We start from the raw sequence: 111,594 nt of genomic DNA, 5'->3' as shown, positions 1-111,594 counted from the left end.
GCCTGCCGTCCGCCCAGGTCGCCACCTGGGACATCCCCGCCGACCCGGCGCTGGTGGCCCCCATCCGCAAGCAGGTCGTCGACCAGCTCGAACGCTGGGGGCTGACCGAGGCGACGTTCACCGCCGAGCTGGTCGTGAGCGAACTGGTCACCAACGCCATCCGCTACGGCGCCCCGCCCATCCGGCTGCGGCTGATCCATGACGCGGCCACCCTGATCTGCGAGGTGTCCGACACCAACCACACGGCCCCGCACCTGCGCCGGGCCAAGACCTGGGACGAGGGCGGCCGCGGTCTGCTCCTGGTCGCCCAGCTCACCCAGCGGTGGGGAAGCAGGCACACCGCCGAGGGCAAGACGATCTGGTCGGAGCTGGCCCTGCTCGACGACGAGATCTGAACGCGCCCGGCCAGGGGCCGGTGACGGGCGCCCCCCGACCGGCCCCTGGCCGGGACGGTGGGGGCCGCCGAGGGGCTCTTACCCACAGCTGGTTTCATGAGCGGGCACGAACGATCGCGTCCCGGAGGACCTCGCTCTGAACACCCTGCTCGCCGAAGTCCTGTCCGTGACGCTGCTGGCCGCCGTGCTGGTCTGGGCCGTCGCCCGCCCGAAGGGCCTGCCCGAGGCCGTGCTGGCGGTGCCGGCCGCAGGACTCGCCCTCGCCCTCGGCGTGATCTCGCCGGAGCACGCCTGGGAGGAGGTCCAGCGGCTGGGGCCGGTGGTCGGCTTCCTCGCGGCCGTGCTGGTACTCGCCCACTTCTGTGACGTCGAGGGACTGTTCACGGCCTGCGGGGCGTGGATGGCCCGCTGGGCCGCCGGGCGCCCCACCCGGCTGCTCACCGCGGTGTTCGCACTGGCGTCCGTCATCACGGCCGTGCTCAGTCTGGACGCGACCGTCGTCCTGCTGACCCCGGTGGTGCTCGCCACCGCCACCAGGATGGGCGTCCGGGCCCGGCCGCACCTGTACGCCTGCGCCCATCTGTCGAACACCGCCTCACTGCTGCTGCCGGTGTCCAACCTGACCAATCTGCTGGCCTTCACCGCGAGCGGGCTGAGCTTCACCCGCTTCGCGGCCCTGATGGCACTGCCCTGGCTGGTCGCGATCGCCGCCGAGTACCTGGTGTTCCGGCGCTTCTTCGACGAGGAACTGGCAGCGCCCCTCCCCTCCCCCCGACCCCGAGCGGCGTCCCGAGCCGCTCCCGCTGTTCGCCCTCGTCACGGTCGGCTGCACGCTCGCCGGGTTCGTGGTGGCCTCCGCGGTGGGGATCGAGCCGGCCTGGGCCGCGACGGCCGGTGCCCTGGTGCTGGCCGGGCGGGCGCTGCTGCGGCGGCGGGCGACGCCGCTGACGGTGGTGCGGTCCGCCTCCCCGGCCTTCCTCGCGTTCGTGCTCGCGCTCGGCGTCGTGGTGCGCGCGGTCGTCGACCACGGGCTCGCCGACGCACTGCGGCGTGTGCTGCCCGACGGGTCGGGCCTGCTCACGCTGCTGGGCGTGGCCGCGCTGGCCGCCGTCCTGGCGAACCTCATCAACAACCTGCCCGCGGTGCTGGTGCTGCTGCCCCTGACCGCCGGGGCCGGTCCCGGCGCCGTGCTGGCGGTACTGCTCGGCGTGAACATCGGCCCCAACCTGACCTACGCCGGATCACTGGCGACCCTGCTGTGGCGGCGGATCGTGCAGCAGCACGGGCACCGGGTCGGGCTCGGGGAGTTCACCCGGCTCGGACTGCTCGCCGTACCGGCCGCGCTGGTGCCGGCCGTGGTGGCCCTGTGGCTGTCCCTGACCGTGGTCGGGGCGTGAGCGCACGCCCGGTCAGCGGCGGCCGTCTCCCCCGTAGCCATAGCCCCCATAGCCGCCGTAGCCGCCGGGGCCGTAGCCGTAGCCGGGGTAGCCGTCTCCCGGGTTGCCGTACCGGCCGTCCTCGTCGCAGTAGTAGCCGTAGCGGTGGCAGGGCGATTCGGTGGCGGCCGGGCTGCTCGGCGCGGGCTTCGGTGCCGGGGAGGTCGCGGACGGCGTCGGTGAGGGCTCGGGCGTCTTCGACGGGGTCGGCGTGGGCGTGGTGCGCTGGGCCGGAACGGCCGCGTTCCAGTTGACGGCCTCCATCTGGAGGTCGGCCTTGGAGGTGTCGATCACCCAGCGCTGGACCTCGTCGTCCGTGCGGGCCTTGAGGACCAGGGCCCCCGAGCCGTTGGTCGCGGCCGGGGTCAGGGCGAGGTCCTGGTCCCAGCGGGGCACGAGGGCGCCCTGGAGGGTGAAGTCGTAGCGGATGTTCTTCGGGTCCGGCCGGGAGGCGCCCGCGCAGGGGGCCAGCCGCACCGAGTAGCCCAGCTGCGAGTCCAGGCACAGGTCGGGGGCGGCACCGTTGCGCAGCAGTCCGTCGGTCTCGTACGTCCACTGCTGGGCGGCGTCCGCGGAGCAGGTGGTGAGTTCGGCCTCGCCGTCCTCGACGGCCTTCTTGCCGTCGATTCCCACGCACAGGCCCGAGGCGACATTGTGCAGCCGCCCGCGCAGGGCGCCCTTCGCGGCCTCGTCCGCCCCGGCCCAGGAAGGGTCGGTGGTCGGCCCGCCCGCCTCGGAGTCGGGTGCTTCGCCGGAGGGCCGGTCGGCACCGGCCGGGGCATTGTCACCGCCGTTGCCGGTGGACCACAGGACCAGCGGCAGGACGACGAGGCCGCTGACCGTCAGGATGCCCACGGTGAGGTTGCGCCGCCGGGCGGCACGGCGGGCCGTCCTGTGGGCGGATCTTCGGGCTGCGGTCCGGGGCCCTTCGCGCCGGGGCCCCGGGGAGGCGGCGGCCTGCGGCGGCAGGGAGAGACCCGCACCGGTCGTGACCGGAGCGTGGGCCCTGTCGAGGGGTGTGCCCGCCCCCGCCGCCGCGGGAGGCGGCGGCACGGCCGCCGGGCCGCCCGGATCGGTGAACGACTCCCCGACGGTGCCGGCGAGGGCGACCGGGTCCGGGAAGGCCCCGTGCCCGTCTTCAGCCGGCCCGGGGAAGGGCGCACGCTCGGCCCGGACCGGATCCGGAGAGACCTGACGCCGCTCACGGGCCGGCTCGGGGAAGGACTCACGCGGCGGCCGGACCGGCTCCGGAATGATCTCGTACGCCATGCCGGCCGGGTCCGGGAAGACCTCGCGTGCCAGGGCCACCGGGTCCGGGAACAGCTCACGTGCCGCGGCGGCCGGGGTCGCGGCGGTGGCCGCACCGGCCGGACCCCCGGGCCTCCCGCGCTCCGCGGGACGCCCGCCCCCGGCGCTCTCCCCCGCCTCGTCCGCCCGGCTCTGTGCGTACGCCCGCCCGCCCCAGCCCAGCACCGCCTCCGAGAGGGCGGCGCCGAGGCCGTGGTTGAACTGGTCGAGCTGGTCGGCGGCTGCGTCGCAGTGCCCGCAGCCCTCGATATGCGCGCGTAGATCCGGGTCGAGGGCGAGACCCCCGCGCCGGTACGTCACGTCGAGCAGACGCAGATAGCGCCGGCACTCCTCGTCGGGGGCGAGTTCGCGGTGCAGCTGAAGGCATTCCTCGCGCAGCCGGTCCCGGGCCCGGCCCAGTTCGACGCGTGCGCCCTCCTCGTCCAGGCCGAGCAACCCGGCCGGGGACGTGAGGGGTTCGGCCTCGACGTCGACGTGCCACAGCAGGCAGCGGGCGGACTGGGGCAGCCGCTGGAAGGCCCCGGACAGCAGGCGCCGCCGCTGCGAGGGCAGCAGCCGGGAGGCGGGGCGCTCCCCCTCGCCGGTGCCGGTGAGCAACTCCGGGTGGAGCATGTCGACTCTGTGGTCACCGGCCCACTCGGCAGCGATGCGCCGCACGGTGACGAGCAGGTGGGACCGCCATGCGGAGGTCGGGCCGTTCTGGCGGAGGGTTTCACCGAAGAGCCGGGTGAAGGCGGCGGTGGTGAGGATCCCCGCGGAGCGCGGGCCGTCGGTGCACAGCCGGGCGTAGCCGAAGGCCGCCTCCCAGTGCCGGTCCAGCAGTTCGCCGACGGGGTGGAGCGCGGGCGTCGCCCCGGTCCACTTCCTGAGCTCCGCGCTCAGTTGCTCGTCCGTCGCGCCGAAGCTGCGGGCCGGGGCCGGGGAATTCGACGGGCCTGCGTCTTTCAAGGCTGCATTCCTCTCAAGGACATGCGGGGTAAAGTCCATACCAAGGGGTATGCCGGCTCGTCGGCCTCGCGCATACGAAAGAAAGGCGTGATGTGGGCACGCCGACAGGGCACACCTTTGCACAGGTCAGCGACAGGGAACAAGAGATCCAGCGGTTTCGTCCATTGCGTGCGCCGCCAGGGCCTTTTGACAAGATGTCAATCAGCGGAGTGAAAGGCATTTCCGTGGTGTCTGCCCCCTTTAGCGACGCGCATTTTGCCCGCCTCCCGAGGTGGCGCGGAAACCATTGAGCCACCTCCTGCACAGCAGCTCACACCGCCGGCCGCCTTCCGGGCCCCTGCCTTTCGCGGCCGGTCGGGGAACCAATAGCGGTGCTCAGGCGGGCGGCTCGCCGTGCCGCGTGCGGTAGGCACCGGGGGGTGCTCCATAGCGTTCGCGAAAGGTGCGGTTGAAGTGGAACGCGCTGGCGAACCCCGAGGCCGCGGCGACGCGTTCCACCGGCAGGTCGGTGCCCTCCAGCAACCGGGCGGCGTGCCGCAGCCGCGCCTCGCGCAGGGCCCGCATGGGCGACTGCCCGACCTGCCGGGTGAACAGATGGGCGAAGCGGGACGGCGACAGCGCGACGACCCCGGCGAGCGACGTGACGGTGTGCGGGGCGCCCGGGTCGGCGTCGATCAGCTCCTGGGCGCGGCGGATCCGTGCGTCGAGGCCGGGCCGGGGCTCCGTCGGCCGGGCACCGGCGGTGGTGAGGAGGACGATCTCCTCCAGTGCGCACAGGGCCAGTTCGCGGGCCGCGCTGCCGTGCGCCACGGCGACCTGCCCGTCCGGAGGTGCCGCGCCGGGCGGTGCCTCGGTGCCGGTCCAGCGGGCGTCGGCGTGCATGCGCCGGAACGCCGTCTCGACGCGGCCGTGCACACCGGCCGGGGCGGAGGTGACGACGTACATCCCGTCCCCGGCGTCGTACGGCCGCAGCCACGCGGTCCAGGACGGGCGGGCCTGGCAGTGCGCCCACCAGAACCGCCAGTGCCGGGCGCCGGGCTCGACGGCGTAGCCGTGCGGGACGCCGGGGGCGAGCACGACCAGTTCGCCCGCGCCGGCCGAGGTCCGCGCGCCGCCCTGCCACAGCCGTCCCCGGCCTGCGGTGGTCCAGGTGAAGAGCCAGCTCGCCGAGCCGTACGGCCGGCTGACGCCGTAGCCGGGGCTCTGGTCGAAGTGACCGAGCACCACCAGTCCGGGCGGCGGGGCGGGGTCGCCGGGGTCGCCGGGGTCGCCGGGGTTCAGGTTCCCAGCAGCGGTGGGCAATCCGTCAGCACGCACGGGCATCCTCCTGGGCGGCCCCGGGGCCTAGCGTTCCGTACCGATGACACCTGATGACACCGACCGAGGAGTGCGTCCATGACAGTCACGGGCAACAGCGCCGCCGGCGCTCCCATCCTGGACCCCGCCGGGCTCCGGCGATACCGGGAGGGCTTCGAGGAGGACGGCTTCACGGTGGTGCGCGGGCTCTTCGGGACCGACGAGATCGAGCGGCTGTGCGGCGAGTTCGCGGCGCTGCGGGCGGCCGGTCCGGTGCCCGGGCACTTCGAGCCGCGCGCCGAGGAAGGGCCGGGCACCGACCCGCTGCACGTCTGGCCGCGGGTGATGCACCCGCACGAGATCAACGGCCTGGCGCGCGAGGTCCTGCTGGACGCCCGGCTGCGGACGGTCCTGGAGGCCCTCCTCGGGGAGGAGGTGCTGGCCGCGCAGAGCATGTTCTACTTCAAGCCGCCGGGGGCCCGGGGGCAGGCGCTGCACCAGGACAACTTCTACCTGCGAGTGGAGCCGGGCACGTGCGTGGCCGCGTGGGTGGCCTGCGATGTGATCGACCGGGAGAACGGCGGGCTGGAGGTCGTGCCGGGCACGCACCGCATGGACGTGTTCTGCCCGGAGACGGCCGACTCGGACGTGTCCTTCGCCCGGGAGTACGTTCCGCCGCCGCCGGGGCTGGCGCCGGTGCCGGTGGACATGGCGCCGGGGGACGTCCTGTTCTTCAACGGGAGCCTGGTGCACGGCTCACAGCCGAACCGGTCGGCAGAGCGGTTCCGGCGGTCGTTCATCGGGCACTACGTGGGGCGGTCGGCGGAGCGGATCGGGCGCTTCTACCGGACGCTGGCGATGAGCGGGGCGAGGGTGGAGCTGGCGGAGAGCGAGGGGGCGGGACCCTGCGGCACGGAGTTCGAGCCGCAGGGTCCCCACTGAGCAGCCGCGAGCCGCACGTTCAGTGCCCGGCAACCGGATGGGGGCCGTAGGGGCGCTCCAGCTCCTCCAGTTCCTTGTCGCTCAGCTCGATCTCCACGGCCGCCACCGCGTCCTCCAGGTGCCCGGCCCGGGAGGCGCCGACGATCGGGGCGGTCACCGTGGGCTGGTGGAGGAGCCAGGCGAGGGCGACCTGCGCGCGGGGGACGCCCCGCTCCCCGGCGATGCGGGTGACCGCCTCGACGATGGTGCGGTCGCCCTCCTGGTACAGGCTGCTGCCGAAGGTGTCGGTGGCGCTGCGCTCGGTGGTCGTGTCCCAGTCCCGGGTGAGCCGGCCGCGGGCGAGCGGGCTCCAGGGCAGGACGCCCACGCCCTGGTCCGCGCACAGGGGCAGCATCTCGCGCTCCTCCTCGCGGTAGATCAGGTTGTAGTGGTTCTGCATGGAGACGAAGGGTGTCCAGCCGTTCAGCCGGGCGGTGTACTGCATCTTGGAGAACTGCCAGGCGTACATCGAACTCGCCCCGATGTAGCGGACCTTGCCCGCCTTGACGACGTCGTGCAGGGCCTCCATCGTCTCCTCGACCGGGGTGTGCGGATCGAAGCGGTGGATCTGGTAGAGGTCGACGTAGTCGGTGCCGAGGCGGGTGAGACTCCGGTCGAGCTCGGTCATGATCGCCTTGCGGGACAGACCGCCGCTGTTCGGCCCGGGCCGCATCGGGTAGTACACCTTCGTCGCGAGCACGATCTCCTCCCGGCGCGCGAAGTCGCGCAGCGCCCGGCCGACGATCTCCTCGCTGGTGCCGTCGGAGTACATGTTCGCCGTGTCGAAGAAGGTGACGCCCGCTTCGACCGCCTGCCGGATCAGCGGGCGCGAGGCCTCCTCGTCGAGGGTCCACGCGTGCCGGCCACGGTCGGGCAGACCGTAGGTCATGCACCCCAGACAGATCCGCGAGACGTCCAGGCCCGTCGAACCGAGCTTCACGTACTGCATCGTTACTGCTCCTGCCTTCGGAGGGTTTCCACGGGGAGCGTACGTGTTCGTGTGCACTCCAGGACCAGGCCGGGCACGGCATTTGACGGGGCGTCATCGCCACCGGCGGCATCCGACGGTCAGCCGCGTCCGACCAGGTCCAGGGCCCGCTCCCAGGCGAACTCCGGCCGGCCGCCGCCCTCCCCGGGCTCCCCCGCGTACGGCTCGCCGAACCGCACGCCCATCCCCCGCAGACGATCGACGCTGTCCCGGTAGGCGGGGTGGGCGGCCAGCGCGTCGGCCACGCACGGCAGGACGGCGATCGGCACCCCGAACCCCGCGACCTCGCAGAGGGTGCCCAGGGCGAGGGTGTCGGCGATCCCGGCCGCCCACTTGTTGACGGTGTTGAAGGTGGCGGGGGCCACCACCACGGCATCGGGTGCCGGAAAGGGGCGCGGCTCACCGGGAGTCCGCCAGGCCGACCGGATCGGGCGGCCCGTCTGCGCCTCGACGGCGGCGGTGTCGAAGAAGCCGTTCATCGCGACGGGCGTGGCGATGACGCCGACCTCCCAGTCCTGTTCCTGAGCGGCGGTGATCAGCTTGCTGACGTCCGCGGCGATGCCTGCCGCGCAGACGACGACGTAGAGGAAGGGCTTGCGGGCGGCCTGTTCGGTCATCCGGGAAACCCTAGCGACCGCCCGGACTCACCGGACGGGGAACGTGTCTCCGCGCTCCGACTCCGGCCGGGGGCCGTGGATCCGGCGCTCCTTCTCCTCGATCCGCACGTCGTTGATGCTCGCCTCGCGGCGGGTCATCAGGCCGTGCTCGTCGAACTCCCACAGTTCGTTGCCGTAGGAGCGCCACCACTGCCCGTCGGTGTCGCGGCACTCGTACTGGAAGCGGACGGCGATGCGGTTGCCGTCGAAGGCCCACAGGTCCTTGCGCAGCGCGTACTCCCGCTCGCGCTCCCACTTGCGGGTCAGGAACTCGGCGATCTCGGCACGGCCGGTCACGAAGGTGCCGCGGTTGCGCCAGACGGAGTCCGGCGAGTAGGCGAGGGAGACCTTGTGCGGGTCGCGGGTGTTCCAGGCGTCCTCGGCGGCCTGGACCTTCTGCGCGGCACTCTCGCGGGTGAAGGGCGGCAGCGGCGGGCGGTCGGTCATGAATCCTCCCTGACAGCAAGGGAGAACGAGCGTTCTCCACCTGGCTGCTACCGTAGGAGAACGCTCGTTCTCGCGTCAAGGAGGGTCGTGGATGGACAGCGCAGTGGCCCGGGAGCGGGCGCTGGACGCCGCCGAGGAGCTGTTCTACGGACGGGGGGTGCAGGCCGTCGGCATGGACGACGTCCGCGGCACCTCCGGAGTCTCACTCAAGCGGCTCTACCAGCTGTTCCCGGCGAAGGAACTGCTGGTGGAGGCGTATCTGGAGCGGCGCGATGCACGCTGGCGCGGGCAGCTTGCCGCGTACGTCGAGCGCCGCGAGGAGCCGCAGGAACGGATCCTGGCCGTGTTCGACTGGCTCGGGGCGTGGTTCGGCGAACCGGATTTCCGGGGCTGCGCGTGGCTCAACGCGTATGGCGAGCTGGGGGCCACCTCGGCGCGTGTGGCCGCCCAAGTGCGGGCGCACAAGAGGGCGTTCCGGGAGTACCTGGCTTCGCTCGTGGCGGCGGCGGGGCTGCCCGGGGCGCTGGCCGGGCAGTTGTTCCTGCTGGCCGAGGGGGCCATGGTCACGGCGGGTGTGACCGGGAGCGCCGAGCCCGCGGCCGAGGCGCGCGAGGCGGCCCGGCGGCTCCTGGACACCGGGTGAGCTCCGGGGTCAGCCCACCGTCTCGGACACGGTGATGGCGCCGACCGGGCAGGCGCGGGCCGCCTCCCGCAGCAGCGGGCTGCCGCTGCCCTCCCCGCCGGGCAGCAGGGCGCTGTAGCCGTCGTCGTCCTGGGTGAACACGTCCGGGGCGGTCAGGGCGCACTGGCCCGCGCCGATGCAGACGCCCTTGTCGATGTCGATGTCGATGTGCATGTGCGAAGGCCTCTTACCAGGTCACGGGGAGTTCCAGCATCCCCTGGATCGTGTCGCCGGGCTTGAAGGGGATCTCCTCGGCCGGGGCGGCCAGGCGCAGGGTGGGCAGCCGGTCGAAGAGGCTGTGCAGGGCGATCTCCAGCTCGGCGCGGGCGAGGTTCTGGCCGAGGCACTGGTGGATGCCGAAGCCGAACGCCACGTGGTGACGGGCCGGACGGTTCCAGTCGAGCGTGTCCGGGTCGGGGTAGACCGTCTCGTCGCGGTTGATGACGGACGTCGCGAAGACCACGCCCTCGCCCTGCCGGATCGTCGTCCCGGCCACCTCGATGTCCTCGACGGCGAGACGCAGCATGCCGTCCGCGATGGACAGCATCCGCATCAGCTCCTCCACCGCGGCCGGCAGCAGTCCCGGGTCCGCGCGCAGCTCGGCGAGCCGCTCGGGGTGCCGGAGCAGGGTGAAGGTGCCGAGCGAGATCATGTTGCCGGTCGTCTCATGGCCCGCGACCAGCAGGATGAGGGCCATGGCGATCAGGCCCTCGCGGTCGAGGTCGCCCTCGCGCAGCTGCCGGTGGACCAGGTCGTCCAGCAGGCCGGTGCCGGGGTCGCGCTGTTTGCGGTCGATCAGCTCGCCGAAGTACGTCTCCAGCCGCTCGCGGGCGTCGAGCACGTCGGCGGTCTCCGGGCCGCGCAGCAGCCGCCGCGACTGGGCCTCGAAGAAGTCGTGGTCGGCGTACGGGACGCCGAGCAGGGCGCAGATCACCATGGACGGCACGGGCAGCGCGAAGGCGCTGACCAGGTCCACGACGGGGCCTTGGGTGATCATCGCGTCTAGCCGCTCGTCCACGATCTGCTGGATGCGTGGCCGGAGTTCGACGGCCCGCTTGAGGGTGAAGTCCCCGACGACCATCCGCCGCTGGGCGCGGTGCTCGGGGTCGTCGACGCCCAGCAGGGCCGTTCTGCGGTTGCGGATCCCGGCGAAGCGCTGGGTGGGGGCGGGGAAGCCGGGCCGGTCGCGGTTGGACGACAGGCGCGGGTCGGCCAGCAGTGCGCGGGCGGTGGCGTGCCCGCTGACCAGCCAGGCCTCGCGGCCGTTGAAGAGGGTGATGCGGGTCAGGGGGCGTTCGGTGCGCAGCGCGTCGTAGGCGGCGGGCGGGTGGTAGGGGCAGGTCCTGCTCTGGGGGAAGGCGACGGGTGCGGTCGTGTCCGTCATGAAGACCTCGCAGACGAGTAGTGCGTCGTGCCGATCTTCATTAGATGCCCGAGGCATCTATGAGGCGACGCGAAGTTCGGCCATGTCACCTCGGGCGCGAAGATGGCCGGGGAATGCCGTATTCCTGTTCGAGCGGCGGGGAGGGGAATCCCCTGTCGCGGCGACGGCGTCCTTGCCCGGGTGGGGGGTGCGCGGCCCCTGCCGGGGGTCGGCGATCCGCCTGAGTCGCAGGTGCGCGGCCCCTGCCGGGGGGCAGCGTCTTCACCCGGGCCGAAGGTGAGCCGCCCCGACGGCTTCCCATCCCGCACCACGCGTGCGCCACCCCCGCCGGACAACGGCACCCCCACCCGCGCCACGCGTGCGGCGGCGAGGCCGGTTCGAAAATCGGTTGTCCGTCCGGCGGGGCAGGCCCCAGGATCCAGCCATGCCTACGTTCACCGTTCTCCCGCCGCTGTCCGTCGCCGCTCCCGCGGGCCGGCGACAGCAGCAGTCCGGCCGCCGGGGAGGACCGACGCCGCCGCGGTCATGACCGCCGCGCTCGTCGCGGGACTGCTCGCCGGGTACGGCATCGCCGTACCCGTGGGCGCCGTCGGGACCTACCTCGTCTCCCTCACCGCCCGCACCTCCCTGCGCACCGGTGTCTGCGCCGCGCTCGGCGTCGCCACCGCCGACGGGCTCTACGCCCTCGCGGCCACGCTCGGAGGGACCGCCCTTGCGTCCGCGCTGCGGCCGGCGCTCGGGCCGCTGCGCTGGGTCTGCGTGCTGGTGCTGCTCGCGCTGGCGGCATGGGGTGCCGTCACCGCCGTGCGCGAGTACCGGGGCCACCGGCTCGCCACCCGCACCGCCCCCGCTCCCCCGAGTCCCGCCCGGGCCTTCCTGGGCCTGCTGGGCATCACCCTGCTGAACCCCACCACCGTCATCTACTTCGCGGCCCTCGTGCTCGGTTCCCAGGCCACCGGCCCGGCCGGCCCGCTGGAGCAGGGCGTGTTCGTGCTGGCCGCCTTCGCCGCGTCCGCGAGCTGGCAGGTGCTGCTGGCCGGGAGCGGAGCGCTGCTGGGCCGGGCGCTGACCGGCCGGCGAGGGCGGCTGGCCACGGCCCTGGCGGCGAGCGGGGTGATGACGGCCCTGGCCGTGCGGATGGCGCTCGCCCCGGGATGAGATGCAGCGCTTCCGGCCGGATCCGGGGGGGGTGCGGATGATTCCCGCGGGCACGGATGTTGAAGACGGGTGGCGATGAGCCACGGACGCGACGATGGGACGGATGCCATGCCTCTGGAAGGCGAGTACGAACCCAGCCCGACGCAGTGGGTGCGCAAGCAGGTGGAGCTGTACGAGAGCTCCGGCGGTACGGAGGGCACGACGCTCCAGGGCTCGAAGATGCCGGTCGTCGTCCTGACCACACGGGGCGCCAGGAGCGGCAAGCTGCGCAAGACGCCGGTGATGCGGGTCGAGCACGAGGGGCGTTACGCCGCGGTGGCCTCCCTCGGCGGGGCGCCCAAGCACCCCGTCTGGTACTTCAACATCCTGGCCGACCCGCACGTCGAGCTCCAGGACGGGCCGGTGAAGCAGGACATGACCGCCCGTGAGGTCACGGGCGAGGAGAAGGCCGCGTGGTGGGAGCGGGCCGTCGCGGCGTACCCGGCGTACGCCGACTACCAGAAGAAGACGGACCGCGAGATTCCGGTGTTCGTCCTGGAGCCGGCCCAGGGCGGCTGAGGCCGGGGCCGGCTGCCCGCCGCGGGCAGCCGGCGAAAAACTTTCCGCCCCGTGGGTGTGAACCGGCCGCGGCGGGGCACGCGAGGTTCAGGCCCCGCCGCGCTCCCCCGTCGCGGCGGGGCTTTCCGCTGCCTCACGGGCGGGGCGGTCGGTCACGTCGAGGAAGATCTGGTCGGCCTCGGGCACCGTCCGGGCTATGGACCGCTTGATGCGTACGGCGACCTCCTCCACGCGCTCACTGTCCAGACCGGGCACCAGATCGATGCGGGCCGCCACCAGTGCGGTGTCGAGTCCGGTCTTCATCGTGAACAGCGCTTCGACACTGTCGATCTCGGGCTGGGCCCGCAGCAGCTCCCGGATCCGCCCGCTCGTCTCCAGGTCGGCCGCCTCTCCGATCAGCTGGTCCCGGGCTTCGCGGCCGAGCCGGAAGGCCACGTAGACCAGCAGCGCGCCGATCGCGAGCGAGGCCGAGGCCTCCCACAGCACCTGGCCGGTGACCATGTGCAGTGCCATGCCCACGATGGCCAGGCTGACGCCGAGCACCGCGGTGCCGTCCTCGGCGACGACCGTCCGCAGGGCCGGATCGCGCAGCCCGGCGTCCGCGCCGCCCTGCCGGCGCACCTGGTACAGCGCCCGCAACAGTGAACCGCCCTCCGCGAGGAGGGCGATTCCGAGCACGATCAGGCCGGCCACATAGCCGCCGAGTTCCTCCTCCGCACCGCTCGTCAGGGCTTCGAAGCCCTGGAAGAAGGAGAAGCAGCCGCCCATGACGAAGATCCCGACGGCCGCGAGGAGCGACCAGAAGAACCGCTCCTTGCCGTAGCCGAAGGGATGCCGCCGGTCGGCGGGGCGACGGCTGCGGCGCAGCGCCGCGAGCAGGAACACCTCGTTCAGGCTGTCCGCCACCGAGTGGGCCGCCTCGGACAGCAGCGCGGGTGATCCCGCCGCCAGGCCGCCGATGGCCTTGGCCACCGCGATCACCAGATTGGCCGCGAGCGCCACCAGCACGGTGACGCGTGTCTTGTGATCACTTCCTTCATCAGTCACCCACGCCGATTGCCCCGGTCGGGGGTACTCACACCGTGCCGTCGGCGGAAAACGGGGAACGCGTTCACCAGGGCCCACGTACGGCAAGGAGGTCGTTCCCATGAGCCGCGACGACGGCGACGACGGCAACACCGGCTACGGAAGGAGGGCGTTCAAACGGTCCAAGGCTCATTTCGCGGACCGGGTCACCGCGGACGGCCGGGACGGCTGGCCGGTGGAGGCCGGCCGCTACCGTCTGGTCGTCAGCCGTGCCTGCCCCTGGGCGAGCAGGTCGCTGGTCTCCCGTCGGCTGCTCGGCCTGGAGGACTCCCTGTCCCTGGCCGTGGCCGACCCGATCCAGGACGACCGCAGCTGGCGCTTCACGCTGGACGAGGACGGCCGCGACCCGGTCCTCGGCATCCGCTTTCTGAGTGAGGCGTACGACCGCCGGGAGTCGGACTATCCGGGTGGTGTCAGTGTGCCGGCGCTCGTGGACGTGCCCAGCGGCCGGCTGGTGACCAACGACTACCAGCAGCTCACCCTCGACCTCGCGACCGAGTGGACGGCCCTGCACCGGGACGGCGCGCCCGACCTGTATCCGGACGCGCTGCGCGACGAGATCGACGAGGTGATGGCGGACGTCTACGAGGACGTCAACAACGGTGTCTACCGGGCGGGGTTCGCCACCGGTCAGGAGGAGTACGAGGCCGCCTGCACGGGTGTGTTCCGGCGGCTGGAGCTGCTCGCGAACCGGCTGGAGGGGCAGCGCTACCTCGTCGGGGACACGATCACCGAGGCGGACATCCGGCTGTTCACCACGCTGGTGCGTTTCGACGCGGTCTACCACGGTCACTTCAAGTGCAACCGCTGGAAGCTGACGGAGAACCAGGTGCTGTGGGCGTACGTCCGCGACCTGTACCAGACCCCCGGGTTCGGCGACACCGTCGACTTCGACCACATCAAGCGCCACTACTACCAGGTGCACACCGGCATCAACCCGACCCGCGTCGTCCCCCTGGGCCCGGACCTGTCCGGCTGGCTGACCCCGCACCACCGCGAGGAGCTGAGGGGCCGGCCGTTCGGTGACGGCACACCGCCCGGGCCGGTGCGTGCCGAGGAGCGGATACCGGAAGCGCACACCCCCTGACCACCTCACCCACCCTCAGCCATCTAGGAGTTGCCGTGGCAAAGAAGAAGAAGATGTCCCTCGCGTACCAGCCTCTCGGGTTCGTGCTCGGCTGGTCGGGCGGCTGGCTGGCCGGGCTCGCCTTCCGCAAGACGTGGATGGCGATCCGGCACGAGGAGGACGCGCCCGACGCTCTGGACAAGGACCGCGGCTGGGGCGAGGTCCTCCTGGCCGCCGCGATCCAGGGCGCGATCTTCGCGGTGGTGCGCAGCGCCGTGGACCGCGCGGGCGCAAAAGCCATCGAGCGTTCGACCGGCACCTGGCCGGTCGGCGAGAAGGGCGGCCGGGACTGACCGCCGCCCGGCCCTGCCCGGCGGCCGCCGGGCGGGGCCGGCCCGCCCTCAGCCGTTCTCCTTGATCGTCTTCATGGTGAGGTGGGATTCGAGGCGCAGCACGGCGGGCAGACCGCTGAGCCTGTTCATCAGGAACGCCTCGTAGGCGGCGTGGTCGGCCACGGCGACCCGCAGGAAGTAGTCGGGGCGCCCGTACATCCGCCGGAATTCCACGACCTCCTCGTAGGAGGCCACCGTGGTCTCGAACTCCTCGACGGTCCCGCGGTCCTGGGCGTAGATCTCGACGTCGATGAGCACTTCGAGGCCGCGGCCCAGTGCCACGGGGTCGATGACGGCCCGGTAGCCGGAGATGACGCCGTTCTCCTCCAGACGCTTGACCCTGCGCAGACAGGGCGGAGGCGTCAGGCCCACCCGCTTGGCCAGGTCCACATTGGACAGCCGACCGTCCCGGCGCAGGTGGAACAAAATTTCCCGGTCGAGGGCATCCAAGCCGCTTTCATTGCTCACATGAAGATCATAGGCGCAGAACAGGAAACCATATAAGGCCTCATCTTTTCTAACATTGTCGGCATGCATACAAGCTCAGCCGCCCGGGACGCTTTCCGGGACTGTGCCTCGGTGGGCCTGGGGATGCTGCCGCTCGGTCTCGCCTTCGGGGCCCTCGTCGTGCAGTCGGGGCTCGACTGGTGGTGGGCCGGACTGTCCGCGGCACTGATCTACGGCGGTTCGTTCGAGTTCCTGCTCATCGGCATGGTCACGGCCGCCGCGCCCCTGGCGTCCATCGCCGTGGCCGCTTTCCTGGTGCAGGCGCGGCACGTCTTCTACGCCCTGTCGTTCCCCCTGCATCTCGTACGGGGCGGGCTCGCGAAGACATACAGCACCTTCGCGCTGACCGACGAGGCGTACGCCCTGACCTCGACCGAGCGGTCCCGGAGCTGGTCCGGCCCGCGGATCCTGTGGCTGCAGTTCTTCCTGCACCTGTACTGGGCGGGCAGCGCGGCAGCCGGGGCCCTGCTGGGATCCCTCGTCCCGGACGGCGTCACCGGGCTGGACTTCGCGCTGACCGCGCTGTTCGTCGTCCTCGCCCTCGACGCGCTGCGTGACCTGCGCGGTGATCTGCCGACTCCGCTGCTCGCCCTGCTCTGCGCCCTGGCCGCCCGCCTGCTGGTCCCGCACCAGCTGCTCCTGGCCTCCTTCGCCCTGTTCACCGCCGGGCTGCTGGTACGGCGCCTCGCCGACGTGAGGAAGCCCGCTCATGCCTGACTACGCCGTGGTCGCGGTCCTCGTCACCGCCGCCGTCACCTGGGCCCTGCGCGCCCTGCCCCTCGCCGCCCTCGCCCCGCTGCGGGCCAGCGCCACCGTGCGCTACCTCAGTACGCGCATGCCCGCCGGTGTGATGGTGATCCTGGTCGTCTACTGCCTGCGCGACCTGCCGGTCACCGAGTCCCGCGCGGTGGCGCCAGTGGCGGCCCTGGCCGTCACCGTCGGCCTGCACCTGTGGCGTCGCAACGCCCTGCTGAGCATCCTCGCCGGCACGGCCGTCCATGTGACCCTGGCCAGCACCCTGTTCACGAGCTGACGCGGGAGGCGGCCGTTGCCGGCGACCGGCTGAACCGCTCGCTCAGCCCTGCTTGGGTGCCGTCGGCGCGGTGCGGCGCAGGGTGAAGGAGTGGCCGGCCGGGTCGGCGTAGCCGCGCTCCTCCAGGGGGCCCGACGGCTCCTTGGCCTCCAGGGGGCGGCCTCCGAGGCTGATGACGCGGCGTTCCACCGCGTCGAGGTCGTCCACCACGAACTCCAGGTGGGCCTGCAGGGAGTTCTCGGGGCGGGGCCAGCTGGGCGGGGTCGCGTTGACGTCCCGGCGCAGTGCGATCCGGAAGCCGTCGGCGCTCTTGATCTCCACCCGGTTGGCGGTGGCGTCCGACTCCTCCCCCTCCAGCAGTTCCTTGTAGAACACGGCGAGCTTCTCGGGCTCGGCGCAGTCGAGCACGAGGACCCCCGCTTTCACCAGTGCCATGTCTCCTCCGCAGGATTCCGGCCGCGGGGCGGTCGTGCCCCGCGGATCCGTACCTTGCGGATATCCCGGTCCGGCGGATTCAGTCGGCCTTCAACCACCGTCCGTCACGCATGAGTTCACGGCCGTCGAGTTCATCGGCCTCCCGCCAGGCCTGCACCCGACGCGGCACGACACGGAAGTAGAGGTACGGCGTGGCGAGCCGACGGGGGTCGAACCCGGTCTTGGCGGCGAAGAGTTCGGCGTCCTGCTCGGTCAGCTCGCCGGGCTGGACCGTCTCGACGGTGCCCTCCACGAGGACGACGTCACGGGTCGGCCCGATGCCCACCCGGGCCCGGCCGGACGCGGCGAGGTTGCGTCCGGTGGGGCTGGACGCGGGTGTGGCGAAGAGCAGGTACGAGCCGTTCCAGAGGAAGGACAGCGGGACGAGGTAGGGCGTGCCCGAGGCGCCGTCGGCCGTGGCGACCCAGGCGTCCACGTCGTGTTCGAGACGCTGCAGGGTGTCCTTCTTGCGCTGCTCAGCGCTGCGTGCGGGTGCGGACGTCATCGTCGGTGCGCCTCCTGGTCGGTCGTCGAACGGACTGTGACCAGTGTGGCGTTCCGCGGCTCCGGAGGCTCGGTGGACGAGCCGGTACCGGGTGAGGGACGAGGGAGTATACGCAGCTCATGCGCTTCGGGCAGTAACGGAGATCACGGCAGGGTCACGGAATGGCTTATTCACGTCGTGGGCAGCCTCGTACCGCTTCTCGGTTCAACTTTCGGACTGCGAAGCCCAGTTCGAAAGTGCGGGTGGTCACGGCACCGTCCGCCGGCAGGGGTGGGGGGACTCTGCGTTCCGTCTCCCGAAAGGAAACGCATGCCTGAGGACGTCCGGTTCGACCTGCCCTTCGACATCCCGGTCAGCTCCCCACATGCCTCAAAGGAAGCAGCGCATCTCGGATCCAGGGGTCGCGCTACGCCTGACGGGCCGCGCGTGCTTCCTGATCAGCACGGCTGAGGCGGCGACGCAGGTGCTCGCCTCGCAGCGGGAGTGCCGTCGTCGCAGCAGTCGTCCCCCTCGCGGTCGTTCGCGGCAGGAGTCGAAGCCGGTCGCGTGAGTCCGGCTGTCCGGCGAGGCCGCCGCGGAAAGTACAGAAGATTCCCGGACACGGCCGGTCGACGACCAGGTCGATCGGTTCCGTTGTCATGACCACAGCCCATTGGGAGACCGGTGTGAAATCTCGAGTCGCAGGTGCCGTTCCGAAGGCGTCCGCCGACAGCTCGCTCCCGGCGCAGCCAAGCGCCCAGCTCCACCCCACGGAGGCGGGTGACACCCTGGCCCGCCTCCTGGTGAAACACGTCAAGGGGAGCACGGAGCAGTACCGAAGGTCCCAGGAGGCCGCTCAGCAGCGGCTGGCGGCATTCGGCTCCCCCCGCTCCGGCACCACGCTGCATGTGGAGGGAGCCCTCCATCTGGCGCGGCCCGCGTTTCTCCCGCCCGACGACCAGGGCTACGCCAGGCTGAGGCACCTCGACACCGGCCTGCGCATGATAGAAGCAGCCTTCCCCCAGGTCAGCACCGACATCGAGGTCTGCAGACTGACCTGCACGATGCTGGAAGGGGCCTGGAGGAGCCGGGCACTCACCCCACCGCGCGAGGAGGAGCAGACAAGCGTCTGCGCCTGCGCTCTGTGCCGTCGGCTGCCCACGCCCCCCGCACGCACGCTGGACGACTACCGCTGGCGGCAGAGCGCCGGCCGTCCCCTCACCGTCAAGACCTGGCCGCACCGCCGGGAACTCGACAGCGTCCTGACCGGTGGATGGTCCTGGACCCGGCAGATGAACGACCTCGAACGAGACCTGGGCCACCGCCACCGCTTCGAGGACGACATCCTCGTCTTCCACGAATACAAACGCGTGGTCGACACCATCGACACAACGCGCCTCACCCGGCACGTCGAGGGCCGCCTGGCCGAGAATTTCAGCACCAACAGCGCACGGGCCCTGGTCTCCGGGCTCTTCGCAGCCCACAAGCGGTCCGTCGACGAGTACTGGCTCCAGCAGCACGACGCGGGCAGTGTCATGCTCCCCCAGACCAACCCGCTCAGTCACAGCACCTACTCAGCGCTTCAGATGCTGGACTGCCTGTTCTGGCACGTCGCCCCCGACACCGAACTCTGGCAGGAGGAGAACCTCGCCTCCCTGCTGCTGTGCCGCGTCATCGACGACATGGCCGATGTGCGGGCCGACGCCCTCACCGGCGAGATCAGCAACTTCTGGCTCGCCGACATGCCCACCCACACCAAGGCGCTCTACGCCGCCTGCGCGATAGCCCTCGTCAAGTACGGCTGCATGCCCGAGGCCCACAGCCCGATGTGGAACACCTGGCTGATGAACACCACCATCGTCTGGATGGGGCTCACGGGCCGCCACGCCCTGTGGTTCGACGGCATCACCCAGGGCCTCCCCCCGGCCGAGGAGTGCCCGCTGTGCGACCTTCAGCCCAACCCGTGCACCGGCATCCTCACCCACGGCACCACCCTCACCATCGCCCCGCGGCCCACCGCACCGGCACTGAGCACCCGGACCGCCGAGCTGTCCGCACGCTGTCGAGCCCAGTTCCCCCGGGCCTGGCCCCTCTTCGACGCCGAGCTCCATGCCTTCGAAGCACTGCACGGCCCCTGGTACGGCGACACGGACAACACGTGGGAGATCCTGCGCCGCACCTACATCGCCGCCGTGGAGGCATCCAGCGCCGCACCCTCACCGGACCGCGCCCGTCATGTCCAACAAGACGCCGGCGTAGTCGGATCCGAGAGGTTCCACACCCTGCACGACCCCCGGACCGGCAGGGAAGACACCGTACTGCTCTCCTACATGTTCGGCAGTGCCCACCCGCATTTCCTGTGGAACGCCACGGGATACCGTCCCACGGACGTCGCAGGCGACTGGCTCGACGGCTGACGCAACCACCGCCGGCATCCACGTATGGCGTTGCCCGGCCGGAAACCGGCCGGGCAACGGTGTGTTCGGGTGCCTAGACGGCGAACTCGACCGGCAGGCTGTCCAGCCGGGACTCCCACGTGGAGGCGGTCGAGCCGAGTTCTTCCGGCGGTACGGCCAGGCGCAGGTCGGGCAGCCGGTGCAGCAGAACGTCCACGCCGATCTCGATGATGGACTGGCCGATGTTCTGCCCCGGGCACTCGTGCGGTCCGGAGCTGAACGCCAGGTGCGACTGGTTGCCCTGCACGGCGACGGCCGGGTCGGGCCGTACCTCCGGGTCGAGGTTGCCGGCGGCCAAGCCCAGGATGAGCAGTTCTCCCTCCTGGACGTGATGGCCTCCGAGCTCCAGGTCGGCGGTTGCGAACCGGCCCGGCAGCACGGACAGCGGCGGGGTGTCCCACATGACCTCTTCCACCGCCGAGGAGATGTTCAGCTCCCCGCTGACCAGACCGGACAGCCGGGCGGAGTCGGTGAGGACCCGTTGCAGGACCCGGGCCAGCAGGTTGCTGGTGGTGGTGTGTGCGGCGATCAGCACCAGGCGCAGATGGCTGACGACCTCGTCGTGGTCGAGGCCGGCCGGGTGCTCCAGCAGGGCCGTGGCGAAGTCGGAGCCCGGCTCGGCCCGCTTGCGCTCGGCGAGTTCCGCGAGGATCTGCATGATCCGCTCGTTGTGTTCGAGGGCGCCCTCACCGCCCTTGAAGACCTCGGCGCACGACTCGATCAGGCGCAGCCCGTCCGCCGCGGGAAGGCCCAGCATCCTGGTGAGCACGAGCATCGGCAGCTGCTCGGCGTAGTCGGCCACGAGGTCGGCGCGCCCGGCGTCGGCGAATGCGTCGATCTGCTTGTTCGCGAAGTACGTGACGTGCCGCCGGATGCCCCGGGCGGCCGCCGCCTGCAGCCCGTCGGTGACGGCGCCGCGCAGCCTGCGGTGCGGTTCGCCGTCCTGGGACACGCAGTCGGGGCGCCAGCCGACCATCGGCATGATCGGCGAGGTCTCCTCGATCCGGCCCTCCCGCCAGTCCCGCCAGATCCGCGCGTCCCGGCTGAACTGGCGGGGGTTGTCGAGCACCCGCCGGTTGTCGCGGTAGCCGAGCACCAGCCAGGCGGGCACGTCGCCCTCCAGCAGGACCGGCGCGACCGAGCCGTGCTCCTTGCGCAGCCGCTCGTAGATGCCCGCCGGGTCGGTCGCGGCGTCCGGGCCGTACAGCCTGGTCAGGTCGGCGCCGTGGTGGGCGACGGGGCAGCCCCGCACGGCCTGGAGTCCGGATTCGGTCGAGTCGTTCATCGGGGCTCCAGGGCCACGGCCGAGCGTTCCTTCAGATGGTGGATCAGTGCGACCAGGACGTCCCGGCTGGAGGCCCGGTCGCGGGCGTCGAAGGCCACGACCGGGGTGTTCTCGGGGATGTCCAGGGCGTCCCGGATCTCCTCGACCGGGTAGTTCCGCGAGTCGGGGAAGACGTTCAGCGCGACCACGAAGGGGACCTCCAGCCGCTCCATCTCCTCGATCGCCCGGAAACTGGACTCCAGGCGGCGCGTGTCCACCAGGACGACCGCGCCGAGGGCCCCTTTGAACAGCCCGTTCCACAGGAACCAGAACCGTTCCTGCCCGGGCGTGCCGAACAGGTACAGCACCAGGCTCTCGTTGATGCCGATCTTGCCGAAGTCCAGGCTGACGGTGGTCTGCGTCTTGTCGGCGACGCCGATGAGATGGTCGACGTCGGCACTGGCCTGGGTGAGGGTCTCCTCGGTGGTGAGCGGCTTGATGTCGCTGACCGACCGGACCATGGTGGTCTTCCCGGTGCCGAACCCGCCCGCGATCATCACCTTCACCGAGCGGGTCTCCCCGGCCGAGCCTCCGGGTTGGTCAAAGCCTTTCAAGTCCACTGAGTACCTCCTCAAGGAGCGCGAGGTCGGGCCCGCGACCGGCGTCGTGCGCCGGGATGGGGTTACGGGCTTCGACGCGACCTGCGTCCAGCAGGTCCGACAGCAGCACCGCGAGAATGTTGAAGGGGAGCCCGAGGTGAGCGCCGAGCTCGGCGACCGACAGCGGGTCGCGGCAGCGACGGAGGATCTCCTCGTGCTCGTGCTGCATGCCCGGTAACGGGGCGGCGCGGGAGACGACGAGGGTCGCCACGTCGAGGCTCGACGCCGAACCGCCCGGTCCGCTGCGCCCTCCCGTGAGGACGTAGTAGCGCTCGAGACCGGACGGGTCCGACGGTCTGCGGGGAGCACTCATCCAGAGTGCTCCTCCAGGCGCGGAGTGGTGCCGAGGAGCTCACCCATCCTGCGGGCCAGGTCCCTCATCTGGTGCCCGAGCAGGCCCTGGTCGAGGCCTTCCCTGGCGAGGACACCGAGGTACGTCTCCACACCCGCGCGCACCACGAAGAGGTGCCCGCCGTCCACCTCGATCATGGCGAGGCGCAGCTGCCCGGCGTACTTGGGGAACTGCTCGGCGACCGGCTGGGCCAGGGCCTGCAGGCCGGCCACCACGGCCGCGAAGCGGTCGACGTCGTCGGGGTCTTCGGCGCCGTAGGAGGTGATGGCCTTGCCGTCGCTGGAGGCCACGAGGGCGAAACGGATCTCCTGGATGCTCTCGACGAGATCGCGGAGCGCCCAGCTCACATCTGTTCCTTGTTGCGTCATGGGACTAGTCGCTCTCTTCGGTGCGGTGCTCGGTGTACTCGCGGCCGGCGAGGGTGTCGCGGTCGCCGGCCGGCTCGGAGGCCTCCGCCGCGTCGCGTCCGGCGGTGGCGAAGGCGGCGAGACCCGAGAAGGACGCGTCCGGCGGAACGGCGGCGACGGTGCCCCGGTCGGCCCGCTCGGCCGGCCTGGGCGCCTCCGTCTCGTTCCGCTTGCTGCGGCGGCGGGGCAGTCCGCCGGGCGTGGTCTCCGCGGTCTCCGCCTGCGCGGCCCGTGGTTCGGGCACGGTGGCCGTCTCGCGGGCCGGGGCCGCGGTGGCGGTGCGCACCTCCGGGGCGGGGGCGGGCGCGGCCGGTGCGGTCGCGGCCGTGGGCAGCGGGCTGAAGTACTTGTGCGGGACCACGACCACCACGGAGGTTCCGAGCCACGGCGAGTCCGCGAAGGTGACGCGGATGCCGTAGCGGCGGGCGAGGGCACCGACGACGCGCAGGCCGATGTTGGCGTCCTCGGTGATGCCGCCGAGGCCCGCGCCGGGCGCGGTGCCCGCGAGGGCGTGCTCGGCGTCGCGCTTCTTCTCCTCGCTCAGGCCCTTGCCGGAGTCCTGGATCTCGATGCCGACGCCGTTGGGGACCTCCTTGCCGGAGATGAGCACGGGTTCGGTGGGCGGCGAGTAGCGGGCCGCGTTGTCCAGGAGGTGGGCCAGGATCAGGGTGAGGTGGTCGACGAGGCCGCCGTCGACGCCCAGTTCGGGCAGGTGGCGCACCTGGATCCGGTGGAAGTCCTTGATCCGGCCGATGCCGCCGCGCACCACGCTCAGCAGCCGCTGCGGCTCCTGCCACTGCCGGCCGGGCCGGTCGGAGCCGCCGAGCACGCCGATGCTCGCGGCGAGCGAGTCGGCGGGGCCCAGCTCCTGGTCGAGCTCCATCAGGCCCCGGGCGACGGCCGGCAGCCGGCCGTGCTCGCCCTGCATCTCGTGCAGCCGGCCGCGGAGCTTGCTGGTCAGCACGTGGATGCGGTTGCCGATGCTGATCACGGCCTGTTCGGCGGAGGTGGAGCGGTCGAACTCCGCCTCCAGGCCGATCAGGGAGGTGCGCAGCAGCTTGCGCAGTTCGGCCTGGAGCTCCGAACTGACCTTGGCGCACTGGCTGACCGTGGGCAGCAGGTCGTCGATGGCGTCGCCGGCGCGCAGCTTCTCCATCGCGTCGGGCAGCTGCTCGTCGGCGAGCCGGGCGACCGCGGCGAGCTGGTGGGTGAGCTGTTCCCGCCAGACCTCGGCCTGGTCGGCGAGCTGGGCCTCGTAGGAGGTGGCCTGCTCGGTCAGCCGTTCCTCATAGGCCCGGGACCGGTCGGCGAGCTGCGTCTCGTACGTGGCGCTCTGGTCGGCGAGCTGTTTCTCGTACGTCGCGCTCTGGTCGGCCAGGCGCCGCTCGTAGGCCGTGTTCTGCTCGTTGAGCTGGGATTCCAGGCTGGCGCGTTCGGCGGCGAACTTGCGTTCCAGGCCTGCCACATGCTGCTGCCACTGCTGGTTGTGCTCGGCCTGCGTGGTGCGGAAGGTGCCTTCCGCCCGGTGCAGTTGGGCCCGGGTGCGCAGCAGCAGCCGTACGCACACGGCACCGGCCGCCGTCGCTGCGATTCCGGCGACGGCCGCGGTTATTCGATCCGAGCTCATGAACGTGGCGGCAACGGTCCCGCCTCCCAAGCCCAGCGGCATCAACCACCAGCTGTACCAGGCGACAGGGGCCCGCGCCGCCGGTGGCGGAGTGGCGAGTTCCATCTGCATCCTTCGAAGCAACACGATCGAACGGGGGGGTGTGTGGATCGCACTCATGAGTACGCACCGCGAGCCGACTGGACGCGATCGCCTCAACTCGCAGCGCCGATCGGAACCCTATCGGGTTTGGACCCGGAAGGATCAATCCCGCCCCCTCCGGGCGTGAGGGTTCCGTCACGCTTCGAGAGAAGGCAACAGGTCGACAAATGGCTTTGCTGTCAGTGGAATTGGCGTCCCATCAGGTGAAGAGTGCTGCGCGCCCGAGGGGTCAGCGGGCGGTCTGGAAGGTGCGGCGGTAGGCCTGCGGGGAGACACCGATCGCCGCGTGCAGGTGCTGGCGCAGGGAGGCGCCGGTCGCGAAGCCGACCCGGCCGGCGATCTGATCGACCGTCAGGTCGCTGGACTCCAGCAGATGCCGGGCCCGCACCACGCGCTGCTGGATCAGCCAGCGGCCGGGGCTGAGACCCACCTCGTCGTGGAAGCGGCGGGCGAAGGTGCGCTGGCTCATCCGCGCGTGGCCGGAGAGGTCCGCCAGGGTGAGGGGTTCGCCGAGGCGTTCCAGAGCCCAGGCTCGGGTGGCCGCGGTGCTCGCGGCGCCCTGCTCGGGGACGGGCTGCTCGATGTACTGGGCCTGGCCGCCGTCCCGGAAGGGCGGGACGACGCAGCGGCGGGCGACGCTGTTGGCCAGGCGGCTGCCGTGGTCCTTGCGGACGAGGTGCAGGCAGATGTCCACGCCGGAGGCGGCCCCGGCGGAGGTGAGGAACGGGTGATCGTCGACGAAGAGCACGTCCGGGTCGAGGTCGACCCGCGGGAACATGCGCCGGAAGCGGTCGGCGACCTGCCAGTGGGTGGTCGCCCGGCGCCCGTCCAGGAGACCCGCGGCGGCGAGCACGAAGGCGCCGGTGCAGATGGAGACGATGCGGGTGCCGGGGCGGATCAGCGCGAGGGCGGCCAGGACGTCGCCGGGCACCTCGTCGGTGAGCCGGTCGGGCGCGACGGGCGCGACGGGCGCGATCACCACCGTGTCCGCCGTGGCCAGGGCCTCGGGGCCGTGCTCCACGGTGACGCCGAAGTCCGCGTTGGTGCGCACCGGACGGCCGTCGACCGAGCAGGTGAGGACCTCGTACCGCCCGTCGGCCGCGCCGAGGATCCGGCTGGGGATGCCCAGCTCGAAGGGGTACACCCCGTCCAGCGCCAGGACCACCACTCGTTCACGTCGCATGGCACGATCGTATCGAATGTTGGCAATCTTGCCATTGGCGCGAGGGCTGCGGACCGGCACGCTGGTTGACCATGAGCACAAAGAACACGATGCGAGCCATCAGCCAGGACGTCCTCGGCGGTCCCGAGGTCTTGAAGGAAGTGCAGACCGAGCGCCCGGTACCGAAGCCGAACGAGGTGCTGGTCCGGGTGCGGGCCGCCGGGGTCAACCCGACCGACTGGAAGCACCGGGCGACCGGCGGGTTCCTGGGCGAGCCGCCCTTCGTCCTGGGCTGGGACGTCTCCGGGGTGGTGGAGGCGGTCGGCATCGGCGTGGTGGCCTTCGCGCCCGGTGACGAGGTCTTCGGCATGCTGCCGTACCCGTACGGGCACGGCTCGCACGCCGAGTACGTCATCGCCCCGGTCCGCGCCCTCGCCCGCAAGCCGGCCGGCGTCGACCACACCCAGGCGGGCGCGCTCCCGCTGGTCTCGCTCACCGCCTGGCAGGCACTCACCGAGCACGCGGACCTCCGGCCCGGGCAGCGGGTGCTGATCCACGCCGCGGCGGGCGGGGTCGGGCACGTGGCGGTGCAGATCGCCAAGGCGCGCGGCGCATACGTGATCGGCACCGCGAGCGCGGGCAAGCACGAGTTCCTGCGCGGGATCGGCGCCGACGAGACGATCGACTACCGCGAGACGGACTTCACCGAGGCCGTCAAGGACGCCGACGTCGTCCTGGACACGATCGGCGGCGACAACGCCCTGCGCTCCCTGCGCGTGCTGCGCCCCGGCGGCGTCCTGGTGTCGATCCTCCCGGGCGGCTCGGACGACCTCTACGAGGAGGCCGGGCGGCTGGGCGTCCGGGCGCTGCGGATGCTGGTGGACGCCGACCGCAGCGGCATGGAGGCGATCGCGGAACTGGTCGGGGCGGGAAAGCTGCGCGCCACGATCGCCGGCACGTTCCCGCTGGCCGAGGCCGCCGAGGCACACGCCCTCGGCGACACCGGCCGTACGACGGGGAAGCTGGTGCTGCTGAACGACTGAGCTCGCTCCCGGCCGGGGGCCCAGCCGGGAGGGCCGGCCGGGGTCTCACCTTCGGCCGCACGGGGGCCGGCCGGCGGGGCGCCTCAAGGCGGAGACAGTGCGTCGCCTTCGGCCGCATACAGAACGGCCCGGCGGCGCGCCCCAGGGCAGACGGATCACCAGACGACGGCGTGACCCCTGACCGGACTCCCCTCAGGCCGGCCGACCCCGGCCGGGGCCGCGCCACGACCGCACGCAGGCCGACCGGCGGAGCACCTCAAGACGGAGACAGTGCGTCGCCTTCGGCCGCACGCAGAACGGACCGGCGGCGCGCCCCAGGGCAACCGCGTCACTGCACCACCTGACCGACCCCCCTTCCGGACAGCCGGAACCGGCCGACAGGCAGCCGGGGTCTCGCCACCGGGCGCACGCAGAGCGACCGACGGCGCACCATCACGGTGAACGGGGCACCGGGCCCCTGCATGACCACCTGACCCGCCCCCCTCCAGCCCGGCCTTGCCCCGGCCGACAGACAGCCGGCGTCTCGCGATCGCACGCAGGCCGGCCGGCGGCGCACCTCGTGGTGCGTGGGTTGTCGGAGGGCCGGCTGGGCCCCGTTCCGGCGCCGGCCGACCGGCCCCCTCCCCCGCAACCGCGCCCGGTCGCCGGCGAAAGCCGCCGCTCACGGCCGCCGGCCGGCCGGCGGGGTCAGAACGTCAGGACCGGCTTGATCGTCTTGCCCGACCTCATGTCCTGGACCGCCCGGTCGATGTCCCCGAAGGGATACGTGCTGATCAGGCGGTGCAGTGGGAGGCGTCCGTCCTTCACCAGGCGGACCAGGGCCGGGATCATGGTCTGGGTCTCGCTGTCGCCGAGGGTGAGGCCGACGATCCGTTTGCCGCCGAGGAGGCCGTTGACGTCCAGGGCGACCTCGGTGCCGAAGGGCGGGGCGCCGACGACGACCAGGGTGCCGCGCGCGGCCAGCGCGTCGACGCCCTGCCGCAGGACGCCCACGTTGCCCGTGGTCTCGACGACCCCGTCCGCGCCCTGCCCGCCGGTGATCTCGGCGAGGGCCGGGGCGAGGTCCGTCCCGCTCGTGTCGACGGTGTGGGTGGCCCCCAGTTCCTCGGCCAGCGACAGGCGCTCGGCGACCCGGTCGACGGCGACGATCCTGGTGGCCGGGGTGAGGGCCGCCGCCATCACGGCCGACAGGCCGACCGCTCCGGCGCCCAGGACGACGACCGTGCCGCCGGTCTCCGGCTTCAGGACGTTCCACACGGCGCCCACACCGGTCTGTACGCCGCAGCCCAGCGGGGCGATCGACGCCAGCGGCACGTCCGGGTCGACCTTCACGAGGCTGCGCTCGTCGGCCAGGGCCAGTTCGGCGAAGGAGGACTGGCCGAAGAAGTGGCCGCCCAGTGCCTCGCCGCCCCGGCTGATGGTGCTGGTGCCGTCGGCCCGGCTGCCGCCGATCAGGTTCAGCGGCAGCCAGGTCGCGCAGTACGCGGGGTGCCCGCCGCGGCAGTTGCGGCAGTCGCCGCAGGAGGTGAACGAGAGGAGGACGTGATCGCCGGGCGCGACGCCGGTGACGGCGGAGCCGACGGCCTCGACGACGCCGGCGCCCTCGTGGCCCAGGACACCGGGCAGCGGGAAGGGCAATCCGCCGCTCGCCACCCCCAGGTCGGTGTGGCACAGGCCGGCGGCGGCCATGCGGACCAGCGCCTCGTGCGGGCCGGGTGCGTCGAGGACGACGTCGGAGAGGGTGAAGGGCGCGCCGCCGGACTCGACGACCGCGGCACGGGTGGTGGTGGGCATCGTGATGACTCCTGGACGGTTCTCAGTCGAGCGAGACGACGACGGACTTGACCTTGGTGTAACCGGCGAGGGCCTCGGGCCCGTACTCGCGGCCGTAGCCGGAGTCCTTCACTCCTCCGAAGGGCACCGCCGGGTCGAGCATCGCCCAGTCGTTGACCCAGACGATGCCGGCCTGGAGCCGGCCGGCGACCCGGTGCGCGCGGGCGAGGTTGCTGGTCTGGACGCCCGAGGCCAGGCCGTAGGGCGTGGAGTTGGCGAGGGCGACGGCCTCGTCCTCGTCGTCGAAGGGCTGCACGGTGAGGACCGGGCCGAAGATCTCCTCCTGGACCACGCGGGAGTCGTTCGCCAGGTCGGCGATGACGGTGGGCTTGTAGTAATAGCCGCCGCCGAGGTCGAGCCGCTCGCCGCCGCAGACGATGCGGGCGCCCTCCATGCGGGCAAGGGCGACGTACTCCTCGACCTTCTTCAGGTGCTTCTCGGCCGCCATCGGGCCGACGACCGTGGCCGGGTCGCGCGGGTCGCCGACCGGCACACCGGGCACGGCCTCGGCGAGGATCGCGAGCAGGGTCGGGTACACCGAGCGGGCCACCAGCAGACGCGGGCCGCCCATGCAGAACTGGCCGGTGTTGAAGACGAAGCCCTTGATGACCGCCCCGACGGCCTTCTCCAGGTCGGCGTCCTCGAACACGATGTGGGCGGCGTTGCCGCCGAGCTCCATGGTGACGGGCTTGAGCGCCTCCCCCGCGACGCTCGCCACGTGCCGGCCGATCGCGGTGGAACCGGTGAAGGCGACCTTGTCGACGCCGCGGTGGCGCAGCAGCGCCTCGCCGGCCACGGGGCCGGTGCCGGTCACGACATTGACCACGCCGTCGGGGACGCCCGCCTCCTGGAGCAGCCGGGCCATGTACAGGGCGCTGAGCGGCGTCTCGTCGGCGGGCTTGTGGACGACGGTGTTGCCGGCCGCGAGGGCGGGGCCGAGCTTGGAGCCGGCGAGGATCAGCGGGAAGTTGAACGGGGTGATCGCGGCGACCACGCCGAGGGGCTCGCGCCTGGTGTAGGCGAGGGCGTTCATGGGGGTCTCGCGCAGGGCGCCGTCCTGGCTCTGGGCGAGGTTCGCGAAGTACTCGTAGTCGTTGGCCGCGTTCGTCACGTCGACCGCGCCGCACAGCGTGACCGGCTTGCCGACGTCGAGGCTCTCCAGGGCGGCGAGCTCGTCGGCGTTCTCCCGGATCAGCCCGGCGACGCGGTGCAGCACCCGGCCGCGCTCGCGGCCGCTCAGGCCGGACCAGGCACCGTCGTCGAAGGCCTCGCGGGCGGCGCGTACGGCGGCGTCGACGTCGGCCGGGCCCGCCTCGGCGACGGTGGTGACGGCCGTGCCCCGGGACGGGTCGACCACCTCGGTGCGCGCTCCGTCGGCGGCATCGCGCCATCGGCCCCCGATGAACAGCTGGCCGGGTGTGCTCTCGAAGGTGGTCATCGCCACTCCTCAGCGTCGTCGCCAAGTTTTCAACAAACAGGATTCCTGTCTGTGCGCAGTCTCTTTACGGACAGGTTTCCTGTCAATGGTCTAGCCTGCTCCCATGCTCGACACACAGGTGACCAAGGCGCCCCCTTCCCTGCTCTACATGGTCAAGCAGGTGGAGCTCGTCGTGCGCTCCCATCTGGACGAGCTGGTCAGACCGTCCGGGATCACTGCTCTCCAGTACACCGCACTGACCGTGCTGGAGCGGCATGACGGCCTGTCCGCCGCCCAGCTGGCACGGGACTCCTTCGTCACCGCCCAGTCCATCGCGGACCTGGTCCGCTCGCTGGAGGGGCGCGGGCTGGTGCGCAGGGAGCGCAACCCCCGCAACCGCCGGGAGCTGCTGATCCTGCTCACCGACTCCGGCCGCGAGCTGCTCGCCGGGCACGCCGGACCCGTCCGGGAGCTGGAGGAGCGAATGGTGCGCGACCTCACGGCGCACCAGACGGAGCAGTTCCGCCAGGCGCTCACCAGGGCCTGGCACGCCCTGTCGTAGGTCGGGGGAACCCCCGCCCCCGCACACGAGCGCCCGGGGTGCGCCCCTGCGGCGCGCCCCTGCGGCGCCCCCGCGTACGCCCCGGCGTGAACCTCGGCCAACCCGGCCGGAATTCAAAGACATATGTCAATCGAACATGCTCAAATTCATTCGTTAGAGGGTAACTTGCAGGGCGGGGAGCGGCGTTGAGTCGTAGCCCCTCCCACGCACGGAGCAGGCTGGAGGCGATCTCGTCGTGCGGCAGGAACCTGCACCGCTCACCCGGCACCTGCGCGTCCGCCAGGAACGTGGGCACACGGTGCTGGAGTTCCGCGGCGAGATCGACCTCGCCGCGGCCACGGAGATCGCACCGCATCTGGACCGGGAGACGGACCGCCCCGCCGCCCGCGTCGTGATCGACCTCAGCGGGATCGACTTCTTCGACTGCTCCGGACTGCGGCTGCTGTACCGGGCCCGCAGCCGGGTGCTGGACCGGCGGGGACACGTGCTGCTCGTCTGCGCGCACCCGCTCACGCTGCGCGTCCTGCGGATCACCGGCCTGTCCCGGATCCTGCCTCCGCAGCCGACGCTGGACGCCGCACTGGAGCAGCCGGAGGCGACCTCCCGCCCGTGACGGGTGTGCGCCCCGCGTGCTTCCGCCGAGGCCGTTGCCTCTTCAACTCGGCGGTCTGGCGTGGGTTGTGGCGGGCATCCGGACAGTAGGAAGGAGGGCCGTCGCATGACGACTCCCGTCAAGCGCCTCCCCAGGCGCATGCCCGGCTGGGCGAAAGTGGTGGCCGCGCTCGTGCTGGTGCTCGTGGTGTTCTTCGCGGGGCTCCGGCTGAGCGTGATCCCGGGTCTGAAGGACCTGTTCGGCACCGAGACGCACGACCGGTCCGGCCCCGCGCTGCTGAAGTCCATCCAGGACATCAGCCGTTACGACGCCGCTTCCGGCAACTTCCAGGTCGTCGTCGACCTGGAGAAGGACGCCAAGCTGCTGCCCGACGCCATCCGCGGCACCCGCACCCTGTACGTCGGTGCGGGCACCGTCGACGCCTATGTCGACCTGGGCAAGATCGGCGAGAACGACGTGAAGGTCAACGGCGACCGCACGTCCGCCACGCTCCGGCTGCCCCACGCCCGGCTGGGCAAGCCCGCGCTCGACCCCGACCGCTCCTACGCGGTCTCCAAGCAGCGCGGTCTCTTCGACCGCCTCGGCGACCTCTTCTCGGACAACCCCAACGGCGAACAGGCCGTGCAGAAGCTCGCGGTGCGGCACATCGGCGACGCGGCGAAGGAGAGCGAGCTGACCGCACGCGCCGAGTCCAACACCACCGGCATGCTCGAAGGCCTGCTGCGCTCCCTGGGCTTCGAGGAGGTGCGCGTCACGTACGGGAGCTGACCGGCTTCCGTACACGGCGTGATCCCGCCGGGAGTGCTCCGGCAGAACGCGGGAAACGGAGGGTGGGAGCGATCACCTGCCGCGGTCTCCGGCCATGCCGCCGGGGATCGTGGCCGGGAACCGACCCCCACGGCATCGTCGGCCCGACCGGGGGTAACCGCCGTGTCACGCAGGGAAGTCCAAGACTGGAGGACCGAATGGCCAGTGCAGCCTCACGTCCCCGGACCGCCGGGTCCGGGAGCGAGCGACGCCCGCTCCCGTTGCCCCTCCGGCTGCTGGCGACGCTGTGCGCGTTCGCGTTCATGGTCGCCTTCGCCGTGGTGCTGGCCCGGCTGACCCTGCAGCCCTCGCCCGCCTCGGAGGCGCTGACTCACAGCAACCTGACGCCGGGCAACTCCCTGAAGGCCTACCTCGACCAGCCCGAACTGCGCGACGCGGTCAAGCAGATCGGCGGCAACATCCTGCTGGGCCTTCCCTTCGGCGTCCTCGTGCCGGTGGTCGCCCCGCGCACCCGCGGCATCCTGCGCGTGCTGCTCCTGACCGCGACCGTGATGCTCCTGGTGGAGTTCGCGCAGGGCGCGCTGGTCACCGGCCGCGCCTTCGACATCGACGACGTGATCCTCAACACGACGGGCGCACTCATCGGTTACCTGCTCCTGGGGCGCCGCCTCAGCAGGGCCGTCCACGCACGCAGGCCCCGCCGGGGCCGGGCGGGAGACAAGCCACCGGCCGGCAAGGCGTAGGGCGCGTCACGCCTCACGCCTAGTGCACGGTCCAGGTGAACTTGTCTCCACCCACCCACCGGACCACGTCCGGGTCGTCCATGTCGTGCACGGTGATGCCGAACGCGGCCGCGGCCGACAGCACGTCGGTGACGGCCCGGGCCTCCCCGACCACCTGGCCGTCGATCTGCACGATCCGGAACGGCGGTGTGCCCGGTTGCACCCCGAGCACCAGGATCCGCGGGTGGGATATGTACGGGCTCGCGCTTTCGGTCATGCATCGAGCGTAGAACGCAACCGGCGGCGGCGCGGGTTCAGGGACGGCGCCAGTCGTCACCGGTGAGGTGCGAACCGGCCTGCGGACCCATCCGGAGCATGCCGCCGTCGACGCTCCAGGACGCGCCGGTGACGTACGAGGCCTCCGGGCCGGCGAGGAAGGCGACGACGGCGGCGACCTCGCGGGCGTCTCCTGGCCGGCCGAGCGGGATGCCCGGGCGGCTCTCGGTGTGCGGGTCGGTGTCCTCCTGCCCGGTCATGGGCGTGGCGATCTCGCCCGGGGCGACGGCGTTGACGGTGATGTGGTGCTCGGCCAGTTCGAGCGCCATGACCTGGGTGAGCAGCCCGAGGCCGCCCTTGGCGGCGCAGTAGGGGGCGGCGCCCACCCGCGGCTGGTGCTCGTGCACGGACGTGACGTTGATGATCCGGCCCCCCTCACCGTGGTCGATCATGTGCCGGGCCGCCTTCTGTCCGCACAGGAACGGCCCGACGAGATCGACGTCCAGGACCTCGCGCACGTCCGACAGCTCCAGGTCCAGGTAGGGCGTCATGGTGCCGGTCCCGGCGTTGTTGACCAGCACGTCGATGCGGCCGAGCCGCTCGCACAGGTCGTCGACGGTGTCGGCGGCGTCGGGCAGCCGGGTGAGGTCCATCCGGGCGACCTCGGCCCGCTGCCCGTGCGCGCGCACCTCGTCGGCCGTCTCCTGGGCGCCCTTGCGGTCGCTGTGATAGGTGATGCCGACGTCCATGCCCGCCCGCGCCAGGTGTACGGCGGTGGCGCGGCCGATGCCGGAGTCGGCGCCGGTGATCACGGCGACCTTGCTGGGGGACGCGCTGGGGGCGGACATGACGAGCCTCCTCGTCGGCGGGGCCGGGACGAGGCATCGCAGTACCCGGGGGGGACGCGGGGCAAACCGTCCGCCCGTCGTGCGGCCCGCGGGGCGCTGGGGAACCCTTGAGGTGGAGGTGGCGATGGACCCCGTCGAGGCACTGGACCGGATCGCCTTCCTGCTGGAGCGGTCCCTGGCACCCACCTACCGCGTGCGCGCCTTCCGCACGGCGGCCCGGGTGCTGAAGGACCTGGGCGGGGACGAGGTGCGCCGGCGGGCGGCGGACGGCTCGCTGGAGAAGCTCAAGGGGGTCGGCCCGAAGACCGCGCAGGTGGTGCGGGAGGCGCTGGCCGGCCAGGTGCCCGGCTATCTGGCGAAGCTGGAGGGCGAGGCGCACGAGCAGCCGGCCGTGCGGGGCGGGGAGAAGCTGCGGGCGCTGCTGCGCGGTGACTGCCATCTGCACTCCGACTGGTCGGACGGCGGCAGCCCGATCGAGGAGATGGGCCGGGCCGCCGCGGACCTGGGCCACGAGTGGGCGGCGCTGACCGATCACTCGCCGCGGCTGACGGTCGCCTGGGGCCTGTCGCCCGAGCGGCTGCGGGAGCAGCTGGACGTGGTGGCGGAGCTGAACGAGACCTGGGCGCCGTTCCGGCTGCTGACCGGCATCGAGTGCGACATCCACGAGGACGGCTCGCTCGACCAGGAGCCGGAGCTGCTGGACCGGCTCGACGTGGTGGTGGTGTCGGTGCACTCCAAGCTGCGCATGGACGCCCGGTCGATGACCCGGCGGATGGTGGCCGCCGTACGCGATCCGCACGCGGACGTGCTCGGGCACTGCACGGGACGGCTGGTGACCGGGCGGGGGCGGCCGGAGTCGGAGTTCGACGCGGACGAGGTGTTCGCGGCGCTCGCCGAGACCGGCACGGCCCTGGAGATCAACAGCAGGCCGGAGCGGCTGGACCCGCCGCGGCGGTTGCTGCGCCGGGCGGTGGACGCGGGGGTGCTGTTCGCCGTCGACACCGACGCGCACGCGCCCGGGCAGCTGGACTGGCAGATCAACGGGTGCGCGCGGGCGGAGGAGTGCGGGGTGCCGCCCGAGCGCGTGGTGACCACCTGGTCCCTCGACGAACTGCTGGCCTGGACCCGGGAGCGGCGGCTGCCCTCCGGCGTGGCGGGCGGCTGACGTGGTACCCGCGCGGCCTCGGAGGAAGGGACTGCACCTATGGAAAGCTCGGGACGGGCGGCCGTGTTCGACGTCGACGGCACGCTGGTCGACACCAACCATCTGCACGTCGTGGCCTGGTGGGAGGCCTTCCGGCAGGCGGGCCACGACGTGCCGATGCACGCCGTTCACCGGGCCGTGGGCCTGCCGTCGACCGACCTGGTCGCCCATCTGCTGGGCGAGGACCGGGACACGGACCAGGACGCCGACATCAGCGCCGGGCACAAGGCGCTGTACGGGCAGTACTTCGACCGGCTGCCCCCGCTGCCGGAGGCCGGGGCGCTGCTGCGGCGGCTGCACCGGGACGGCTGGACGGTGGTGCTCGCCACCTCGGCGGGCGGCGCGGAGCTGAGCGCGCTGCGCCGGGCCATCGACGCGGACGAGGCCATCAGCGCCACGGCGAGCGCCGACGACGTCGACCAGGGCAAGCCCGCCCCCGAGCCGGTCGAGCACGCCCTGGAGCTGGTGGGGGTGCCGGCGGAGCGGGCGGTGTTCGTCGGCGACACCGTGTGGGACATGCGGGCGGGCAGCCGGGCCGGAGTGCGCTGCGTGGGCGTCCTGTGCGGCGGCATCCCGCGCGCCGACCTGGAGGAGTCCGGAGCGGACGCGGTCTACGCGGACCCCGCCCACCTCCTGTCCGCCCTCGGCGACGGAGCGCTCGCATGAGAAGGCGTGAAACCGCCGGTCAAGCGGATACCCACAGCGCATGACGCGTGTGATGAATGCGGTACGGCGGACGGCGGGAGCCCTCCGCGGGCGGAAGGACAGGGACAGAAGCACGGGGGCGGGCACGGGTGGCCGGTTCCGGGGAGCACCGACGGCTCAGGGGCGGATGCGCAGCCTGGAGCAGGGAGAGCGCACCGTACGGCCGGTGGATGCCGTGCGGCGCGACGCGCGGGGCGCCTGGAACGCCGTGCGAGCTGCCTGGCGGGGGCCCGGGCGGGAGCGGGATCTGGTCGTCCAGTCGCTGAAGGCGGCCGGGGCGGCGGTGCTGGCGTGGCTGGTGGGCGGCGTCTGGATGGGCGACCCGCTGGCGCTGATGGCGCCCTGGGTGGCGCTGGTGCTGGTGCAGGCCACGGTGTTCAGCTCCCTCGTGCAGGGCGCGCGGCAGTTCGGGGCGATCTGCGTCGGCACCCTGCTGGCCTCGGCGGCGCAGGCGGTCACCGACGACACGACCGGCGCGCTCGCCCTGTCGGTGCCGGTGCTGATGCTGCTGGCGAACTGGCCCCGCTTCGGCGACCAGGGCATCTACGCGGCGACGACGGCCCTGTTCACCATCTCCTCGGGCATGGTGAGCCTGTCCGCCGTCGGGCACCGGGTGGGGCAGGCCGCGATCGGCGCGGTGATCGGCGTCGCCGTCAACGCGCTCGTCCTGCCGCCGATCCACCTGCGCGACGTACGCGCGAACCTGGCGGCGCTCGCCCGGGAGACGGGGGAGGTGCTGCACACCGTCGCCGGTGACCTGCGCGAGGGCGAGTGGGACGGGCAGACCGCTGCCGGCTGGGTCAGCGCCTCGGGCCGGCTGGACCACCGTCTGCAGGCGCTGCGCTCGGCGCGCCGCTGGAGCCAGGAGAGCCTGCGCCTGACCTACGCCCCGCTGCGCGCCCTGCACCGCGTGCCGCACGCGGGCGCCCTGCCGGCGGTGGACGAGGACGAGCGGCTCGGCCGGGTCACCGGGCACGTCGCCACGCTCACCCGGGCCCTCGCGGTGTCCGTGGACGACAACCGGACGCCCGCCCCGCCCGAGGGCCCGGCCCTGCGCTCGTACGCGCGGCTGCTGGAGCTGATCGGGGACGCCCTGTGCGCCGAGGCCGACAGTCTGCTCGACGGCAGCGTGAACGCCCGGCCGGACGACGAGACGGAGAAGGCGATGCGGGAGCTGCACGAGGAGTTGCAGGAGAACCTGCGCCGGCACGCCGGGGAGGGGGCCGCCCACACGGCCGTCCTGGGCACGCTGCTGCTCCAGGCGGAGAACCTCTGGGCGGAAACCGTCCCGGGCGACCAGGAGGACTGACGCGGCTCCCGTCCGCCGTAGTGCTTTCGGCGCCCCCGGGTACTCGGTCACCTCCCGGGGGACCGCGGCCGAGAGGAGCACGAGGTGAGCAGCGCAACGGGCATGAGGATCGTGGTCACGGGTGCCACCGGCAACGTGGGCACCAGTGTGGTGCGTCTGCTGTCGGAGGACCCGGAGGTCGCCTCCGTGCTGGGCCTGGCCCGGCGGATCCCCGACTGGTCGCCGCCGAAGACGGACTGGGCCGCCGTCGATCTGGCGTCCGAGGGGGCCGGTCTGGTGGAGCGGTTCACGGACGCGGACGCGGTGGTCCATCTGGCGTGGGCGTTCCAGCCGACGCACGACCCGGCCGCGACGTGGCGCACCAATGTGCTCGGCAGCATGCGGGTCTTCGAGGCGGCGGCCGCGGCGGGCGTGCCGGCGCTGGTGCACGCCTCGTCGGTCGGCGCGTACTCCCCCGGCCCGAAGGACGAGGCGGTGGACGAGTCGTGGCCGACGCACGGCTGGCCGGACGCCGCGTACTGCCGGGAGAAGGCCTATCTGGAGCGGGCGCTGGACACGTTCGAGCGGGACCGCCCCGAGACGCGGGTGGTGCGGATGCGGCCGGCCTTCCTGTTCCGGCGGGAGTCGGCGAGCGAGCAGCGCCGCATCTTCGGAGGCCGCTTTCTGCCCGGACCTCTGGCCCGCCCGGAGCTGCTGCCCTTCCTGCCGGACATCCCGGGGCTGCGGATGCAGGCGCTGCACACGGACGACGCGGCGAACGCGTACCGGCTGGCGCTGCGGTCGGAGGTCCGGGGCGCGTTCAACCTGGCGGCCGATCCGCCGGTCGACGCGCGGCTGCTGGGCGAGATGTTCGACGCGCGTCCGGTGCGGCTGCCGCGCGGCGCGGCCCGGTCGGCGGTCGCCGCCGCCTGGGGCCTGCATCTGCTGCCCGCCTCCCCGCACCTGTTCGACGCGGTGCTGCGACTGCCGCTGATGGACTGCACGCGGGCGCGAGCGGAACTCGGCTGGCGGCCGGAGCACACGGCGCCGGAGGTACTGGAGGAGTTCCTGCTGGGCCTCCAGCAGGGCGCGGGGGCGCCGACGGAACCGCTGCGGGGACGCAAGGTGGGCTGACCCCGACGAGCCGCACGGGGACGCCGGGCGGGCTGACCCGGACGGGCCGCGCGAGCGGGCCCGGACATGCCCGAGGGCCGCAGCCGACCCCCACAGCCGGCTGCGGCCCTCGGTGGGATGCCCTCCTCAGGCGGAGGGCTCGTCCGGCACCGGGTGCTCGGGGTGAACATTTCCCGAGTGCGGTGCTCCCTGCCGGCCTGTCCCCGCTTCGTCCGTGTCGGGGACGTCACCGGCGGGCTCGTCGGTCTCGTCGTCGCTGTGCTGCTTGCCGTCCTCGCCGGTGCCCGTGAAGCGCGGGGCGACCTCCCACGGGTCCTCGCCGTCGTCGGCCTGCTGGTCCGGCATGTCCCGCGGGATGGCGTCACCGTTCTCGCCGGGTCCTTCGAGGCGGTGGTCGGTCACGGCGTGCTCCCTTCTGTGGTCCGGGCGCCACGCGAGTACCTCCGCGGTGATCGGCGAAACCTCAGCGCGGGGTCCGCTCCTGGAGCGCCGTGCGCCAGGCCGGGAGCGGGCACTCCGGCGCCGGGTCGGGGCGCCGCCCGCCGCGTGCGAAGAAGTCGGCGAGCGGCAGGATCGCGGCACCGACCGTGACCGCGTCGGGCCCGAGCCGCCCCAGCTCGACGGTCACCTTTCCGGCGGGGTGGCGCAGCGCGTACGACATGGCGTGGCGGCGTACGGCGGGCAGGAAGCGGGCGCCGAGCGCCAGGCCGGCCCAGCCGCCGATGAGGATGCGCTCGGGCTGGAAGAGGTTGATCAGGTCGGACAGGCCCGCGCCCAGGTACTCGGCGGTCTCCTCCAGGACGGCCAGCGCGACGGGGTCGGCCGCGACGCCCTCGGGCGGGTGGGCGGCGGCGAGCATCGTGGTGAGGGCGGTCTCCTCGTCGGTGCCGTCGGGGGCCCGGCCGCCTTCCTCCCGCCAGCGGGCGAGCAGCGACTCGGCGCCCGCGTAGGCCTCCAGGCAGCCGAGCGCCCCGCACCGGCAGCGGCGGCCCCGGACCCGTACGGTCAGATGCCCCCATTCGACGGCGCGGCCCTGCTCCACGTCCGGGGTGACGAGGCTGGCGCCGACGCCGGAGCCGAACAGGACGACGACGGCGTTGCGGGCGCCGCGTCCGGCGCCGAACCACATCTCGGCCTGGCCCAGCGTCTTGGCGCCGTTGTCGATGGAGTACGGGACGGTGTCCGGCAGCGGGGAACCGGCGCGGAGCAGGGCCTCCAGCGGGACGGCGTCCCAGCCGATGGTCTGCCCGTGCACGAGCGCGCCGCGGTCGGGGGTGCGCTCGACGATGCCGGGGACGCCGATGCCGACGCCGAGGAGCCGCTCGGGCGCGAGACCCGCGGTGTCCAGCACCTCGGCGATGCCCTGGCGGATGTGGCCGACGATGACCTCGACCTCGTACCGCTGCGGGGTGAGCGGGTGCTCCGCGCGGGCGAGTTCGGTGAGGGTGAGGTCGAACAGCTCGACGCGGACCCGGGTCTCGCCGACGTCGACGCCGATCATGTGGCCGCTGCCGGGTGCGACGCGCAGCAGGGTGCGGGGGCGGCCGCCGTCGGAGTCGACGCTTCCGGCCTCCTCGACCAGTCCGTCGGCGACCAGGTCGGCGACGACGTTGCTGACGGATCCGGAACTCAGGCCGGTCGCAGGGCCGAGTTCGAAGCGGCTGAGCGGGCCGTCGAAGTAGAGCCGTTGCAGCACGGCCGTGCGGTTGGCCCGCCTGAGATCGCGTACCGTGCGCCCGTTCCCCGCCGCCATGAGGCTCCCTTCGCATCCCCTGTCCGACCTGCAACATACCGTCCGGTCCGGGCGTGGCGCGCCCTTCCCCCACCCCTTATTTCATGATGTGAGCTAACCGGTGGGCCCGGCGGCCTCCGCGATCTCGTCCAGGGCCGCGAGGAGTTCCGGGGCGACCCTCTCCTGCACCCAGCGCTCCTGCTCCTCGCCGGCCCGGCGGGGAATCGTCTCGGTCAGCATGATCAGGTACAGATAGGCGCGGTACAGGGCGAGGCGCAGACGGGCCGGTGTGCCGAAGCGGGCCCGTCCGCCGGCCTCCCGGTACCCGGCCAGGAACTCCTCGTCGTTCCTGATGTCGCCCAGCAGCGCCAGGGACACGAAGTCGGCGAGGGGGTCGCCCCAGAACATGCGCTCCCCGTCGATGAGCCCCCCGATACGGGCCTCTCCCTCCGGGCGGTCGACGAGGATGTTGCCCCGCCACAGGTCGAAGTGGACCAGGCACGGGACGGTGACCTCGTCGAGCGCGCCGTACGCGGACGCGGCGGTCCGGGCCACCTCGTCGACGGGACGGGGCAGCCGGGCGCCGTAGCGCCGGGCGTCGTCCAGGACGGCGTCGATCATCCCCGTGAACGCCGTCCGCCAGTCGGGGCAGAGCGGGCCGAGGGCGCCGGAGGGGTAGCCGAAGCCGGGGCCCGTCACGCGGTGCAGCCGGGCCACCTGGCGTCCCAGCTCCGTCCGCAGGGATGCGCGCTCGGCGTCGGTGAGCGTGCCGTCCCACGGGTCGCCCGGGCAGGCCGTCATCAGCAGGAAGCCGTCGCCCATGGACACCAGCTGCGGTGCGGTGACCTCGACGCGGGCGGCCGAGCGGTAGAACTCGGCCTCCGAGACCAGCAGTTCACGCTCGTGCCGCAGGCCGGGGACGACCGCGGGGGGCGGGACCTTCAGCACGTAGCGGCTGCCGTCGGTCAGGCGCAGTTCCTCGACGGTGTTGTACGTGCCGCCGGTCATGGGGGCGAGGTGGGCGAGGCGGCCGGGGTCCAGACCCGCCTCCTGAAGGACGTGCCGGGCCCGTTCCCAGGAGTCCACCACCGTGTGCCCACCCCTCCCCCTGTGTCCGCGGTCAGCCGGCGGCGTACACGTCCTCGGTGTAACGCCCGTCCGCGATCAGCCCGTCGAGCCACTGCTCGGCGGCCCTCTCGTCGGCGCCCGGTGTGTGCTTCCGGAACAGCGTACGGAACGCCTCCCGCACCCCGGGCGCCATCCGCGAACCGTCTCCGCAGACGTACACCCGCGCTCCGGCGTCCAGCAGGCCCCAGACCTCCTCGGCCTCGGCGGCGATCCGGTGCTGCACGAACCGCACCTCGCCCTCGGGGGTCTCGCTGAACGCGGGGCGCAGACAGACGGCTCCGGCGGTTTCGGCGGCGCGCAGCTCCGCGGCGTGCAGGAAGTCCGCGTCGGGGGCGTCGCAGCCGAAGTAGCACAGGGCCGGGGCGAGTTCGGCGCCCGCCGCGACGGCCGCCGTACGGTCGGCGATGACACCGCGGAACGGGGCGAGGCCGGTGCCCGCCGCGACCATGACGACCGGTGCCGGGTCGCCGGTGACGTCGATGCGGAAGGCCTCCCGGCACGGCTGCACGCGCGCGTACAGCGTGTCACCGGGTTCCACGGTGGCCAGGTGTCCGGAGCCTGTGCCGCGGTAGATGCCCTTGCCGGAGCGGGCGGGTGCCTCCAGCAGCGAGACCATCAGGTCCACGTGGCCGGGGTCGACGGCCGGCGAGGAGGAGACGGAGTAGTGGCGCGGGCGCAGCGGGGTGAGGAGGTCGAGGAGCCGCGGCCAGTCCAGGGCGCCGCGCAGCGCCGGGTGGTCCTCCAGGATCTCCACGAGGGTGCGCGGGTCGTCGGTGAGGGTGGCCAGGGCCGTGCGCTCCGGCGGGCACGGGTTGGCGGCGGCGAGCGCGGCCAGCTGCCCGGCGCTGGGGCGCTCCTGCAGCTCCACGTGGTGGGCGAGGAGCTGCCGTACCGTCACGGGCCGGTCGACGGCGATGCCGTCGCGGCGCGGGCGGGTGGCGCGGATGTCGAGGACGGTGTCGGGGTCGGCGCCGAGCGCGGCGGCGGCGCGGGTGACGAGGTCCGGGGCGTTGGCGGGCAGCACGGTGAGGTGGTCGGCCGTGCGGTAGGTGACGCCGTCGGGCAGCGCCACACGGACGAACCGCTTGCGGCGCGGGTGGCCGGGCGCGGTGAGGTCGCGGGCCTCGGTGACGCGCATGGGGACGAGGCCGTGCCGGTCGGCGAGGGCGTCCAGCGGGCCGCCGGTCAGGGTGCGGACCTCGTAGGCGGTGGCAGGCTCAAAGTCCTGGGTGGTGGCGTCCGGGTCGCCGTAGCGCTCCAGGAGGGCGGTGCGCAGGGCGGCCGTGAAGGCGCGGACGGTGCCGGTGAGGTCGCCGGAGGCGTCGACCGCGGCACGCTCCAGCAGCCGGGCGGCGCCGGACGCGGCGAGTCGCTCGTCGATGCGGGTGGGGACGTGCTGGTAGGTGGCGGCCCAGTTGCGGTCGCCGACGCCGAGGACGGCGTACGTCACGCCGGACAGGTCGTGGCTCTCCTCCAGCCGGGCGGCGAAGGCGGTGGCGTCGTCGGTGGGGCGGCCGTTGTAGGAGGCGGCGGTGATGACGACGGGCCGGTCGGCGGGCAGGCCGCCCGCGTAGGTGTCGAGGGGTGCCACCTCGGTGGCGCAGCCGATCGCGGCGGCCTCGTCGGCGAGTTGTGCGGCGAAGTCGCGGCAGGTGCCGTAGTTGCTGCCGTGCAGGAACAGGGCGGCGGTGCCGGGGCGGACGCGGGTGGGCAGGCCCTGCGGCTCGGGCGACTCGGCGTCCTTGGCGGGGGCGGCTCCGGGCAGCGGCGTGTGGACGCGGTCGGCGGAGGTGCGCGGCGCGAGCGCGAGGGTGAAGCCCTCGGGCTTGAGGGTGAGGGTCTCCTTGACCGTGAGCCGGTAGTCGGCGTGGTCGCGCAGCCGGTAGCGGTGGACGAGCATGGCCAGCAGCATGGTCGCCTCGTGCAGCGCGAACTGCCGTCCGATGCAGGCCCGCTCGCCGGTGCCGAACGGCTTGAAGGCGTGCACCGGCCGCTCGGCCTCCGCCTCGGGCGTGAAGCGGGAGGGGTCGAACAGCTCGGGGTTGTCGCCCCACACGGGCTGCCGGTGCAGCATCGGCGCGAGGACCAGGGCGGACTGTCCGGCGCGCAGCGGGATGCGCCCGCCGAGCAGGGTGTCCTCGCGGGCCTGCCGGGAGAACACGGCGGCCGTGGGCCAGAGCCGCAGGGCCTCGTTGAGCACCTGGCGGGTGTAGGTGAGCCTGCCGACCTCGTCGTACGTGGGCTCGGGGTCGGTCTGGTCGCCCCACAGCTCGTCGGCCTCGCGCTGCACCAGCTGGAGGGCGGTGGGGTGCTTGGCGAGGTAGTACAGCGCGAAGGACATGGCGCCGGAGGTGGTCTCGTGGCCGGCGATCAGGAAGGTGATGACCTGGTTGCGGATGTTGGCGGTGTCGAGTGTGGTGCCGTCGGCCGGGTGCTCGGCGGTGAGCATCAGCCCGAGGAGGTCGTCGGCGTCGCTCTGGTCGGTGCCGGTGCGCGCGGCGATGACGTCGTCGACGACCCGGGCGAGATAGGCGGAGTCGTCGCGGAAGGCCGCGTCCTGCGCCGAGTAGTCCTGGCCGGGGACACGTGCCAGGCGGGTCATGCTCCACTCCAGGCAGCGGACCATCGACTCGACGAAGGGGTGCGGCTCGGCCCGCTCGAAGGAGCCGAAGTCGTAGCCGAACCCGGTGAGTCCGATGGTGTCGAGCGTCATGCGGGTCATGTCGTCGGGGACGTTCACCGGCCGTCCGGCGCGGGCGTCGCGGTCCCAGGACGCGATGAGCCGGCGGGCCACCTTCAGCATCACGGGGTGGTAGGTGCGCATCGAGCCCAGCGCGAAGGCGGGCATCAGGATGTCGTGCGCCTTGGCCCAGTTGGGCTCGTCGTTGTACGCGGTGAACAGGCCGTCGGCGGCGAACTCCCGGACGTTCTCCAGACCGGGCCCGATGTGCTTGGCGAACCGCTGCTCGTCCGCGAGGTCGGCCACGAGGTCCAGGTCGCCCACGAACAGGGTGTCCCGCCCGTACAGCCGACGCACGAACACGGGCCCGTGCTCGCGCATCAGGTCCATGGCCTGCTGGACGGGCGCACCGCCGGGCCCGGTGGCGGAGATGTCGGCGACGGGGACGCCCGGGAGGGCGTCGGCGGTCGGGGGGTTCTGTCCGGTGGGGGGCATGACGCGGCAACTGCCTTTCGCGGTACGGAAGTACTGCGCTCCAGCGTGATCCACCGGGCCCGGGGGGCGGCGCCGTGGCCCTACATGATTGTGTAGGGGGAGCAGACGTGCCGCTCTTGCGCGGGGGCGGCCCGGCATGGCAGGAGAGGCTCGTGGACCTGGCCCGGCAGGAGGCCGTGACGTGGCGCAACCGCGCCCTGCTGCTGTTCGACCGGATCGCGATGCCGGTCGCGGTGTGCGACGTCTACGGGGCGGTACTGCTGGCCAATCCGGCCATGGCCGCGGAGTGCGGTACGACGCCGGGGCGGCTGCGCGGCCGTGACGTGCTGGAGCTGTTCAGCCCGCGCGAGGCCACCCAGGTGGAGCGCATCGCGCAGGCGCTGCGCCTGCGCCACCGGTCGCGCTACCAGGTGTCGGTGCGCTGGCGGGCCCCGGGCGGTGTGGAGCGCTACGGCGAACTGACGGCGGATCCGGTCAGCGACACGGTGGAGGACACCCCCGCGCTGCTGGTGATGCTCCGGGTGGACGCCGAACGCGCCCCCTCCCCCGCCGCACCCGCTCCGGGGGCGCCGGTCACCTCGATGGAGGCCCGGATCCTGGCGCTTCTGGCCGCCGGCGCCACCACGGCCCGGGCAGCCCGGGAGACGGCCCTCACCACGGACGGGGTGACCTACCATCTGCGCCGCCTGTCGTCCCGCTGGGGCGCGTCCAACCGCACGGAACTGGTGGCCCGGGCGTACGCGCTGGGGGTGCTGGCCCCCGGAGTGTGGCCGCCGGGCGTCCCGGACGACGAGGCCTGACGGAAATCCGGTCGCCTCCCCGCGCCGAGGCTGTCTACCCTGACCTGGCCCACAAACCTAGGACCCCTAGGTTTCGCGACGACACCTCCCAGGAGCCCTCCCGTGCAGCCCCTCACCGAACAGGACATCCGCGCCTCCTTCATCAACTGCTCGAAGGGCGAGGCCAAGCGCCTGGCCGTGCCCCGGGACCTCGACGCGCGCCCCTGGGACGATCTCGACTTCCTCGGGTGGCGTGATCCGGGGGCGCCCGACCGGAGCTATCTGGTGACCGGGCGGGCGGGGCGGCTCGTCGGCGTGTCGATGCGGTTCCAGGCCGCGCAGCGCGGGTTCCTGCACCGCAGCATGTGCTCGCTGTGCCTGACGACCCACCCGCGGGGCGGGGTCTCGCTGATGACCGCCCGCAAGGCCGGGGCGGCCGGGCGTGAGGGCAACTCCGTCGGGGCGTACATGTGCACCGACCTCGCCTGTTCCCTGTACGTACGCGGGAAGAAGCCGCTGGAGACCGGATCCCGGTTCGAGGAGAGCCTCACCGTGGAGGAGCAGATCGCGCGGACCACGGGCCATCTGGCCGCCTTCCTCGACAAGGTGTACGCCTGAGCCCCTCGGTCGCCCGTGGTCTGCCCCGGCACTAACGTCCTTCGTGAGCGTCCTTCACGGACGTGTTCGACGGATGCGTTCGATGCGCCGGGGAAGGGGAACAGCCCGAGGATGCGAGAGGTACGTGCGTGGACGGCGCAGGCCGGGCGGATCGTCAGGAAGCGCCGTGATCCCGTGGTCGTCCAGACGCTGCGGTCCGCGACCGCGGCGACGATCGCCTACGTCATCGCGCTGCGCCTGAGCCCCGAGGCGGCGCCCCTCACCGCTCCCCTGACGGCCCTTCTGGTCGTCCAGGTGACGCTGTACGCCACGCTCACCAACGGCTTCCGGCGGGTGAACGCCGTGGTGACCGGCGTTCTCCTCGCCATCGCGTTCAGCCTGCTGGTGGGCCTGACCTGGTGGAGCCTGGCGCTGCTCCTGGTGGCCTCGCTGGCCGTGGGGCGGCTGGTCCGGGTGGAGGAGTACGTACCCGAGGTCGCGATCAGCGCGATGCTCGTCCTCGGCGTCACCAGCGTCGGGGACACCGCCTGGGCCCGGGTGGTGGAGACGCTGATCGGGGCGGTCGTCGGTCTCGCCTGCAACCTGCTGCTGGCTCCGCCGGTGTGGGTGGAGGAGGCGGGCGAGTCGATCGGGGACCTGGCCCGGCGGCTGCGGCAGCTGATGCTGCGCATGGGCGAGGAGGCCGCCGGCGGCACGCCCGTGGACCGCGCGGAGAAGCAGCTGCACGAGGCGCGCCGTCTGGACCACGACATCGTCGAGGTGGACGCGGCCCTCCGCCAGGCCGAGGACAGCCTGCGGCTCAACCCGCGCGTGCAGGACAGCGTGCTGCACCGGGTGGTGCTGCGCACCGGCCTGGACACCCTGGAGATCTGCACGGTCGTCCTGCGGGTCCTCGCCCGCTCCCTCACCGACCTCGCGAAGGAACGCCAACCCGAGCCGCTGTTCGAGGCCGAGACGGGCGCCGCCCTGGAGCAGCTGCTGTCCGAGATCGCCGACGCCGTGGTGAGCTTCGCCGTGCTGGTGACCACCCACCTCAGCACGAGCGCCGAGTCGGCGGAGGAGCGTCTCGCCGCGGAACTGCGCACCGCGGCGGGCACCCGCGACAAACTGGCCCTGCTGCTCCGCGAGGAGGCCGAGCGGACGCCCGGGCACTGGCAGCTGCCGGGAGCCGTCCTGACGGAGGTCAACCGCATCCTCGACGAACTCGACACCGAGCACCGCACCCGGCGTCTGTTCGAGGAACTGGACCGTGTGTCGCGCGAGCAGCGCGCCCGGATGCCCCGTCTGACGCGGCTGCGGGAGCGGCTGGGCGTCACGGAACAGATGTGGCGGAACCGCGCGGGGTTCGGCGGGCGTTCTCGCTGAGGGGTCCTTTCCCTATGAGCGACCGATCAGGTCGCTCATAGGGAAAGGACCCCTGAGGGGAACGCCGGCAGGGGGCCGGCACCTGAGGCGAGGAGCGGGCCGATGACTGAGACGAGCGTGCGGATCGACGGGAACACACTGCGGCTGCCGGGCGGGGTCGCCGTGCGGTTCATCCGTACCCTGCGCCTGCCGGAGACCGGCACCCATCCCCTGCCCCCGGGACTCGGCGAGTTCCCGGTGCGGCGGGTCGCGGACTACGGGGACAGGGTTCCCGAGGCGTGGCGGGCGCGCGGCGGTGTGATGCTGCCGGTGTATCTGCGCGAGGCGATGTGGCTGAGCTTCGCGGGCACCTCGGAACCGGCCGCGCTCCAGGTCGGCGTCGGCAAGGTGTGCGCGGTCTCGGGCCGGCCCTGGAGCGGCCGTCTTGCCCGCGGCCCGCAGAACTACGTGGTGCTCCCCCGCCAGCCCTGGCTGGACGGCATCAACTCCGGCACGGGCACGGTCCGGCAGTTCGTGGCCGTCCCGCTCGGCCTGGGCGCCACCGTGGAGGGGCAGGTCACGGGCGAGGAGGTGTGGGGCGGGGTCCAGCTTCAGTCCTTCGCGCTGAACGACGGGGAGCTGGCGCGGTGGCGTGCGGAGGAGCGGGAGCGGGCGGAGCGGCAGCGGTCGATGCAGCCGCCGAGTGGGTACGGCGCGGCGATGCCCATGGCGGCACCGCCCGTCTCGGCCGGCTTCGGCGCCCCGATGCCCATGGCGGCACCGCCCGCGCCCGGTTCGGTTCCGGCGCCGGCCGCGGGAGCAGCTCCGGCGAGCGCGCCCCGTGCCGCCGCGGCGATGGGTCTGGGCGTCGGCGGATCCCTGCGGCAGGAGGTCTACCAGGACGACCGGCCGCTGACGGACTGGTCGGAACGGCCCGCGGGCCGGGTCTTCGTCCACCTGGTGACTCCCCCGGAGTGGCGCCGCATCACCGGCGAGGCCGCACCGCCGTCGCCGGTCGACCGGGCCGCGTACACCCGGGCGGGCCTGCCCTGGTTCGACTACTACGACGAGGACGCGCAGGACGTGGCCCCCACCGGCACCCTCCAGTCCGTGAAGCCGGTCGGCGACTGGCTCGGCGATGACCACGAGCCCTGGCAGCCGCCCACGCCGGGGCAGACTCATCAGCTCAAGGACGCCCCGGGCAAACCGGTCGAGGACGGGGACTGGTAGGCGGCCGGGGCCCTGCCGTTGTTGCACTCGGCGGCCCGGAAACGTCAGGGTGGCTGTCACGACGGGGACGAGTGACGACCTGAGGGGCGACATGGACAGTGGTGGCTGGAGCAGGCGCCGGTTCGTCGGCGCACTGGCGGGCGGGGCCGCCGCGGCGGCGCTGCCGGCCTGTGACAACGCACCCGCACCGGCGACGACTCCGGCCCCCGAGCCCGCGGCGGGGACGAGCGCGTCGCGGGAGGCCCGCCGCCCCTCCGGGCCCCGTCCGCTGTACCTCGGCACCTACACGTCCGTCGAGGGCGGCGGCAAGGGCATCGGCCTGGCCACGTACGACGCGGCGACGGGCCGGATCACCGGCAGCGGCACCATCACCGGCGTCGGTGACCCGTCGTATCTCGCGCTCCACCCGGACCGCCGCACGCTGTACGCCGTGGACGAGCGCGACAACGGTGCCGTGACCGCCGTCCGGCTGGCCGACCGGAAGGTCCTGGGCAGCCGGGGGACGGGCGGGGCGGCCCCCTGCCACCTGTCGGTGCATCCGGGCGGGCGCTGGCTGCTCAGCGCGAACTACGGGTCGGGCAGTGTGGCCGTGCATCCCATCGACGCCTCGGGCGCCCTGGGCGAGCGCACCGGCCTCGTCCGGCACACCGTTCCGCCACCCGGCCCGGGCCAGGAGGGCCCGCACGCCCACCAGTTCGTCACGAGCCCGGACGGGGGCCATGTCCTCGCCGTCGATCTGGGGACCGACACCGTCTACACGTACCGGCTCGACGACAAGGCCGGCACGCTCACCGAGGTCGCGCAGGCGCGGACCCGGCCGGGCGCGGGGCCGCGGCACCTCACGTTCCACCCGGGCGGCCGGTACGCGTACCTCGCCAACGAGGTCGACAACACGGTGGCGGTCTGCTCGTACGACCCGGCCTCCGGCCGGGTGGAGGTCGGCGAGGCGCAGTCCACGGGTACGGGCTCGGGCACGAACTACCCGGCGCAGATCCTGGTGACCGCCGACGGCCGCCACGCCTTTCTCGCCAACCGGGGCCACAACAGCCTCACCCGCTACGCCGTCGAGGCGGACGGCGCCCGGCTCAGGCTGCTCGGCACGGTGCCGGTGGGCGGGGACTTCCCACGGCAGATCGCCTTCTCGCCGGACGGCACGCTGCTGTTCGCGGCGAATCAGAAGTCCTCCACCGTCACCGTCTTCCACGTGGACGGGGCCGACGGCGGACTGCGGCGCGCGGGCGAAGCGTTCCCCTCACCCGTCGCCGTCTGTGCGCTGCCGCTGTAGGGCCCGCGGGCACGACGCGGCACTGGCCTGGCCGAGCAGGATGTGCATGCGCTCGGTGAGCTGTGCGACGTCGTCGGCGGGCGCGTGGAAGGCGAGGCGTACGTCGCCGTGGGCACGGGCGCGTTCGATGCGCAGCGTCAGCCCGTGCCGGTCGACGGCGAGGGGCTGGACGCGGACCGCGCCGTGCAGGCTGTCGGAGTCGACGAGCCGGGTGAGCCGCTCGACCGCGTCGGCGTGGCAGTCGGCGAGGTGGGTCAGCAGCCGGGCCTCGGCCGTGGTGAGCGGGTCGGGCGCGGCGGCGGCGAACTCGCCGAGGTCCACGACCACGGAGCCGGACGGCTGCCGCAGCACGACACGCGTGGGCGTGAAGGCGAGCCGCTCGCCCTCGACGGCGAACCAGCCCGCGAGCCACAGCCGGGCGCGGATCCGGTTGCGGACCGGGACGGGCGCGACGTCGGCGAACTCCAGCACCGCGGACGGCTCGCCGCGGGGCGCGCAGATCGCGGCCGCGAGCAGGGCGCTGTCCTCGGGCACGTCCACGTACACGCGGCCGTCCTCGCCCACGGTGTGCGCGCCGACCAGTTCCTCCTTCGTGCCCTCCGCGGTCACGGCGCAGGACCACGCGGCGGCGAGCACCGAGCGCGCCCGTTCCGCCGCGGCGGGAGCCGCCGTCCAGCTGTGGCTGTCGTCACCCATCCCAGACCTCCTTAGGTAAGCCTCACCTAACCTATCGAAGATCGGAGTGCACGCCAACCACGTCACGCGGTCTTTGCAAGAGCTTTCAGACAGTGAGGACGCCCAGCAGGGCGCGTGCGCACAGCTCACGCACCTGCGCCCGGCCCAACTCCGTGCCGCGCAGCCACTCCAGACAGACGGCCGTGGTGAACGCCAGCCAGCCGCGCACGGCCAGCCGGATCTCCGGCCGCTCCTCGAAGGCAGGGCCGAACTCGGGGTCCGCGGCCAGCGCGGCGAGGATCTGCCGCTCCTGCGCGGCCAGGGCCCGCTGGTAGACCCGCCGCACCGCCTGGTCCCCGGCCGCGTCGGCGCGGTGGAAGGCCCGATAGCCGTGCGCGTGCGCCTGGACGTACTCCAGGAACGCCTCAAGGCCTGCCGCGAGTTGCTCGCGTACCGGCACGCCGGGCACCGCCGCCGTCATGCGCAGCATGCGCTCGCTCTCGCGCTCGACGACCGCCGCGAAGAAGTCCCGTTTGGTCGGGAAGTAGTGGTACAGCAGCCCGCGCGACACCCCCGCGATCTCGGCGACCTGCTCGATCCACACGTCGTCGTAGGGGCTCTCCGAGAACAGCCGCGCCCCGACCGACAGGAGCTGCTCCCGGCGCTCCTCGGTACTGAGCCGGCGGCGCGTGCGCCCGCCCTGGTTCGCGGCCATGCCCGCACTTTACTTGACGTCGGTTCAACAACGGGACCAGACTGAAGCGCGCTATTGAACCCACGTACAACACGTGCGAACCCGCCGCCGGATCAAGGGAGATCGCGTCATGACCCAGGCGCCGATACGGACCGGGGAGCCCAAGGGGTTCCGCAGCGCCGAGCTGGGATGGCCGGAGCTGGACCGCATTCCGCATCCGCCGCGCAGGGTCCCGCTGCTCGGTGACGTGCTCGGCGTGAACCGGAGCACCCCCGTGCAGGAGTCGATGCGCTACGCCCGCCGGCTGGGACCGGTCTTCCGTCGGAAGGCGTTCGGCAAGGAATTCGTGTTCGTCTGGGGTGCCCGGCAGGCGGCCGACCTCGCTGACGAGTCGCGGTTCGCCAAACACGTGGGGCTCGGCGTGGCCAACCTGCGGCCGGTCGCCGGGGACGGCCTGTTCACCGCGTACAACCACGAGCCCAACTGGCAGCTGGCCCACGACGTGCTCGCGCCGGGGTTCAGCCGCGACGCCATGGCGGGTTACCACCCGATGATGCTGTCGGTCGCGCAGCGGCTGACGGAGCACTGGGACCGGGCGGCGGCCGCGGGCCGGGCGGTGGACGTGCCCGGCGACATGACCAAGCTGACCCTGGAGACGATCGCGCGCACCGGCTTCGGGCACGACTTCGGTTCGTTCGAGCGCTCCCGGCCGCATCCCTTCGTGACGGCGATGGTGGGCACGCTGACCTACGCGCAGCGGCTCAACACCGTGCCCTTCCCGCTGGCCCCGCTGCTGCTGCGGAGCGCGAGCCGGCGCAACGAGGCCGACATCGCCCACCTCAACCACACGGTCGACGAACTGGTCCGGGCCCGGCGCGCCATCGGCGGCGGCGACGGCGATCTGCTCGACCGCATGCTGGAGACGACCCACCCCGACACCGGGGAACGGCTGTCGCCCCAGAACGTCCGCCGCCAGGTCATCACGTTCCTCGTCGCCGGACACGAGACGACCTCCGGCGCGCTCTCCTTCGCCCTGCACTACCTCGCCCGCCACCCCGAGATCGCCGCCCGGGCCCGCGCCGAGGTGGACCGGGTGTGGGGAGACACGGCGGAACCCGCCTATGAGCAGGTGGCCCGGCTGCGCTACGTCCGCCGGGTGCTGGACGAGTCGCTGCGGCTGTGGCCCACGGCGCCCGCGTTCTCCCGGCAGGCCCGGCAGGACACGGTGCTGGCCGGGGAGCATCCCATGCGGCCCGGGGCGTGGGCGCTGGTGCTGACGCCGATGCTGCACCGGGACCCCGACGCGTGGGGCCCGGACGCCGAGCGGTTCGACCCCGACCGCTTCGACGCACAGGCCGTACGGTCCCGGCCTGCGCACACCTTCAAGCCGTTCGGGACGGGCGCCCGGGCATGCATCGGGCGCCAGTTCGCGCTGCACGAGGCCACCCTGGTGCTCGGGCTGCTGCTGCGGCGCTACGAGCTGCGGGCCGACCCGGCCTACCGGCTGCGCGTGACGGAACGGCTGACGCTGATGCCGGAGGGCCTGCGGCTGCGCCCGGAGCGCCGCGCGCCGGTGCGGGAGCCGGGGTCAGACCTGCGCCGTCCAGTGCCCGGGACGGGCGACTGACCCGGGCAGCCGGGTCCCGGCACTCCCCCGCGCCGCGTTCAGCTGCGGCTGGGTGAGGAAGAACGCGCCGGTCAGATCGGCGTCCGTGAGGTCCGCGTCGCGCAGGTCGGCGCCGATCAGGTCGGCGCCCCGCAGGTCCGCGCCGGTGAGGTCGGCGGCGATGAGGTAGGCGCCGCGGAGGCTGGCACCGCGCAGGTCGGCGCCCCTGAGCCGGGCACCCATGAGGTCAGCGCCCCGGCGGTCCTTCTTGCGGCCCTTGGTGCCGGCCCTGGCCAGCTCGCTCGTCCTGAGCAGCAGGACGTTGACCTCCTGGCGGTGCGCCGCCACGTCGAGCCCGGCGAGTTCCCCGGGTGTTCCGGCGGTGAGCTCCCGGGTCTTCCGCAGGGCCTCGTCCAGCTCGGCGCGAAGGGGACGGGCCGCCGGCAGGGCGAGCGCCTCGGTCAGGTACCACAGCAGCTCGTGCAGCTGCCTGACCACCGGGAACACCTCGAACATGCGGCGGGCGTCCTCCCGCGGCCCGGTGCGCCAGTCCCGCCCGCCGAAGGTGACCTGCGAGACCTGCTGCCCGGCGCCGAAGCAGTCGTAGACCGTGCAGCCGGTGAATCCTTTCTGCCGGAGCCGGGCGTGGATGCCGCAGCGGTGGTCCTCCCGGAGGTTGCGGCAGGGCGTGCCGGCGGCCTTGTCCACCGCGAAGTCGGCCGAGGCGGCGAAGGGCAGGGCGACGCAGCACAGCCCGAAGCACGATTCGCAGTCGCCGCGCAGGTCCGCCTGCTCGGCCTGGTGTTCTCCCATGCCGTTCAGCATACGGAACGACAACTGACGGGCGCGTTCCGGTCACACCGCCGGTCGGGGCACCTCCAGACGTTCCAGCCGCGCGGGGTCGGCCAGGATGTACATGTCCGTGATGCGGCCGTCGACGATCGTGACGCCCATGACCGACTGGACGCGGCCCCTGTGCGCGTTGACCATTCCTACCGAGCCGTTGACCAGGACCAGCTCCGCGGCCTGCGTGAACGGGGCGAACATGAGCGCCTGCTCCGCCACCGCCTTCGCGCCCTGGACCACCTTGGAGGCGGCCGCGCCCCGCACGAGCGCGCCCGAGTCGGCCCGCAGCAGCACATCCGGGTGCAGTACGGCCACCAGCGCCTCGAAGTCCCCGGCGCGCGAAGCGGCCAGGAAGGCGTCGAGCACCTGCTTCTGCCGGCCGAGGTCCGGCTCGGCCGACGGGGTGGCACCGCGCACCCGGCGCCGGGCGCGGCTCGCGAGCTGCCGGGTCGCGGCCGGGTTGCGCTCCACGATCGGCGCGATGTCGTCGAACGGCACGGCGAACATGTCGTGCAGCACGAACGTGAGCCGCTCGTCGGGCGTCAGGTTCTCCAGGACGACGAGCAGGGCCAGGCCCACGGAGTCGGCCTGGAGCACCTCCTCTGCCGGATCGATGCGGGACAGGGGCCGGAGCACCGGGTCCGGGACGTAGGCCCGCGCGGTGTCCTGGGTGTCGCCCATCGGCTCCTCGCGGCGGGCGGTGCGCGAGCGCAGCATGTCCAGGCAGATTCGGCCGGTCACCGTGGTCAGCCAGCCGCCGAGGTTCTGGATGTCGTCCGTGTCGGTGCGGCTGAGCTTGAGCCAGGCCTCCTGGACGGCGTCCTCCGCCTCGGAGAGCGATCCGAGCATGCGGTAGGCCACCGCCTTGAGGTGTCCTCGGTGTTCCTCGAACCGGTGCGCCAGTTCCTCGTCCCCTGTCATGGTCTCCCCCGTCGTCTGTCGGTCAGCCGCTGGTCATCTGCTGAACAGTTCGAACGCCACCGCGGGGCGGCCGCCGAACCGCTCCCCCGTCCTTTCCGCGTGCTGCGCCAGGAATCCGCGCACGTACGTCTCCGGGTCCTCGTCGGTCAACACCTCGATGTAGCTGCGGTGTTCCAGCAGGGAGGCCACCGCGCGCTCCATGCCGGCCGTCGCGTCGACGGCGTGGGTGGGGGTGCTGGAGCCCGCGACCGCGACCCAGCGCACGCCGTCCCAGGGGTCGAGGCCCCGCTCGACGAGGTCGGGGAAGATCCACCGGTTGCCGGCGTCGCCGGCCGCGTCGAGCACGGCCCGGCCGACGGCCACGTGGTCCGGGGTGTTCCAGGCGACGCCGCCCCACGTGTCGCGGTGGTTGAGCGTGATGACCAGCTCGGGCCTGTGCCGGCGGATGGCGGCGGCGATGTCGCGGCGCAGGGCGGTGCCGTACTCGATGACGCCGTCCTCGTGGTCGAGGAACTCCACCTCCGACACGCCGACCACCGCCGCGCTCGCCCGCTGCTCCCGCTCGCGCAGCGGCCCGCACCGCGCCGGTTCGATGGTGTCGATGCCCGCCTCGCCCCGGGTCGCGAGGACGTAGGCGACCTCCCGGCCCTCGTCGGTCCAGGCCGCGATCGCCGCCGAGCAGCCGTACTCCAGGTCGTCCGGGTGTGCCACGACCGCGAGGGCACGCCGCCAGTCGCCGGGCATGGGCTGCAGTTGAGTGGTCGTCATGTCCGCAGACTAGTCCGCGGCACCGACATCAACGGGCGTACGGCGCGGCATCACGCCTCGTCCCGCACGAGGGCCAGCAGCCGGTCGAGGACGCGGGGGCCGCCGGTGCGGATGCCGTCGTGCTCGAACTCGTCCGTGATCCAGGTGCGCAGCCCCCGGATCGTGCGGGCGGTGCGCAGGGAGTGGGCCGTGTCGACGTACATGTCGTCGTGGTAGACGGCCGCCACGACCGGTACCTCGTTGGCGGCGAGGCGGGCCGGGTCGTACAGGGGCGTCCAGTCGGTGCGGGCGGCGAGCAGGTCGGCCGTCTCGCGCAGCGGGCGCAGGGCCGGGTCGCACTCGAACATCCAGGGGTGAATCGATTCTCCCGTGAAGAGGAGGGGCTCGTCGCCCGCGAGCGCCTTGGCGGCGTCGAACTGCGGGAACTCGGCGCGGACCCGCTCGGCCGACCAGTCGGTGGGCCGGGCGTCCTGGCCGTAGATCGACTCGTGGATCAGGGCGTACAGCGGGTGGCGGGCGTAGGAGAGCATGGCCTGCGCCTGCTCCAGGAACGCGTCGGAGAGCGTGAAGCCCTGCGGGGTGCGGACGAAGGCGTTCTCCAGGAGGTAGTGCAGCCGGTGGGTGCCGTCGCCGGTGCCGAGGACGATACCGAGGGACTGGAAGGCCTCGACGGTGAGCCGGTAGCCGTTGGCCAGGACCACGTCGTGGTGCAGCAGGTGGTCGGCGATACGGCGGGCGCGTTCGGCGTCCCGCGGGTAGCGGGCGTAGTGGGCGCTGACCTTGCGTTCGATACGCGGGAAGGCAGCCCGGTAGACGTCGTCGGCGTGGGCGTCCAGGGCGGGCAGACCGCCGGTGATCACGGCCGTCGCCAGGCCCTCGGGGGCGAGGGAGAGGTAGCTGGTCACGCAGAAGCCGCCGAAGCTCTGGCCGAGGACGGTCCAGGGGGCGCCGCCGGTGACCTCGGCGCGGATGGCCTCGCAGTCGCGGACGATCGCGTCGGCGCGGAAGTGCGTGAGGTAGCCGGCCTGCTCGGCGGGGCCGCCGCGCAGCGGGAGTGTCTGGCGGTTGGCGGGTGTGCTGTGGCCGGTGCCGCGCTGGTCGAGGAGGAGGACGCGGTATTCCTTCAGGGCCCTGCCGAGCCAGCCCGGCCGGCCGACGGAGCGGTCCGCGCCGAAGCCGGGGCCGCCCTGGAGGTAGAGCAGCCACGGCAGGTCCTGGTGCGTCTTGTCGCTCGCGACGACCTCGCGGGCGTACAGCTCGATCGTCTCGCCGCCGGGGCGGTCGTGGTCGAGGGGGACGGTGAAGCGGCGGTCGGTGAGGACGACTCCGGGCTGGCGGTAGCTGTGGGTCAACAGGGCTCCCGGGACGGACGGATTTTCGGGCCGCGTCCCAGTTCATCACAGCGAACGTCCGCTCGTGAGCCCTTCGATCATGAAACCTTGCTGAACGGCGGTTCAGACTCAGCGGGCCGACAGGCTGGAGCGGCGGACCACCAGCTCGGGCTGGAGGACGACCCTGCGGTGCTCGTGTGCCCGCCCCTCGCTCTCCTCCTCCGTCTCCTCCAGGAGGAGGTCGGCGGCCATCGCGCCCATGGTGACGGCGGGCTGCCGCACCGAGGTGAGCGGGACGGCAGCGGCGGCGGCGAACTCGATGTCGTCGTAGCCGACGATGGCGAGGTCGTCGGGGACGTCGACACCGGCCGCGTACATGGCCTGCAGGACGCCGAGGGCGAGCAGGTCGTTGGCGCAGAACACGGCGGTCGGCCGGTCGGCGAGGCCGAGCAGGCGGGCCCCGGCGTCGCGGCCGGCGGCGACGTCCAGCCGTTCGGTGGGCAGCTCGCGCAGCGCGTCGGGCCCGAGCCCGGCCTCGGCGAGCGCTTCGAGGGCGCCGGTGCGCCGGTCGCGGACCTGGTTCAGGCCGGGCGGGCCGCTGACGTAGGCGAGGGAGCGGTGCCCGGCGTCGACGAGGTGGCGTACGGCCAGGGCGCCGCCCGCCACGTCGTCCACGGAGACGGAGCATTCGGTGGTGCCCTCGGCGACCCGGTCGACCAGGACGAACGGGATCCCGTGCCGGCGGAACGCCTCGATGTTGCGGCCGGTCGCGTCGGCGGGCGTGAGCAGGACGCCGCGCACCCGCTGCTCGGCGAAGAGCGACAGGTAGTCGGCCTCCTCGCCCGGGTCCTGGGCGCTGTTGCAGACCATCACGCCGAGCCCGGCCCGGCGGGCGGCGCGCTCGGCCCCGCGCGCCACGTCGACGAAGAAGGGGTTGCCCATGTCGAGGACGAGCAGCCCCATGATGCGGCTGCGGCCGGCGCGCAGCTGGCGGGCCGACTCGCTGCGGACGTAGCCGAGCCGGTCTATCGCGGACAGCACGCGGGCCCGGGTCTCGGTCGCGACCGTGTCCGGGCGGTTGATCACGTTCGAGACCGTGCCGACGGAGACTCCGGCGACGCGGGCGACGTCCTTGATACCCACCGACTGGGCCATCGGGCAGGGACCTCCAGAGGGAGACGAGGGGGGCGGCGGCCGGGGCGGCTTCACACTACCGGCACGCCGCCCCGGGAACCGGATGCGGTCAGGCGGGCAGGCGGAAGTCGATCACGTGCAGCGCCGAGGGCGTCGTACCGCTGGACTTCTCCTGGTACATGAAGGACAGCACCCCGTCCTGGGCGACCCGCGTCTCGTCGATGACGACCTCGCCGAAGGCGTTGAGGCCGCTGCCGTCGAAGAGGACCCTCCAGTCGGTGTACCCGGAGGCAGCGGAGGCCCCCGCGATCCGGCCGAACGGGAAGATCGCATACGCGTTGTCGTACGTGTCCAGGATCAGCTTGGTGCGCTGGCTGGAGTTCAGCGGGACCGGTATCTCGGTCTTCTGCCAGGTGCCGGAGGCGTTCCTGCGGACGTGGAAGGCACGGCCGTTCGCGGTCCGGTTCGCGACGTAGTTCGTGGTGCACTGGCCGAAGCGGCCGGGGACATAGGAGATGATCGCGTGCGGCCGGCCCGCGGAGTCGGTGAACTGGCTCTCCTGGTTCATCAGGGAGTGGTCCGGGTTGAGCGGGTCCACGACCAGACCGGCGTCGGTCACGGACACCTTGTCCGAGCCGCCCGTCACGCCGACGACGGTGCCTGCGTTGTTGCGCCAGGTGCGGCCCCGGTCGTCGGAGTAGACGTAGCCGGTGTCGTGGTTGGTGATGCCTCCGCTGTTGCACATCACGGCGCCGTTCTGCTCGCGCCAGGTGAAGAAGGAGTGCAGCCGGCCGTTCCGGTCGTAGTCGATGCCGTGCAGGTACATGTTGCGGGCCGTCGAGGAGCCGTGCTCGCTGGTGTACGTGCCCGTCGAGCCGGACCACTCGCCGAGGTTGGTCCACTTCGTGCCGTCGTACTCGGCGAGGGCGTTGCGGCCGTTGCCGGAGACGGCGACGCGATAGCTCAGCTGGAGCTTGCCGTCCGGGGTGGAGACGAACTGGGGATAGGTGAACTGCGAGGTCAGGGCCAGGCCGTCGAGCGTCGACTGGGGCGCGCCGAAGCGGCTCGCGGTCCAGCTCAGGCCCCCGGGGTTGTCCATGAGGCCGGCGACCGACTTGACGTAGGTGAAGCCGTCGCTGTGGGAGTCCATGTTGAGGTGCAGCCGGCCGTCGGCCTTGGAGACGCCCATGGAGATGACGTTGTGGGAGTCGTTGTAGCGCAGCGTGTGCCCTACCTTCACGGTCGACCAGGTGCTCGCGCCGAGGGCCCGGCGGCCGACGACGGCATTGCGGTCGGCGGTGTACCAGACGGCGTACTGGTAGCCCTTGTAGGTCAGCAGGCCGTTCTTCTGGAACGCGTTGTTGTTGACCAGCCCGTCGTAGGACACGAAGAAGAGGGCCTGGCCGTCGAGCGTGGTGGTGCCGGTCCGGGTGACCGAGGGGCCGGGGTCGGCGGCCCGTGCCGTGCCGGAGGCGAAGGCGGGGGTCACCACTGCTCCCGCGAGGGCGGCGGCCAGCAACGTACGTCTGTGCATCTCGTGGACTCCATCGTCATGCGAGGTGGAACACTTCGGTGAGCGGTTTCATGGCCGCGTCGGGCCGGGCGCCGTCCAGCGACTCGAAGAACGGCGCCATCTCCGCCTGCCAGCGGGCGTTGACGTCGGTGGCTTCCATGCCGGCCCGGGCGGCCGCGAAGTCCTCGGTCTCCAGGTAGCCGACGAGCAGTCCGTCCTCGCGCAGGAAGAGCGAGTAGTTGTGCCAGCCGGTCTCCGAGAGCGCCTGGAGCATCTCGGGCCATACCGCGGCATGCCGCTCGCGGTACTCGTCGAGGCGCTCCGCCCGGACCTTCAGCAGGAAGCACACGCGCTGCATCAACGACCTCCCAGGGTCTAGAAGTTGAACTGGTCGATGTTCTCGGCGTCGAACACGGTCGGCTTGCCGAGGCTGATCACGCCGTCCTTGCCGATGGTGTACTCGCCCATGGAGCCGGCCTTGAACGTCTCGCCCTCCTTGCCGGTGATCTGCCCGGAGGAAAGGGCGACGGCGGTGCGGGCGGCCAGCTCGCCGAGCTTGGCCGGGTCCCACAGCTCGAACGCCTCGACGGTGCCGTTCTTGACGTACTTGCGCATGTCGTTCGGGGTGCCGAGGCCGGTCAGCTTGACCTTGCCCTTGTACTTGGAGCCCGACAGGTACTGGGCGGCGGCCTTGATGCCGACCGTGGTCGGGGAGATGATCCCCTTGAGGTTCGGGTACTCCTGGAGCAGGCCCTGGGTCTGCTGGAAGGACTGCTGGGCGTCGTCGTTGCCGTACGCGGTCTTCACCAGCTTCATGTTCTTGTACTCGGGCTTCTTCAGCTCGTCCTTCATGAAGTCGATCCAGGTGTTCTGGTTCGTCGCGGTCTGCGCGGCGGACAGGATCGCGATCTCGCCCTTGTAGTCGATCTGCTTGGCGAGCAGCTGCACCTCGGTGCGGCCCAGGTCCTCGGCGGAGGCCTGGGAGACGAAGGCGTTGCGGCAATCGGGCGTGGTGTCGGAGTCGTAGGTGACGACCTTGATGTCGTTCTTCATGGCCTGCTTGAGGGCGGTGCACAGCGCGCCGGGGTCCTGCGCGGACACGGCCATGGCGTCGACCTGCTGCTGGGTGAGCGTGTTGACGTAGGAGACCTGCCCGGCGGTGTCGGTCGCGCTGGACGGGCCGACCTCCTTGTAGCTGGAGCCCAGCTCCTTGAGCGCCTTCTCGCCGCCCTTGTCGGCGCTGGTGAAGTACGGGTTGTTGACCTGCTTGGGCAGGAACCCGACGGTGAGGCCCTTCTTGGTGGCCGCGTTCGGGTCGGCCTTGCCGGCGGTGGCGGCGGAGGCGCCCTCGTTCGCGACGTCCTTCTTGGTCGTGCCGCCGCAGGCGGTGAGCGCGAGCGCGAGGGAGGTGGCGGTGGCGAGGGCCGCGCAGCTGCGACGCAGGGTTGACTTACGCATGGCGTTGGTCCTTTACGAGGAAGGGCTGGTTACGAGGTGGGAGTCGAGGCGGCTCTGCGGCCCGCCCTCGCTGTGGAGATCTGCCGTACGACCCGGGGGCCGAGCACGGACAGAACGAGCAGGACGCCGGTGACGACGATCTGGGACTGGGCGGAGACGTCCTGGAGGCTCATCACGTTCTGCAGTGCGCCGAGGAGGAACACTCCGGCGACCGCACCGCCCAACGTGCCCTTGCCGCCGTCGAAGTCGATGCCGCCGAGCAGCACGGCGGCCACGACGGACAGTTCGAGGCCGGTGGCGTTGTCGTAGCGGGCGCTGGCGTAGTGCAGCGCCCAGAAGATGCCGGTCAGGGAGGCCATCAGACCGGTCAGGGTGAACAGGATCAGCTTCTGCCGTTTGACCCGGATGCCGGCGAAGCGGGCGGCCTCCTCGCTCGCCCCGATGGCGAACAGCGACCGGCCGAAGGGTGTGGCGTGCAGCGCGACCACGGCGATGGCGAGCAGGACGAGGAACGGCAGCAGGGCGTACGGGACGAACGTGTCGCCGATGCGCCCGGCCGCGAAGTCCAGGTACTGCGTCGGGAAGTCGGTCACCGCGTCGGAGCCGAGCACGATCTGCGCGATGCCCCGGTAGGCGGCCAGCGTGCCGATGGTGACGGCGAGGGACGGCAGCCCCAGCCTGGTCACCAGCAGCCCGTTGACCAGCCCGCACACGACGCCGAGCAGCAGGCAGATCGGGATGATCGTCTCGATGGTCATGCCCTGGTTCCACAGGGCGCCCATCACGGCACCGGACAGACCGGCCGTGGAGGCGACCGACAGGTCGATCTCACCGGAGACGACCAGCAGTGTCATCGGCAGGGCGATCAGCGCGATCGGCAGCGTGTTGCCGATCAGGAACGACAGGTTGAGCGCGTTGCCGAAGCCGTCGACGAAGCCGAAGGAGAAGAGCAGGACCACGACGAGCAGGGCGCCGACGGCGGAATCCCACCTCTTGAGGCCGGACCAGCCGGCCACTCGGCTCGGGGAGATGTCAGCCATGGCGGGCGTTCCTCTTCTTCAGGGCGGAGGCCACGCGCAGCGCGACGATCCGGTCGACCGCGATCGCGAGGATGAGCAGGATGCCGTTGATGGCGAGCACCCAGACGGAGCTGACGCCGAGGGCGGGCAGCACGCTGTTGATGGAGGTCAGCAGCAGCGCGCCGAGGGCGGCGCCGTAGACGCTGCCGGAGCCGCCGGTGAAGACGACGCCGCCGACCACGACCGCGCTGACGACGGTCAGTTCGTAGCCGTTGCCGGTGCCGGAGTCGACGTTGCCGAACCGGGCGAGGTACATCGCGCCGGCGAGTCCGGCGAGGGCGCCGCAGAAGGTGTACGCGACGAGGATCCGCTTGCGGACGGGGATGCCGGCGAGGCGGGCGGCCTCGGGGTTGGAGCCGAGCGCGTACAGCTCGCGTCCGCCGGCGAAGTGCTTGAGGTAGTAGGCGGTGGCGACGAGCACCGCCAGCGCGATCAGCGCCAGATACGGCACCGCGGAGATGCCGCCGGAGCCGAAGTCCACGAATCCGCCGGGCAGGTCGGCCGCGGTGATCTGCCGGGAGCCGACCCAGATGGAGTCGATGCCGCGGATGATGTAGAGCGTGCCGAGGGTGACGACGAGCGCGGGCACCTGGCCGAGGCTGACGAGCAGTCCGTTGAGCAGTCCGAAGCCGATGCCCAGCAGCACGGCCAGCGCGATCGCCACGACCGGGTTGCCGCCGCCCTGGAGGTAGGTGCCGGCGGCGAACGCGCTGATGCCGAGCGTGGATCCGACGGACAGGTCGACGTTGCGGGTGATGACGACGAGGGACTGGCCGGTGGCGACCAGGACGAGGATGGTCGCGTTCAGCAGCAGGTCCTTGATGCCCTGCTCGGACAGGAACTGGCTGTTGCCGGCCTGGGTGACGGCGATCATCACCAGGAAGACGAGCAGGATGGCGAGTTCGCGCATCTTGAAGACGCGGTCGACCAGCCGGGTGCCGCTCGACTTGGGCACGTCGGCCACGGGGGCCTCTTGCGGGGTGACGACCGTCATGCGGCGGCCCTCCCGGTGGCTGCGGCCATCACGGTTTCCTCGGTGGCGTCGGTGCGGGGGATCTCGGCGGTGAGGCGGCCCTCGTGCATCACCAGCACGCGGTCGGCCATGCCGAGGATCTCGGGCAGGTCGGAGGAGATCATCAGGACGGCCACGCCGTCCGCGGCCAGCTGGGACAGCAGCCGGTGCACCTCGGCCTTGGTGCCGACGTCGATGCCGCGGGTGGGCTCGTCGACGATCAGCACCTTCGGGCCGGTGGCCAGCCACTTGGCGAGCACGACCTTCTGCTGGTTGCCGCCGGAGAGCGTGTTGACCGTGTCGGCGATCCGGGCGTACTTCACCTGGAGCCTGACGGCCCAGTCCAGGGAGCGGCTGCGTTCGGCGCCGCGGTCCATGAGCCCGGCCTTCACGGTCGTACGCAGCCCGGTCAGCCCGATGTTCCGCTCGATGGACATGTCCATCACCAGGCCCTGGGCACGCCGGTCCTCGGGGACCAGGGCGAGTCCGGCGGCCATGGCGGTGGAGGGCGCTCCGTTGACCAGGGCCTTGCCGTGGACGGAGACCTCGCCGGCGTCCCAGCGGTCGATGCCGAACACGGCCCGGGCGACCTCCGTGCGCCCGGCGCCGACGAGTCCGGCCAGACCGACGATCTCGCCGTGCCGGACCTCGAAGGAGACGTCGGTGAAGACCCCCTCGCGGGTCAGCCGGTGCACGCTCAGGGCGACCTCGCCCGGCTTCACGTCCTGCTTGGGGTACAGCTCGTCGAGGTCGCGGCCGACCATGCGGCGCACGAGGTCGTCCTCGGTCATGCCCTCCAGCGGCTCGCTGGCGATCCAGGCGCCGTCGCGCAGGGTGGTGACCCGCCGGCAGATCTCGAAGATCTCCTCCAGCCGGTGGGAGATGAACAGCACGGCGGCGCCCTGGTCGCGCAGGGTGCGCACGACGCCGAAGAGGCGGGCGACCTCGCTGCCGGTGAGGGCGGCCGTCGGCTCGTCCATGATCAGGACGCGGGCGTCGAAGGAGAGCGCCTTGGCGATCTCGACGATCTGCTGGTCGGCGATGGACAGACCGCGGGCGGGCCGGTCGGGGTCGAGTTCGACACCGAGGCGCTCCATCAGGGCGGCTGTCGCGTTGTGGGTGGCCTTGTGGTCGATGCGGCCGAGGGCGCGGCGCGGCTGGCGGCCCATGTAGATGTTCTCGGCGATCGACAGGTCGGGGAAGAGCGTGGGCTCCTGGTAGATCACGGCGATGCCGGCGTCGCGGGCGTCGCCGGGGCCGTGGAAGGCGACGGGCGCACCGTCGAGCAGCACCTGGCCGGCGTCCGGGCGGTGCACCCCGGCGAGGGTCTTGATGAGGGTGGACTTGCCGGCACCGTTCTCACCGGCGAGTGCGTGCACCTCCCCGGGGAACAGCTCCAGGGAGACGTCCCGCAGTGCACGGACCACGCCGAAGGACTTGGAGACGTCCTTCAGTGCGAGGACCGGGGCCGGACCCGTGGTGGACGGGTGGGTCATGAGGGCTCCTCGACGACGCCGGCGGGTCGGCCCACGGCGTCGTGAAAGGTTTCAACTGGGTTGCCGGGACGTTAGGCGGGCCGCGCATGTCACGTCAATGGGTTCCGGTCGAAAAAGTTTCGAGGACAGAAGGTCACGCATGGGTCACGGGAAACCGTCTTGGCCGGAGGGGTTGACACCCCTTCGGGGGGACCATAGCTTCGCGTCCTGAATCGTTTCATTCAGTGGTCGTCACGACCCGATGTCACAGGAGCCTGACGTGACCGAGCTCGCCGCGGCGAAGGCCGCTCTCAAGACACAGGCCGTCGAGACGCCGTCGTGGGCGTACGGGAACTCGGGCACACGGTTCAAGGTCTTCGCGCAGCAGGGTGTGCCGCGCACCCCGTTCGAGAAGCTGGACGACGCGGCGAAGGTGCACGAGTTCACGGGCGTCGCCCCGACCGTGGCCCTGCACATCCCGTGGGACAAGGTCGACGACTACGCGGCGCTGGCCAAGCACGCCGAGCAGCGGGGCGTGAAGCTCGGGGCGATCAACTCCAACACGTTCCAGGACGACGACTACAAGCTCGGGAGCATCTGTCATCCGGAGGCCTCCGTGCGGCGGAAGGCCGTCGATCATCTGCTGGAGTGCGTCGACATCATGGACGCGACGGGCTCGGCGGATCTGAAGCTGTGGTTCGCCGACGGCACGAACTATCCCGGCCAGGACGACATCCGGGGGCGGCAGGACCGGCTGGCCGAGGGGCTGGCCGAGGTCTACGAGCGGCTCGGCGACGGGCAGCGGATGCTGCTGGAGTACAAGTTCTTCGAGCCTGCGTTCTACACGACGGACGTGCCGGACTGGGGCACCGCCTATGCCCACTGCCTGAAGCTGGGGCCCAAGGCGCAGGTCGTCGTCGACACGGGGCATCACGCGCCGGGGACGAACATCGAGTTCATCGTGGCGACGCTGCTGCGTGAGGGGAAGCTCGGCGGGTTCGACTTCAACTCGCGGTTCTACGCGGACGACGACCTCATGGTCGGGGCGGCGGATCCGTTCCAGCTGTTCCGGATCATGTACGAGGTCGTGCGGGGCGGTGGGTTCTCACCCGAGGTCGCATTCATGCTCGACCAGTGCCACAACATCGAGGCGAAGATCCCGGCGATCATCCGGTCGGTGATGAACGTGCAGGAGGCCACGGCGAAGGCACTGCTGGTCGACGGTGACGCGTTGCGGGCGGCGCAGCGGGCGGGGGATGTGCTGGAGGCGAACGCCGTGGTGATGGATGCGTACAACACGGATGTGCGGCCGTTGCTGCGCGAGGTGCGGGAGGAGATGGGGTTGGACCCCGAGCCTCTCGCTGCGTATCGGCGGTCCGGGTGGGGCGAGAAGATCGTCGCCGAGCGGGTTGGTGGGCAGCAGGCCGGATGGGGTGCGTGAGCGTCTGCCGGGTTCTGTTCGATTTCGGGCTGCCGGCCGGTCGTGGCTGGTCGCGCAGTTCCCCGCGCCCCTGACATACACACCCTCCGTTGCAAAGGAACTGTTCATGGCTGTTCATCCCGAAGCTGCCGCTCTCCTCGCCCGGTCGCACCGGCTCGGGGCCGATCCCCGGAACACCAACTACGCCGGGGGCAACGCCTCCGCCAAGGGCACCGAGACCGACCCCGCCACCGGTGGTGACGTCGAGCTGATGTGGGTCAAGGGGTCCGGCGGTGATCTCGGGACGCTGACCGAGGCAGGGCTGGCCGTGCTGCGGCTGGACCGGATGCGGGCGCTCGTGGACGTGTACCCGGGGGTCGAGCGCGAGGACGAGATGGTCGCCGCGTTCGACTACTGCCTGCACGGGAAGGGCGGGGCCACCCCGTCCATCGACACCGCGATGCACGGGCTGGTCGGGGCCGCGCACGTCGATCATCTGCACCCGGACTCGGGGATCGCGCTCGCCTGCGCCGCCGACGGGGAGAAGCTGACCGCCGAGTGCTTCGGGGACAGCGTGGTGTGGGTGCCGTGGCGGCGGCCCGGGTTCCAGCTGGGGCTGGACATCGCCGCCGTGAAGGAGGCCAATCCGCAGGCCATCGGGTGCGTGCTCGGCGGTCACGGGATCACCGCCTGGGGTGACACCTCCGAGGAGTGCGAGCGGAACTCGCTGCACATCATCCGGACCGCCGAGACGTTCCTCGCCGAGCGGGGCAAGCCCGAGCCCTTCGGTCCGGTGATCGAGGGGTACGCCGCGCTGGGCGCAGCGGAGCGGCGGGAGCGGGCCGCCGCGCTCGCCCCGTACGTGCGGGCCGTCGCCTCGAAGGACCGGCCCCAGGTCGGGCACTTCGACGACTCCGAGGTCGTGCTCGACTTCCTCGCGAGCGCGGAGCACCCGCGGCTCGCCGCGCTCGGCACGTCCTGCCCGGACCACTTCCTGCGGACCAAGGTCCGGCCGCTGGTGCTGGACCTGCCGCCGAGCGCCCCGCTCGACGAGGCGATCGCCCGGCTGAAGGAACTGCACGCGCGGTACCGCGAGGAGTACGCCGCCTACTACGAGCGGCACGCCGAACCCGACTCCCCCGCCATGCGCGGCGCCGACCCGGCGATCGTGCTGGTGCCGGGCGTGGGCATGTTCTCCTTCGGCAAGGACAAGCAGACCGCCCGGGTCGCGGGCGAGTTCTACGTCAACGCCATCAACGTGATGCGCGGGGCCGAGGCCGTCTCCGCCTACGCCCCGATCGAGGAGTCCGAGAAGTTCCGGATCGAGTACTGGGCGCTGGAGGAGGCCAAGCTCCAGCGGATGCCGAAGCCCAAGGCGCTGGCGACCCGGGTGGCGCTGGTGACGGGTGCCGGCAGCGGCATCGGGAAGGCCATCGCGCACCGGCTCGTGGCCGAGGGCGCGTGTGTGATCGTCGCCGATCTCGACGCGGAGAACGCCGAGGCCGTCGCCGAGGAGCTGGGCGGGCCCGACAGGGCCGTCGCCGTGACGGTGGACGTCACCTCCGAGGAGCAGATCGCCGAGGCCTTCCGGGCGGCGGTGCTGGCCTTCGGCGGGGTGGACCTCGTCGTCAACAACGCGGGCATCTCGATCTCCAAGCCGCTGCTGGAGACCTCCGCCAAGGACTGGGACCTCCAGCACGACATCATGGCGCGCGGGTCCTTCCTGGTGTCGCGGGAAGCCGCCCGGGTGATGACCGCCCAGGAGCTGGGCGGTGACATCGTCTACATCGCCTCGAAGAACGCCGTGTTCGCCGGTCCCAACAACATCGCCTACTCCGCCACCAAGGCCGACCAGGCGCACCAGGTGCGGCTGCTCGCCGCCGAGCTGGGCGAGCACGGCATCCGCGTCAACGGGGTCAACCCGGACGGTGTCGTACGCGGGTCGGGGATCTTCGCCGGCGGGTGGGGCGCCAAGCGGGCCGCCGTGTACGGGGTGGAGGAGGAGAAGCTGGGTGAGTTCTACGCCCAGCGGACCATCCTCAAGCGCGAGGTGCTGCCCGAGCACGTGGCCAACGCCGTGTTCGCGCTGACCGGTGGGGATCTCACCCACACGACCGGTCTGCACATCCCCGTCGACGCCGGCGTCGCGGCCGCCTTCCTGCGATGAGCGCCGCCGAGAAGTCGTACGCCGCGGTCGACCTCGGCGCGTCCAGCGGGCGCGTCATGGTCGGCCGCGTCGGCCCGGACAGCCTGGAACTCGCCGAGGCGCACCGGTTCCCCAACCGGCCCGTCCGGGTGCCCGAGGGGCTGCGCTGGGACGTGCTCGGGCTGTACGCCGGAGTGCTGGACGGGCTGCGGGCAGCGGGTGCCCACTGCGGTGGACGACTCGACTCCGTCGGCATCGACAGCTGGGCCGTGGACTACGGGCTGCTGGACGCGGACGGGGCACTGCTCGGCAACCCCGTGCACTACCGGGACCCGCGGACCGAGGGCGTCGCGGAGAAGGTGTGGGCGACCGTGCCCGCGGAGGAGCTGTACGCCGCGACCGGGTTGCAGTACGCGCCCTTCAACACCCTGTACCAGCTCACGGCCGCCCGCTCCACGGCCCAGCTCGACGAGGCCCGGCGGCTGTTGCTGATGCCGGACCTGCTGACGTACTGGCTGACCGGCGAGCAGGGCACGGAGCTGACCAACGCGTCCACGACGCAGTTGATCGATCCCCGCACCCGCGACTGGGCGTACGACGTCGCCTCCCGGCTGGGCATCGACCTGGACCTGTTCGCGCCGCTGCGGCAGCCCGGCGATCCGGCGGGGCTGCTGCGCGGCGAGGTGCTGGAGGAGACCGGGCTCGCCGGTCCCGTGCCGGTGACGGCCGTCGGGTCGCACGACACCGCCTCCGCGGTCGCCGCCGTACCGGCGTCGGGCGAGCGGTTCGCCTACATCTGCACCGGCACCTGGTCGCTGGCCGGTCTGGAGCTGGACGCACCGGTGCTGACCGAGGAGAGCCGGGCCGCCAACTTCACCAACGAGCTGGGACTGGACGGCACGGTCCGCTACCTGCGGAACATCATGGGGCTCTGGCTGCTCCAGGAGTGCGTGCGGTCCTGGGGCGAGACGGACCTGGGCGCGCTGCTGCTGAAGGCGTCCAAGGCTCCGGCGCTGCGCTCGGTCGTGGACGCGGGGGACGCGGCGTTCCTCGCGCCCGGGCGGATGCCGGAGCGGATCGCCGAGGCGTGCCGGCTCTCGGGGCAGCCCGTGCCGGAGTCGCCGGCCGAGGTGACGCGCTGCATCCTCGACTCCCTCGCCCTCGCCCACCGCAAGGCCGTGCAGGACGCCCAGCGGCTGGCCGGACACGCGGTCGACGTCGTGCACGTGGTCGGCGGCGGCACGCGCAACGCCCTGCTGTGCCAGCTGACCGCCGACGCGTGCGGGCTGCCGGTGGTGGCCGGGCCGACCGAGGCCGCCGCGCTGGGCAACGTCCTCGTGCAGGCACGGGCGCACGGACTGGTCGGCGACCTGGCCGGAATGCGTCGGCTGCTCGTGAACACGCAGCCGCTCACCCGGTACGAGCCCCGGGGCGGGACCGAGCGGTGGCACGCCGCGCAGGCCCGGCTCGCCGGGGACTGACGGGGTCTCCCCCGCCTCCTGTCCCCGGACTACGCTTCACTCATCCGATGACCGACCACAAGGAGCCGCGATGCGTGTCGCCCTGTTCCTGACCTGCGTCAACGACACGCTCTATCCGGACACCGGGCGCGCCGCGGTGAAACTGCTGACCAGGCTGGGCGTCGACGTCGACTTCCCGATGGCGCAGACCTGCTGCGGGCAGGCCCACTACAACACCGGATACCGCCACGAGGCCGAGCCGCTCGCCCGGCATTTCTCCGATGTCTTCGGTGAGTACGAGGCGATCGTGACGCCGTCCGGATCGTGCGGGGCGATGGTGCGGGAGCTGTACCCGCGGATGGGCGAGCGGGCCCGGGCCGAGGGGCGGGGCGACACCCTCGCGGCGACGCTGGCGCCGGTGGTGCCCAAGACGTACGAGCTGACCGAGTTCCTGGTCGACGTGCTGGGCGTGACGGACGTCGGGGCGTACTACCCGCACACGGTGACCTACCACCCGACCTGCCACGGGCTGCGCGGACTCGGGCTCGGTGAGCGCCCGAGGCGCCTGCTGCGGGCGGTGAAGGGGCTGGAGCTCGTCGAGCTGCCGGGGGCCGACGAGTGCTGCGGGTTCGGCGGCACCTTCGCGCTGAAGAACTCCGATGTCTCGGCGGCGATGGGCGCGGACAAGGTGCGCAACGCCGAGTCGACGGGCGCCGAGGTGCTGTGCGCGGCCGACAACTCCTGCCTGATGCACATCGGCGGGACGATGGCCCGGCTGCGCACCGGCATGCGGCCGGTGCACATCGCGGAGATCCTGGCGAGCACGGAGGAGGAACCGGCCGTATGAGCGGGACGTATCTCGGCATGCCGGCGTTTCCGGAGGCCGCGCGGGAGGCCGTGGGGAACGCGACCCTGCGCGGCAATCTGCGGCACGCCACGCACACCATCCGCGCCAAGCGGGCGACGGCGGTGTCGGAGGTGTCCGACTGGGCGGAGCTGCGCGAGGCGGGCAAGCGCATCAAGGACCACACGCTGCGCCACCTCGACCGCTACCTGGTGCAGTTGGAGGAGGCGGTCACGGCCGCGGGCGGCGTCGTGCACTGGGCCGCCGACGCTGCCGAGGCCAATGAGATCGTCACCCAGCTCGTGAAGATGACCGGCGAGTCGGAGGTCGTCAAGGTCAAGTCGATGGCCACGCAGGAGATCGGGCTCAACGAGGCGCTGGAGGCAGAGGGCATCCACGCCTACGAGACCGATCTCGCCGAGCTGATCGTGCAGTTGGGCAAGGACCGGCCCTCGCACATCCTGGTCCCTGCCATCCACCGCAACCGGGGCGAGATCCGGGACATCTTCGCCCGGGAGATGAGCGAGTGGGGCCGCCCCGCCCCCGAGGGCCTGACCGACACACCGGCCGAACTCGCCGAGGCCGCCCGCCTGCACCTGCGGGAGAAGTTCCTGCGGGCCAAGGTCGGCATCTCCGGCGCCAACTTCATGGTCGCCGAGACGGGCACGCTCGTGGTCGTGGAATCCGAGGGCAACGGCCGGATGTGCCTGACCCTGCCCGAGACGCTGATCTCGGTCGTCGGCATCGAGAAGATCGTGCCGGCGTGGCAGGACCTGGAGGTGTTCCTGCAGACCCTCCCCCGCTCCTCCACGGCCGAGCGCATGAACCCCTACACCTCGACGTGGACCGGCACCACGGACGAGGACGGTCCCCAGAACTTCCACCTGGTGCTGCTGGACAACGGCCGCACCGACACCCTCGCCGACGAGGTCGGCCGGCAGGCGCTGCGCTGCATCCGCTGCTCGGCGTGCCTCAACGTGTGCCCGGTGTACGAGCGGGCGGGCGGCCACGCCTACGGGTCGGTGTACCCGGGGCCGATCGGCGCGATCCTCAGCCCCCAACTGCGGGGCACGGGCAGCGAGATCGACGCCTCGCTGCCGTACGCGTCCTCACTGTGCGGGGCGTGCTACGAGGTGTGCCCCGTCGCCATCGACATCCCGGAGGTGCTGGTGCATCTGCGGGAGCGGGTCGTGCAGGGCGGGGAGGTCACCCGCGAGGGCAACAAGGTGGTGCTGCGGCCGGCGAAGGGGCACGCCGCCGAGCGGGCGGCGATGCGGGCGGCCCGCTGGGCGTTCACGCACCCGGGCGTGCTGCGCGGCGGCCAGCGCGCCGCGTCCCGTACCCGCCGCTTCCATCCCCGGACCCTGCCGGGGCCGGGCAGGGCGTGGAGCGGGACCCGGGAGCTGCCGCCGGTGCCCGCCGAGCCGTTCCGGGACTGGTGGCAGCGCACGCGCGGCGGGAAGGACGGGGACAGGTGAACAGCAGGGAACGGATCCTGGGGCGGGTGCGGCGCGCGCTGGCGGACGCGCCGGCCGACGAGGCGCCGATCGCACGGGACTATCTGCGCGAGCACGGGCAGCGGACCGTCGCGCAGACGGTGGAGCTGCTCGCCGAGAACCTGGCGGACTACCGTGCGGTCGTGCACCGCACGGACCCCGGCGGCCTGGCCGGGCTGATCGCGGCGCTGCTGGAGAAGCGCGGGGCGGCTTCGGTGCTGGTGCCGCCCGGACTGGACGAGGGGTGGCTGGCGGCGACCGGGGCGGCACGGGTGGCCGACCGGCCCGGGAGCACCCCGGGCGAACTGGACCGGGTGGACAGTGTGGTGACGGCCTGCGCGGTCGCCATCGCCGAGACCGGCACCCTGGTGCTGGACGGCTCGCCCGACCAGGGCCGCCGCCGGATCACCCTCGTCCCGGACCACCACATCTGTGTCGTGCGGGTACCGGGCCAGGTCGTGTCGTCCGTGCCGCAGGGGCTCGAACGCCTCGATCCGGCACGCCCGTTGACGTGGATCTCCGGGCCGTCGGCGACCAGTGACATCGAGCTGGACCGGGTCGAGGGGGTGCACGGTCCGCGCACCCTGGAGGTGATCCTGGTCGGCGAGGACTGACCCAGGGGCTCAGAGCGGGATCGAGTCGACGTAGCCCCCTGGTGGGCGCCTCGCCGGGTCTGGCCCCACGGGCGGGAGTACCGCGCGCCGGACTGTACGGAAACCGATCGGTTTGGCCAACCGCCCGGACGGGAACCCCGTGACAGCTTGGGTGAACAAGCGCTTAGATAGTGCTCTGCCCGTCCGTCCCACGCCGCCGTCCTGGAGGCCCCGTTGTTCACATCCGTCGACGACGTCTCCGCACGCCTCGCCGAGACCGGCTACCTCGCCTCCCCCGCCGTCGCCACGACCGTCTTCCTCGCCGCCCGGCTCGGCAAGCCGCTCCTGGTGGAGGGCCCGGCCGGTGTCGGCAAAACGGAACTCGCCAAGGCCGTCGCCGCGGTGGCCGGGGCGCGGCTCGTCCGCCTGCAGTGCTACGAGGGCGTCGACGAGTCCCGCGCCCTGTACGAGTGGAACCACGCCAAGCAGCTCCTGCGTATCAGCGCGGGCCGCGACGAGACGTGGGACGAGGCCCGTACGGACATCTTCAGCGAGGAGTTCCTGCTCACGCGGCCACTGCTGACGGCGATCCGGGGCGACGACCCGAAGGTGCTGCTGATCGACGAGACCGACAAGGCGGACGTCGAGGTGGAGGGCCTGCTGCTGGAGGTGCTCAGCGACTTCCAGGTGACCGTCCCCGAGCTGGGCACGATCACGGCGACGCGGCGCCCCTTCGTCGTTCTCACGTCCAACGCGAGCCGGGAGCTGTCCGAGGCGCTGCGCCGGCGCTGTCTCTTCCTGCACATCGGCTTCCCCGAAGAGGAGCTGGAGCGCCGGATCGTACGGCTGAAGGTGCCCGGCCTCGACGAGGCGCTGGCCCGCTCGGTCGTCCGGGTCGTGGGCGCACTGCGGGCGATGGACCTGCGCAAGGTGCCGTCGGTCGCCGAGACCGTCGACTGGGCGCACACCCTGCTCGCGCTCGGGGCCGACTCCCTCGACGAGACGGTCGTGCGAGCCACGCTCGGGGTGCTCCTCAAGCACCAGGACGACGTCCTCAAGGCCTCGGCCAAGCTCGACCTGGACGCTCTGTGACCACGCCGGCGGGCGTCGCCGAGCGGCTGACGTCCCTGGTCGGGGCGCTGCGCGCGCACGGCATGCGGATCGGCACCGGCGAGAGCGTCGACGCGGGCCGGGCGGTCGAGGAACTGGGCCTCGCGGACCGGGAGCTGCTGCGCGAGGGGCTCGCGGCGACGCTGCTGCACGGGCCCGGGCAACGGCAGGTGTTCGACCCCGTCTTCGACCTCTACTTCCCGCGCGGCGTCGGCGGCCCGGAGCAGCCGACGGCCGGGCGGGAGGACCTGCGGGACCGGCTGGCCGACGCCCTGACCGCCGACGACCGGGCGATGCTGGGCCGGCTCGCGATCGAGGCGGTCGACGGTTTCGGCGGCTACGGTTCCTCGCCGGAGTCGGACGGCTGGTCGTCGTACCAGACGCTCGAACGGCTGCGGCCCCAGACGCTGCTGGCCCGGGTGCGCGACAACGTCCGGGGGCAGGGCGGGAGCCAGGGCTTCGCGGACCGGCTGCTGGAGGACGAGATCCGGCGGCGCATCGACGTCTTCCGCGCTCTGGTGGCGGCGGAGGCGCGGCGGCGGGTCGCCGAGCGGCGCGGCCGGGACGAGATCGCCCGGCGGGCGGTGGCCCCGACCGCCGACCGGGTCGACTTCCTGTTCGCCGGGCAGGACCGGCTGGCCGAACTGCGCAGGACGGTGCAGCCACTTGCCCGCAAGCTCGCGACCCGGCTGGCGGCCCGGCGCCGTCGTGCCTCGCGTGGCTCGATCGATCTGCGGCGGACCCTGCGCGGTTCGCTGTCGACGGGCGGGGTGCCGATGAAGCCGGTGCTGCGCAGACGGCGTCCCATGCGCCCCGAACTGGTGCTGCTGTGCGATGTGTCGGGGTCGGTCTCCGGCTTCTCCGACTTCACGATGCTGCTGGTGCAGGCGCTGCACGACCAGTTCAGCAAGGTGCGGGTGTTCGCCTTCGTCAACCGGATCGACGAGGTGACCGGGCTGCTGGAGCGCGGCCGGGCCGACCCGGAGGGACTGAGCAGCCGGATCCAGGGAGAGGCCGCGGTCACGGGCTACCACGGCAGCAGTGACTACGGCATGGCGCTGGGCGAGTTCGCCGAGCGGTACGCGGACACGGTCGGTTCGCGCACGACCGTGTTCGTGCTGGGTGACGCCCGCACGAACCGGAGCGACCCGAATCTGCCCGCCGTGCGGCAGATCGCCGAACGTGCCCGCCGTGTGCACTGGCTGAACCCGGAGCAGCGCTCGCGCTGGGGCACGGGCGACTCCGTCGCGCCCGCCTACGCCGAGCTGGTCGCGATGCACGAGTGCCGCAACGCCCGGCAGTTGAGCGCCCTGGTGGCGCGGCTGCTGCCGGTGTGATCAGACGGCGGTGAGCTGCGGGCAGAGGGCGGCCGGGCCCGCCGCGAGCCCGGCCGCGAGAGGTCGCCGGCCAGGACCTCGTGGGCGCCGGACGCGATGCCGTCGAGGGCCTGGGCCGCGACGGAGCCGGCCGTGGACTGGGGGGCGTCGACCCCGGCGGTCAGTCCGTGCCGACGTAGCCGGCATGGAGGCCCGCGACGTCGATGCCGCGCGGCTTCAGGTCCAGGCGCGGCGAGTTGGTCTGCGACCGGAAGGCGGCCTTGGAGGCGGAGCCTCCCTCATGGCTCACAGCGCGGAAACCGACCGGCTCCTATGTCGTGAAGCGTAAACCGATCGGCTTCCGAGAGTGCGGGCAGGACTCGCTACTCCGGCTTCGCGTACTCCTTCGCCGTCTGGCCCTCGAAGTCGTAGACCACGACCTGCTCGTCACCCACGACCCAGGCGTCGTGACCGGGCGAGCAGACGAAGACGTCGCCGGGGCCGACCTCGGACTCCCCGCCGTCGTCCATGAGGATGTGCATGCGGCCCTGCGCCATGAAGCAGTAGTGATGCATCTGGCAGGTCGCGGTGCCCGCGATCGGGGCCACGGACTCCGTCCAGCGCCAGCCTGGCTCGAAGGTGGCCACGGCGAAGTCGAGCTCCGTCATGTGGACGGCTTCGAGGTGGCCGCGGGGGAAATCACGCCGCTCATCGGGCTTGTCGAGCGTCTTCACTTCCAGCATGACGCGCTCCCTTCCGGCCGCGACGCACCGCGGCCGGGGCCGGCCCTCCCCGGCGGTCCTGAACACCGCCGTCGGCGGCCGACCCACACCACTCCATCGTCCGTCCTGCCACCCGGGGCCGCCATTCGGGGAACGTACGCTCAGCCGCCGCTGCCGCACAGTTCGGCGAAGCGCCCGGCGTCGATGTTGCCGCCGGAGATGATCACGCCGACCCTGCGCGGCAGCGTGCCCGCCCGGCCGTTGATCAGGGCGGCCAGCGGGGTGGCGCCGCTCGGCTCGACGACGATCTTCAGGCGTTCGAAGGCGAATCGCATCGCGTCCCGGATCTCGTCGTCACCGACCAGCACGACCTCGTCGAGGAGCCGCCGGTTGACCGAGAAGGTCAGCTCCCCGGGGGTGTGCAGGGCCTGGCCGTCGGCGATGGTGCGCGGGACCGGGATGCTGATGCGCCGGCCCGCCTCCAGCGAGCGCTTGGTGTCGTCCCCGGCCTCGGGCTCGACGCCGACGGTCCGGACGCCGGGGTACAGGCCCTTGGCGGCCGTGGCGCTGCCGGCCATCAGCCCGCCGCCGCCGACCGGCGCCAGCAGGGCATCCACCTCCCCCACCTCTTCGAACAGTTCGAGAGCGGCCGTGCCCTGTCCGGCCATGACGTGCGGATGCTCGTACGGCGGGATGAGGGCGAGGCCGCGCTCGGCGGCGAGGGCCTCGGCGATGGCGACGCGGTCGCCGCTGTAGCGGTCGTACGTGACGATCTCGGCGCCGTAGCCGGCGGTGGCCGCCCGCTTGGACGGCGGGGCGTCCTCCGGCATGACGATGACGGCCGTGGTGCCCAGCTCGCGGGCGGCCAGGGCGACGGCCTGGGCGTGGTTGCCGGAGGAGTAGGCGGCGATACCCCGGGACAGCTGTTCGGGGGTGAGGCGGGAGGCGGCGTTGTAGGCGCCTCGGAACTTGAAGGCGCCCACGCGCTGGAAGTTCTCGCATTTGAGGAAGATCTCGGCGCCCGCGAGCGCGTCCAGGGTGCGGGAGCGCAGTACGGGGGTGCGGTGGGCGACGCCCTTGAGCCGGGCGGCGGCATCCCGGACGTCGTCGAGGGTGACCGGTGGGGTGGTGGTCGTCACGCGGTTCCTCCGGTGGAAGTGTCGTGGGCCGCCCGGGCCCGGGACAGGTAGTTGTAGGCGGAGGCACGGGAGATGCCGAGCCGGGCGGCGACCTGCTCGACGGCGCCGCGCACTGCGAAGACACCGCGGGTGTCCAGACCGCCGAACAGCTCTACGCGTTCCTCCCGGCCGAGCTCCGCCCAACTGCCCCGCTGCCGGGACTGATGGGCGTCGAAGAGGGCGTCGACCACGGAGTCGATGTCGTTGCCGAAGGTGGTGGTCGGCAGCTCCGCCGGGGCGGCGCCGAGCCCGGCGAGTGCGCCGAGCAGGCCGTGGACCTGGGTGACGGCACTGACGTCGACGTTGACGCAGAGGGCGCCGAACACGGCGCCCGTGGAGTCGCGCAGGACCATCGTCGAGGACTTCACCTGCCCCCCGTCACGAGTGCGGGTGACGTAGTTCAGTTCGTCGGCCGCCTCGTCGCCGCGGGCGAGGACGCGCATGCCGATCTCGCTCATCGCCCCGCCTACCGTCCGCCCGGTCACCGAACCGGCCACGGCGACCACCGACTTCTCCGGGTTCCGGTAGTCGTGCAGCACGACCTCGCAGACCGGCCCGAAGGTCGCGGCGATGCCCTCCACGACCGGCGTCAGCGCGGCCAGGATCGCGTCCCGCTCAGCGTTCGTCCCGCTGCCCATCCCGTCTCCTCTCGCACCCCATCACTTTAGACCAAACGTCCAGCACTTGGATAGACAGTCCAGCCCATTCCCAACAGTTGGCAATGGTTTTCACATGACTTCGGCCGGGATCTGCTTCTGACATTCATTCCCATCTAGCGTGATGCCTGCCGAACCCCCTGTGCACGCCCGTCCTGGAGGAGCCATGTCCCTGTCCACGTCCCGCCGCCTCGCGCTGCTGACCAGCGCGTCACTGGCCCTGCTCGCGGGTTGCGGCAGCTCGTCGGACTCCGCCGACGCCAAGAGCGCACCGGCCCGGGTGGCCGTGGTCGCCTCCACGAACGTCTGGGGCGACATCGCCCGGCGCATAGGCGGCGACCGCGTCGATGTCACCTCGGTCATCAGCGACCCCGACCAGGACCCGCACTCCTACGAGGCCGACCCCCAGAACCAGCTGGCCCTGTCCAAGGCGAAGGTCGTCGTCGAGAACGGCGGCGGCTACGACGACTTCGTCGACCGCATGCTGAAGAGCGGGCACAACGACTCCGCCGAGGTGATCAACGCGGTCGAGGTGTCCGGTAAGACCGCGCCCGAGGGCGGGGAACTGAACGAGCACGTCTGGTACGACTTCCCCACCGTCGCCGAGGTCGCCGGCCGGATCTCCGCCGCCCTCGCCAAGGCCGACCCGGGCGACGCCGGCGCCTTCGCGAGGAACGCCGCCGCCTTCAAGGCGAAGCTCGCGCCGCTGGAGGCCCAGGAGGCGCGGATCAAGAAGGCGCACGGCGGTGAGGGCGTCGCCATCACCGAACCCGTGCCGCTGTACATGACCGAGGCGAGCGGCCTGGTGAACCGGACACCCGCGCAGTTCAGCGAGGCGATCGAGGAGGGCGACGACGTCTCCCCGCGCGTCCTCCAGGAGAGCCTCGCACTGTTCAGCGGCAAGAAGGTGAAGGTCCTCGTCTACAACGAGCAGACCTCCGGCCCGCAGACCGAGAAGGCCGAGGCGGCGGCCAAGGCGGCCGGCATCCCCGTCGTGCCCGTGACGGAGACCCTGCCGAAGGGCAAGGACTACCTCGGCTGGATGACCGACAACGTCGACGCGCTCGCGAGCGCGCTGTCCAAGTGACCCCGATACCCCGGCTGGACGGCGAGCCGGTCGTCGCGCTGCGCGCGGCCGCCCTGTCCTACGGCGAGCGCGAGGTGTGGAGCGGTCTCGATCTGGACGTACGGCCCGGGGAGTTCCTGGCCGTGCTGGGCCCCAACGGTGCGGGCAAGACCAGCTTCGTCCGGGCCCTGCTGGGCCGCCGGCCGCTGTCCGCCGGCACGCTGACGGTCCTCGGCCGGCCCGCGCGTCAGGCCGCCCGGCACATCGGCTACGTCCCGCAGCAGGCGGCGCTGTCCGCGCAGGCCATGCTGCGCGCCCGCGACCTCGTCCGGTTCGGCATCGACGGCCACCGCTTCGGGCCACGGCTGCGCACCGGCCCGGTCCGCAGCCGGGTGGACGAGATCCTGGAGTCGGTCGGCGCCTCGGCCTACGCCGACGTCCCGCTCGGCATGCTCTCCGGCGGCGAGCGTCAGCGGGTGCGTATCGGGCAGGCCCTGGCGGCCGACCCCCGCCTCCTGCTGTGCGACGAGCCGTTGCTGTCGCTCGACCTGAACCACCAGCGGGCCGTCACCGAGCTGATCGACGCCCGGCGCCGCTCCCACGGCACGGCGGTGGTGTTCGTGACGCACGAGATCAACCCGGTGCTGGGCCTGGTCGACCGGGTGCTGTACCTGGCCCGCGGCGGCCACCGGGTCGGCACCCCCGACGAGGTGCTGACCTCCGAGTCGCTGTCCCGCCTCTACGGCACCCGGGTCGACGTGGTGCGCGTCCGGGGCCGGGTGATGGTGGCGGGAGCACCCGACGAGACGGCCGCCCCGCCGCACCACCCCGAACTCCAGGAGACGGACGGAGTGCCCTCATGACACTCGCCGACGGGATCTGGCACCAGATCTTCGACTTCACCGACTACGGCGAACTCCTCGCCCTGGTCCGCAACTCCCTCGTCGCCGGTGTGGCGCTGGGTCTGGTGGGCGGGCTGGCAGGGGTGTTCGTCCTGATGCGGGACCTGCCGTTCGCGGTGCACGGCATCAGCGAGCTGTCCTTCGCGGGCGCGTCGGCGGCACTGCTGCTGGGCGCGAACATCGTGGCGGGCTCGATCGTCGGTTCGCTCCTCGCGGCCGGCGCCATCGGCGTTCTCGGGACACGGGCACGGGACCGCAACTCGGTGATCGGCATCATCATGCCGTTCGGCCTGGGACTCGGCGTGCTCTTCCTCGCCCTCTACAAGGGCCGGGCGGCCAACAAGTTCGGGCTGCTCACCGGGCAGATCGTGGCCGTGGACACCCCGCAGATGTCGTGGCTGCTCGGCACCTCCGTCCTGGTGCTGGTGGCCCTGGCGGTCATGTGGCGTCCGCTCGCCTTCGCCAGCACCGATCCGGACGTGGCTGAGGCTCGCGGCGTGCCGGTGCGTGGGCTGTCCTTCGCGTTCATGCTGGTCCTCGGGCTCGCGGTCGCCCTGTCGGTGCAGATCGTCGGCGCGCTGCTGGTGCTGTCCCTCGTCGTCACCCCGGCCGCGGCGGCCGCCCGCGTCACCGCCTCGCCCGTGCTGCTGCCCGTGCTGAGCGTGCTGTTCGCCGTGGCCTCGATCGAGGGCGGCATCCTACTGGCCCTGGGCAGCAGCATCCCCATCAGCCCCTATGTCACGACGATCTCGTTCACGCTCTACGCGGTGTGCCGGGTGGCCGGCCGGTACCGGAACCGGCGGTGGGGGGCGCGGCAGACGGCGGTGCGAGCGGCCTGAGCAGGGCTCACCGTTCGAAGACGACCCGCCCGTCGAACACCGTGAGATCCACTTGCACCTGTGTGATCTCGTGCGGGTCGAGATCGAGCAGCGGCCGGTCCAGGACGCACAGGTCGGCGGCCCGGCCCGGTTCGAGGGTGCCCTTCCAGTCGTCGGCGAAGTCCTGCCAGGCGGCGGTGGACGTGTAGGCGCGCAGGGCGTCGGCGAGCGGCACGCACTGCTCGGGGCCGCTGGGGCGGCCGCTGGCCTTGGATTCGCGCAGCATCATGGAGGCCACGCCCTGGCGCCAGTCGGGCTCGGTGATCGGCGCGTCGGAGCTGGCGCAGACCCGTACCCCGGCGTCGAGCGCGGAGCGCACCGGCCACTGGTAGGCGGAGCGTTCGGGGCCGACGACCTCGTCCATCAGGTCGGAGATGGTCCACTTGATGGCGGGGTTCATGTTGACGCCGTACCCGTGCGCGGCGAGCTTGGCGAGGCCGGCCGGGCTGATGAAGTCGCCGTGGATGACGTAGTGGCGGGCGTCGGGGCGGGGTGCGGCCGTGTTCGCGGCGAGGAAGGCGTCCACCACGAGGTCGATGGCCCGGTCGCCGGTGACGTGCACGCCGAGCTGGAAGCCGGCCTCGTGGCCGAGCCTGATCATCTCGCGCAGTTCGTGCACCTGGAGTGCGGGGGTGTCGCCGTGCACGCACAGGGCGCCGTGGCCGCCGTCCGGGTACGGCTCGTTCATCCACGCCGTGCGGTTGGGCGGCACTCCGTCGGCGAAGATCTTGACTCCGATGGCCCGCAGCAGCCTGGGGTCGGCCGACTCGGGGCGGCGCAGTTCGGCCAGCCCCTTGCGGACGTCGTCGGCGGAGCCGCCCATGGGGGCGGGCAGGAGCAGGACGCTGACGCGGGCCTGGAGTTCCCCGCTCGCGGCGAGGTCGGCGTAGGCGGTCCAGTTGTCGGTGCTGAGGCCGCCGAAGAGGGAGCCTGCCCCGCCGGGGCCGAGGCCGGGCTCGGTGTAGCTGGTGATGCCGCGGGAGTGCAGCTCGCGGATCACGCCCTGGATGGCCCGGCGGCGCTGGGCCCGGGTCGGGGCGGGCAGTTCGGCCTGGACGAGCCGGCCGGCGGCCTCCCGCAGGATGCCGGTGGGCCGGCCGTCGGGGTCGTGGTCGATGACACCGCCGGGCGGGGCCGGGGTGTCGGCGTCGACGCCGCAGCGGCGCAGCGCCTCGGAGTTGACCCACACCATGTGCGAGGAGAAGTCGGTCAGGCAGACCGGGTGACGGGGGGCCACCGCGTCCAGGTCCCGCCGGTGCGGGAAGCGGCCCGGGTCGGCGAGGCACTCGGCGAGGTAGCCGGGGTCCCAGCCCAGGCCGATGATCCAGTCGCCCTCCGGGGTGTCGTGCGCCGCCCGGCCGACGACCGCCGCGATGTCGGCGACGGAACCGACCGACGGGTGGCCGACGTCGAGGGCGAACGGCGGTTTCGTCATGCCGTAGGCGGCTCCGTGCAGATGCGAGTCGTTGATGCCGGGCAGCACGGTCCGGCCGCCCAGTTCGACGATCCGGGTGCCGGGTCCGGCTAGGGCGCGCATCTCCGCGTCGCTGCCGACGGCCAGGATGTCCCGGCCGCGCACGGCGACGCCCTGGGCGACGGAGAACCCGGCGTCGACGGTGAGGACCTGACCGCCGGTCAGAACGAGCGTGGGAGCGGTGTCGCTCACGGATGACCTCATTTCGGTGGGGTGGGCGGGTCAGCGCCCGGTGCGGGGTGCGAAGTAGGCCAGGGCCGCGCCGGCCACCAGCGCGGTGCCCTGGGCCATCTGCTGCCAGAACGTCGGCACGTTCAGCAGGGTCAGGCCGTTCTGCAGGCCGCCGAGGAAGAGCACGCCGAGCAGGACGCCGAGGATGGAGCCGGAGCCGCCGGTGAGGGCGACACCGCCGAGCAGCACAGCGGTGAGCACGGTCAGTTCGAACCCGGCGCCGGAGGTGCCGGCCACCGCGCTGTCCAGCACCGACGCCTTGATGGCCCCGGCCAGGGCGGCGGCCACGCCGGTGGCGACGAACAGCGCGAACGGGGTGCGGCGGACGTGGATGCCGGAGAGGTGGGCGGCCTCACGATTGACGCCGATGGCGAAGACGTGCCGGCCTGCCGGGGTGATGGCGAGGAACAGGGCCCCCGCGGCCAGTACGAGCGCCGCGATGACGACCGGCGCGGCGATCCCGGCGACGCGGGCCCCGCCGATCCAGGCGAAGCCGGAGCCGAAGCCGCTCAGCGGCAGCGGGAACAGTTGCTGCGCCAGGCCGCGTACGGCGGTCAGCATGCCGAGGGTGACGATGAACGCGGACAGCCCGAACCAGCAGCACAGGACGCCGTTCACCGCGCCGACCAGCGCCCCGGCCGCGAGCGCTCCGAGCAGGGCGATGGCGGGCGACTGGTGGTGCTGCCCCGCCAGCCAGCCCCCGACCAGCCCGCCGAGGGCGAGCGTGGAGCCGACCGACAGGTCGAGGTAGCCGCTGATGACGAGCAGGGCCAGCGGGACGGCCACGATGGCGAGGGTCGCGGCGTCGGTGGCGATGCCGCTCAGGTTGGCCGGGTCGAGGAAGCTGCCCGTGGTCAGCTGGAAGACCAGCACCATCGCGACGAGCACGACGAGGAGCGGGTTGCGGCGTACGGCGGCCAGCCCGCCCATGGCGATCGGGCGGGGCCGCGGGAGGACCGGGTCGGCGGTGGTCATGCTGCTCCTTCGGCGGTCAGGGGGTCGTGAACGGCCGACAGCAGGGCCTGTTCGGTGAGTTCGGCACCGGAGAGCTCGCCGGCGATCCGGCCCCGGGCGACGATCAGGCAGCGGTCGGCGAGCGCCACGATCTCCTCGGGGTCGCTGGAGGCGAACAGCACGGCGGTGCCGCGTTCCGCGGCGAGGGTGGACACCACGCGGTAGATCTCCTGCCGTGCCCCCACGTCGACGCCCTGCGTCGGCTCGTCCAGCAGCAGCACGTCCACCTGCCGGGCCTCGTTGATCCACCGGCCGAGGACGAGCTTTTGCTGGTTGCCGCCGGAGAACGCGCCCGCCGGCAGCCGGGGCCGCGCCGGGCGCAGTCCGACGGCCGTGGCCAGCGCGCCGAACACCCGCCGCTCGGAGCTCAACGCCCGTACCCCGAGGCGGGCAAGAGGCTTGACCGACGGGAGCAGCGCGTTGTCCTGCGCGGTCATCGAGGGGAACAGGCCCTGGGCGCGCCGGTCCGCGGGGACCAGCGCGATGCCGGCGGCGAGCGCGTCGGCCGGGCGGGCGGGGGCGACGGTGCGGTCGCCGACGCGGATCGTCCCGGCGGTGGCGCGGCGCCTGCCGTAGAGGGTCTCCAGGATGCGGGTGCGGCCGGAGCCGATGAGCCCGAACAGACCGACGCGTTCGCCTTCGGCGACGGAGAGGCCGACGGGTCCGAAGCCGGGTCCTCGCAGGTCTTCGGCGACCAGACGGGGTGGGGCGGAAGGCCGCGGGGACTTCGCCACGGCCTGCGCCGGCCGTCCCGCGATCGCCTCCACCAGTTCCCGCCGGGTCTGCCCCGACACCGTCGCGTGGTGGGCCACCCGCCCGTCCCGCAGGACGGTGACCGCGTCCGCGAGCCGTTCCACCTCCCCCAGGAGGTGGGTGACGTAGACGATGGCGAGGCCCTGGGTGCGCAGGTCCTCGACGCGCTGCGCCAGGGCGTCGGTCTCCGCGCCGGACAGGGCGGCGGTCGGTTCGTCGAGGACCAGGACGGAGGCGCTGCGGCTGAGGGCCTTGGCGATCTCCACCAACTGGCGCTGTCCCATGGGCAGATCACTCACCCGGTCGCGCGGGGAGCACTTCGCGGCCACCCGCTGAAGCAGCCCGGCGGCGACCTCCTCCTGGGCGCGCCGGTCGATGCGGCCGTGCCGGGTCCACTCCTGGCCGAGGAAGATGTTCTCCGCCACGGTCAGAGCGTCGACCACGCTGAGCGTCTGGAAGATGATAGCCACGCCGGACGCGATGGACTCGCGTGGGGTGAGGCGGGTGTACGACGTCCCGCCGACCTCGATGGTGCCGGCGTCGGGCGGGTAGGCGCCGCCCAGGCATTTGATGAGGGTGGACTTGCCGGCACCGTTGTGGCCGAGCAGGGCGTGCACGTGTCCGGCGGGGACGGTGAGGTCGACACCGTCGAGGGCCCTGACGCCGCCGAAGGACTTCGTCAGGCCGCTGATGCGGAGGTTGGTGGTCGTCATGGCGCCTGCCTAGGCGTTCTGGGCGAGCAGGGCGTCGATCCGGGCGGTGTCGGCGCGCTGGACGAGCGTGATCGGCACCTGGGCGCTGGGATCCGCCTTTCCGGCGGCGACCGCGCGGGGCACCTCCACGATGGCCGCGGCGATGTCCTTCGGTGCGAGGGCGGCGGAGGCCCGGTAGAACGTGCCCTGCTTGACGGCGAGGAGGGAGGGGGCGGAGCCGTCCTGGCCGCCGACGAAGGTCTTCGCGTCGTCCTTCGCCCGGCCCGCCTGCTGGAGGGCCTTGAAGCCGCCGTACGCGGCGGCGTCGGTGACGCCGAGGACGAGGTTGAGGTCGGGGTGCTTGGCGAGGATCGCCTTCGTCTTCGACAGGCCCGTGTCCGGGTCGATGGCCTGCTCCCGCGCCACCACGTCGACGCCGGGTGCGGCCTTGGTGAAGGCGTCGATCATGCCCTTGGTGCGTTCGCGGCCCAGCTCGATGGTGCTGTCCGTGAGGAAGGCGATCTTGCCCTTGCCGCCGAGGTGTTCCTGGGCCCACTTCGCCGCCGCAGCGCCGAGCAGGGTGCCGCCCTCGCGGAAGCTGAACCGGATGTCGGCGCTCTGGTGCTCCAGGGAGCCGCCGTAGGTCACCCAGATCAGCCCCGCGTCGAGGGCCGCCTTCGCGATGGGCTCGGCGGCCTCGAACACCATGGGGAAGGACACGATCGCGGGGACCTTGCGGGCGACCCAGGTGTTGAGGTTGGTGGCCTGGGTGTCGGCACTGGCGTTGTCGCTGGTCGTCAGCAGGGAGATGCCGTGCCGCTGGGCCTGGGCGGTGGAGAGCTTGACCAGCGTGGAGTAGAGCGGGAGCTGGGTGAAGGGGTAGTCGAGGCCGATCTTCGTCAGACGAATACCGCCGGACCGTGAGGGCTTGGCCGAGGCGGCCGTGTTCTCCGGTGCCGAGCATCCGGCGGCGGCCAGCGCGGTGGCGGCGGACAGGGCGAGGAAGTGCCTGCGCGAGGCGGTGTACGGGGGTGGGGTCATGGTGAGGGCTCTCCGAGGGGCGGGCCCGACTGGAGCGGGCGTCCGGCTGTGCCGAACAGGAAAGACCCGCCGGGCCCGCCGCACCATCCGTACAAATACCGACTGCGGGTTCGGCCGGGCTCCGGTGGACACCTTGTGGGACCCGGACGGGCGCCCTATCGTTAGACCCCAAACGACATTGCTGTCCGAGCCGCCCGGAGGCTCGCATGACCAGCCACCACCAGATCGCGGCAGCCGCCCGCATCGGCATGCTCACCCGCGAGCGCGACACCGCCTCGGCCTCCTCGCAGGCCCTGCTCGAACTCGCCCGCGCGCTGCCGCTGGACGCGGCGACCCTGCTCACGATCGACCCGCTGACCGGCTCCCACGTCCAGATCGCGAGCATCGGCTACACCGCCGAGGCCTCGCAGGCCCTCGCCGGAGAGTTCGTCGCCACCCCGTGGTACCGCAACGTCGTACGGCGGGAGCTGCCGCCGTCCATCTCGGAGGACGCAGAGGACTCCGAGGACACCGGTCCGCGTTTCCGGCACGGCTGGTTCTACGCCGAGCGGGTCCGCCCGGCCGGCTTCCGGGACGGCGTCACCGGGGCGCTGCGGCACCGGGGCCGGCTGGTGGGCCTGGTCCATCTCTCCACCGAGAGCGCGAATGCCTACGACACCGACGCGCGGCGGCTGCTCGCCTCCGTGATCCCCGCCCTGGCCGCCTTCGCCGATCCGCTGGCGCACGCCGGTGATCTGCACGGCCTGCCGGACGCGGACGCGGCGAGCCTCGTCACCGGCGACGGCCGCGTCGTCGACCTGCCCGGCCGCGACCGGCCCCGGGTGCTGCGGGAGGAGGACGGGTTCGGTGCGCTGCTGCACGCCTTCACCGGCACGGGCGGTCAGCGGCTGCGGCTGCTGTGGCCGGCCGGCGGAGGCTGGCGCCGGGTCGTTCTGCACCGGCACCCGGCCGGGCCGGGCCTGGCGGCGGACGCGGTGCTGGTGCACGAGACACCCACGGAACTGCCGTACGGGCTGAGCCCCCGGGAGCTTGAGGTACTCACCCGGGCGGCCACGGGGCAGACCAACCAGGCCATCGCGCAGGCGCTGTTCCTGTCCCCGCGGACCGTGCACAGCCATGTCGAGCACCTGCTGCGCAAGACCGGCTGCGTCTCCCGGGCGGAGGCCACGGCGCTCGCGGTGCGGGACGGGCTGGTGCGGCCGGACCCGGACCACCTGGCGCGGTTCGTCGAGCGGTGATCCGGGCCGGGCCTGTCAGGACGTCAGCGCCCCGACGCGCCGCATGACCTCGCGGCAGAACTCCCCCACGCCGTCGGGGTCGTCGATGAACTGGTTCGGCTTGACGCAGAAGGTCGTGAAGCCCTGCTCCAGCTGCTCCGGGATCACCGACAGCGCCGCGCCGAGGTCCGCCGGTGACCGGTCGTCGGGGAAGACGGCCTGCGTACCGCCGATCATCTCCAGGTCGGCGACGTCCCGCCCGGCCGCGGACATCGCCTCCTTGAGCCCCTGAAGGTCCTCGGGCGTGGGCCTGCCGAGCGGGTGGAAGCCGTGGCCGTACGCGACGAGGCGGCGCAGGACCGGTCCGTGCAGGCGCTGGCCGCCGAACCAGAGCCGGGGGCCGTCGGGCCGGTGGGCCTTCGGTTCGAAGTACACGTCCCGGAAGGGGTAGTGCGGCCCGTCGTGGGAGACCGGGGACGGCCCCCAGGCCTTCGCCCAGATCTCCAGGTGCTCGTCGAGGAGCCGTCCGCGCCGGGTGAAGGGCACCCCGAGGGCGTCGTACTCGTCCCTGCTCCAGCTGACCGTCGGCTGCACGACGAGGCGGCCCTCGCTGATCAGGTCGAGGGTGCCGAGTTCGCGGGCGAGCAGCAGGGGGTGGCGCAACGGGGCGAGGACGGCCGCCGCGGCCAGGCGCAGCCGGGAGGTGACGGAGGCGATGGCGGCGAGCAGCAGCAGGGAGTTCGGCCAGGGGGTGTGGGGGTCCTGGTTACCGGGGAGGGCGTAGTCGCGGGGGTTGCCCATGATGCCGGCGGCCGCCGCGTCGGGGCCGAGGACGATGTGCTCGCTGACCATGACCGCGTCGAAGCCGGCGTCCTCGGCCTCGCGGGCCCAGCGGACGGCGGCGGGCAGATCGGCCCGGCCGCCGGTGAGGGTCCAGTTCTCGCTGAGGACGAGGAGCATGCGGGGAGGGCTGGGCATGACGGGTTTTCCTTTCGGCTTCGTACAATTTGAGTCCGAACGACCGGACGGCCCGCGACGGGCCGCCCGTGCGGGAGACGCCGCGACCAGACGAAGGAGCCGCCCGTGCCGGGGCACCGATCCATCACCGAAGCCGAGAAGCTCGCCGCGGCGAAGCTCGGCGGCATCGCGATCCGCCGGGAGCAGATGGCGGCGGTGGCGAACATCTACCGGGCCGCGTCCGCGGTGCGGCAGCACCTGGAGAACTCGGTGCTGCGCGGCTCGGACCTGACCTGGACGGCCTTCGTGGTGCTGTGGGTGGTCTGGGTGTGGGGCGAGTCGGAGACCCGGCACGTGGCAGAGGAGGCGGGGATCTCCAAGGGCACGCTGACGGGCGTGGTGCGCACGCTGGAGTCCCGCGGCCTGCTGCGCCGTGACGGTCATCCGAGCGACGGGCGCCTGGTGCTGCTGCGCCTCACCCCGGAGGGCGAGGAGTTCATGACGCGGGTGTTCCCGGCGTTCAACGAGGAGGAGGCCTTCGTCACCGCCGGGCTCAGCGACGCCGAGTGCCGCAGCCTCGCCGAGGGGCTGCGGAGCGTGGTGCTCCAGGTGGAGGAGCACGGCGAGGAGCGGCGGCAGTCCCTGCTGGGCGGCGCCGAGCCCGCCCCGCGGCGCAGCGGGCGGCGGCCCCGGGCCTAGGGGGCTTCTGATGGATCTCCGCAGCGTCGCGACGCCCGGCACGCACGCTCGCCGCACCGAACGCCGCTCCTTCTCCTGCGGAGATCCAACAGAAGCCCCCTGAGGCGCGCCGCGGCCTCACCGGGTCGCGGCCCGCACGAGCGCGTCGAACAGGCCCTGCTGGGCGGGGTCCTCGTCGGCGGTGTCCTCCGGGTGCCACTGGACGGCCGCGAACCAGCCGTCGGCGCCCGGGAGTTCGAGGGCCTCGGCCGTGCCGTCGGCCGCCCGGGCCGTGACCCGCAGGCCCCTTCCCAGCCGCTCGACGCGCTGGTGGTGGTAGCAGGACGCGTCGGTCTTCTCGGCACCCGCGGCCCGGGCGACGAGCGAGCCGGGTTCCAGGCTGACGGGGTGCACCAGGTGCCGGTGTTCCCGCTCGGGGCCGCCCATGTCCTGCTGCAATGTGCCGCCGAGGGCGACGTTGACGACCTGGAGGCCGCGGCAGACGGCGAGCAGCGGCAGCCCCGAGGCGAGGGCGTGCCGGGCCACGTCGAGGTCGAAGGCGTCCTGGAGGGTGTCGACGTCGTAGACGGTGTCGTGGGTGTCGGTGGCGCCGTAGCGGGAGGGGGCGAGGTCGCCGCCGCCGGGGAGCAGGACGCCGTCGAAGCGGGCGAGCCGGTCGGCGGTGCCGGTGTCCGCCGGGTGGATGCCCGCCGGTTCGCCGCCGGCCCGCCAGACGGCCTCGACCAGGGCGCGGGCGTTGACCTCGGCGGCGTACCGGAGCGCGGAGGTCGTGGCCGAGAAGCGGGCGGGGATCGCTATCAGGGGCCGGGTCACAGCTGGATCCAGGTGGTCTTGAGCTCGGTGTACTTCTCCAGGGCGTGCGCGGACTTGTCGCGGCCGTTGCCCGACTGCTTCATCCCCCCGAAGGGCACGGTCAGGTCGCCCTCCTCGTAGCAGTTGACCCAGACCGTTCCGGCCTTGAGGGCGCGCGAGACCCGGTGGGCGGTGGACAGGTCGGAGGTCCACAGGCCGGCGGCGAGGCCGTACTCGGTGGCGTTGGCCAGGCGGACCGCCTCGTCGAGGTCGTCGAAGGCGAGCACGGACAGGACGGGGCCGAAGATCTCCTCCCGCGCCAGGCGCGAACCGGGGTCCACGCGGTCGAAGACGGTCGGCTCCAGGTACGTCCCGCCGGTCTCGGCGAGGACGCGGTCGCCGCCGGTGCGCAGCCGGGCGCCCTCGTCGACGCCGTGACGGATGTGGCCGGCCACGCGGTCCAGGTGCGCCCGGCCGACGAGGGCGCCCATCTCCGTCTCCGGGTCGAGCGGGTCACCCACCCTCAGTTCGCGGGCCCGCCGGACCACGGCCTCGGTGACCCGTTCGGCGATCGAGGAGTGCACGAGGAGCCGGGAGGGGGCCGTGCACATCTCGCCCTGGTTGAAGAAGATGCCCCAGGCCGCGGTGGCCGCGGCCTTCTCCAGGTCGGGGGCGTCGGGCAGGACGATGTTGGGCGACTTGCCGCCGAGTTCCAGCCAGACGCGCTTGAGGTTGGAGTCGGCGGCGTAGCGCAGGAAGTGGCGGCCGACGGCGGTGGAGCCGGTGAAGGCCAGGACGTCGACGTCCGGGTGGAGGCCGAGGGCCCGGCCCGCTGTCGGACCGTCGCCGGTGACGACGTTGAGCACGCCGGGCGGGAGGCCGGCCTCGGTGGCGAGGCGCCCGAGGAGCAGGGCGGAGAGCGGGGAGTTCTCCGAGGGCTTGAGGACGACCGTGCAGCCGGCCGCGAGGGCCGGGGCGACCTTCCAGCCGGCCAGGGTCAGCGGGAAGTTCCACGGGACCACCGCCCCGACCACCCCGGCGGGTTCCCGGGTGACCAGGGCGAGGGCGTCCGGGGCGGTGTGGGGCGACTCGTCGGTGAGTTTGTCGGCGAGCTGGCCGTACCAGCGGAAGGTGGTGATGACGGCGCGCAGTTCGATGCCGTACGCGTCCGAGATCGGTTTGCCCATCTCCAGGCTGACCGTGAGGGCGAGTTCCTCGCGCCGCTCTTCCAGCAGGTCGGCGAGGCGGAGCAGGGCCCGGCCGCGCTCGGCGGGTGCCAGGCGCGGCCACGGGCCGGTGTCGAAGGCGCGCCGGGCGGCGGCGACGGCCGCGTCGACCTCGGCGGCGCCGCCGTCCGCGACGTCGGCGACGACCCGGCCGTCCCGTGGGGACACGACCGGGAACACCGCCCCTCCGCCGGCCTCCTCGGCGCCGTCGATGTGATGGGCACCGGAGAGCTGGAACGCCTTGGCGCGGCGCAGCCACTCGTCGTGGGGGACGGCCGGCATGGGGGATCCTCCTTTGGTCTCAAACGATAGGGGCGGGGCTGCCCGTGGACGACCGTGCTGGTGGTCAGCCGTCGGCGGCCCTGCCCCGCACCCGTGCGGCGACCAGGCCCAGCGCCATGACGACCGGGACGGACAGCGTGAGCCACAGGGCGGTGGTGCGTTCGCCGCCGATGAGGGTGGTGAAGTTGGCCAGGATGAGCCAGATCGCGCCCGCGATGCCGAGCGCGCCCAGGGCGGGTGCGATCAGCGTGTTCCACGGGCGGGTGTCGAGACGGGCGCGGCGGAAGAAGACGACGACGGACACCGAGGTCAGCAGGTACAGCAGCATCATCGCCAGGACGGCGACGCCGCTGAACCAGGAGAACAGCGTCAGCACCGGGTCCTTGCCGGCCAGGGCGAAGGGCACCACCAGGAGGACGGCCAGGACGGTCTGGACGCACCCGGCGGTCCAGGGGGCGTGACGGCGGTTGAGCCGGCACATCCGCAGCGGCAGCAGCCGGTCGCGGCCGAGGGAGAACAGGTAGCGGTTGGCCGAGTTGTGGAAGGTGAGGATGCCGGCGAAGAGGGACGTGGCGAGCAGGACCGGCAGTACGTCGCCCACCCACCCGCCGAAGTCGGCCGCGATGGGCACGAAGACGAACCCGGCGCCGTCGCCGCCCTCCAGGGCCTTGCCCGCGGCAGCGGTGGCCTGTGAGGCGCCGTAGGAGGAGATGAGCATCCAGGAGACCAGGGCGAAGAAGCCGGTGACGACGACGACCGCGAGGTACGTGGCCCGCGGCACGGTCTTCCTGGGTTCGCGGGCCTCCTCGCCGTAGATGGCGGTGGCCTCGAAGCCGAACATGGAGGCCACGGCGAACATCACGGCCACGCCCGGGGCGCCGTCCAGGGCGGCGGACGGGGAGAAGCTGGCGGCGAGGCCGAGCCCCTCGGGGCCGCCGCCCTTGAAGAGGGTGACCAGGGCGAAGACCGACAGGATGCTGAACTCCGCGAGGACGAACACGGCGAGGACCTTGGCGCCCATCTCGACACCGGCCGCCCCGAGCGCCTGGACGACGGCCATGGTGGCCAGCGTCCAGACCCACCACGGCAGGTCGAGGCCGGTGTGGGTCGCGACCAGGCCGCTCACGATGGCGCCGTAGAGGCCGTACATCGCGGCCTGGATGGTGCAGTAGGCGAAGAGTGCGAGGCCCGCGCTGCCGGTGCCGGTGGTGCGGCCGAGACCCTTGCCGATGTACGTGTAGAAGGCGCCCGCGTCCACCACGTGGCGCCCCATGGCGACGAAGCCCACCGAGAACAGCAGGATCACCAGGCCCGCCACCAGATAGGCGGCGGGGACGCCGGGGCCGTTGCCGAGGGCCACGGCGATGGGGGCCGCGCCGGCGATGCCGGTCAGCGGGGCCTGGGCGGACAGGACGAAGAAGAGGATGCCCACGACGCCGAGGGCGTTGGGCTTGAGCGTGCCTGCGGTGGGCGCGTCCGGTTTCGCCGCGTGCCGGGAGACCGTCTGACTGTCCACTCGGATCACCTGCCAGAGGGGAGGAAGGATCGTTTCAGGCCAAACGAGTTGCCTCATCGTGAGGCGGAACTATCCGTTTGGCAAGGGGTGAGGGACGAGAAATTCCAGCGCGGCGGAGCCGAAGCGGACCGGAGGGGTCAGGCCTCGTCGCCGCGCCGCTCGGCGAGCAGCCGCAGCACCGAGCGCAGCTCGTCCAGGGCCTCGTCGATGACCTCGCGCTCACCGAAGACCAGCTGGTGCAGGACGAGCCCCTCCAGCGTGGCGAACACCATCCGGGACAGGCCCTCGTCGACCGGGCCGGGCAGCATCTGGGTGAGTTCGCGCCGGGTCGCGTCGAAGTACTCGTCGTACAGGGACCGCAGGTGGGCCAGGAGCTCGGGGCGGCGCCGGGCCTCCAGGAGCAGCTCGTACTGGAACGCCTGGAGGTCCGGCCCGGCCTCCACCATGTCCGTCAGCCCCACCGAGAAGTCGGCGACCCTGCCGGTACCCGGTTCGAGGGCGCTGCTGCTCAGGGAGGAGCGGATGGCGTGGGCCACGGCCTCCTCGATCAGGGCGTCCCGGGAGCCGAAGTGGTGCACGACCAGGCCGTGGGTGACGCCGGCCTCCTCCGCGACAGCCCGGTAGGTAAGCCGGCGCAGCCCGCCCCGGGCCACGACCCGCACGGCGGCCTCCAGCAGGGCCTCACGTCCCGTGCCGTAGTTCACGCGCTTGCGGGGGCGCCGCCCGGCGGGCTCGGTCATGCCCGTGACCCTACCCGGGGCGGCCCGCTCGGCGGCGCGGCGGCCGGACCGCACGTCATCAGCGACGCGGCGGCCGGATGCCACGGAACTCCCAGTCGCCGCCGAGCGCGGTCGAGAGGACCTCCTCCGACTCCGTGGGCTGAGCGCCCACGTCCGTGCGGATGGCCGTCGGGCCGGTGACGATGTGGTTGGTGAGCCGCCCGAGGCCCTCGACCTCCACCTCCACGACGTCGCCCGGCTGGACGGGCCGCGAGTTGGCGGGCGTGCCGGACAGCAGGACGTCCCCGGGGTACAGGGTGATGGTGCGGGCGATGTCGGCGACGAGGTAGTGCATGTCCCAGGTCATCTCGTCGGTCGAACCGTCCTGCACCACCTCTCCGTTGACGTACGTCCGCAGCCGCTTGCCGTGGAAGTCCCAGTCGGTGACCAGGCCGGGGCCGAGCGGGCAGAGGGTGTCGGAGCCCTTCACCCGGAGCATGGACCCGGCGTCGGTGTCGCGGAAGTCGTGCAGGCCGTAGTCGTTGGCGACGGTGTAGCCGGCGATGTACTCGCCCGCTTCCTCCGGGGAGATGTTGCGGGCGGTCTTCCCGATGACGATGGCCACCTCACCCTCGTAGTTGAGCCACTTGCAGCCCTCGGGGCGGACGATCGCCCCCTGGTGGGCGTTGAGGGCCGAGGTGGGCTTGTGGAAGTAGGTGGGGGTGTCGGGCAGCCCGATCCGGAACTCGTCGACGCGGCTGCGGTGGTTGAGGTGAACGGCGATGACCTTGGACGGCACCACGGGCGGCAGATGGTGCGCGTCCTCGGTCTTGACGCGGCGGCCGTCCCCGGCGACGAGTTCGTCGCCGTCGACGGTGACCTGGACGGCGGCGCCGTCGAGGAGGATGCGGCGGTACTCAGGCATGGGTGGACTCCTGCGCGGGGGTGTGGTCGGCGGTCCAGCCGCCGGCGGGGCGGTCGAACCAGAGGTGGGCCTGGCCGGTGCCGACGGAGTTCTCGTACGCGCCGTACTGACGGGCCCGGGCGGTGCAGTGCCGCTCGCCGAGGGCACCGGCCATCATCAGGTAGTGGAAGAACTTCGCCTCGGGCTTGAACTTCCAGAACTCGTCCATGGTGTCGAGGACCTTGTCGTGGCGGCCCTCCTTGAACCAGGCGATGCGCTGCTGATCGGCCTCTCGGGCCTCGGGCGTGCGGATGTGCACCGGGTCGCTGGCCTCGTGGTCGCGCAGTTCGCGCAGCGGCCAGAAGGTGTGCGAGAGGGCGCCGGACGCGATGATCAGCACCCGCCGCCCGGGGGTCGCGGCGATCCCGTCGGCCAGCGCCCGCCCGAGCCGCAGGTGATCCTCCATGTCGCCGGTCTGGCAGACGCCGATGGTGACCCACCGCTTGTCGGGCAGCCCCTCCCCCAGGTACTTCCAGAGGTTGAGGGTGGCGTAGTAGATCGGCAGGTACTCGTCGTCGATCGGCGTGATCCAGGTGCCGTGCTTGTCGGCGAACGCGGCCACGTTGTGGGCGAGTTCGGGATCGCCGGGGAAGTCGTACGGCATCCTGCACATGCCGCGCGGCAGTTCCTCGGAGGTGAAGAGCCCGGCCCTGCGCGCCTGCGCGGTCACGACGAACTCGACGGTGGTCGCCCAGTGCGAGTCCAGGACGACGACGGTGTCGTAATCGTTGGCGGCATCGCGCTCGAAGACGTCCTGGCGCAGTTGCCGCAGCCCGGTGACGAGGGTGATCTCCTTGCCCTCGTTGAGCTCCAGCCGGTCGGCCTCGGGCAGCACGATGGTGGGCACGTGGGCGAGCAGCCCGGCCCCGACGATCTCACCCATGGTTCTGCCATCCCTTCGGGGCGGTGACGGTGTTCTTCAGGTCGCAGTAGAAGTCGAAGCTCCAGGTGCCGCCCTCGCGGCCGACGCCGGACTGCCGGGAGCCGCCGAAGGGCGCCTGGAGGTCGCGCACGAAGAAGCAGTTGACCCAGACGGTGCCGGCGACGAGCCGCGCGGTGACCCGTTCGGCCCGCTCCCGGTCGCCGGTCGCGACGGTGGCGGCCAGCCCGAACCGGGTGTCGTCGGCGAGCCGTACGGCCTCGTCCTCGCCGGTGAAGGTCTGGAGGGTCAGGACCGGCCCGAAGACCTCCTCCTGCACGATCTCCGAGTCCTGGGCGACGTCGGTCAGCAGGGTCGGCGCGTAGTACTGACCGTCCTTGCGGTGGCCGCCGATGACCGCCCGCGCCCCGGCCGCGAGGGCCCGCTGCACGAAGCCGTCGATCTTCTCCAGCTGGCGCGGGTGGATGGTGGGCCCGACGTCGGTGCCCTCGTCACGCGGGTCGCCCTGCCGCAGGGCCGAGGCCTTCGCCACGAACCGGCGGGTGAACTCCTCCACGACCGGCTCCTCGACGAGCAGCCGGGTCGCCGCCAGGCAGACCTGCCCGGCGTTGTCGTACTGCTCCACGGCGAGGTCGACGGCGAGGTCGAGATCGGCGTCGGCGAACACCAACAGGGGTGACTTGCCGCCGAGTTCGAGACTCAGGGGCGTGAGGTTCGCCGCGGCCGAGGCGGCGATCCGCTTGGCCGTCGGCACCGACCCGGTGAAGCTGATGCGGCGCACGTCGGGGTGGGAGGTGAGCGCGTCGCCGATCTCGGAGCCGTACCCCTGGACGACGTTGAGGACACCGGCGGGCAGTCCGGCCTCCGCGGCGATGTCGGCCAGCAGGGAGGCGGTCAGCGGCGACCACTCGGCGGGCTTGAGGACGACGGTGTCGCCGGCGGCGAGGGCGGGGGCGACCTTCCAGGTGGCCAGCATCAGGGGCGCGTTCCACGGGGTGATCAGCACACAGGGCCCGGCCGGGTCCCAGCTGACGTGGTTGGTGTGACCGCGCGTCTCGAAGTCCTCGTGGTCCAGCCGGAGCAGCCAGTCGGCGAAGAACCGGAAGTTGTGCGCGACGCGGGGCATGACGCCCCGCCGGTGGGAACGGAGCAGCGCCCCGTTGTCCGTGGTCTCGACGATCGCCAGCTCTTCGATCCGCTTCTCGACACCGTCGGCGATGGCGTGCAGGATGCGGGCGCGTTCGGCGCGCGAGGTGGCGGCCCAGCCGGGAAACGCGTCCCGGGCGGCGGCGACAGCGGCTTCGGCCTCGGCGGGCCCGCCCCGGGCGATCTCGCCGAGGGCGGTGCCGTCGATGGGCGAGTGATCGGTGAAGGTCCCGGCGGAGGCAACACGCTCGCCACCGATCCAGTGCCGGGTGTCGACGGAAACTCCGGCGACGGTGATGTTGTCAGACATAGGAAGAGTTCCATTCGAACGAGGGGGAATCGCACTCACCTAGGGGCGCGGGGCTGTGCTCATATGCGGCTCCGCCGCGTGGGCGCGACAAGCCCACACCCGACCACGGCCCTACTCGGCAACCGCTCCGGACGTACCGCTCTCCAGCAGCCGCCCCCCGTCCCAAACGACCCCGACCTGCCGGTAGTACGCAGCGATCGGCTCCCGTACCTCCAGCCGCGCCAGCTCCTCTGTAGGCGCCTCGAACAGTTCAAGCTCCGCGTCCCCCACCCACGGCTGACCGCCCTCGAAAGACGCGGCCCCGGACTCGATCAGCTCGTCGAGAGCGAGCCCTTTGCCCTTCTCGATCGAGGGCAGCCACCGGTGGTGCGCCATGGGATGCGCGTTGACGAACCCACCGCTCGCGGACGGCTCCCGCAGCGTCACCACGGCCTGCGCGAGACGCCGGTCCGCGGCCGCCAGCGTCGCCCCGAACCGCGCCCCCGCCTCGATCCGCGGAGCGGGCCCGTAGGGATGCGGCCGCGTCTGGTGGATGGAGCCGAGCTTCTTCGGATACCCCTGGTGCAGCCCCCGCGCGATGGCGAAGTCCTTGTCCACCCAGATGTGGACGCACCGCGAGTAGGTCTGCCCCCGGAACCGGCACCGCACCACCGCGAACGCCTCCTTGTACTGCGCCCGCACGGGATCCAGCAGTTCCTCCCCCGACGTGGAGCACGACTGCCAGTCGGCCCAGATCAGGGCGACGGCACCCGGATCCTCGTCCGCCAGCTCCAGCGGTTCGGGGAGCAGTTCACGTACGCGGGCGGGATCCGTCCGGTACTCGACGGTGAGCAGGTCACCGGAGTACCGCCAGGGCGGAGACGGGACCAGCGACGACGCGCCCGTCGCCGTCTTGGGATGGAAGTAACCACGAAGACCGGTCACGAGAGGGCTCCTTGCGAGGTGAGGGCGGGCTGCTTCAGCAGTTCGGCGCGGTACCGGGCGGCGGCCCGGGCCGCTGCGGGTCCGCCGAGCGCTACGACACCGACCAGCAGACCGTCGCGGTGGTAGCCGGCCACGACGTCCCCGGCGGGGTCCCCGTCGAGCACCCGGACATCGCCGAGCCCCAGACCGGGTGCCCCGAAGGACTGCAGCCGGAAGTCGTGCTGGTCGCTCCAGAAGGTGGGCAGCGGCGCGAAGGGCGGCAGGCCGGGGTCGCCGCTGACGAGGACCTTCGCCGCGTGCTTGGCCGAGTCGGTCGGCACGGACCAGTGCTCGACCCGCCGCGGCACGCCGTCGTAGCGGGCGTTCGGGAAGCGGGCGACATCGCCCACCGCGACGACGTCGGGCCTGCCGCCGACGCGCAGGTGGCCGTCGGTGAGCACGCCGTCGCTCAGGTCGAGGCCGTTGCCCTCCAGCCACTCGGTGTTGGCGACCGATCCCACGGACTCCACCACCACATCGGCGGGCAGCACGGATCCGTCGCTCAGCACGACCCCGGTGACACGGTCGCCGCCCTCGAACCCGGCCACGCCCGCGCCGAGCGCGAAGCGGACCCCGCGCTTCTCGTGCCGCGCGCGCAGCTCCCGGGCGAGCAGTTCCCCGAGTGGCCCGATCATCGGCAGGGGCAGCGGATCGACCACGGTCACCTCGGCGGCACCCAGCCCGACGGCCGTGGCGGCCACCTCGCAGCCGATGAACCCGGCGCCGACCACGACGACCCGTACGCCGGGCCGGGTCAGCCCGTCCCGCAGCACCTGGGCGTCGTCGATGGTCCGGACCGTGTGGCGGCCGGCGACCGGCCCGGGGCAGCGCAGCCGGCGGGGCCGCATCCCGGTGGCGACGACCAGGCCGTCGTAGCAGAGCACCGCGCCGTCGTCGAGTCCGACGGTCCGGTCGGCGAGCCGGGCGGAGACGATTCTCGTGCCGAGCCGCCACTCCACGTCTGTCGCGGAGGCCTTCGGTGTGAAGACCAATGAGTCGAAGGCCGCCTTGCCCGCAAGGACCTCCTTGGACAGCGGGGGCCGGTTGTACGGCGGGTGGGGCTCGTCGCCGATCACCGTGACGGAGCCGGTCCAGCCCGCGGCGCGCAGCTGCTCGGCGGCCCGCAGTCCGCCGAGGGAGGCGCCGGCGACGACGATGCGCCCGCTCATGTCAGTCCTCGATCCGGATGGCCTGGAGCGGGCAGACGTCCGCGGCCTCCTCGACCTCGTCGCGCAGGGCGTCGTCGGGGTCGGGGACGTAGGCGAGGCGGCCGTCGTCGTCCATCCGGAAGACGTCGGGTGCCGAGAAGACGCACTGTCCGTGGTCCTGGCACTTGTTCATGTCGACGACGACCTTCATGGCCGGTCCTCCTGAATGTGAGGGCGTCGAAGCGGTGGGAAAACGGGGCCCGGCCGGAAGGGGCCGGGCCCCGGCCAACGGGGTGCGTGAGAAGCGCCCCGAACTCGTTTGGCTTCAAACAAGGTAGGCAGGGGCAGGGGTCCGGTCAAGAGCTATCCGGATGGATAAATTCTTTGCCCGGGCCTCTTGCGGGGCCCCTCGTCCCCGCTTACCGTTTGGCGTCAAACAGCCCTGGGCGGTCCTGGCTCCGCCGCGCCCGGACGCTCGCTCTCACGCCACCCGCCTCCCCGGCCCCGTGTCCCGGAGGTGTCCCGACGTCCGCCCGAGGAGACAACGGTGAGCGCTCACGATTCCGAAGAAGTCCGCCGCCACATGGACCGGCTCGCCGCCGACGGCGTCGACGTGGTCCGGGTGACCTATCCCGACCTGATCGGCACCGACCGGGCGCGCGACGTGCTGCTCGAAGAGCTGCCCCGGGCCTGTGAGCACGGCCTGGCGTTCTGCCGGGCCGTCTACCACACCAGCCCGCAGGGGGACGTGGTCCCGGTCAGCGGCGGGCTGGACGCGGGGCTGCCGGACATCTGCGTCCGGCCCGACCTCGACACGCTGGTGCCGCTGCCCTGGGAGCCGGGGGTGGCCGCCTGTCTGGGCGAAGTCGTCGACCCGGCGACCGGCGCACCCGCCCCCGAGTCGCCCCGCGACCTGCTGCGGTCCGTCCTCGCCCGGTGCGCCGAGCACGGGCTGCGGCCGGTGGTCGGGCCCGAGCTGGAGTACTTCCTGTGCGAGCCGGACGGGTCCGGCGGCTGGCGCCGCTACGCGCCCGACCCCGGGGTCGTCTACACCGCCGGTCTGCGCGCCGACCCCGACAACCACCTGCTGCGCACCCTGCGCCACGTACGCGACCTGAAGGTCGGGGCGATCAGCGGCAACCACGAGTTCGACGGCGGCCAGATCGAGATCAACCTGGTCCACTCGGACGCCGTGTCGGCCGCCGACCGCTCCTTCCGCTTCAAGGCCGCGATCAAGGAACTGGCCCGCAAGGAGGGCCGGCTGGCCACCTTCATGGCCAAGCCCTTCAACGACGCGGGCGGCTCCGGCTTCCACCTCCATCTGTCCTGCGACGACGAGGAGGGCCGCAACACCTTCGACGACCCGTCGGGCGCGTACGGCCTGTCCGCCGCCGCCCGGCACGCCGTCGCCGGTGTCCTCGCCCACGCACCGGCCCTCGCCGCGCTGCTCAACCCCACGGTCAACTCGTACAAGCGCTTCGGTCCGGACACCCTCGCGCCCTGGCTGATCGACTGGGGGCTGGACAACCGCAGCGCCATGGTGCGCATCCCGCCCGAGCGCGGTTCCGGCGCCCGGCTCGAACTGCGCCTCGGCGACGCGAGCGCCAACCCCTACCTGGCGATCGCCGCGACGACGGCCGCCGCCCTGCTGGGCGTGCTGGCCGGCGAGGAGCCGCCCACCCCGCTGGAGGGCTACGGCTACGACACCGCCCGCTCCGCCGTCCTGCCGCAGACCCTGTCCGCCGCGCTGGACGCGCTGGAGGCGGACACCGCCCTGACCGACCTGCTCGGCAAGGGGTTCACCACGTCCTTCCTCTCCTACAAACGCGACGAGGTCGAACGCTTCCACCGGCACGTGACGGACTGGGAGTTCACCGAGTACGCCTACCACCTGTGACGCCCCCTGTGACGCCGAGGAGCATGCCGATGACGACCGAGACCCCGACCGACGCCGTGCGCGAGCCGCTGCCCCTGGCCGACGTGGACCTCTCCGACCTGGACCGCTTCACCGACGGTGTGACGCCCTGGCGGATGTTCCACACCCTGCGCCACGAGGACCCGGTGCACTGGCAGCCCGAGGAGGCGCCCAACTCCGGCTTCTGGGCGGTGACCCGGCACGAGGACATCGTGCGGGTCGACCGTGACGCGGAGACCTTCACGTCGACGAAGTTCGTCAACCTGGAGGAGGTCGACGACGACCAGATCAAGAAGCGCGCCTCGATCCTCGAACTGGACGGGGTGCGCCACCGGGCGCTGCGGAGCCTGATCCAGCGGCAGTTCGGTGCGAACGTGATCGGCGGCTACACCGACTTCCTGCGCGGGCTGACCGCGAGGACCCTCGACGCCGCCCTCGCCAAGGGACGCTTCGACTTCGTCGAGGACGTCTCGGCGGACTTCCCCATCAACGTGCTCGCCCGGCTGCTGGACGTGCCGCCGGAGGACAACCAGAAGCTCATCGACTGGGGCAACCGCATCATCGGCCACACCGACCCCGACTACGCCGACGTCCTGCTGCACAGCGAGGAGAGCGAGCAGTACCGCGACCTGCCCTTCCGCTCCCCCGCCTCGCTGGAGGTCTTCGAGTACGGCCGCGATCTGGCCCGGCAGCGGCGCGGCGGCGACGGCACGGACCTGGTCTCCCGGCTGGTCAACACCACGCCCCGGGACGGGGTGCCGCTCTCCCCGCAGGACTTCGACAACTACTTCCTGCTGCTGGTCGTCGCCGGCAACGAGACCACCCGGCACACCATCTCCCACTCGATGCTGGCCCTCCTCCAGCACCCCGGGCAGCTGGCCCGCCTCCAGGAGGACCCCTCGCTGATCCCGGTCGCGGTCGAGGAGTTCCTGCGCTGGGCCTCCCCCGTCTACCACTTCCGCCGCACCGCCACGCGCGATGTCGAGCTGGGAGGCAAGCGGGTGCGGGAGGGCGACAAGGTGGTGATGTGGTTCGCCTCCGGCAACCGAGACGAGGAGGTCTTCGGCAACCCCTACGACTTCGACGTCGCGCGCCGCGACAACGACCACGTCACTTTCGGCAAGGGCAGCCCCCACCTGTGCCTGGGCAACCTGCTCGCCCGCACCGAGATCCGCATCATGTTCGAGGAACTGATCCCGCGCCTGGCGGACATCCGCCTGACCGGCGACGTGCCGCGCGTGCGCTCCAACTTCGTCAACGGCATCAAGAAACTGCCGGTGGAGATCACCCTGGCCTGACGCCCGCGATCACCACCCGAGTTGGGGTTCGCCCAGGACCTCGCCGCCGATGTGCGCGGCGAGTTTCCGGGCGCGGGACAGGTCGCCGAACTTGGTCACGTGCACGAAGACGGTGTGCTCCTCGGTCCAGCGGCCCCGCTGGGCCCTGTCGCCGTGGAAGACGACCTGGACACCGTCGTACGGGGGCGATCCGTAGTGGTCAGCCGCCGGCTCGTCCGGCCATCTGCCGTGCCACTCGATGGCGGCCGCGCCATCGCCGAGGGCCTTCGCGAAGCGCGCCACGACGTTCCCGGCCGAAACCTCCTCCGTGAGGTCGAGCGGCAGGTGCGCCTCCAGCGCCGCGTCGTCCGCCGTCGTCACGTCGAGGTCGAACTCGACATACCGGCCGGTCACCGGATCTGTGCGCGTTCTGGTGTGATCGAAGGTGCCGCCGGGCAGGAGCGCGGCCATCCGCCGCACCTCCCCGGTCGTGCGCAGCTCCGCGGTGAGCCACACCTCGTCCTCCTGCTCCAGCAGCGCGCACAGACGCCTGGCCTGCGTGTATGCCGTGCTCGCGTCGTCGGTGCGCAGAACGGGGTACGCCTTGGAATTGCCCATGGACCGTACCGTCACACGCCCGAGTGCCGACCGCCACCAGGTTTCCGCCGCCACCCGGCCAGGCCGCCCGCGTGCCGCGCCGCGCCGGCCGGCCTCTGCCGTCGCCCGGGCGGCGGCAGAGGCTGCGGACATGCATCGTCGCGCGGTCGGCGGGAGGCTGGTGGTGTCGGCACCCGACGCGCCGCGAGGAGATCGCCATGGACACCGCCACCCTGGAAGACATGCGGACCACGCTGCGGGGGCCGGTGATCGGCCCGCGGGACGCCGGATACGACCAGGCGCGCAAGATCTACAACGCGATGATCGACAAACGGCCCGCCGCCCTCGTGCCCTGCGCGGACGCCGCCGACGTGATGGCCGCGGTCACCTATGTCCGCGACCACGGCCTGGAACTCGCCGTGCGGGGCGGCGGGCACAGCGGCCCCGGCCTGTGCCTGGTGGACGACGGCGTGACGGTCGACCTCTCGCCGATGCGCTGGGTGCGGGTGGACCCGGAGGCGCGCACCGCCGAGGTCGGCGGCGGCAGCCACCTCGGCGACCTCGACCACGCCACGCAGGCCTTCGGTCTCGCCACCCCCACGGGCATCATCTCCATGACGGGCGTCGGGGGCCTGACCCTCGGCGGCGGCCACGGCTACCTCACCCGCAAGTACGGGCTGACCGTGGACAACCTGATCGCCGCCGACGTGGTGCTGGCCGACGGCAGCTTCGTCACTGCGAGCGAGACCGAGCACCCGGACCTGTTCTGGGCCCTGCGGGGCGGCGGCGGCAACTTCGGCATCGCGACGTCCCTCACCTACCGGCTGCACCCGGTGGGCACGGTCGGCGCCGGGGTGACCGTGTGGCCGGTCGACAGCACGCGTGAAGTGCTGGCGTGGTACCGCGAGTTCCTCCCGCAGGCACCCGAGGACGTCTACGGCTTCTTCGCCGTCCTCGTCGTGCCGCCCGGCCCGCCCTTCCCCGAGCAACTCCACGGCAAGAAGGTGTGCGGCATCGTGTGGTGCTGCACGGGCGACCTGGACGGGGTCGACGAGACCCTCTCGGTGGTGAACGACGCGGGCCGGCCGGCCTTCCACTTCACGACGCCGATGCCGTACGACGCGCTGCAGGGCATGTTCGACGAGCTGATCCCGACGGGCTACCAGTGGTACTGGCGGGGCGACTTCTTCGACGGCATCCCCGACGCCGCCCTGGACGTGCACCTCGCCTACGGCCGGAGCAATCCCACGCCGCTCTCACTGATGCACCTCTACCCGATCGACGGCGCCGCCCACCGGGTCGGCCCGGACGACACCGCGTGGAGCTACCGGGACGCCCTGTGGTCCGGTGTCTTCGCCGGCGTCGACCCCGACCCGGCCAACGCCGAGACGATCCGGCGGTGGTGCGTGGGCTACCAGGAGGAGCTGCACCCGTTCTCGATGGGCGGCTCGTACGTGAACTTCATGGGCTCGGGCGAGGGCCAGGAGCGGGTCCGGGCGACGTACCGCGGCCACTACGACAGGCTCGCCCGGGTCAAGCGGACCTACGACCCGGACAACCTCTTCCACGCCAACCAGAACATCGAACCGGCGCGAGGGTGAGAGCCATGGGCCGGACGGTCGACGCCGACGGCGTGGAACTCTGGGTGGAGCAGCGGGGCGAGGGACCCGACGTCCTGCTCGTCGCGGGGCTCGGGGACCCGGCCGAGGCGTGGCAGTCACAGCTCGACGGGTTCGCGGACCGCTACCGGCTCACCGCGTTCGACAACCGCGGCGCGGGCCGCAGTCCGCTGCCCGACGGCCCGCTCTCCGTGGCGGGGATGGCCGACGACGCGGCGGCGCTGCTGCGTGCGCTCCAGGTTCCGGCGGCGCACGTCGCGGGCTTCTCGGGCGGCAGTTTCATCGCCCAGGACCTGGCCCTGCGCCACCCGGGCCTGGTGCGCAGCCTCGTCCTCATGAGCACGATGGCCCGCCCGGACCCCTACTTCCGCACGATGACGCGCTTCTGGAACTGGATGGCCGAACGCGCCCCGGACGAACGGGCCATGCTGGAAGCGTTCTACCTGTGGGTCTACACACCGCGCGCCCACGCCGACGGCATGGTCGACCGCCTCGTCGACGAGGCGCTGGCCTTCGAGCATCCGCAGTCCGCCGAGGCCTTCCAGCGCCAGCTCGCGGCGTTCGCCGGGCACGACACCCTCGACCGCCTCGGCGGCATCAGCGCCCCGGCCCTGGTGCTCGCCGGTGAACTCGACCTCGCCACACCGCCACGCCTGGGCCGCACGGTCGCGGACCGCATCCCGGGCGCCGTGTTCGAGGTGCTGCCCGGGGAGGCGCATCAGCCGTTCCAGGAGGTGCCGGAGGTGTTCAACGCGCGGGTCGGCGCCTTCTGGAGGGAAGTGGAGGCGAGGGACGGGGGGACTGCGGCCCGGCGGGGCTGAGCATGTCGGGCGGCCGTTCACCGGCCGGTGCCCGCCGGGCAGAGGCGGCGGGCACCGTGCGGTTGCCGACGGGTGTCAGGCCGCGGCGAGAACGGGGTCCGGTTCCTCGGCCGCGGCGAGCAGGGCGAGGAGTGTCGCCCGGGCGCGGGCGACGCGGGAACGGACCGTGCCGACGGGGCAGTTGCTCAGCGCGGCGGCCTCCGCGTAGGGCAGGCCGAGCAGCTGTGTGAGGACGAACGCCTCGCGGCGTTCGTCCGGCAGCCCGGCCAGCAGCTCCATCAGCGCCACGCCGTCGTCGAAGCCGGGCAGACCGCGCGGCTGGGCGAGTTCGGCCGCCGGTTCCCAGTCCGGCAGGTCGGCCGGGCGGGGGCGTACGGCGGTGCAGCGGATGCTGTCGGCCACCGCGCGCCGGGCGATCGCCAGCAGCCAGGTCCGCGCCGAGGAACGGCCCTCGAACCGGTGCAGGCTGCCGAGCGCCCGCAGGAACGTATCCTGCGCCAGATCGTCCACCGCCTGCGGGTCGGCGCACAGATGGGCGACGTACCGGATGACGTCACGGTGCAGGGCGCGCACGAAGTGGTCGACGGCCGCGGAGTCGCCGCCGCGGGCGGCCAGCGCCCAGGCGGTTATCGACGCGTCGGCCGACGCCGATCTGTCGTGCGGAAGCGGCAGGGCAGGAGTGATCACCTGATGTCCTTGTCGGGGTTCCGGGACCGCGAGGACGCGAGCAGGCAGGCCGTGAGGTCAGACGTGCGTGCGTGGGTGCGCGGTCCGGTGAGCGGGGGGCGCGGGCGTGCCCGTACCGCGCGGCGGGAGGAGTGACCTCCCGGGTACGCGCAGGCACAGGGGTACGGCCGCTGCCGGGGCGCACAGGGGCTGCCCCGGTCGGCACCTGCTGCCTTCAGGCGGCAGCGGCCCCCGCGGGTGGTCCCCGGGTGGTGATCGCGTGGACGAGAAGGAGGCGGCGCGGCGAGCGGTTCGCCGGCCGTCGCCGCCGGCGCACGGGCGGGGGCGGCGGTACGGGCAGGGCGAACAGCAGCCGCAGCGGCGCGGCGAGCCGGCTGCCCACGGCACGCAGCAGCCGGAAGGCGGCCCGCTCCCCGTGGCCCAGCCACAGACCGCACAGCAGCGCGGCCAGGAGGTGGGCGGCGAGCATGCCGAGGGACGAGTCACCGCCGGGGACGTGCCCCGCGTGCGGGGACACGGCCTCCATGGCGCCCGCACCCATGTCGTGGCTCATGGATCCCATGCCATGACTCATGGACGGCATGTCCGTGGAGTGGGCCCCTGGTGCGGAAGGCGCCGGCGGGCCGAGTGAGAACGCCGAGTGCAGCGTCGTCTGGACGGCCACGGCGACGCCGACGACCAGGCCCAGCCCGCGCTCGCGGCCCGCGAGGCACCAGCCCGCCGCGCCCGTCACGACCCAGCCGGCCAGCAGTGTCGAGGGGGGCACGTGGTCGCCGGACATCATGACGTGTCCCAGGGCGGCGAGCACGACACAGACGGCCGCGAACACCGCGGCCCGTATCGCGCGAGCACACCACCCGACTGTCATGGCGCCTCATCCTCGCATCCGGCCCCGCCCCCACACCCATGAGTACGGACATCCGCCCGGCCGGGCACTCAATCCGAGCCATGTGATCCAGGACACTGCCGTGGAGCCGGTGGCTCCGGTGGGGCCGCGGCAGAATCCACGGCGTGGACATCACCGCGCAGGAGCTCAATCGGGCCACTCTCGGGCGCCAGTTGCTGCTGGGGCGGGAGGTGATGGAGGCCGGGGAGGCGGTGCGGCGTGTGGTGGCGCTGCAGGCGCAGCATGCCGCTTCGCCGTACGTGGCGTTGTGGAACCGGCTGGCCGGGTTCGCGCCGGCCGAGCTGGACGCGGCGTTCGCGGAGCGCGCGGTGGTCAAGGCGACCCTGATGCGGATCACGTTGCACGCGGTCCACGCGGACGACCACCGGGTGTTCCGCGAGGCGATGCAGCAGACGCTGTACGCCTCACGGCTCGGGTACCGCTTCGCCGCCGCCGGGCTCACGGCGGCCGACGGCGAGGCGCTCGTCCCCGGGTTGCTGGACTTCGCGGACCGGCCCCGGACGGCCGCCGAGGTGCAGGACTGGCTGGCGGAGCGGGTCGGCGAGGAGAAGAAGGCCGGCGCGTGGTGGGGACTCAAGGCGTACGCGCCGCTGCTCCACGTCCCGACCGGCGGACCGTGGTCGTTCGGCGCCCGGTCGTCGTTCGTCGCGGCGCGGACCGGCCCGGTCCCCGAAGGGCGCGAGACGGTGGCGGAGGCGCTGCGCCACCTCGTCCTGCGCTGTCTGGCGGGCTTCGGGCCCGCCTCCGTGGCGGACGTCGCGCAGTTCGCCATGGTGCCGCGGGCCCCTGTACGCCGTGCACTGCTCGCCCTGGACGACAGGGTGGAGCAGCTCCGGGGGCCCGACGGGACCGTCCTGTACGACGTACCGGGTGCCTCGCGCCCGCCGGCGGACACGCCGGCGCCGCCCCGGCTCATGGCCATGTGGGACAGCGTCCTGCTGGCCCACGCCGACCGCAGCCGCGTGATTCCCCCGGCGTACCGCCGTCTGGTGATCCGGGTGAACGGCGACGTGCTGCCCACGCTGCTGGTGGACGGCCGGGTCGCCGGTGTGTGGCGCGCGGTCGACGGCGGTGTCGAGGCCACGGCGTTCCACGAGCTGCCGGGCGCCGTGTGGGACGGGCTCGCCGCGGAGGCCGCGTCGCTGACGGCGCTGCTGGCCGGCCGCGACCCCGAGGTCTACCGCCGCTACCACCACTGGTGGCCGAAACTCCCCGACGGCCGGGTTCGCCTGCTCAAGGGCTGAGGTGTCACGCGGGTGACAGCGCGTCAGTGGTGGGCGTGCACCACGGCGTGCCCCCTGCCGCGGCCGATCATCCACTTGTTGACCGGGGTCGTGATCAGGAAGGCGACCGCGAAGCCGCCCAGGAGCGCGGACCAGAAGAGACCGTCCGACAGATGGGCGTCCATCGCACCCGGGGTGAGCGCGATGATCGCGTTGTCCACGAGTTCCATCACCGCGATCGAGACCGTGTCCGCGGCGAGGGCGATCCTGATCGCGGTCTTGAGGCCGACGCCGGACCGCAGGACGGCGAACAGGGTGAACGAGTAGCCGAAGAGGAACGCGAGCCCGATCGCCAGGACCATGGTGGGCACGTTGGCCCAGCCCAGCGACGTGCCGATCACCATGCCGAGGATCTCGCCGATCGCGCATCCGGTCAGACAGTGCAGGGTCGCCTTGACGGCGGTTCCCCAGGACGCGGTCCCGTGCGCATGCTTTCCGGGTTCATGAGCGGTGTGGTCCATGACATCGACTATATACCCCTAGGGGGTATAGATGCGACCTAGAGTTGACCGCCATGACGACACAGCCCGTTCCCCCGGCACAGCCGACTCCGCCGCCCCCGGCCGCACAGGCCTACCTTTCCGAACTGTTCTCCCTGGAGGGCCGGGTCGCGGTGGTCACGGGCGGCAGCTCCGGCATCGGGCGCGCCATCACCGGCGCCCTCGCGCGTGCCGGGGCGAGTGTGGTGGTCGTGGCCCGCGGCGAGGCCGGGCTGACGGCGACGGTCGGGGAACTGACGGCCGAGGGCTGCCGCGCCGCGTGGGTCAGCGCGGACCTGAGCACCCGCGAGGGCGTGCGGACGGCGGCGGAGCGCGCGGTCGAGGCCTTCGGGGAGCCCGGCATCCTCGTCAACAGCGCCGGGATCAACCTGCGTCCGCCGATGGACGAGCTGGGCGAGGACGTCTGGGACGCCACGATGGCCGTCAACCTGGAGGCCCCGTTCCTGCTGGGGCAGCGCTTCGGCCCCGGCATGGCGGAGCGCGGGTACGGACGGATCATCCACATCAGCTCGCAGCAGGCGCATCGGGCGTTCGTCCAGAGCGGCGCCTACGGTGCCTCCAAGGGCGCCCTGGAGGCACTGGCGCGCTCCCAGGCCGAGGCGTGGTCGCCGCGCGGCGTCACCTGCAACGTCCTCGTGCCGGGGTTCGTCATGACACCGCTCAACGCGCGGCTGTCGTCGGACCCGGAGAAGGTGGCCGCCCTCGCCGCCCGCACGATGATCGGGCGCAACGGCCTCGCCGGTGACTTCGCGGGCGCGGCGGTCTTCCTGGCGAGTGCCGCGTCCGCCTACGTCACCGGGCAGTCCCTCTTCGTCGACGGCGGACTGTCCGTCCACTGAGGCCGCCCCGGTATCCGTGCGGGGTCCCCCGAACGGACAGCGGCCGACAGGCGATGACCGGTGCCCGGTGTCACGCTGGGCACACAGGACCCGCCGAAGGGAAGCATCGCCATGATCACGACGGAGTACGTCCCCGGTTCCCCCTGCTGGCTCGACCTGGGCGCTCCGGACGTCCCGGCCGCCGCAGCCTTCTACGGCGCCGTCCTCGGGTGGGACTACGAGTCCATGGGCGAGAGCGAGGACTTCGAGGGCGGGATGTTCAAGAAGGACGGCAAGATCGTCGCCGGGCTCGGCAAGCTCACCGAGGAGGGCGCGCGATCGGCCTGGATGCTCTACTACTGCGTCTCCGACGCGGACGCCACGACGCAGGCCGTGCAACAGGCGGGCGGCACCGTGCGGGTCGCCCCGATGGACCTCGACGACTGGGGCCGGATGGCGCAGTACAGCGACCCGCTGGGCGGCCAGTTCGCCGTCTGGCAGCCGGGCACGAACAAGGGCCTGGAGCTGGTCGACCAGCCGGGCTCGCTGTCGTGGACCGAGCTGTACACGAGTGACGCCGCGGGTGCGCGGGAGTTCTACGGCGCCCTCTTCGACTGGCGGTTCAGCGACATGCCGCTGCCGGGCGGCGCCGGCACGTACACCCTGATCACCCCCTCCGGGCTCCCCGAGGACCGGATGCACGGCGGGCTGATGCAGCTCCGCAAGGAGGACCTGGCCGCGACGGGCGGGCGGCCGTACTGGCACCCGGTCTTCGCCGTCGAGGACTGCGACGCCGCGGTGGCCGAGGTCAGCGGGAACGGCGGCAGCGTACAGATGGGCCCGGAGGACATGGAGGGCGTCGGCCGCCTCGCCGTCTGCCTCGACCCGGCCGGCGCCGACTTCGTGGTGCTCACCCCGTCCGTGAGCTGATCCGGACACCCCCGCACACCGTTCCGGCCCGGCCACGGTCGACGACATGAACCGAGAGCCCGATTCCGAAGACACCGTTCGGCTCGCCCGCCTGGCGAAGGGCTGGGCCGAGGCGATCGTCTCCAACGACCCCGCGCGGATCGCGGGCTTCATGGCGGACGAATGGGTCATCGTCTCCGATTCGGGGATCGACCCCAAGGAGAAGTTCCTCTCCCTCGTCGAGTCCGGCGCGCTCACCCACTCGGCGATGGACCTCAGGACCGATCCGCGGATCCGCGTCTACGGCGACACCGCCGTGGTGACCGGTCGGGTGACGAACACGGCCCACTTCCACGGCGAGCGCCACGACACCGACGAGTGGACGACGGACGTGTTCGTGCGGCGGCAGGGCCGCTGGCTGTGCGTGCTGAGCCACATCACACCGGCGGCCCCCGGCTGAACCCCTGAATCCTCTTGCATATGATGTGCAAATGCACGAGTACTGCATCAGGGAAGCCGCGGAGGCCGACATCGACGGGGCCCGGGCGGTGATGCTCGACGCCGTGTACCGCGACTTCGGTACCGGGTACGTGCCGCACTGGCACGCCGACATCATCGACCCGGTGCCGTTCTACGTCACACCACCCCGGCACACCCTCCTGGTCGCCGTCGACGAGCGGGACGGAACGGTGGCGGCCACCGCGGCCCTGGACGCTCGCGGCCCGGCGCACCCGCCGAACCCTCATTGGCTGGCCGAGCGGTTCCCCTCGGGCGAGACGGCGCAGTTGCGGCGGGTGTACGTACGCCCCGAGCACCGGCGGCGCGGCCTGGCCCGGCAACTCGTGGACGGCCTGCTGGAGTTCGCCCGCGCCGACGGCGGATACCGGTCCGTGTACCTGCACACGTACCCGCACTCCCCCGGCGCTCTGGGCCCGTGGAAGGCGCTGGGCAAGGCGGTGTGCGACGAGCGGGAGGACGTGCCCGGCGGGGGCAGCGGGGTGGTTCACTTCGAGATACCGCTCACTTGATGAAAATGGTATTCATATACACTATGAGAACCTCCCGCCGGCTCACAGCCGGGCTGTTCGTGCTCCCCTTGCTCTCCGGTTGTTTCGCCTCCTCCGGTGACGACTCCTCCGCCTCCGCCGACGGTGCCGCCGGCGGTGCACGCCTGCGTGTGGCCCTCCCCTTCGCCCCGACCGAGAACTACTCGCCGTACGGCCAGGACGCGATGCTCCTGTCCCGGCTCGGTGTCACCGAGGGGCTGACCAGGCTGGACGCCAACGGCACGGCGGTACCGGCACTGGCCGAGTCGTGGAGCAGTGAGAACGGCGGCAGGAGCTGGGTGTTCACGCTGCGGGACGCGACGTTCCAGGACGGCGGGGTCGTCACCGCCGAGGCCGTCGCCGACGCCCTCACGGCCGCCGGGAAGGCCGACCCGGCACCGTCCGCACTCTCCGGCGTGAAGCTGACCGCCACGGCCGAGGACGACGAACGCGTCCGGGTCGTCACCGCCGAACCCGACCCCGTCCTGCCGCTGCGGCTGTCGAACCCGTCCCTCGCGGTGTTCGCGCCCAAGGCGTACGACAAGAAGGGCACGGTGAACGTCGTCGGCACCGCCACCGGCCCCTTCGCGCTCACCAGGATCGACGGCGACACCGCCGCCACGCTGGACCGTTTCGACGACTACTGGGGCGGCCGGGCCCAGGCGTCCGGCGTCACCGCCAGGTTCGTCTCCGACGGCACCGCCCGCGCCAACGCCCTGCGCACCGGTCAGGTCGACATCGCCGAGTCCCTGCCCGTCGCCCAGGTCGCCTCCCTCGACGAGGACGACGTCCACGAGGTCAACACCGCCCGCAACACCGGCCTTTACCTCAACACCAGGTCCGGCGCCTTCACCGACGCGGGGCTACGGGCGGCCGCACGGGAGGCGATCGACACCTCGGTCATCGCCAAGGGCGCCTACGAGGGGTACGCCGTCCCCGCGCAGGGCCTGTTCGGTCCGGCCCTGACCTGGGCGGCCGGCAAGCGCGTCGAACCGGCCGGGCGGGCGCGCGCGACCCGCCCCGACGGCGAGAGCATCACCCTCGCCGCCTACAGCGACCGGCCCGAACTGCCGGAGACCGCCCAGGTGCTCCAGCAGCAGCTGCGGAAGGCGGGGTTCAAGGTGAAGCTGGAGGTCCGCACGTACGCGCGGCTCGAAGGCGACCTGCTGGACGGCAAGTTCGACGCGGCGGTCTTCTCCCGCAACATGATGCTGGACACCGGCGACCCGGTCACCGTCCTCGCGAGCGACTACACCTGCGACGGCTCCAACAACCTGTCGTTCCTGTGCGACAAGAGCGTGGACAGGATGGTCGCCGCCGCGCAGGCCGAGTCCGGAACCGCCGAGCGGCAGGACGCCGCCATGAAGGCGGAGGCGGCGGTCCTCGGCACCGACTCGGTGATCCCGCTGGTCCATCTGAAGCTCGTCGCGGGCATCGCGACGGACGTGCGGGGCGCGCTGCCCGATCCGTACGAGCGCACCCTCATAGGTACGGGGACCCGGCGCTGAGCAGCTCGAAGACACCCTCGATGAACGGTGCGGCCACCGCCCTGCGCGCCCTCGCGCGCAGCGGCGCCCCGGCTCTGCTGTGGCGGACCGTGCTCGTGGCCTGCCTGGTGTGCGGGATCGGCCTGCTGCCGTGGCTGTCGCGCACCGACCCCGCGCTGACCGTGCTCCGCGCCCGGTCGGCGGACCGCGACCCCGATCCGGAGACGCTGCGCGCCATCCGGGACCAACTGGGCCTCGACGACGGCCCGCTGATGCTGCTCGGCCGCTGGCTGGGCGGGCTGCTGCACGGGGACGCGGGCACGTCCTGGGTGTCCGGCGGCCCGGTGCTGCCGG

The 111,594-nt window shown here is 72.5% G+C and carries 109 protein-coding genes and 2 pseudogenes (2 of these 111 running past the window's edge); 50 read left to right on the top strand and 61 right to left on the bottom strand.

Annotation, left to right across the window (positions count from 1 at the left end; translation table 11 throughout):
• Positions 1-395 carry the end of a SpoIIE family protein phosphatase gene (locus tag RFN52_RS37280; protein WP_184853336.1) on the top strand. The gene continues 1,993 nt to the left of window position 1, outside the view, so only the last 395 of its 2,388 coding nucleotides appear in the window; its start codon lies beyond the left edge, outside the window; it ends in the stop codon at positions 393-395.
• A gap of 136 nt (positions 396-531) precedes the next feature.
• Positions 532-1,792: pseudogene (locus tag RFN52_RS37275) on the top strand (arsenic transporter).
• A 12-nt stretch (positions 1,793-1,804) separates the two neighbouring features.
• Here RFN52_RS37275 and RFN52_RS37270 read toward each other — a convergent pair.
• On the bottom strand, positions 1,805-4,087 hold the full coding sequence (locus RFN52_RS37270; protein WP_311241149.1) for a ricin-type beta-trefoil lectin domain protein: 2,283 nt from the start codon (positions 4,085-4,087) through the stop codon (positions 1,805-1,807).
• Between the two features lie 375 nt (positions 4,088-4,462).
• Positions 4,463-5,410 (bottom strand): helix-turn-helix domain-containing protein, encoded by a 948-nt coding sequence (locus RFN52_RS37265; RefSeq protein WP_184853334.1) that lies wholly within the window; start codon positions 5,408-5,410, stop codon positions 4,463-4,465.
• A gap of 72 nt (positions 5,411-5,482) precedes the next feature.
• On the opposite strand from RFN52_RS37265, the gene RFN52_RS37260 reads away from it, so the two are divergent.
• Entirely contained in the window at positions 5,483-6,325 is an 843-nt protein-coding gene (locus RFN52_RS37260) for a phytanoyl-CoA dioxygenase family protein (protein ID WP_184853333.1), read from the top strand.
• A 19-nt stretch (positions 6,326-6,344) separates the two neighbouring features.
• Here RFN52_RS37260 and RFN52_RS37255 read toward each other — a convergent pair whose 3' ends face one another.
• The 3 genes from RFN52_RS37255 to RFN52_RS37245 form a co-directional block, all read right to left on the bottom strand.
• Positions 6,345-7,313, bottom strand: a complete 969-nt coding sequence (locus tag RFN52_RS37255) for an aldo/keto reductase (RefSeq protein WP_184853332.1) — start codon at positions 7,311-7,313, stop codon at positions 6,345-6,347.
• A 119-nt stretch (positions 7,314-7,432) separates the two neighbouring features.
• Positions 7,433-7,969, bottom strand: a complete 537-nt coding sequence (locus RFN52_RS37250; RefSeq protein ID WP_184853331.1) for a flavoprotein — start codon at positions 7,967-7,969, stop codon at positions 7,433-7,435.
• Positions 7,970-7,996: 27 nt separating this feature from the next.
• On the bottom strand, positions 7,997-8,455 hold the full coding sequence (locus tag RFN52_RS37245; protein WP_184853330.1) for a nuclear transport factor 2 family protein: 459 nt from the start codon (positions 8,453-8,455) through the stop codon (positions 7,997-7,999).
• 91 nt (positions 8,456-8,546) lie between these two features.
• Here RFN52_RS37245 and RFN52_RS37240 point away from each other — a divergent pair, with 91 nt between their 5' ends.
• On the top strand, positions 8,547-9,098 hold the full coding sequence (locus RFN52_RS37240; RefSeq protein WP_184853329.1) for a TetR/AcrR family transcriptional regulator: 552 nt from the start codon (positions 8,547-8,549) through the stop codon (positions 9,096-9,098).
• Positions 9,099-9,107: 9 nt separating this feature from the next.
• On the opposite strand, the gene RFN52_RS37235 is transcribed toward RFN52_RS37240, so the two are convergent.
• Together RFN52_RS37235 and RFN52_RS37230 are read right to left on the bottom strand one after the other, a co-directional pair.
• The gene (locus RFN52_RS37235; protein WP_373308438.1) at positions 9,108-9,305 is read right to left on the bottom strand and encodes a ferredoxin; all 198 of its coding nucleotides are present in this window, start codon (positions 9,303-9,305) and stop codon (positions 9,108-9,110) included.
• 19 nt (positions 9,306-9,324) lie between these two features.
• The gene (locus RFN52_RS37230) at positions 9,325-10,521 is read right to left on the bottom strand and encodes a cytochrome P450 (protein WP_184853327.1); all 1,197 of its coding nucleotides are present in this window, start codon (positions 10,519-10,521) and stop codon (positions 9,325-9,327) included.
• A gap of 525 nt (positions 10,522-11,046) precedes the next feature.
• Between RFN52_RS37230 and RFN52_RS37225 the strand changes: the two genes are divergently transcribed.
• Together RFN52_RS37225 and RFN52_RS37220 are read left to right on the top strand one after the other, a co-directional pair.
• Positions 11,047-11,679 (top strand): LysE family transporter, encoded by a 633-nt coding sequence (locus RFN52_RS37225; protein WP_184853326.1) that lies wholly within the window; start codon positions 11,047-11,049, stop codon positions 11,677-11,679.
• Positions 11,680-11,787: 108 nt separating this feature from the next.
• Complete coding sequence (locus RFN52_RS37220) at positions 11,788-12,237, top strand: nitroreductase family deazaflavin-dependent oxidoreductase (RefSeq protein WP_184853325.1); 450 nt, start codon at positions 11,788-11,790, stop codon at positions 12,235-12,237.
• An 87-nt stretch (positions 12,238-12,324) separates the two neighbouring features.
• On the opposite strand, the gene RFN52_RS37215 is transcribed toward RFN52_RS37220, so the two are convergent.
• Positions 12,325-13,245 (bottom strand): cation diffusion facilitator family transporter, encoded by a 921-nt coding sequence (locus tag RFN52_RS37215; RefSeq protein WP_184854182.1) that lies wholly within the window; start codon positions 13,243-13,245, stop codon positions 12,325-12,327.
• Positions 13,246-13,384: 139 nt separating this feature from the next.
• On the opposite strand from RFN52_RS37215, the gene RFN52_RS37210 reads away from it, so the two are divergent.
• Positions 13,385-14,410, top strand: coding sequence for a glutathione S-transferase family protein (locus RFN52_RS37210; protein WP_184853324.1), 1,026 nt, complete (start codon positions 13,385-13,387; stop codon positions 14,408-14,410).
• Between the two features lie 35 nt (positions 14,411-14,445).
• Positions 14,446-14,742 carry a DUF4235 domain-containing protein gene (locus tag RFN52_RS37205; RefSeq protein ID WP_031108703.1) on the top strand — a complete coding sequence of 99 codons (297 nt, stop codon included), beginning with the start codon at positions 14,446-14,448 and terminating at the stop codon, positions 14,740-14,742.
• A 48-nt stretch (positions 14,743-14,790) separates the two neighbouring features.
• Here the strand turns inward: RFN52_RS37205 and RFN52_RS37200 are convergent, their stop codons facing one another.
• The gene (locus RFN52_RS37200) at positions 14,791-15,249 is read right to left on the bottom strand and encodes an Lrp/AsnC family transcriptional regulator (protein WP_184853323.1); all 459 of its coding nucleotides are present in this window, start codon (positions 15,247-15,249) and stop codon (positions 14,791-14,793) included.
• Positions 15,250-15,312: 63 nt separating this feature from the next.
• On the opposite strand from RFN52_RS37200, the gene RFN52_RS37195 reads away from it, so the two are divergent.
• Positions 15,313-16,005, top strand: a complete 693-nt coding sequence (locus RFN52_RS37195; RefSeq protein WP_184853322.1) for an AzlC family ABC transporter permease — start codon at positions 15,313-15,315, stop codon at positions 16,003-16,005.
• Positions 15,998-16,321, top strand: coding sequence for an AzlD domain-containing protein (locus tag RFN52_RS37190; protein WP_184853321.1), 324 nt, complete (start codon positions 15,998-16,000; stop codon positions 16,319-16,321). Before RFN52_RS37195 ends, RFN52_RS37190 begins: the two co-directional genes overlap by 8 nt.
• 42 nt (positions 16,322-16,363) lie before the next feature.
• On the opposite strand, the gene RFN52_RS37185 is transcribed toward RFN52_RS37190, so the two are convergent.
• On the bottom strand, positions 16,364-16,756 hold the full coding sequence (locus RFN52_RS37185; RefSeq protein WP_030845174.1) for a VOC family protein: 393 nt from the start codon (positions 16,754-16,756) through the stop codon (positions 16,364-16,366).
• 79 nt (positions 16,757-16,835) lie between these two features.
• Positions 16,836-17,300, bottom strand: coding sequence for a pyridoxamine 5'-phosphate oxidase family protein (locus tag RFN52_RS37180; RefSeq protein ID WP_184853320.1), 465 nt, complete (start codon positions 17,298-17,300; stop codon positions 16,836-16,838).
• Between the two features lie 665 nt (positions 17,301-17,965).
• Here RFN52_RS37180 and RFN52_RS37175 point away from each other — a divergent pair.
• Positions 17,966-19,696: a hypothetical protein gene (locus tag RFN52_RS37175; RefSeq protein ID WP_229855965.1), complete on the top strand. Its 1,731-nt coding sequence runs from the start codon at positions 17,966-17,968 to the stop codon at positions 19,694-19,696.
• A 73-nt stretch (positions 19,697-19,769) separates the two neighbouring features.
• Here the strand turns inward: RFN52_RS37175 and RFN52_RS37170 are convergent, their stop codons facing one another.
• From RFN52_RS37170 to RFN52_RS37145, 6 genes are all read right to left on the bottom strand, one after another.
• A complete protein-coding gene (locus RFN52_RS37170; protein WP_184853319.1) occupies positions 19,770-21,020 on the bottom strand; it encodes a cytochrome P450 in 1,251 nt (416 codons plus the stop codon).
• Entirely contained in the window at positions 21,017-21,619 is a 603-nt protein-coding gene (locus RFN52_RS37165; protein ID WP_184853318.1) for a GTP-binding protein, read from the bottom strand. Before RFN52_RS37165 ends, RFN52_RS37170 begins: the two co-directional genes overlap by 4 nt.
• Positions 21,600-21,971: a DUF742 domain-containing protein gene (locus RFN52_RS37160; RefSeq protein WP_033308582.1), complete on the bottom strand. Its 372-nt coding sequence runs from the start codon at positions 21,969-21,971 to the stop codon at positions 21,600-21,602. The genes RFN52_RS37165 and RFN52_RS37160 overlap by 20 nt, the downstream gene beginning before the upstream one ends.
• Positions 21,968-22,378, bottom strand: coding sequence for a roadblock/LC7 domain-containing protein (locus tag RFN52_RS37155; RefSeq protein ID WP_003994857.1), 411 nt, complete (start codon positions 22,376-22,378; stop codon positions 21,968-21,970). The genes RFN52_RS37160 and RFN52_RS37155 overlap by 4 nt, the downstream gene beginning before the upstream one ends.
• Positions 22,379-22,382: 4 nt before the next feature.
• Positions 22,383-24,149, bottom strand: coding sequence for an ATP-binding protein (locus tag RFN52_RS37150; protein WP_184853317.1), 1,767 nt, complete (start codon positions 24,147-24,149; stop codon positions 22,383-22,385).
• A 265-nt stretch (positions 24,150-24,414) separates the two neighbouring features.
• Positions 24,415-25,368, bottom strand: coding sequence for a GlxA family transcriptional regulator (locus RFN52_RS37145; RefSeq protein WP_184853316.1), 954 nt, complete (start codon positions 25,366-25,368; stop codon positions 24,415-24,417).
• A gap of 71 nt (positions 25,369-25,439) precedes the next feature.
• Here RFN52_RS37145 and RFN52_RS37140 point away from each other — a divergent pair, with 71 nt between their 5' ends.
• Positions 25,440-26,390, top strand: a complete 951-nt coding sequence (locus RFN52_RS37140; protein ID WP_184853315.1) for an NADP-dependent oxidoreductase — start codon at positions 25,440-25,442, stop codon at positions 26,388-26,390.
• A 687-nt stretch (positions 26,391-27,077) separates the two neighbouring features.
• On the opposite strand, the gene RFN52_RS37135 is transcribed toward RFN52_RS37140, so the two are convergent.
• Together RFN52_RS37135 and RFN52_RS37130 are read right to left on the bottom strand one after the other, a co-directional pair.
• Entirely contained in the window at positions 27,078-28,184 is a 1,107-nt protein-coding gene (locus RFN52_RS37135) for an NAD(P)-dependent alcohol dehydrogenase (RefSeq protein WP_184853314.1), read from the bottom strand.
• A 22-nt stretch (positions 28,185-28,206) separates the two neighbouring features.
• On the bottom strand, positions 28,207-29,661 hold the full coding sequence (locus RFN52_RS37130; protein WP_184853313.1) for an aldehyde dehydrogenase family protein: 1,455 nt from the start codon (positions 29,659-29,661) through the stop codon (positions 28,207-28,209).
• 103 nt (positions 29,662-29,764) lie between these two features.
• Here RFN52_RS37130 and RFN52_RS37125 point away from each other — a divergent pair, with 103 nt between their 5' ends.
• From RFN52_RS37125 to RFN52_RS37110, 4 genes are all read left to right on the top strand, one after another.
• Positions 29,765-30,202: a MarR family winged helix-turn-helix transcriptional regulator gene (locus RFN52_RS37125; protein WP_184853312.1), complete on the top strand. Its 438-nt coding sequence runs from the start codon at positions 29,765-29,767 to the stop codon at positions 30,200-30,202.
• Between the two features lie 235 nt (positions 30,203-30,437).
• Positions 30,438-30,815, top strand: a complete 378-nt coding sequence (locus tag RFN52_RS37120) for an anti-sigma factor antagonist (RefSeq protein ID WP_175436356.1) — start codon at positions 30,438-30,440, stop codon at positions 30,813-30,815.
• A gap of 105 nt (positions 30,816-30,920) precedes the next feature.
• Positions 30,921-31,583, top strand: a complete 663-nt coding sequence (locus RFN52_RS37115) for a DUF4230 domain-containing protein (protein ID WP_184853311.1) — start codon at positions 30,921-30,923, stop codon at positions 31,581-31,583.
• A 197-nt stretch (positions 31,584-31,780) separates the two neighbouring features.
• Positions 31,781-32,326, top strand: coding sequence for a VanZ family protein (locus tag RFN52_RS37110; protein ID WP_184853310.1), 546 nt, complete (start codon positions 31,781-31,783; stop codon positions 32,324-32,326).
• A 19-nt stretch (positions 32,327-32,345) separates the two neighbouring features.
• Here the strand turns inward: RFN52_RS37110 and RFN52_RS37105 are convergent, their stop codons facing one another.
• Together RFN52_RS37105 and RFN52_RS37100 are read right to left on the bottom strand one after the other, a co-directional pair.
• Positions 32,346-32,582: a hypothetical protein gene (locus RFN52_RS37105; RefSeq protein WP_184853309.1), complete on the bottom strand. Its 237-nt coding sequence runs from the start codon at positions 32,580-32,582 to the stop codon at positions 32,346-32,348.
• Positions 32,583-32,619: 37 nt separating this feature from the next.
• Positions 32,620-33,429: an SDR family oxidoreductase gene (locus RFN52_RS37100; protein WP_184853308.1), complete on the bottom strand. Its 810-nt coding sequence runs from the start codon at positions 33,427-33,429 to the stop codon at positions 32,620-32,622.
• 124 nt (positions 33,430-33,553) lie between these two features.
• On the opposite strand from RFN52_RS37100, the gene RFN52_RS37095 reads away from it, so the two are divergent.
• From RFN52_RS37095 to RFN52_RS37080, 4 genes are all read left to right on the top strand, one after another.
• Positions 33,554-34,594, top strand: a complete 1,041-nt coding sequence (locus RFN52_RS37095) for a PHP domain-containing protein (RefSeq protein WP_184853307.1) — start codon at positions 33,554-33,556, stop codon at positions 34,592-34,594.
• 39 nt (positions 34,595-34,633) lie between these two features.
• Positions 34,634-35,299, top strand: coding sequence for an HAD family hydrolase (locus RFN52_RS37090; protein WP_184853306.1), 666 nt, complete (start codon positions 34,634-34,636; stop codon positions 35,297-35,299).
• Positions 35,300-35,465: 166 nt separating this feature from the next.
• Positions 35,466-36,647, top strand: a complete 1,182-nt coding sequence (locus RFN52_RS37085) for an FUSC family protein (RefSeq protein ID WP_229855967.1) — start codon at positions 35,466-35,468, stop codon at positions 36,645-36,647.
• Positions 36,648-36,731: 84 nt separating this feature from the next.
• Positions 36,732-37,760 (top strand): SDR family oxidoreductase, encoded by a 1,029-nt coding sequence (locus RFN52_RS37080; protein WP_184853305.1) that lies wholly within the window; start codon positions 36,732-36,734, stop codon positions 37,758-37,760.
• A 126-nt stretch (positions 37,761-37,886) separates the two neighbouring features.
• On the opposite strand, the gene RFN52_RS37075 is transcribed toward RFN52_RS37080, so the two are convergent.
• The 4 genes from RFN52_RS37075 to RFN52_RS37060 all read right to left on the bottom strand — a co-directional run bounded on the left by RFN52_RS37075 (position 37,887) and on the right by RFN52_RS37060 (position 43,795).
• Positions 37,887-38,162 (bottom strand): hypothetical protein, encoded by a 276-nt coding sequence (locus RFN52_RS37075; RefSeq protein WP_184853304.1) that lies wholly within the window; start codon positions 38,160-38,162, stop codon positions 37,887-37,889.
• A gap of 61 nt (positions 38,163-38,223) precedes the next feature.
• Entirely contained in the window at positions 38,224-39,513 is a 1,290-nt protein-coding gene (locus tag RFN52_RS37070) for an ROK family transcriptional regulator (protein WP_184853303.1), read from the bottom strand.
• A gap of 93 nt (positions 39,514-39,606) precedes the next feature.
• The gene (locus RFN52_RS37065) at positions 39,607-40,581 is read right to left on the bottom strand and encodes a phosphotransferase family protein (protein ID WP_184853302.1); all 975 of its coding nucleotides are present in this window, start codon (positions 40,579-40,581) and stop codon (positions 39,607-39,609) included.
• Positions 40,582-40,612: 31 nt separating this feature from the next.
• Positions 40,613-43,795 (bottom strand): cytochrome P450, encoded by a 3,183-nt coding sequence (locus RFN52_RS37060; RefSeq protein ID WP_184853301.1) that lies wholly within the window; start codon positions 43,793-43,795, stop codon positions 40,613-40,615.
• A gap of 221 nt (positions 43,796-44,016) precedes the next feature.
• Between RFN52_RS37060 and RFN52_RS37055 the strand changes: the two genes are divergently transcribed.
• The 5 genes from RFN52_RS37055 to RFN52_RS37035 all read left to right on the top strand — a co-directional run bounded on the left by RFN52_RS37055 (position 44,017) and on the right by RFN52_RS37035 (position 49,051).
• Positions 44,017-44,595 (top strand): PAS domain S-box protein, encoded by a 579-nt coding sequence (locus tag RFN52_RS37055; RefSeq protein ID WP_374050231.1) that lies wholly within the window; start codon positions 44,017-44,019, stop codon positions 44,593-44,595.
• 102 nt (positions 44,596-44,697) lie between these two features.
• Positions 44,698-45,192, top strand: coding sequence for an FBP domain-containing protein (locus tag RFN52_RS37050; RefSeq protein ID WP_184853300.1), 495 nt, complete (start codon positions 44,698-44,700; stop codon positions 45,190-45,192).
• 111 nt (positions 45,193-45,303) lie between these two features.
• On the top strand, positions 45,304-46,557 hold the full coding sequence (locus RFN52_RS37045) for an FUSC family protein (RefSeq protein ID WP_184853299.1): 1,254 nt from the start codon (positions 45,304-45,306) through the stop codon (positions 46,555-46,557).
• Between the two features lie 102 nt (positions 46,558-46,659).
• A complete protein-coding gene (locus tag RFN52_RS37040; RefSeq protein ID WP_184853298.1) occupies positions 46,660-47,766 on the top strand; it encodes a hypothetical protein in 1,107 nt (368 codons plus the stop codon).
• Positions 47,767-47,857: 91 nt separating this feature from the next.
• Positions 47,858-49,051, top strand: coding sequence for a lactonase family protein (locus RFN52_RS37035; RefSeq protein ID WP_184854178.1), 1,194 nt, complete (start codon positions 47,858-47,860; stop codon positions 49,049-49,051).
• Here RFN52_RS37035 and RFN52_RS37030 read toward each other — a convergent pair.
• Positions 49,019-49,747 carry a DUF2470 domain-containing protein gene (locus tag RFN52_RS37030; protein WP_184853297.1) on the bottom strand — a complete coding sequence of 243 codons (729 nt, stop codon included), beginning with the start codon at positions 49,745-49,747 and terminating at the stop codon, positions 49,019-49,021. The two genes, RFN52_RS37035 and RFN52_RS37030, sit on opposite strands and share 33 nt — an antisense overlap.
• 85 nt (positions 49,748-49,832) lie before the next feature.
• The gene (locus RFN52_RS37025) at positions 49,833-50,441 is read right to left on the bottom strand and encodes a TetR/AcrR family transcriptional regulator (protein WP_184853296.1); all 609 of its coding nucleotides are present in this window, start codon (positions 50,439-50,441) and stop codon (positions 49,833-49,835) included.
• A gap of 109 nt (positions 50,442-50,550) precedes the next feature.
• On the opposite strand from RFN52_RS37025, the gene RFN52_RS37020 reads away from it, so the two are divergent.
• Complete coding sequence (locus RFN52_RS37020) at positions 50,551-52,047, top strand: cytochrome P450 (protein ID WP_184853295.1); 1,497 nt, start codon at positions 50,551-50,553, stop codon at positions 52,045-52,047.
• Here RFN52_RS37020 and RFN52_RS37015 read toward each other — a convergent pair.
• The 11 genes from RFN52_RS37015 to RFN52_RS36965 all read right to left on the bottom strand — a co-directional run bounded on the left by RFN52_RS37015 (position 52,009) and on the right by RFN52_RS36965 (position 63,584).
• The gene (locus tag RFN52_RS37015; protein WP_184853294.1) at positions 52,009-52,851 is read right to left on the bottom strand and encodes a pentapeptide repeat-containing protein; all 843 of its coding nucleotides are present in this window, start codon (positions 52,849-52,851) and stop codon (positions 52,009-52,011) included. The two genes, RFN52_RS37020 and RFN52_RS37015, sit on opposite strands and share 39 nt — an antisense overlap.
• 30 nt (positions 52,852-52,881) lie before the next feature.
• On the bottom strand, positions 52,882-53,793 hold the full coding sequence (sigJ, locus tag RFN52_RS37010) for an RNA polymerase sigma factor SigJ (protein WP_184853293.1): 912 nt from the start codon (positions 53,791-53,793) through the stop codon (positions 52,882-52,884).
• Positions 53,794-53,826: 33 nt separating this feature from the next.
• A complete protein-coding gene (locus RFN52_RS37005) occupies positions 53,827-54,561 on the bottom strand; it encodes a PIG-L deacetylase family protein (RefSeq protein ID WP_184853292.1) in 735 nt (244 codons plus the stop codon).
• Positions 54,562-54,611: 50 nt separating this feature from the next.
• A complete protein-coding gene (locus RFN52_RS37000) occupies positions 54,612-55,913 on the bottom strand; it encodes an alpha/beta fold hydrolase (RefSeq protein WP_184853291.1) in 1,302 nt (433 codons plus the stop codon).
• 108 nt (positions 55,914-56,021) lie between these two features.
• Complete coding sequence (locus RFN52_RS36995) at positions 56,022-57,047, bottom strand: LacI family DNA-binding transcriptional regulator (RefSeq protein ID WP_184853290.1); 1,026 nt, start codon at positions 57,045-57,047, stop codon at positions 56,022-56,024.
• Positions 57,048-57,135: 88 nt separating this feature from the next.
• On the bottom strand, positions 57,136-58,560 hold the full coding sequence (locus tag RFN52_RS36990; RefSeq protein ID WP_184853289.1) for a BNR repeat-containing protein: 1,425 nt from the start codon (positions 58,558-58,560) through the stop codon (positions 57,136-57,138).
• Between the two features lie 16 nt (positions 58,561-58,576).
• A complete protein-coding gene (locus RFN52_RS36985; protein ID WP_184853288.1) occupies positions 58,577-58,897 on the bottom strand; it encodes an L-rhamnose mutarotase in 321 nt (106 codons plus the stop codon).
• Between the two features lie 17 nt (positions 58,898-58,914).
• Positions 58,915-59,997, bottom strand: coding sequence for a rhamnose ABC transporter substrate-binding protein (gene rhaS, locus RFN52_RS36980; RefSeq protein WP_184853287.1), 1,083 nt, complete (start codon positions 59,995-59,997; stop codon positions 58,915-58,917).
• Between the two features lie 29 nt (positions 59,998-60,026).
• Positions 60,027-61,037, bottom strand: a complete 1,011-nt coding sequence (locus RFN52_RS36975; protein WP_184853286.1) for an ABC transporter permease — start codon at positions 61,035-61,037, stop codon at positions 60,027-60,029.
• Complete coding sequence (locus RFN52_RS36970; RefSeq protein ID WP_184853285.1) at positions 61,030-62,070, bottom strand: ABC transporter permease; 1,041 nt, start codon at positions 62,068-62,070, stop codon at positions 61,030-61,032. The genes RFN52_RS36975 and RFN52_RS36970 overlap by 8 nt, the downstream gene beginning before the upstream one ends.
• Complete coding sequence (locus RFN52_RS36965) at positions 62,067-63,584, bottom strand: sugar ABC transporter ATP-binding protein (RefSeq protein ID WP_184853284.1); 1,518 nt, start codon at positions 63,582-63,584, stop codon at positions 62,067-62,069. Before RFN52_RS36965 ends, RFN52_RS36970 begins: the two co-directional genes overlap by 4 nt.
• A gap of 259 nt (positions 63,585-63,843) precedes the next feature.
• Between RFN52_RS36965 and rhaI the strand changes: the two genes are divergently transcribed.
• The 8 genes from rhaI to RFN52_RS36925 all read left to right on the top strand — a co-directional run bounded on the left by rhaI (position 63,844) and on the right by RFN52_RS36925 (position 73,969).
• Complete coding sequence (gene rhaI / locus RFN52_RS36960; RefSeq protein WP_184853283.1) at positions 63,844-65,004, top strand: L-rhamnose isomerase; 1,161 nt, start codon at positions 63,844-63,846, stop codon at positions 65,002-65,004.
• Positions 65,005-65,110: 106 nt separating this feature from the next.
• Positions 65,111-67,150, top strand: coding sequence for a bifunctional aldolase/short-chain dehydrogenase (locus RFN52_RS36955; protein ID WP_184853282.1), 2,040 nt, complete (start codon positions 65,111-65,113; stop codon positions 67,148-67,150).
• Positions 67,147-68,610 (top strand): rhamnulokinase, encoded by a 1,464-nt coding sequence (locus RFN52_RS36950; RefSeq protein ID WP_184853281.1) that lies wholly within the window; start codon positions 67,147-67,149, stop codon positions 68,608-68,610. Before RFN52_RS36955 ends, RFN52_RS36950 begins: the two co-directional genes overlap by 4 nt.
• A gap of 70 nt (positions 68,611-68,680) precedes the next feature.
• Complete coding sequence (locus tag RFN52_RS36945; RefSeq protein ID WP_184853280.1) at positions 68,681-69,436, top strand: (Fe-S)-binding protein; 756 nt, start codon at positions 68,681-68,683, stop codon at positions 69,434-69,436.
• A complete protein-coding gene (locus RFN52_RS36940) occupies positions 69,433-70,911 on the top strand; it encodes a LutB/LldF family L-lactate oxidation iron-sulfur protein (protein WP_184853279.1) in 1,479 nt (492 codons plus the stop codon). The genes RFN52_RS36945 and RFN52_RS36940 overlap by 4 nt, the downstream gene beginning before the upstream one ends.
• The gene (locus RFN52_RS36935; RefSeq protein ID WP_184853278.1) at positions 70,908-71,543 is read left to right on the top strand and encodes a LutC/YkgG family protein; all 636 of its coding nucleotides are present in this window, start codon (positions 70,908-70,910) and stop codon (positions 71,541-71,543) included. Before RFN52_RS36940 ends, RFN52_RS36935 begins: the two co-directional genes overlap by 4 nt.
• A 213-nt stretch (positions 71,544-71,756) precedes the next feature.
• Positions 71,757-72,614: an AAA family ATPase gene (locus RFN52_RS36930; protein WP_184853277.1), complete on the top strand. Its 858-nt coding sequence runs from the start codon at positions 71,757-71,759 to the stop codon at positions 72,612-72,614.
• Positions 72,611-73,969 (top strand): vWA domain-containing protein, encoded by a 1,359-nt coding sequence (locus tag RFN52_RS36925; RefSeq protein WP_184853276.1) that lies wholly within the window; start codon positions 72,611-72,613, stop codon positions 73,967-73,969. The genes RFN52_RS36930 and RFN52_RS36925 overlap by 4 nt, the downstream gene beginning before the upstream one ends.
• On the opposite strand, the pseudogene RFN52_RS36920 reads toward RFN52_RS36925, so the two are convergent.
• The 4 genes and pseudogenes from RFN52_RS36920 to RFN52_RS36905 all read right to left on the bottom strand — a co-directional run.
• Positions 73,970-74,240 (bottom strand): annotated as a pseudogene (locus RFN52_RS36920) (Rossmann-fold NAD(P)-binding domain-containing protein); the annotation flags it as partial. It lies immediately after the preceding gene.
• 91 nt (positions 74,241-74,331) lie between these two features.
• Complete coding sequence (locus RFN52_RS36915) at positions 74,332-74,691, bottom strand: cupin domain-containing protein (RefSeq protein WP_184853275.1); 360 nt, start codon at positions 74,689-74,691, stop codon at positions 74,332-74,334.
• A 140-nt stretch (positions 74,692-74,831) separates the two neighbouring features.
• Entirely contained in the window at positions 74,832-75,809 is a 978-nt protein-coding gene (locus RFN52_RS36910) for a pyridoxal-phosphate dependent enzyme (protein ID WP_184853274.1), read from the bottom strand.
• Entirely contained in the window at positions 75,806-76,486 is a 681-nt protein-coding gene (locus RFN52_RS36905; protein ID WP_184853273.1) for a helix-turn-helix transcriptional regulator, read from the bottom strand. The genes RFN52_RS36910 and RFN52_RS36905 overlap by 4 nt, the downstream gene beginning before the upstream one ends.
• A gap of 184 nt (positions 76,487-76,670) precedes the next feature.
• On the opposite strand from RFN52_RS36905, the gene RFN52_RS36900 reads away from it, so the two are divergent.
• The 3 genes from RFN52_RS36900 to RFN52_RS36890 are packed head-to-tail and all read left to right on the top strand — an operon-like array spanning position 76,671 to position 79,311.
• Complete coding sequence (locus RFN52_RS36900) at positions 76,671-77,591, top strand: metal ABC transporter solute-binding protein, Zn/Mn family (protein WP_184853272.1); 921 nt, start codon at positions 76,671-76,673, stop codon at positions 77,589-77,591.
• Between the two features lie 5 nt (positions 77,592-77,596).
• Entirely contained in the window at positions 77,597-78,433 is an 837-nt protein-coding gene (locus tag RFN52_RS36895) for a metal ABC transporter ATP-binding protein (RefSeq protein ID WP_374050230.1), read from the top strand.
• Positions 78,430-79,311, top strand: a complete 882-nt coding sequence (locus RFN52_RS36890) for a metal ABC transporter permease (RefSeq protein WP_184853270.1) — start codon at positions 78,430-78,432, stop codon at positions 79,309-79,311. The genes RFN52_RS36895 and RFN52_RS36890 overlap by 4 nt, the downstream gene beginning before the upstream one ends.
• A 7-nt stretch (positions 79,312-79,318) precedes the next feature.
• Here RFN52_RS36890 and RFN52_RS36885 read toward each other — a convergent pair whose 3' ends face one another.
• Genes RFN52_RS36885 through RFN52_RS36870 form a run of 4 tightly spaced genes read right to left on the bottom strand, consistent with a single transcriptional unit; the run spans position 79,319 to position 84,555 of the window.
• Positions 79,319-81,016, bottom strand: coding sequence for an amidohydrolase (locus RFN52_RS36885; protein WP_184853268.1), 1,698 nt, complete (start codon positions 81,014-81,016; stop codon positions 79,319-79,321).
• Between the two features lie 30 nt (positions 81,017-81,046).
• Positions 81,047-82,030: an ABC transporter permease gene (locus tag RFN52_RS36880; protein WP_184853266.1), complete on the bottom strand. Its 984-nt coding sequence runs from the start codon at positions 82,028-82,030 to the stop codon at positions 81,047-81,049.
• A complete protein-coding gene (locus tag RFN52_RS36875) occupies positions 82,027-83,535 on the bottom strand; it encodes a sugar ABC transporter ATP-binding protein (protein WP_184853264.1) in 1,509 nt (502 codons plus the stop codon). The genes RFN52_RS36880 and RFN52_RS36875 overlap by 4 nt, the downstream gene beginning before the upstream one ends.
• A 9-nt stretch (positions 83,536-83,544) precedes the next feature.
• Positions 83,545-84,555 carry a sugar ABC transporter substrate-binding protein gene (locus tag RFN52_RS36870; RefSeq protein ID WP_184853262.1) on the bottom strand — a complete coding sequence of 337 codons (1,011 nt, stop codon included), beginning with the start codon at positions 84,553-84,555 and terminating at the stop codon, positions 83,545-83,547.
• A 206-nt stretch (positions 84,556-84,761) separates the two neighbouring features.
• On the opposite strand from RFN52_RS36870, the gene RFN52_RS36865 reads away from it, so the two are divergent.
• Positions 84,762-85,793 carry a helix-turn-helix transcriptional regulator gene (locus RFN52_RS36865; protein ID WP_184853260.1) on the top strand — a complete coding sequence of 344 codons (1,032 nt, stop codon included), beginning with the start codon at positions 84,762-84,764 and terminating at the stop codon, positions 85,791-85,793.
• A 15-nt stretch (positions 85,794-85,808) separates the two neighbouring features.
• Here RFN52_RS36865 and RFN52_RS36860 read toward each other — a convergent pair whose 3' ends face one another.
• The gene (locus RFN52_RS36860) at positions 85,809-86,750 is read right to left on the bottom strand and encodes a TIGR03619 family F420-dependent LLM class oxidoreductase (protein WP_184853258.1); all 942 of its coding nucleotides are present in this window, start codon (positions 86,748-86,750) and stop codon (positions 85,809-85,811) included.
• A gap of 105 nt (positions 86,751-86,855) precedes the next feature.
• On the opposite strand from RFN52_RS36860, the gene RFN52_RS36855 reads away from it, so the two are divergent.
• Positions 86,856-87,428: a MarR family winged helix-turn-helix transcriptional regulator gene (locus RFN52_RS36855; protein ID WP_184853256.1), complete on the top strand. Its 573-nt coding sequence runs from the start codon at positions 86,856-86,858 to the stop codon at positions 87,426-87,428.
• Positions 87,429-87,545: 117 nt separating this feature from the next.
• Here the strand turns inward: RFN52_RS36855 and RFN52_RS36850 are convergent, their stop codons facing one another.
• The 10 genes from RFN52_RS36850 to RFN52_RS36805 all read right to left on the bottom strand — a co-directional run bounded on the left by RFN52_RS36850 (position 87,546) and on the right by RFN52_RS36805 (position 97,585).
• Complete coding sequence (locus RFN52_RS36850; RefSeq protein WP_184853254.1) at positions 87,546-88,241, bottom strand: gamma-glutamyl-gamma-aminobutyrate hydrolase family protein; 696 nt, start codon at positions 88,239-88,241, stop codon at positions 87,546-87,548.
• Positions 88,238-89,728 (bottom strand): aldehyde dehydrogenase, encoded by a 1,491-nt coding sequence (locus RFN52_RS36845; RefSeq protein ID WP_184853252.1) that lies wholly within the window; start codon positions 89,726-89,728, stop codon positions 88,238-88,240. Before RFN52_RS36845 ends, RFN52_RS36850 begins: the two co-directional genes overlap by 4 nt.
• 64 nt (positions 89,729-89,792) lie before the next feature.
• Entirely contained in the window at positions 89,793-91,244 is a 1,452-nt protein-coding gene (locus RFN52_RS36840; protein ID WP_184853251.1) for an APC family permease, read from the bottom strand.
• A gap of 137 nt (positions 91,245-91,381) precedes the next feature.
• Positions 91,382-91,984: a TetR/AcrR family transcriptional regulator gene (locus RFN52_RS36835; RefSeq protein WP_184853250.1), complete on the bottom strand. Its 603-nt coding sequence runs from the start codon at positions 91,982-91,984 to the stop codon at positions 91,382-91,384.
• A 58-nt stretch (positions 91,985-92,042) separates the two neighbouring features.
• Positions 92,043-92,888, bottom strand: a complete 846-nt coding sequence (locus RFN52_RS36830) for a fumarylacetoacetate hydrolase family protein (protein ID WP_184853249.1) — start codon at positions 92,886-92,888, stop codon at positions 92,043-92,045.
• On the bottom strand, positions 92,881-93,810 hold the full coding sequence (locus RFN52_RS36825) for a 3,4-dihydroxyphenylacetate 2,3-dioxygenase (protein WP_184853248.1): 930 nt from the start codon (positions 93,808-93,810) through the stop codon (positions 92,881-92,883). Before RFN52_RS36825 ends, RFN52_RS36830 begins: the two co-directional genes overlap by 8 nt.
• Positions 93,803-95,263 carry an aldehyde dehydrogenase gene (locus tag RFN52_RS36820; protein ID WP_184853247.1) on the bottom strand — a complete coding sequence of 487 codons (1,461 nt, stop codon included), beginning with the start codon at positions 95,261-95,263 and terminating at the stop codon, positions 93,803-93,805. The genes RFN52_RS36825 and RFN52_RS36820 overlap by 8 nt, the downstream gene beginning before the upstream one ends.
• Positions 95,264-95,374: 111 nt before the next feature.
• Positions 95,375-96,187 (bottom strand): acetoacetate decarboxylase family protein, encoded by an 813-nt coding sequence (locus tag RFN52_RS36815; protein ID WP_184853246.1) that lies wholly within the window; start codon positions 96,185-96,187, stop codon positions 95,375-95,377.
• On the bottom strand, positions 96,184-97,395 hold the full coding sequence (locus tag RFN52_RS36810; RefSeq protein WP_184853245.1) for an NAD(P)/FAD-dependent oxidoreductase: 1,212 nt from the start codon (positions 97,393-97,395) through the stop codon (positions 96,184-96,186). Before RFN52_RS36810 ends, RFN52_RS36815 begins: the two co-directional genes overlap by 4 nt.
• A gap of 1 nt (position 97,396) precedes the next feature.
• On the bottom strand, positions 97,397-97,585 hold the full coding sequence (locus tag RFN52_RS36805; protein WP_031108213.1) for a ferredoxin: 189 nt from the start codon (positions 97,583-97,585) through the stop codon (positions 97,397-97,399).
• A gap of 336 nt (positions 97,586-97,921) precedes the next feature.
• Here RFN52_RS36805 and RFN52_RS36800 point away from each other — a divergent pair, with 336 nt between their 5' ends.
• Both RFN52_RS36800 and RFN52_RS36795 read left to right on the top strand, forming a co-directional pair.
• Positions 97,922-99,271, top strand: coding sequence for a glutamine synthetase family protein (locus RFN52_RS36800; protein WP_184853244.1), 1,350 nt, complete (start codon positions 97,922-97,924; stop codon positions 99,269-99,271).
• 29 nt (positions 99,272-99,300) lie between these two features.
• On the top strand, positions 99,301-100,587 hold the full coding sequence (locus tag RFN52_RS36795; RefSeq protein WP_373308407.1) for a cytochrome P450: 1,287 nt from the start codon (positions 99,301-99,303) through the stop codon (positions 100,585-100,587).
• Positions 100,588-100,596: 9 nt separating this feature from the next.
• On the opposite strand, the gene RFN52_RS36790 is transcribed toward RFN52_RS36795, so the two are convergent.
• Positions 100,597-101,184: a hypothetical protein gene (locus tag RFN52_RS36790; RefSeq protein ID WP_184853240.1), complete on the bottom strand. Its 588-nt coding sequence runs from the start codon at positions 101,182-101,184 to the stop codon at positions 100,597-100,599.
• A 197-nt stretch (positions 101,185-101,381) separates the two neighbouring features.
• On the opposite strand from RFN52_RS36790, the gene RFN52_RS36785 reads away from it, so the two are divergent.
• On the top strand, positions 101,382-102,764 hold the full coding sequence (locus tag RFN52_RS36785) for an FAD-binding oxidoreductase (RefSeq protein ID WP_184853238.1): 1,383 nt from the start codon (positions 101,382-101,384) through the stop codon (positions 102,762-102,764).
• Between the two features lie 5 nt (positions 102,765-102,769).
• Positions 102,770-103,603: an alpha/beta fold hydrolase gene (locus RFN52_RS36780; protein WP_184853236.1), complete on the top strand. Its 834-nt coding sequence runs from the start codon at positions 102,770-102,772 to the stop codon at positions 103,601-103,603.
• A 75-nt stretch (positions 103,604-103,678) separates the two neighbouring features.
• Here RFN52_RS36780 and RFN52_RS36775 read toward each other — a convergent pair whose 3' ends face one another.
• Together RFN52_RS36775 and RFN52_RS36770 are read right to left on the bottom strand one after the other, a co-directional pair.
• On the bottom strand, positions 103,679-104,290 hold the full coding sequence (locus RFN52_RS36775; protein ID WP_184853234.1) for a sigma-70 family RNA polymerase sigma factor: 612 nt from the start codon (positions 104,288-104,290) through the stop codon (positions 103,679-103,681).
• 214 nt (positions 104,291-104,504) lie between these two features.
• A complete protein-coding gene (locus RFN52_RS36770; protein WP_184853232.1) occupies positions 104,505-105,158 on the bottom strand; it encodes a hypothetical protein in 654 nt (217 codons plus the stop codon).
• Positions 105,159-105,301: 143 nt separating this feature from the next.
• Here RFN52_RS36770 and RFN52_RS36765 point away from each other — a divergent pair, with 143 nt between their 5' ends.
• Positions 105,302-106,441, top strand: a complete 1,140-nt coding sequence (locus RFN52_RS36765; protein ID WP_311241148.1) for a winged helix DNA-binding domain-containing protein — start codon at positions 105,302-105,304, stop codon at positions 106,439-106,441.
• Between the two features lie 23 nt (positions 106,442-106,464).
• Here the strand turns inward: RFN52_RS36765 and RFN52_RS36760 are convergent, their stop codons facing one another.
• A complete protein-coding gene (locus RFN52_RS36760; RefSeq protein WP_184853230.1) occupies positions 106,465-106,941 on the bottom strand; it encodes a DUF4396 domain-containing protein in 477 nt (158 codons plus the stop codon).
• Between the two features lie 53 nt (positions 106,942-106,994).
• Here RFN52_RS36760 and RFN52_RS36755 point away from each other — a divergent pair, with 53 nt between their 5' ends.
• The 6 genes from RFN52_RS36755 to RFN52_RS36730 form a co-directional block, all read left to right on the top strand.
• A complete protein-coding gene (locus RFN52_RS36755) occupies positions 106,995-107,819 on the top strand; it encodes an SDR family NAD(P)-dependent oxidoreductase (protein WP_184853228.1) in 825 nt (274 codons plus the stop codon).
• 111 nt (positions 107,820-107,930) lie between these two features.
• Positions 107,931-108,728 carry a VOC family protein gene (locus RFN52_RS36750; protein WP_184853226.1) on the top strand — a complete coding sequence of 266 codons (798 nt, stop codon included), beginning with the start codon at positions 107,931-107,933 and terminating at the stop codon, positions 108,726-108,728.
• 46 nt (positions 108,729-108,774) lie between these two features.
• Positions 108,775-109,167 (top strand): nuclear transport factor 2 family protein, encoded by a 393-nt coding sequence (locus RFN52_RS36745; protein WP_184853223.1) that lies wholly within the window; start codon positions 108,775-108,777, stop codon positions 109,165-109,167.
• 31 nt (positions 109,168-109,198) lie between these two features.
• A complete protein-coding gene (locus RFN52_RS36740; RefSeq protein WP_184853221.1) occupies positions 109,199-109,735 on the top strand; it encodes a GNAT family N-acetyltransferase in 537 nt (178 codons plus the stop codon).
• Between the two features lie 23 nt (positions 109,736-109,758).
• On the top strand, positions 109,759-111,261 hold the full coding sequence (locus RFN52_RS36735) for an ABC transporter substrate-binding protein (protein ID WP_184853219.1): 1,503 nt from the start codon (positions 109,759-109,761) through the stop codon (positions 111,259-111,261).
• Positions 111,262-111,281: 20 nt separating this feature from the next.
• On the top strand, positions 111,282-111,594 hold the 5' portion of the coding sequence (locus RFN52_RS36730) for an ABC transporter permease subunit (RefSeq protein ID WP_184853217.1). 1,565 nt of this gene lie beyond the right edge of the window; the window shows 313 of its 1,878 coding nt (coding positions 1-313); its start codon is at positions 111,282-111,284; its stop codon lies beyond the right edge, outside the window.

The sequence above is a fragment of the Streptomyces collinus genome, from assembly GCF_031348265.1.
Taxonomy (GTDB): Bacteria; Actinomycetota; Actinomycetes; order Streptomycetales; family Streptomycetaceae; genus Streptomyces; species Streptomyces collinus.
This window is presented reverse-complemented; position numbering and strand designations above follow the sequence as displayed.

Coding starts and splice junctions, on each gene's coding strand:
- RFN52_RS37265 (WP_184853334.1), bottom strand. CDS start 5,410: ATGCCCGTGCGTGCTGACGGATTGCCCACCGCTGCTGGGAACCTGAAC.
- RFN52_RS37260 (WP_184853333.1), top strand. CDS start 5,483: ATGACAGTCACGGGCAACAGCGCCGCCGGCGCTCCCATCCTGGACCCC.
- RFN52_RS37255 (WP_184853332.1), bottom strand. CDS start 7,313: ATGCAGTACGTGAAGCTCGGTTCGACGGGCCTGGACGTCTCGCGGATC.
- RFN52_RS37250 (WP_184853331.1), bottom strand. CDS start 7,969: ATGACCGAACAGGCCGCCCGCAAGCCCTTCCTCTACGTCGTCGTCTGC.
- RFN52_RS37245 (WP_184853330.1), bottom strand. CDS start 8,455: ATGACCGACCGCCCGCCGCTGCCGCCCTTCACCCGCGAGAGTGCCGCG.
- RFN52_RS37240 (WP_184853329.1), top strand. CDS start 8,547: ATGGACAGCGCAGTGGCCCGGGAGCGGGCGCTGGACGCCGCCGAGGAG.
- RFN52_RS37230 (WP_184853327.1), bottom strand. CDS start 10,521: ATGACGGACACGACCGCACCCGTCGCCTTCCCCCAGAGCAGGACCTGC.
- RFN52_RS37225 (WP_184853326.1), top strand. CDS start 11,047: ATGACCGCCGCGCTCGTCGCGGGACTGCTCGCCGGGTACGGCATCGCC.
- RFN52_RS37220 (WP_184853325.1), top strand. CDS start 11,788: ATGCCTCTGGAAGGCGAGTACGAACCCAGCCCGACGCAGTGGGTGCGC.
- RFN52_RS37210 (WP_184853324.1), top strand. CDS start 13,385: ATGAGCCGCGACGACGGCGACGACGGCAACACCGGCTACGGAAGGAGG.
- RFN52_RS37195 (WP_184853322.1), top strand. CDS start 15,313: ATGCATACAAGCTCAGCCGCCCGGGACGCTTTCCGGGACTGTGCCTCG.
- RFN52_RS37190 (WP_184853321.1), top strand. CDS start 15,998: ATGCCTGACTACGCCGTGGTCGCGGTCCTCGTCACCGCCGCCGTCACC.
- RFN52_RS37185 (WP_030845174.1), bottom strand. CDS start 16,756: ATGGCACTGGTGAAAGCGGGGGTCCTCGTGCTCGACTGCGCCGAGCCC.
- RFN52_RS37180 (WP_184853320.1), bottom strand. CDS start 17,300: ATGACGTCCGCACCCGCACGCAGCGCTGAGCAGCGCAAGAAGGACACC.
- RFN52_RS37170 (WP_184853319.1), bottom strand. CDS start 21,020: ATGAACGACTCGACCGAATCCGGACTCCAGGCCGTGCGGGGCTGCCCC.
- RFN52_RS37160 (WP_033308582.1), bottom strand. CDS start 21,971: ATGAGTGCTCCCCGCAGACCGTCGGACCCGTCCGGTCTCGAGCGCTAC.
- RFN52_RS37155 (WP_003994857.1), bottom strand. CDS start 22,378: ATGACGCAACAAGGAACAGATGTGAGCTGGGCGCTCCGCGATCTCGTC.
- RFN52_RS37150 (WP_184853317.1), bottom strand. CDS start 24,149: ATGGAACTCGCCACTCCGCCACCGGCGGCGCGGGCCCCTGTCGCCTGG.
- RFN52_RS37145 (WP_184853316.1), bottom strand. CDS start 25,368: ATGCGACGTGAACGAGTGGTGGTCCTGGCGCTGGACGGGGTGTACCCC.
- RFN52_RS37140 (WP_184853315.1), top strand. CDS start 25,440: ATGAGCACAAAGAACACGATGCGAGCCATCAGCCAGGACGTCCTCGGC.
- RFN52_RS37135 (WP_184853314.1), bottom strand. CDS start 28,184: ATGCCCACCACCACCCGTGCCGCGGTCGTCGAGTCCGGCGGCGCGCCC.
- RFN52_RS37130 (WP_184853313.1), bottom strand. CDS start 29,661: ATGACCACCTTCGAGAGCACACCCGGCCAGCTGTTCATCGGGGGCCGA.
- RFN52_RS37125 (WP_184853312.1), top strand. CDS start 29,765: ATGCTCGACACACAGGTGACCAAGGCGCCCCCTTCCCTGCTCTACATG.
- RFN52_RS37115 (WP_184853311.1), top strand. CDS start 30,921: ATGACGACTCCCGTCAAGCGCCTCCCCAGGCGCATGCCCGGCTGGGCG.
- RFN52_RS37110 (WP_184853310.1), top strand. CDS start 31,781: ATGGCCAGTGCAGCCTCACGTCCCCGGACCGCCGGGTCCGGGAGCGAG.
- RFN52_RS37105 (WP_184853309.1), bottom strand. CDS start 32,582: ATGACCGAAAGCGCGAGCCCGTACATATCCCACCCGCGGATCCTGGTG.
- RFN52_RS37100 (WP_184853308.1), bottom strand. CDS start 33,429: ATGTCCGCCCCCAGCGCGTCCCCCAGCAAGGTCGCCGTGATCACCGGC.
- RFN52_RS37095 (WP_184853307.1), top strand. CDS start 33,554: ATGGACCCCGTCGAGGCACTGGACCGGATCGCCTTCCTGCTGGAGCGG.
- RFN52_RS37090 (WP_184853306.1), top strand. CDS start 34,634: ATGGAAAGCTCGGGACGGGCGGCCGTGTTCGACGTCGACGGCACGCTG.
- RFN52_RS37085 (WP_229855967.1), top strand. CDS start 35,466: ATGCGCAGCCTGGAGCAGGGAGAGCGCACCGTACGGCCGGTGGATGCC.
- RFN52_RS37070 (WP_184853303.1), bottom strand. CDS start 39,513: ATGGCGGCGGGGAACGGGCGCACGGTACGCGATCTCAGGCGGGCCAAC.
- RFN52_RS37060 (WP_184853301.1), bottom strand. CDS start 43,795: ATGCCCCCCACCGGACAGAACCCCCCGACCGCCGACGCCCTCCCGGGC.
- RFN52_RS37055 (WP_374050231.1), top strand. CDS start 44,017: ATGCCGGTCGCGGTGTGCGACGTCTACGGGGCGGTACTGCTGGCCAAT.
- RFN52_RS37045 (WP_184853299.1), top strand. CDS start 45,304: ATGCGAGAGGTACGTGCGTGGACGGCGCAGGCCGGGCGGATCGTCAGG.
- RFN52_RS37040 (WP_184853298.1), top strand. CDS start 46,660: ATGACTGAGACGAGCGTGCGGATCGACGGGAACACACTGCGGCTGCCG.
- RFN52_RS37035 (WP_184854178.1), top strand. CDS start 47,858: ATGGACAGTGGTGGCTGGAGCAGGCGCCGGTTCGTCGGCGCACTGGCG.
- RFN52_RS37030 (WP_184853297.1), bottom strand. CDS start 49,747: ATGGGTGACGACAGCCACAGCTGGACGGCGGCTCCCGCCGCGGCGGAA.
- RFN52_RS37025 (WP_184853296.1), bottom strand. CDS start 50,441: ATGGCCGCGAACCAGGGCGGGCGCACGCGCCGCCGGCTCAGTACCGAG.
- RFN52_RS37020 (WP_184853295.1), top strand. CDS start 50,551: ATGACCCAGGCGCCGATACGGACCGGGGAGCCCAAGGGGTTCCGCAGC.
- RFN52_RS37015 (WP_184853294.1), bottom strand. CDS start 52,851: ATGCTGAACGGCATGGGAGAACACCAGGCCGAGCAGGCGGACCTGCGC.
- sigJ (WP_184853293.1), bottom strand. CDS start 53,793: ATGACAGGGGACGAGGAACTGGCGCACCGGTTCGAGGAACACCGAGGA.
- RFN52_RS37005 (WP_184853292.1), bottom strand. CDS start 54,561: ATGACGACCACTCAACTGCAGCCCATGCCCGGCGACTGGCGGCGTGCC.
- RFN52_RS36995 (WP_184853290.1), bottom strand. CDS start 57,047: ATGGCCCAGTCGGTGGGTATCAAGGACGTCGCCCGCGTCGCCGGAGTC.
- RFN52_RS36990 (WP_184853289.1), bottom strand. CDS start 58,560: ATGCACAGACGTACGTTGCTGGCCGCCGCCCTCGCGGGAGCAGTGGTG.
- RFN52_RS36985 (WP_184853288.1), bottom strand. CDS start 58,897: ATGCAGCGCGTGTGCTTCCTGCTGAAGGTCCGGGCGGAGCGCCTCGAC.
- rhaS (WP_184853287.1), bottom strand. CDS start 59,997: ATGCGTAAGTCAACCCTGCGTCGCAGCTGCGCGGCCCTCGCCACCGCC.
- RFN52_RS36975 (WP_184853286.1), bottom strand. CDS start 61,037: ATGGCTGACATCTCCCCGAGCCGAGTGGCCGGCTGGTCCGGCCTCAAG.
- RFN52_RS36970 (WP_184853285.1), bottom strand. CDS start 62,070: ATGACGGTCGTCACCCCGCAAGAGGCCCCCGTGGCCGACGTGCCCAAG.
- RFN52_RS36965 (WP_184853284.1), bottom strand. CDS start 63,584: ATGACCCACCCGTCCACCACGGGTCCGGCCCCGGTCCTCGCACTGAAG.
- RFN52_RS36955 (WP_184853282.1), top strand. CDS start 65,111: ATGGCTGTTCATCCCGAAGCTGCCGCTCTCCTCGCCCGGTCGCACCGG.
- RFN52_RS36950 (WP_184853281.1), top strand. CDS start 67,147: ATGAGCGCCGCCGAGAAGTCGTACGCCGCGGTCGACCTCGGCGCGTCC.
- RFN52_RS36945 (WP_184853280.1), top strand. CDS start 68,681: ATGCGTGTCGCCCTGTTCCTGACCTGCGTCAACGACACGCTCTATCCG.
- RFN52_RS36940 (WP_184853279.1), top strand. CDS start 69,433: ATGAGCGGGACGTATCTCGGCATGCCGGCGTTTCCGGAGGCCGCGCGG.
- RFN52_RS36915 (WP_184853275.1), bottom strand. CDS start 74,691: ATGCTGGAAGTGAAGACGCTCGACAAGCCCGATGAGCGGCGTGATTTC.
- RFN52_RS36905 (WP_184853273.1), bottom strand. CDS start 76,486: ATGGGCAGCGGGACGAACGCTGAGCGGGACGCGATCCTGGCCGCGCTG.
- RFN52_RS36900 (WP_184853272.1), top strand. CDS start 76,671: ATGTCCCTGTCCACGTCCCGCCGCCTCGCGCTGCTGACCAGCGCGTCA.
- RFN52_RS36890 (WP_184853270.1), top strand. CDS start 78,430: ATGACACTCGCCGACGGGATCTGGCACCAGATCTTCGACTTCACCGAC.
- RFN52_RS36880 (WP_184853266.1), bottom strand. CDS start 82,030: ATGACCACCGCCGACCCGGTCCTCCCGCGGCCCCGCCCGATCGCCATG.
- RFN52_RS36875 (WP_184853264.1), bottom strand. CDS start 83,535: ATGACGACCACCAACCTCCGCATCAGCGGCCTGACGAAGTCCTTCGGC.
- RFN52_RS36870 (WP_184853262.1), bottom strand. CDS start 84,555: ATGACCCCACCCCCGTACACCGCCTCGCGCAGGCACTTCCTCGCCCTG.
- RFN52_RS36865 (WP_184853260.1), top strand. CDS start 84,762: ATGACCAGCCACCACCAGATCGCGGCAGCCGCCCGCATCGGCATGCTC.
- RFN52_RS36860 (WP_184853258.1), bottom strand. CDS start 86,750: ATGCCCAGCCCTCCCCGCATGCTCCTCGTCCTCAGCGAGAACTGGACC.
- RFN52_RS36845 (WP_184853252.1), bottom strand. CDS start 89,728: ATGCCGGCCGTCCCCCACGACGAGTGGCTGCGCCGCGCCAAGGCGTTC.
- RFN52_RS36835 (WP_184853250.1), bottom strand. CDS start 91,984: ATGACCGAGCCCGCCGGGCGGCGCCCCCGCAAGCGCGTGAACTACGGC.
- RFN52_RS36830 (WP_184853249.1), bottom strand. CDS start 92,888: ATGCCTGAGTACCGCCGCATCCTCCTCGACGGCGCCGCCGTCCAGGTC.
- RFN52_RS36825 (WP_184853248.1), bottom strand. CDS start 93,810: ATGGGTGAGATCGTCGGGGCCGGGCTGCTCGCCCACGTGCCCACCATC.
- RFN52_RS36820 (WP_184853247.1), bottom strand. CDS start 95,263: ATGTCTGACAACATCACCGTCGCCGGAGTTTCCGTCGACACCCGGCAC.
- RFN52_RS36810 (WP_184853245.1), bottom strand. CDS start 97,395: ATGAGCGGGCGCATCGTCGTCGCCGGCGCCTCCCTCGGCGGACTGCGG.
- RFN52_RS36805 (WP_031108213.1), bottom strand. CDS start 97,585: ATGAAGGTCGTCGTCGACATGAACAAGTGCCAGGACCACGGACAGTGC.
- RFN52_RS36795 (WP_373308407.1), top strand. CDS start 99,301: ATGACGACCGAGACCCCGACCGACGCCGTGCGCGAGCCGCTGCCCCTG.
- RFN52_RS36790 (WP_184853240.1), bottom strand. CDS start 101,184: ATGGGCAATTCCAAGGCGTACCCCGTTCTGCGCACCGACGACGCGAGC.
- RFN52_RS36785 (WP_184853238.1), top strand. CDS start 101,382: ATGGACACCGCCACCCTGGAAGACATGCGGACCACGCTGCGGGGGCCG.
- RFN52_RS36780 (WP_184853236.1), top strand. CDS start 102,770: ATGGGCCGGACGGTCGACGCCGACGGCGTGGAACTCTGGGTGGAGCAG.
- RFN52_RS36770 (WP_184853232.1), bottom strand. CDS start 105,158: ATGACAGTCGGGTGGTGTGCTCGCGCGATACGGGCCGCGGTGTTCGCG.
- RFN52_RS36760 (WP_184853230.1), bottom strand. CDS start 106,941: ATGGACCACACCGCTCATGAACCCGGAAAGCATGCGCACGGGACCGCG.
- RFN52_RS36755 (WP_184853228.1), top strand. CDS start 106,995: ATGACGACACAGCCCGTTCCCCCGGCACAGCCGACTCCGCCGCCCCCG.
- RFN52_RS36750 (WP_184853226.1), top strand. CDS start 107,931: ATGATCACGACGGAGTACGTCCCCGGTTCCCCCTGCTGGCTCGACCTG.
- RFN52_RS36745 (WP_184853223.1), top strand. CDS start 108,775: ATGAACCGAGAGCCCGATTCCGAAGACACCGTTCGGCTCGCCCGCCTG.
- RFN52_RS36740 (WP_184853221.1), top strand. CDS start 109,199: ATGCACGAGTACTGCATCAGGGAAGCCGCGGAGGCCGACATCGACGGG.
- RFN52_RS36735 (WP_184853219.1), top strand. CDS start 109,759: ATGAGAACCTCCCGCCGGCTCACAGCCGGGCTGTTCGTGCTCCCCTTG.